The organism is Maccoyibacter intestinihominis (assembly GCF_040096355.1).
In the GTDB taxonomy this organism is placed as follows: domain Bacteria; phylum Bacillota; class Clostridia; order Lachnospirales; family Lachnospiraceae; genus Maccoyibacter; species Maccoyibacter intestinihominis.
This window is the reverse complement of the sequence record NZ_JBBMEX010000004.1, coordinates 1-115,343: the sequence shown is the minus strand read 5'-3', so window position 1 is coordinate 115,343 and position 115,343 is coordinate 1. Positions and strand designations below refer to the sequence as shown.

At 41.4% G+C, this 115,343-nt stretch carries 107 protein-coding genes, 1 pseudogene and 1 riboswitch (1 of these 109 running past the window's edge); of the genes and pseudogenes, 103 read left to right on the top strand and 5 right to left on the bottom strand.

The window, feature by feature from the left end; all coding sequences use genetic code 11:
• From WMO43_RS05320 to aroA, 60 genes are all read left to right on the top strand, one after another.
• On the top strand, window positions 1-535 hold the final stretch of the coding sequence (locus tag WMO43_RS05320; protein ID WP_353530418.1) for an amidohydrolase. 755 nt of this gene lie to the left of the window's left edge; 535 of the gene's 1,290 nt are visible here — the last part of the coding sequence; its start codon lies beyond the left edge, outside the window; its stop codon occupies window positions 533-535.
• Window positions 532-1,302 carry an MBL fold metallo-hydrolase gene (locus WMO43_RS05315; protein WP_434784168.1) on the top strand — a complete coding sequence of 257 codons (771 nt, stop codon included), beginning with the start codon at window positions 532-534 and terminating at the stop codon, window positions 1,300-1,302. The genes WMO43_RS05320 and WMO43_RS05315 overlap by 4 nt, the downstream gene beginning before the upstream one ends.
• Window positions 1,303-1,326: 24 nt before the next feature.
• Entirely contained in the window at window positions 1,327-1,845 is a 519-nt protein-coding gene (gene rnhA, locus WMO43_RS05310; RefSeq protein WP_353530414.1) for a ribonuclease HI, read from the top strand.
• A 56-nt stretch (window positions 1,846-1,901) separates the two neighbouring features.
• The gene (locus WMO43_RS05305) at window positions 1,902-2,036 is read left to right on the top strand and encodes a vanadium nitrogenase (RefSeq protein WP_353530413.1); all 135 of its coding nucleotides are present in this window, start codon (window positions 1,902-1,904) and stop codon (window positions 2,034-2,036) included.
• Between the two features lie 18 nt (window positions 2,037-2,054).
• Window positions 2,055-4,709 (top strand): alanine--tRNA ligase, encoded by a 2,655-nt coding sequence (gene alaS / locus WMO43_RS05300; protein WP_353530412.1) that lies wholly within the window; start codon window positions 2,055-2,057, stop codon window positions 4,707-4,709.
• Window positions 4,710-4,734: 25 nt separating this feature from the next.
• Window positions 4,735-6,036: a fibronectin type III domain-containing protein gene (locus WMO43_RS05295; protein WP_353530411.1), complete on the top strand. Its 1,302-nt coding sequence runs from the start codon at window positions 4,735-4,737 to the stop codon at window positions 6,034-6,036.
• A 117-nt stretch (window positions 6,037-6,153) separates the two neighbouring features.
• A complete protein-coding gene (locus WMO43_RS05290) occupies window positions 6,154-7,431 on the top strand; it encodes a fibronectin type III domain-containing protein (RefSeq protein WP_353530410.1) in 1,278 nt (425 codons plus the stop codon).
• 96 nt (window positions 7,432-7,527) lie between these two features.
• Entirely contained in the window at window positions 7,528-8,199 is a 672-nt protein-coding gene (locus WMO43_RS05285) for a fibronectin type III domain-containing protein (RefSeq protein ID WP_177963510.1), read from the top strand.
• Between the two features lie 129 nt (window positions 8,200-8,328).
• Window positions 8,329-8,505 (top strand): 30S ribosomal protein S21, encoded by a 177-nt coding sequence (gene rpsU, locus WMO43_RS05280; protein WP_004054229.1) that lies wholly within the window; start codon window positions 8,329-8,331, stop codon window positions 8,503-8,505.
• Window positions 8,506-8,587: 82 nt separating this feature from the next.
• Window positions 8,588-8,917, top strand: coding sequence for a hypothetical protein (locus tag WMO43_RS05275; protein WP_353530406.1), 330 nt, complete (start codon window positions 8,588-8,590; stop codon window positions 8,915-8,917).
• A 176-nt stretch (window positions 8,918-9,093) separates the two neighbouring features.
• On the top strand, window positions 9,094-10,035 hold the full coding sequence (spoIIIAA, locus tag WMO43_RS05270) for a stage III sporulation protein AA (RefSeq protein ID WP_177963508.1): 942 nt from the start codon (window positions 9,094-9,096) through the stop codon (window positions 10,033-10,035).
• Entirely contained in the window at window positions 10,029-10,547 is a 519-nt protein-coding gene (locus WMO43_RS05265) for a stage III sporulation protein AB (RefSeq protein WP_353530404.1), read from the top strand. The genes spoIIIAA and WMO43_RS05265 overlap by 7 nt, the downstream gene beginning before the upstream one ends.
• A gap of 10 nt (window positions 10,548-10,557) precedes the next feature.
• Complete coding sequence (gene spoIIIAC / locus WMO43_RS05260) at window positions 10,558-10,752, top strand: stage III sporulation protein AC (RefSeq protein ID WP_177963506.1); 195 nt, start codon at window positions 10,558-10,560, stop codon at window positions 10,750-10,752.
• An 8-nt stretch (window positions 10,753-10,760) separates the two neighbouring features.
• On the top strand, window positions 10,761-11,144 hold the full coding sequence (locus tag WMO43_RS05255; RefSeq protein WP_353530402.1) for a SpoIIIAC/SpoIIIAD family protein: 384 nt from the start codon (window positions 10,761-10,763) through the stop codon (window positions 11,142-11,144).
• Window positions 11,141-12,418: a stage III sporulation protein AE gene (locus WMO43_RS05250; RefSeq protein ID WP_353530401.1), complete on the top strand. Its 1,278-nt coding sequence runs from the start codon at window positions 11,141-11,143 to the stop codon at window positions 12,416-12,418. Before WMO43_RS05255 ends, WMO43_RS05250 begins: the two co-directional genes overlap by 4 nt.
• 10 nt (window positions 12,419-12,428) lie before the next feature.
• The gene (locus tag WMO43_RS05245) at window positions 12,429-12,746 is read left to right on the top strand and encodes a stage III sporulation protein AF (protein WP_177962024.1); all 318 of its coding nucleotides are present in this window, start codon (window positions 12,429-12,431) and stop codon (window positions 12,744-12,746) included.
• Complete coding sequence (locus WMO43_RS05240; protein WP_353530400.1) at window positions 12,688-13,113, top strand: SpoIIIAG-related protein; 426 nt, start codon at window positions 12,688-12,690, stop codon at window positions 13,111-13,113. The genes WMO43_RS05245 and WMO43_RS05240 overlap by 59 nt, the downstream gene beginning before the upstream one ends.
• A gap of 9 nt (window positions 13,114-13,122) precedes the next feature.
• Window positions 13,123-13,824, top strand: a complete 702-nt coding sequence (locus WMO43_RS05235) for a SpoIIIAH-like family protein (RefSeq protein WP_353530398.1) — start codon at window positions 13,123-13,125, stop codon at window positions 13,822-13,824.
• A gap of 82 nt (window positions 13,825-13,906) precedes the next feature.
• Window positions 13,907-15,064: a phosphopentomutase gene (locus WMO43_RS05230; protein WP_353530396.1), complete on the top strand. Its 1,158-nt coding sequence runs from the start codon at window positions 13,907-13,909 to the stop codon at window positions 15,062-15,064.
• A gap of 149 nt (window positions 15,065-15,213) precedes the next feature.
• Window positions 15,214-15,386, top strand: a riboswitch (cobalamin riboswitch).
• A gap of 230 nt (window positions 15,387-15,616) precedes the next feature.
• Window positions 15,617-16,828, top strand: a complete 1,212-nt coding sequence (locus WMO43_RS05225; protein WP_353530394.1) for a sirohydrochlorin cobaltochelatase — start codon at window positions 15,617-15,619, stop codon at window positions 16,826-16,828.
• Between the two features lie 12 nt (window positions 16,829-16,840).
• On the top strand, window positions 16,841-17,746 hold the full coding sequence (locus WMO43_RS05220) for an iron transporter (RefSeq protein ID WP_353530392.1): 906 nt from the start codon (window positions 16,841-16,843) through the stop codon (window positions 17,744-17,746).
• 12 nt (window positions 17,747-17,758) lie between these two features.
• Window positions 17,759-18,907 (top strand): ABC transporter substrate-binding protein, encoded by a 1,149-nt coding sequence (locus WMO43_RS05215; protein ID WP_353530391.1) that lies wholly within the window; start codon window positions 17,759-17,761, stop codon window positions 18,905-18,907.
• A 16-nt stretch (window positions 18,908-18,923) separates the two neighbouring features.
• A complete protein-coding gene (locus tag WMO43_RS05210; RefSeq protein WP_434784167.1) occupies window positions 18,924-19,943 on the top strand; it encodes a FecCD family ABC transporter permease in 1,020 nt (339 codons plus the stop codon).
• Window positions 19,940-21,046: an ABC transporter ATP-binding protein gene (locus WMO43_RS05205; RefSeq protein ID WP_353530388.1), complete on the top strand. Its 1,107-nt coding sequence runs from the start codon at window positions 19,940-19,942 to the stop codon at window positions 21,044-21,046. The genes WMO43_RS05210 and WMO43_RS05205 overlap by 4 nt, the downstream gene beginning before the upstream one ends.
• A gap of 19 nt (window positions 21,047-21,065) precedes the next feature.
• Window positions 21,066-22,592, top strand: a complete 1,527-nt coding sequence (locus WMO43_RS05200; protein WP_353530386.1) for a cobyric acid synthase — start codon at window positions 21,066-21,068, stop codon at window positions 22,590-22,592.
• Window positions 22,561-23,661 carry a nicotinate-nucleotide--dimethylbenzimidazole phosphoribosyltransferase gene (cobT, locus tag WMO43_RS05195; RefSeq protein WP_353530384.1) on the top strand — a complete coding sequence of 367 codons (1,101 nt, stop codon included), beginning with the start codon at window positions 22,561-22,563 and terminating at the stop codon, window positions 23,659-23,661. The genes WMO43_RS05200 and cobT overlap by 32 nt, the downstream gene beginning before the upstream one ends.
• Entirely contained in the window at window positions 23,658-24,206 is a 549-nt protein-coding gene (locus WMO43_RS05190; protein WP_353530382.1) for a bifunctional adenosylcobinamide kinase/adenosylcobinamide-phosphate guanylyltransferase, read from the top strand. The genes cobT and WMO43_RS05190 overlap by 4 nt, the downstream gene beginning before the upstream one ends.
• A gap of 1 nt (window position 24,207) precedes the next feature.
• Window positions 24,208-24,990: an adenosylcobinamide-GDP ribazoletransferase gene (locus tag WMO43_RS05185; protein ID WP_353530380.1), complete on the top strand. Its 783-nt coding sequence runs from the start codon at window positions 24,208-24,210 to the stop codon at window positions 24,988-24,990.
• Between the two features lie 73 nt (window positions 24,991-25,063).
• Window positions 25,064-25,468 carry a bifunctional adenosylcobinamide kinase/adenosylcobinamide-phosphate guanylyltransferase gene (locus tag WMO43_RS05180; RefSeq protein WP_353530378.1) on the top strand — a complete coding sequence of 135 codons (405 nt, stop codon included), beginning with the start codon at window positions 25,064-25,066 and terminating at the stop codon, window positions 25,466-25,468.
• Window positions 25,441-26,106 carry a histidine phosphatase family protein gene (locus WMO43_RS05175; protein ID WP_353530376.1) on the top strand — a complete coding sequence of 222 codons (666 nt, stop codon included), beginning with the start codon at window positions 25,441-25,443 and terminating at the stop codon, window positions 26,104-26,106. Before WMO43_RS05180 ends, WMO43_RS05175 begins: the two co-directional genes overlap by 28 nt.
• A complete protein-coding gene (cbiB, locus tag WMO43_RS05170) occupies window positions 26,093-27,082 on the top strand; it encodes an adenosylcobinamide-phosphate synthase CbiB (RefSeq protein ID WP_353530373.1) in 990 nt (329 codons plus the stop codon). Before WMO43_RS05175 ends, cbiB begins: the two co-directional genes overlap by 14 nt.
• Window positions 27,083-27,094: 12 nt before the next feature.
• On the top strand, window positions 27,095-28,126 hold the full coding sequence (locus WMO43_RS05165) for a pyridoxal phosphate-dependent aminotransferase (protein WP_353530372.1): 1,032 nt from the start codon (window positions 27,095-27,097) through the stop codon (window positions 28,124-28,126).
• Window positions 28,119-28,778 (top strand): precorrin-8X methylmutase, encoded by a 660-nt coding sequence (locus WMO43_RS05160; RefSeq protein WP_353530371.1) that lies wholly within the window; start codon window positions 28,119-28,121, stop codon window positions 28,776-28,778. The genes WMO43_RS05165 and WMO43_RS05160 overlap by 8 nt, the downstream gene beginning before the upstream one ends.
• Window positions 28,779-28,798: 20 nt before the next feature.
• A complete protein-coding gene (gene cbiD, locus WMO43_RS05155) occupies window positions 28,799-29,980 on the top strand; it encodes a cobalt-precorrin-5B (C(1))-methyltransferase CbiD (protein ID WP_353530369.1) in 1,182 nt (393 codons plus the stop codon).
• Complete coding sequence (gene cobM / locus WMO43_RS05150) at window positions 29,938-30,699, top strand: precorrin-4 C(11)-methyltransferase (RefSeq protein ID WP_353530366.1); 762 nt, start codon at window positions 29,938-29,940, stop codon at window positions 30,697-30,699. Before cbiD ends, cobM begins: the two co-directional genes overlap by 43 nt.
• 2 nt (window positions 30,700-30,701) lie before the next feature.
• Window positions 30,702-31,820, top strand: a complete 1,119-nt coding sequence (locus tag WMO43_RS05145) for a cobalt-precorrin 5A hydrolase (RefSeq protein ID WP_353530364.1) — start codon at window positions 30,702-30,704, stop codon at window positions 31,818-31,820.
• The gene (gene cobJ / locus WMO43_RS05140; RefSeq protein ID WP_177963862.1) at window positions 31,810-32,562 is read left to right on the top strand and encodes a precorrin-3B C(17)-methyltransferase; all 753 of its coding nucleotides are present in this window, start codon (window positions 31,810-31,812) and stop codon (window positions 32,560-32,562) included. The genes WMO43_RS05145 and cobJ overlap by 11 nt, the downstream gene beginning before the upstream one ends.
• Window positions 32,504-34,597: a precorrin-6A reductase gene (gene cobK / locus WMO43_RS05135; RefSeq protein WP_353530362.1), complete on the top strand. Its 2,094-nt coding sequence runs from the start codon at window positions 32,504-32,506 to the stop codon at window positions 34,595-34,597. Before cobJ ends, cobK begins: the two co-directional genes overlap by 59 nt.
• A gap of 17 nt (window positions 34,598-34,614) precedes the next feature.
• Window positions 34,615-36,021: a cobyrinic acid a,c-diamide synthase CobB gene (locus tag WMO43_RS05130; RefSeq protein ID WP_353530360.1), complete on the top strand. Its 1,407-nt coding sequence runs from the start codon at window positions 34,615-34,617 to the stop codon at window positions 36,019-36,021.
• A complete protein-coding gene (locus WMO43_RS05125; protein WP_177963865.1) occupies window positions 35,996-36,244 on the top strand; it encodes a cysteine-rich small domain-containing protein in 249 nt (82 codons plus the stop codon). Before WMO43_RS05130 ends, WMO43_RS05125 begins: the two co-directional genes overlap by 26 nt.
• 111 nt (window positions 36,245-36,355) lie before the next feature.
• A complete protein-coding gene (locus WMO43_RS05120) occupies window positions 36,356-36,502 on the top strand; it encodes a hypothetical protein (RefSeq protein WP_177963866.1) in 147 nt (48 codons plus the stop codon).
• Between the two features lie 45 nt (window positions 36,503-36,547).
• Window positions 36,548-37,678, top strand: a complete 1,131-nt coding sequence (locus tag WMO43_RS05115; RefSeq protein WP_353530358.1) for a DUF362 domain-containing protein — start codon at window positions 36,548-36,550, stop codon at window positions 37,676-37,678.
• A 506-nt stretch (window positions 37,679-38,184) separates the two neighbouring features.
• Entirely contained in the window at window positions 38,185-39,798 is a 1,614-nt protein-coding gene (locus WMO43_RS05110; protein ID WP_353530357.1) for an ABC transporter substrate-binding protein, read from the top strand.
• A 46-nt stretch (window positions 39,799-39,844) separates the two neighbouring features.
• Window positions 39,845-40,795, top strand: a complete 951-nt coding sequence (locus tag WMO43_RS05105) for an ABC transporter permease (protein ID WP_353530529.1) — start codon at window positions 39,845-39,847, stop codon at window positions 40,793-40,795.
• Entirely contained in the window at window positions 40,792-41,607 is an 816-nt protein-coding gene (locus WMO43_RS05100) for an ABC transporter permease (RefSeq protein ID WP_353530356.1), read from the top strand. Before WMO43_RS05105 ends, WMO43_RS05100 begins: the two co-directional genes overlap by 4 nt.
• 11 nt (window positions 41,608-41,618) lie before the next feature.
• The gene (locus WMO43_RS05095; protein ID WP_353530354.1) at window positions 41,619-42,572 is read left to right on the top strand and encodes an ABC transporter ATP-binding protein; all 954 of its coding nucleotides are present in this window, start codon (window positions 41,619-41,621) and stop codon (window positions 42,570-42,572) included.
• Between the two features lie 8 nt (window positions 42,573-42,580).
• Window positions 42,581-43,186, top strand: a complete 606-nt coding sequence (locus WMO43_RS05090) for an ABC transporter ATP-binding protein (protein ID WP_353530527.1) — start codon at window positions 42,581-42,583, stop codon at window positions 43,184-43,186.
• 126 nt (window positions 43,187-43,312) lie between these two features.
• Window positions 43,313-44,002 carry a LytR/AlgR family response regulator transcription factor gene (locus WMO43_RS05085; RefSeq protein WP_177963873.1) on the top strand — a complete coding sequence of 230 codons (690 nt, stop codon included), beginning with the start codon at window positions 43,313-43,315 and terminating at the stop codon, window positions 44,000-44,002.
• A 15-nt stretch (window positions 44,003-44,017) separates the two neighbouring features.
• On the top strand, window positions 44,018-44,671 hold the full coding sequence (locus WMO43_RS05080; protein ID WP_353530353.1) for a hypothetical protein: 654 nt from the start codon (window positions 44,018-44,020) through the stop codon (window positions 44,669-44,671).
• Window positions 44,672-45,236: 565 nt separating this feature from the next.
• Window positions 45,237-46,196, top strand: coding sequence for a polysaccharide deacetylase family protein (locus WMO43_RS05075; RefSeq protein ID WP_353530350.1), 960 nt, complete (start codon window positions 45,237-45,239; stop codon window positions 46,194-46,196).
• 22 nt (window positions 46,197-46,218) lie between these two features.
• Window positions 46,219-47,070, top strand: coding sequence for a polymer-forming cytoskeletal protein (locus WMO43_RS05070; protein ID WP_177963876.1), 852 nt, complete (start codon window positions 46,219-46,221; stop codon window positions 47,068-47,070).
• Between the two features lie 21 nt (window positions 47,071-47,091).
• Window positions 47,092-47,787 (top strand): UMP kinase, encoded by a 696-nt coding sequence (pyrH, locus tag WMO43_RS05065; protein ID WP_177963878.1) that lies wholly within the window; start codon window positions 47,092-47,094, stop codon window positions 47,785-47,787.
• Window positions 47,788-47,803: 16 nt separating this feature from the next.
• On the top strand, window positions 47,804-48,358 hold the full coding sequence (frr, locus tag WMO43_RS05060) for a ribosome recycling factor (RefSeq protein WP_177963879.1): 555 nt from the start codon (window positions 47,804-47,806) through the stop codon (window positions 48,356-48,358).
• Between the two features lie 117 nt (window positions 48,359-48,475).
• Window positions 48,476-49,186, top strand: a complete 711-nt coding sequence (gene uppS / locus WMO43_RS05055) for an undecaprenyl pyrophosphate synthase (protein WP_353530347.1) — start codon at window positions 48,476-48,478, stop codon at window positions 49,184-49,186.
• Entirely contained in the window at window positions 49,186-49,989 is an 804-nt protein-coding gene (locus WMO43_RS05050; RefSeq protein WP_177963881.1) for a phosphatidate cytidylyltransferase, read from the top strand. The genes uppS and WMO43_RS05050 overlap by 1 nt, the downstream gene beginning before the upstream one ends.
• 11 nt (window positions 49,990-50,000) lie before the next feature.
• Window positions 50,001-51,149, top strand: a complete 1,149-nt coding sequence (locus WMO43_RS05045) for a 1-deoxy-D-xylulose-5-phosphate reductoisomerase (protein ID WP_353530346.1) — start codon at window positions 50,001-50,003, stop codon at window positions 51,147-51,149.
• Window positions 51,146-52,177: an RIP metalloprotease RseP gene (gene rseP, locus WMO43_RS05040; protein WP_353530344.1), complete on the top strand. Its 1,032-nt coding sequence runs from the start codon at window positions 51,146-51,148 to the stop codon at window positions 52,175-52,177. Before WMO43_RS05045 ends, rseP begins: the two co-directional genes overlap by 4 nt.
• A gap of 10 nt (window positions 52,178-52,187) precedes the next feature.
• Window positions 52,188-53,234 (top strand): flavodoxin-dependent (E)-4-hydroxy-3-methylbut-2-enyl-diphosphate synthase, encoded by a 1,047-nt coding sequence (gene ispG, locus WMO43_RS05035; RefSeq protein WP_353530343.1) that lies wholly within the window; start codon window positions 52,188-52,190, stop codon window positions 53,232-53,234.
• Between the two features lies 1 nt (window position 53,235).
• Window positions 53,236-57,732, top strand: a complete 4,497-nt coding sequence (locus tag WMO43_RS05030; RefSeq protein WP_353530342.1) for a PolC-type DNA polymerase III — start codon at window positions 53,236-53,238, stop codon at window positions 57,730-57,732.
• Between the two features lie 32 nt (window positions 57,733-57,764).
• Complete coding sequence (gene aroA, locus WMO43_RS05025; RefSeq protein WP_353530341.1) at window positions 57,765-59,054, top strand: 3-phosphoshikimate 1-carboxyvinyltransferase; 1,290 nt, start codon at window positions 57,765-57,767, stop codon at window positions 59,052-59,054.
• A 9-nt stretch (window positions 59,055-59,063) separates the two neighbouring features.
• Here the strand turns inward: aroA and WMO43_RS05020 are convergent, their stop codons facing one another.
• A complete protein-coding gene (locus tag WMO43_RS05020) occupies window positions 59,064-60,077 on the bottom strand; it encodes a DUF5050 domain-containing protein (RefSeq protein WP_353530340.1) in 1,014 nt (337 codons plus the stop codon).
• A 136-nt stretch (window positions 60,078-60,213) separates the two neighbouring features.
• Here WMO43_RS05020 and pheA point away from each other — a divergent pair, with 136 nt between their 5' ends.
• The 5 genes from pheA to WMO43_RS04995 are packed head-to-tail and all read left to right on the top strand — an operon-like array spanning window position 60,214 to window position 67,204.
• On the top strand, window positions 60,214-61,344 hold the full coding sequence (gene pheA / locus WMO43_RS05015) for a prephenate dehydratase (RefSeq protein WP_177962725.1): 1,131 nt from the start codon (window positions 60,214-60,216) through the stop codon (window positions 61,342-61,344).
• Window positions 61,345-61,364: 20 nt separating this feature from the next.
• Window positions 61,365-62,666, top strand: a complete 1,302-nt coding sequence (locus tag WMO43_RS05010; protein WP_353530339.1) for an ATP-binding protein — start codon at window positions 61,365-61,367, stop codon at window positions 62,664-62,666.
• Window positions 62,667-62,685: 19 nt separating this feature from the next.
• Window positions 62,686-64,215, top strand: a complete 1,530-nt coding sequence (locus WMO43_RS05005) for a Ppx/GppA phosphatase family protein (RefSeq protein ID WP_353530337.1) — start codon at window positions 62,686-62,688, stop codon at window positions 64,213-64,215.
• A 10-nt stretch (window positions 64,216-64,225) separates the two neighbouring features.
• Window positions 64,226-66,370 (top strand): RNA degradosome polyphosphate kinase, encoded by a 2,145-nt coding sequence (locus WMO43_RS05000; RefSeq protein ID WP_353530336.1) that lies wholly within the window; start codon window positions 64,226-64,228, stop codon window positions 66,368-66,370.
• Window positions 66,371-66,382: 12 nt separating this feature from the next.
• Complete coding sequence (locus WMO43_RS04995) at window positions 66,383-67,204, top strand: Cof-type HAD-IIB family hydrolase (protein ID WP_353530335.1); 822 nt, start codon at window positions 66,383-66,385, stop codon at window positions 67,202-67,204.
• A gap of 34 nt (window positions 67,205-67,238) precedes the next feature.
• On the opposite strand, the gene WMO43_RS04990 is transcribed toward WMO43_RS04995, so the two are convergent.
• The gene (locus tag WMO43_RS04990; protein ID WP_353530334.1) at window positions 67,239-68,081 is read right to left on the bottom strand and encodes a PHP domain-containing protein; all 843 of its coding nucleotides are present in this window, start codon (window positions 68,079-68,081) and stop codon (window positions 67,239-67,241) included.
• 185 nt (window positions 68,082-68,266) lie between these two features.
• Here WMO43_RS04990 and WMO43_RS04985 point away from each other — a divergent pair, with 185 nt between their 5' ends.
• The 12 genes from WMO43_RS04985 (at window position 68,267) to WMO43_RS04930 (ending at window position 81,142) form a co-directional block, all read left to right on the top strand.
• Window positions 68,267-69,739, top strand: coding sequence for a methyl-accepting chemotaxis protein (locus tag WMO43_RS04985; RefSeq protein ID WP_353530333.1), 1,473 nt, complete (start codon window positions 68,267-68,269; stop codon window positions 69,737-69,739).
• 259 nt (window positions 69,740-69,998) lie between these two features.
• On the top strand, window positions 69,999-70,493 hold the full coding sequence (infC, locus tag WMO43_RS04980; protein WP_177962718.1) for a translation initiation factor IF-3: 495 nt from the start codon (window positions 69,999-70,001) through the stop codon (window positions 70,491-70,493).
• Window positions 70,494-70,514: 21 nt separating this feature from the next.
• Complete coding sequence (gene rpmI / locus WMO43_RS04975; protein WP_177962717.1) at window positions 70,515-70,712, top strand: 50S ribosomal protein L35; 198 nt, start codon at window positions 70,515-70,517, stop codon at window positions 70,710-70,712.
• Window positions 70,713-70,736: 24 nt separating this feature from the next.
• On the top strand, window positions 70,737-71,093 hold the full coding sequence (rplT, locus tag WMO43_RS04970; RefSeq protein WP_177962716.1) for a 50S ribosomal protein L20: 357 nt from the start codon (window positions 70,737-70,739) through the stop codon (window positions 71,091-71,093).
• Between the two features lie 61 nt (window positions 71,094-71,154).
• The gene (galE, locus tag WMO43_RS04965) at window positions 71,155-72,165 is read left to right on the top strand and encodes a UDP-glucose 4-epimerase GalE (protein WP_353530332.1); all 1,011 of its coding nucleotides are present in this window, start codon (window positions 71,155-71,157) and stop codon (window positions 72,163-72,165) included.
• Window positions 72,166-72,506: 341 nt separating this feature from the next.
• A complete protein-coding gene (locus WMO43_RS04960; protein WP_353530331.1) occupies window positions 72,507-72,725 on the top strand; it encodes a hypothetical protein in 219 nt (72 codons plus the stop codon).
• 17 nt (window positions 72,726-72,742) lie between these two features.
• On the top strand, window positions 72,743-73,135 hold the full coding sequence (locus WMO43_RS04955) for a YhgE/Pip domain-containing protein (RefSeq protein WP_353530329.1): 393 nt from the start codon (window positions 72,743-72,745) through the stop codon (window positions 73,133-73,135).
• 582 nt (window positions 73,136-73,717) lie between these two features.
• The gene (locus tag WMO43_RS04950; RefSeq protein WP_353530327.1) at window positions 73,718-75,841 is read left to right on the top strand and encodes a penicillin-binding transpeptidase domain-containing protein; all 2,124 of its coding nucleotides are present in this window, start codon (window positions 73,718-73,720) and stop codon (window positions 75,839-75,841) included.
• On the top strand, window positions 75,789-77,030 hold the full coding sequence (locus WMO43_RS04945) for a DUF6070 family protein (protein ID WP_353530325.1): 1,242 nt from the start codon (window positions 75,789-75,791) through the stop codon (window positions 77,028-77,030). Before WMO43_RS04950 ends, WMO43_RS04945 begins: the two co-directional genes overlap by 53 nt.
• Window positions 77,030-78,304, top strand: a complete 1,275-nt coding sequence (locus WMO43_RS04940) for a DUF6070 family protein (RefSeq protein WP_353530324.1) — start codon at window positions 77,030-77,032, stop codon at window positions 78,302-78,304. Before WMO43_RS04945 ends, WMO43_RS04940 begins: the two co-directional genes overlap by 1 nt.
• Before the next feature lie 4 nt (window positions 78,305-78,308).
• The gene (locus WMO43_RS04935) at window positions 78,309-79,574 is read left to right on the top strand and encodes a DUF6070 family protein (RefSeq protein WP_353530323.1); all 1,266 of its coding nucleotides are present in this window, start codon (window positions 78,309-78,311) and stop codon (window positions 79,572-79,574) included.
• A 56-nt stretch (window positions 79,575-79,630) separates the two neighbouring features.
• On the top strand, window positions 79,631-81,142 hold the full coding sequence (locus WMO43_RS04930; RefSeq protein WP_353530322.1) for a WD40/YVTN/BNR-like repeat-containing protein: 1,512 nt from the start codon (window positions 79,631-79,633) through the stop codon (window positions 81,140-81,142).
• Between the two features lie 43 nt (window positions 81,143-81,185).
• Here WMO43_RS04930 and WMO43_RS04925 read toward each other — a convergent pair whose 3' ends face one another.
• The 3 genes from WMO43_RS04925 to WMO43_RS04915 form a co-directional block, all read right to left on the bottom strand.
• The gene (locus WMO43_RS04925) at window positions 81,186-82,982 is read right to left on the bottom strand and encodes a BlaR1 family beta-lactam sensor/signal transducer (RefSeq protein ID WP_353530320.1); all 1,797 of its coding nucleotides are present in this window, start codon (window positions 82,980-82,982) and stop codon (window positions 81,186-81,188) included.
• Window position 82,983: 1 nt separating this feature from the next.
• A complete protein-coding gene (locus tag WMO43_RS04920; RefSeq protein ID WP_004059103.1) occupies window positions 82,984-83,370 on the bottom strand; it encodes a BlaI/MecI/CopY family transcriptional regulator in 387 nt (128 codons plus the stop codon).
• A gap of 191 nt (window positions 83,371-83,561) precedes the next feature.
• Window positions 83,562-83,909 (bottom strand): helix-turn-helix transcriptional regulator, encoded by a 348-nt coding sequence (locus tag WMO43_RS04915; RefSeq protein ID WP_353530318.1) that lies wholly within the window; start codon window positions 83,907-83,909, stop codon window positions 83,562-83,564.
• 57 nt (window positions 83,910-83,966) lie between these two features.
• Here WMO43_RS04915 and WMO43_RS04910 point away from each other — a divergent pair, with 57 nt between their 5' ends.
• The 26 genes and pseudogenes from WMO43_RS04910 to WMO43_RS04785 form a co-directional block, all read left to right on the top strand.
• Entirely contained in the window at window positions 83,967-85,013 is a 1,047-nt protein-coding gene (locus WMO43_RS04910; RefSeq protein ID WP_353530316.1) for a recombinase family protein, read from the top strand.
• 127 nt (window positions 85,014-85,140) lie between these two features.
• A complete protein-coding gene (locus WMO43_RS04905; RefSeq protein ID WP_353530315.1) occupies window positions 85,141-86,307 on the top strand; it encodes an SEC-C domain-containing protein in 1,167 nt (388 codons plus the stop codon).
• An 82-nt stretch (window positions 86,308-86,389) separates the two neighbouring features.
• Window positions 86,390-88,090 carry an NACHT domain-containing protein gene (locus WMO43_RS04900; protein WP_353530313.1) on the top strand — a complete coding sequence of 567 codons (1,701 nt, stop codon included), beginning with the start codon at window positions 86,390-86,392 and terminating at the stop codon, window positions 88,088-88,090.
• A complete protein-coding gene (locus tag WMO43_RS04895; protein ID WP_353530311.1) occupies window positions 88,087-89,475 on the top strand; it encodes a hypothetical protein in 1,389 nt (462 codons plus the stop codon). Before WMO43_RS04900 ends, WMO43_RS04895 begins: the two co-directional genes overlap by 4 nt.
• A 667-nt stretch (window positions 89,476-90,142) precedes the next feature.
• A pseudogene (locus WMO43_RS04890) lies at window positions 90,143-90,610 on the top strand (penicillin-binding transpeptidase domain-containing protein); the annotation flags it as partial.
• A 445-nt stretch (window positions 90,611-91,055) separates the two neighbouring features.
• Window positions 91,056-93,101 carry a hypothetical protein gene (locus tag WMO43_RS04885; protein WP_353530310.1) on the top strand — a complete coding sequence of 682 codons (2,046 nt, stop codon included), beginning with the start codon at window positions 91,056-91,058 and terminating at the stop codon, window positions 93,099-93,101.
• Window positions 93,102-93,241: 140 nt separating this feature from the next.
• Window positions 93,242-95,488 carry a protein kinase domain-containing protein gene (locus WMO43_RS04880; RefSeq protein WP_353530309.1) on the top strand — a complete coding sequence of 749 codons (2,247 nt, stop codon included), beginning with the start codon at window positions 93,242-93,244 and terminating at the stop codon, window positions 95,486-95,488.
• A gap of 300 nt (window positions 95,489-95,788) precedes the next feature.
• Window positions 95,789-96,418 carry a hypothetical protein gene (locus tag WMO43_RS04875; RefSeq protein ID WP_055238586.1) on the top strand — a complete coding sequence of 210 codons (630 nt, stop codon included), beginning with the start codon at window positions 95,789-95,791 and terminating at the stop codon, window positions 96,416-96,418.
• Window positions 96,419-96,575: 157 nt separating this feature from the next.
• Entirely contained in the window at window positions 96,576-96,833 is a 258-nt protein-coding gene (locus tag WMO43_RS04870; RefSeq protein WP_353530306.1) for a hypothetical protein, read from the top strand.
• Window positions 96,834-96,846: 13 nt separating this feature from the next.
• Window positions 96,847-97,836, top strand: a complete 990-nt coding sequence (locus WMO43_RS04865; protein ID WP_353530304.1) for a DUF6560 family protein — start codon at window positions 96,847-96,849, stop codon at window positions 97,834-97,836.
• 96 nt (window positions 97,837-97,932) lie between these two features.
• The gene (locus WMO43_RS04860; protein WP_353530303.1) at window positions 97,933-98,106 is read left to right on the top strand and encodes a hypothetical protein; all 174 of its coding nucleotides are present in this window, start codon (window positions 97,933-97,935) and stop codon (window positions 98,104-98,106) included.
• A 17-nt stretch (window positions 98,107-98,123) separates the two neighbouring features.
• Window positions 98,124-98,372: a hypothetical protein gene (locus WMO43_RS04855; protein WP_353530302.1), complete on the top strand. Its 249-nt coding sequence runs from the start codon at window positions 98,124-98,126 to the stop codon at window positions 98,370-98,372.
• Window positions 98,373-98,576: 204 nt separating this feature from the next.
• Window positions 98,577-99,116, top strand: coding sequence for a hypothetical protein (locus WMO43_RS04850; protein ID WP_353530300.1), 540 nt, complete (start codon window positions 98,577-98,579; stop codon window positions 99,114-99,116).
• Window positions 99,113-99,886, top strand: a complete 774-nt coding sequence (locus tag WMO43_RS04845) for a hypothetical protein (RefSeq protein WP_353530299.1) — start codon at window positions 99,113-99,115, stop codon at window positions 99,884-99,886. The genes WMO43_RS04850 and WMO43_RS04845 overlap by 4 nt, the downstream gene beginning before the upstream one ends.
• Window positions 99,879-100,604, top strand: coding sequence for a hypothetical protein (locus tag WMO43_RS04840; protein WP_353530297.1), 726 nt, complete (start codon window positions 99,879-99,881; stop codon window positions 100,602-100,604). The genes WMO43_RS04845 and WMO43_RS04840 overlap by 8 nt, the downstream gene beginning before the upstream one ends.
• Window positions 100,605-100,621: 17 nt before the next feature.
• Window positions 100,622-101,608 (top strand): DUF6560 family protein, encoded by a 987-nt coding sequence (locus WMO43_RS04835; protein WP_353530295.1) that lies wholly within the window; start codon window positions 100,622-100,624, stop codon window positions 101,606-101,608.
• A gap of 87 nt (window positions 101,609-101,695) precedes the next feature.
• Window positions 101,696-102,928, top strand: coding sequence for a [Fe-Fe] hydrogenase large subunit C-terminal domain-containing protein (locus tag WMO43_RS04830; protein WP_353530291.1), 1,233 nt, complete (start codon window positions 101,696-101,698; stop codon window positions 102,926-102,928).
• A 194-nt stretch (window positions 102,929-103,122) separates the two neighbouring features.
• Entirely contained in the window at window positions 103,123-103,290 is a 168-nt protein-coding gene (locus WMO43_RS04825; protein WP_353530290.1) for a hypothetical protein, read from the top strand.
• Between the two features lie 22 nt (window positions 103,291-103,312).
• On the top strand, window positions 103,313-104,428 hold the full coding sequence (locus WMO43_RS04820; protein WP_353530287.1) for an ATPase, T2SS/T4P/T4SS family: 1,116 nt from the start codon (window positions 103,313-103,315) through the stop codon (window positions 104,426-104,428).
• Window positions 104,406-105,821: a hypothetical protein gene (locus WMO43_RS04815; protein ID WP_353530285.1), complete on the top strand. Its 1,416-nt coding sequence runs from the start codon at window positions 104,406-104,408 to the stop codon at window positions 105,819-105,821. Before WMO43_RS04820 ends, WMO43_RS04815 begins: the two co-directional genes overlap by 23 nt.
• Window positions 105,822-105,847: 26 nt before the next feature.
• Window positions 105,848-106,177 (top strand): hypothetical protein, encoded by a 330-nt coding sequence (locus tag WMO43_RS04810; protein ID WP_177962829.1) that lies wholly within the window; start codon window positions 105,848-105,850, stop codon window positions 106,175-106,177.
• Window positions 106,178-106,299: 122 nt separating this feature from the next.
• Window positions 106,300-106,443, top strand: coding sequence for a hypothetical protein (locus tag WMO43_RS04805; RefSeq protein WP_353530284.1), 144 nt, complete (start codon window positions 106,300-106,302; stop codon window positions 106,441-106,443).
• 9 nt (window positions 106,444-106,452) lie between these two features.
• Window positions 106,453-107,016, top strand: coding sequence for a hypothetical protein (locus tag WMO43_RS04800; protein WP_353530282.1), 564 nt, complete (start codon window positions 106,453-106,455; stop codon window positions 107,014-107,016).
• A gap of 17 nt (window positions 107,017-107,033) precedes the next feature.
• On the top strand, window positions 107,034-107,417 hold the full coding sequence (locus tag WMO43_RS04795) for a hypothetical protein (RefSeq protein WP_353530281.1): 384 nt from the start codon (window positions 107,034-107,036) through the stop codon (window positions 107,415-107,417).
• Between the two features lie 19 nt (window positions 107,418-107,436).
• The gene (locus WMO43_RS04790) at window positions 107,437-112,569 is read left to right on the top strand and encodes an autotransporter outer membrane beta-barrel domain-containing protein (RefSeq protein WP_353530279.1); all 5,133 of its coding nucleotides are present in this window, start codon (window positions 107,437-107,439) and stop codon (window positions 112,567-112,569) included.
• 379 nt (window positions 112,570-112,948) lie between these two features.
• Window positions 112,949-115,343, top strand: a 2,395-nt coding sequence (locus tag WMO43_RS04785; RefSeq protein ID WP_353530277.1) for a leucine-rich repeat protein, incomplete at its 3' end; no start/stop codon positions are given.

Genomic DNA, 115,343 nt, shown 5'->3' with positions numbered 1-115,343 from the left:
TGACGATGAGGATATAGATATTTTTGCAAAACGGAACTTATCGGTTGTCACAAATCCGGCATCTAATCTGAAATTAGCAAGTGGGATCGCTCCTTTGAAAAAAATGCAGGAGGCAGGGATCAATCTGGCGATCGGCACGGACGGTCCGGCAAGTAACAACTGTTTGGATATGTTCCGGGAGATGTTTTTAGTAACCGGTCTTGCAAAGTTAAGAGAACACGATGCAGCAGTCATGGATGCAAACGATGTGCTGTACATGGCAACGACAGGTGGTGCAAAGGCAATGGGATTGTCAGACTGCGACTGTCTGGCAGTTGGGAAAAAAGCGGATCTGTTCTTAATGGACCTGATGCAGCCGAATATGCAGCCGGAGCATAATCTTACAAAAAATCTGGTTTACAGCGGCAGCAAGCAGAATGTAAAATTAACAATGGTCAATGGAAAGATCCTCTATGAGGATGGGCAGTTCTTTATCAGTGAAGAACCGCAGGAGATTTATAAAAAAGCAAATGAGATTGTGAGCAGAATGAAATGAGGATCATCTATATAATGCACAGTTGTTTTGCAGTGGAGATCGAGGATACCCTGCTGCTATTCGACTACTTTGATAAGTCAAGAACTCCGGAAGTGGACTTTCAAGGGGAGCTTCCTGATTTTTCTAACTATAAAAAACACTATATTTTTTCAAGCCACGGACATCGTGACCACTTCTGGTTAGAGTCTTTAAAATGGGGAATGGAATACCCGGACATGGTATTTTTCTTAGGAAACGATATGCGTTTTAACAGGAAATATTTAGAGCGTAACGGCGTTGACTTTTCCGTAAAAGAGCGGATGATTACTGCAAGACGGGGCGAAACCTATGATATGGGAGAGTTAAAGGTGCAGGCACTCGGTTCGAATGATGCAGGAGTCTCTTTTTTGGTACACTATGGTGGAAAGACGATCTTTCATGCAGGAGATCTAAACGACTGGAGCTGGTATGTCAGAAAGGGTGAGATGCACGATGAGGCATACCGCCGGAGAATGAGAGAAGAATTCCGAAAGGAGTTAGAACCGCTTTTAGGAGTCCATATGGATGCTGCATTTGTAGTGATGGATATGCGGCTAGAGGAGAGGTATAAGAATGGAATCGACTATTTTTTGCATACTATGGATGCAGATGCTGTATTCCCAATGCATTTGTGGGGAAGATACGATCTGATCCCGCAATATAAAAAGAAACTGATTTTGGCGGGAGAACCGGAACTGGCAAAAAAGGTTATGGATATCCGGGAGGAGAACCAGATATTTGAATTATAGATATTATTGATAAGGAGAACAAAAATGGAAGTCACAATGTATACAGACGGGGCAGCAAGAGGCAATCCCGACGGACCGGGAGGATATGGCGTGGTGCTGCACTATATAGATAAAAGCGGGACACTGCATAAAAAGGAATTGTCAGCAGGGTATAAAAAGACGACAAATAACCGCATGGAGCTCTTAGCGGTCATCCGAGGCTTAGAGGCATTGAACAGACCGTGTCAGGTTACGGTCTATTCGGATTCTAAATATGTAGTCGATGCCTTTAACCAGAACTGGATCGGTGGCTGGGTAAAACGCGGTTGGAAAAAGTCGGACAAGAAGCCTGTTAAGAACGTGGATATGTGGAAACGGCTGTTAGAAGTGATGCAGCCACACGAAGTTCGGTTTGTATGGGTAAAAGGGCATGACGGACATCCGCAGAACGAACGCTGTGACACGTTGGCAACCACGGCAGCCGATGGAAGCGGACTTTTAGATGACATGGAATTGGAAAGTGGAAAAAATGAGCAATTAGGTCTGGGTGACATCTTGAAATAAGATATTGCCTATGATATGATAAAACATAGTGTTTTATAGAAGATGGAGGAAATAATATGGCATTTTTAGCAAGTTTTCTGCAGTATTTTATTAAATTCGTTGTATTTGTAATTCTTGCAGTCGCCGGTGTGTTTGCCGGAAAAAAATGGAGAATGAGCAAGGATGCAAAATCAGAAGCAAACGAGAAATAGATTTTGGAGGAACAGATCGTGAAGAAGTATGGTGTAAATGAGCTCCGAAGAATGTATCTGGAGTTTTTTGAGAGTAAGGGACATTTAGTAATGAACAGCTTTTCGCTGGTTCCGCATAATGATAACAGTTTACTGTTGATCAATGCGGGAATGGCACCGTTAAAGCCTTATTTTACAGGACAGGAGATCCCACCGAGAAGAAGAGTGACAACCTGCCAGAAATGTGTCCGTACAGGAGATATTGAAAATGTTGGTAAGACAGCAAGACATCTGACCTTTTTTGAGATGCTTGGTAACTTTTCCTTTGGTGATTATTTCAAACATGAGGCAATCGCATGGAGCTGGGAATTTTTAACAGAAGTCATCGGTATGGAGCCGGAGAGACTCTATCCTTCTATTTATGGAGAAGATGATGAGGCATTCGACATCTGGACAAAAGAGATCGGTGTTCCGGCAGAGAAGATCACACGTTTTTACCGTGATGAAAACGGAGAATGTGACAACTTCTGGGAGCATGGTGCAGGTCCTTGCGGTCCGTGTTCTGAAATTTATTATGACCGTGGAGAAAAATACGGCTGTGGCAGTCCGGACTGTAAAGTGGGCTGTGAGTGCGACCGTTTTATGGAAGTATGGAATAACGTGTTTACCCAGTTCAACGGTGACGGACATGGCAACTATGAAGAACTTGAGAACAAGAACATTGATACCGGTATGGGATTAGAGCGTCTTGCAGTCGTAGTACAGGATGTGGATTCCGTATTTGATATTGATACGATGAAGGCAATCCGTGATAGAATTTGCGAGATTTCCCATAAGACCTATCAGACCGATGCTTTAGACGACGTATCGATCCGTCTGATCACCGATCATATCCGTTCTGCAACCTTTATGATCTCCGATGGAATTATGCCATCAAACGAAGGAAGAGGATATGTACTGCGCAGGATCATCCGCCGTGCAGCAAGACATGGCAGACTGCTGGGTATCGAAGGACAGTTCTTGGCAGAGCTGAGTAAGACCGTCATTGCAGAGAGTAAAGACGGATATCCGGAATTAGAGGAAAAGAAAGACTTTATCTTAAAGGTATTAAGTCAGGAAGAAGAAAAATTCAATAAGACGATCGATCAGGGACTTGGTATTTTAGAGGACATGCAAAAAGAAATGGAAGCAGCAGGTACGAAGGTGCTTTCCGGCGAGCATGCATTTAAATTATATGATACCTATGGATTCCCGATGGATCTGACACAGGAGATCTTAGAGGAAAAGGGCTTTACCATTGATGAAGAGGGATTCAAAAAATGCATGGAAAAGCAGAGAGAAAAAGCCCGCAGTTCCAGAAAAGAGACCACCTATATTGGAGTAGATGCAACTGTATATGATGAGATTGACACCTCCATTACCAGTGAGTTTGTCGGCTATGACAGATTAGTACATGAGTCAAAGATCACGGTTCTTACCACAGAAAGAGAGATCGTAGAAGCACTTTCCGATGGTGATATGGGAACTGTGATCGTAGAGCAGACGCCATTTTATGCAACTATGGGTGGACAGTGTGCAGACCACGGATTTATCACAACAAAGGATGGAAAATTCCAGGTAGAAGATGTAATCAAGCTGCGTGGCGGAAGGATCGGTCATGTCGGAAAGATGGTCAGCGGTATGTTAAAGACCGGTGATGTTGCAACATTAGAAGTTGAGGAGAAGAGACGCTCCCTGACAAGAAGAAACCACAGTGCGACCCATTTATTACAAAGAGCACTGCGTGAAGTCTTAGGTACCCATGTAGAACAGCATGGTTCCTATGTAGATGATAAGAGACTTCGTTTTGACTTCTCACATTTTGCAGCAATGACTCCGGAGGAAATCGCAAAGACAGAAGCTCTGGTAAATGAAAAAATTGCCGAGGCACTTCCTGTTGAAACGAAGATCATGTCCTTAGACGAGGCGAAAAAGACCGGTGCAATGGCACTCTTTGGAGAAAAATACGGTGAGAGTGTACGCGTAGTCAGCATGGGAGATTTTTCTACAGAGCTTTGTGCAGGAACACATGTCGACAATACAAGCAATATCAGTGCATTTAAGATTGTATCGGAATCCGGTGTCGCAGCCGGTGTACGCCGTATTGAAGCACTGACTTCCGAGGGAGTATTCCATTACTACGACACCTTAGAGGACACTTTAGAGCAGGCTTCTAAATTAGTAAAGACAAACCCACAGAGTCTGGTAGAAAAATTAGAGCACTTGATGGCAGAGATGAAAGCACTTCAGAGCGAGAATGAATCCTTAAAGAGCAAGGCAGCGAAAGAAGCACTTGGCGATGTGATGGATCAGGTAGAAGAAGTGAAGGGAACCAAGCTGTTAGCAGTCCGTGCAGACGGTGTGGATATGAACGGCTTAAGAGATCTAGGCGACCAGTTAAAGGAAAAGCTGGGTGAAGGTGTTATCGTATTAGCATCCGAATGTGACGGAAGAGTTAACCTTGTTGCCATGGCAACCGATGCAGCAATGAAGTCCGGTGCTCATGCAGGTAATCTGATCAAAGCCATTGCAAAAACCGTTGGCGGCGGTGGCGGCGGTCGTCCGAATATGGCACAGGCAGGCGGAAAAAATCCGGCCGGAATCGCAGATGCATTAGCACAGGCAAAGAGTGCATTAGAAGAGCAGTTAAAATAAAATGTCAAAAGTTTAGGGAGAAACTATGAAGAAAAGTTCAAAAAGTGTTTGGAGCAGATTTGTCATGACATTTGCAGCAGCATTTTTATTAATGCTTGTGACAACCGTTCCGGTAAAGGCAGACAGCAGTAATATGCCATTAGTAAAAGATATAAAACAGACAGATGCTTCCACTAACTCAGTAGGAATCATTTGGTCCTGCCCGGGAAGTGATATTCGTTTTAAAATCGAAACATCTGAGCAGCTGTCTACCGGATATACTGATTATAATAAGAGACCACAGTCTTCTGCATCTGTGACCTTGACTAAGTTGGGGGCAGGAAAGGTTTATTATGTTCGGATTACACCAATTAGATATACGATGGAAGGGATTGGTAAATATACAACAGTCACAGGAACCACATCCCGGCCATTGCGGGTTGTGACCGCACCGGATAGCACACCGGCAAGTCTGACACATGTAAAATCATCAACAGATACGATCAAGGTCAAATGGTCAGCAGTACCGGGAGCAGATGTGTATCAGGTTGTTTACAGCCAGTCCGGTACAGCCAATGAATTTACAAAAGAGACAACAGGAAACAGTGTTACTTTAAAGAAACTTTCCAAAGATGCGAGATATACGATCAAGGTGCGTGCCGGAAAGAAATATACGGATGGCACGGGAAGAGCATGGGGCAACTATCATACCAAATACGATGTTCCGGTAAAATCCACAAAAGTGGAAGGCATCAAAGTAAGCGGATATTATCAGAACCTGTCAAAGATCAGTATTACAAACAAAGCAAAAGCATGTGCGGATGGATACCAGTATCAGCTTTACACTGCATACAAAGGTCAGGATAAAGAGACAAAGGTTAAGAGTATTACCGTAAACCAGAACAATCCGGGTTCTTCGAATCAGGTGTCAGCAAGCATGAAGATATCTGCTTTGAAAAACCATAATTTTTACAAAGTAAGAGTGCGTGCTTATTCCTTAAACAGCAAGAATGAGAAGATTTATGGCGTATGGTCTTCCTGGAAATATGTAAGCCCACAGCCGGATGTTACAAAGAAACAGAAGGTTAAAAAGGGAATTAAGATCAAATGGGATAAGATCAATGGTGCAGACCGTTATGTAGTATATGTTTCTACAAAAAAGGATTCCGGTTATAAGAAGTTCCAGACAACCGGAAAGAACAGCACGACCATCACAAAGTATGGTAAAAACAAGCTGAAATCAGGAAAAACTTATTATTTCTATGTAGTGGCACAGAAGAAGGTAGACAATAAGTATCAGTCAGGTGCAGCAGGAAATGCCACAAAACGTTGGTCAATGACCTACTAAAAACAGAAAATATCAGAAAAACAGGAATAACGTGTAAAAGATAGCTTGTCTTTTACACGTTATTTTGTTAAAATAAAAAAGCATTAATTAAAACAAATAAAAACTAAGGAGGAGACTATGGGAAAGAGTTTCAAAAATGTGGGAAACAGATTGATCCTGACATTAGCAGCAGCCTTTGCATTAGTTCTGATCACTGCATTTCCAGTAAAAGCAGCAAGTAAACCATCACCTATTACAGGGTTAAAGCAGATTGAAGGTTCGTCTACATCTGTAAAGGTAAGCTGGTCCTGTTTAGGAGGCAGTGATACAAGATATAAGGTGGAGATTTCGGAACAGCCGTCTACAGGTTATATTGTGGTGGATAAAAATGAGTATTCATCACCAACATGGATAAGTAATCTGGAAGCAGGAAAGACATATTATGTGCGGATAACTCCATTTGTGGAAGATGATGATACATATGAGATCATATGGGGAGACACCTCTGCACCGGTTAAGGTGGTGACTGCACCTGATAAGGCACCGGCTACACTTACACATACAAAATCTACAACGAATTCCATTACTGTGAATTGGTCAGCTGTACCGGGAGCAGATATTTATCAGGTAGAGTATTATACAGACAGTTCAAAAGCAATGAAGTGTGTAACTACCGGGACGAGTATCTCACTGAAAAAACTTGCAAAAAATGAAGCATATACGGTTTACATTACCGGAGGAAGGAAATATGCCGATGGAACGACTGTTGCGTGGTCAGATAGTAGTATATCTAAATTGGGTATTCCTGTAAAACCTTCTAACGTGAGTGGTGTAGAGGTAAATTACTATTGGCAGAATTTATCGGAAATTTCTGTAAGAAATTCTACAATAGAGTGTGCAGACGGATATCAGTATCAGCTTTACACCGCATATAAGGATAAGGATTCTAAGATTAAAACGGTAACCACAAGTTCAACATATCCTCAGACTTATATCAAGACGTCTGCATTAAAGAAGCATAATTTCTATAAGGTCAGAGTTCGTGCATATGCTTTAAATAGTAAGAATGAGAAAATGTATGGCGGCTGGTCTTCCTGGAAATATGTAAGCCCACAGCCGGATGTTACAAAAGCAAAGAATAATAAGAGCAAAAAAGGAATTCAGATCAATTGGGATAAGATTAAAGGTGCAAACCGTTATGTAGTATATGTTTCTAATAAGAAGGATTCCGGGTATAAGAAATTCCAGACAACTACAAAGACTGGAACCGTCATCAAAAAATGCGGTAAAAGTAAGCTGAAATCAGGAAAAACTTATTATTTCTATATTGCACCACAAAAAAAGGTCGGCAATAAGTATGTTTCCGGGTTAGCAGGTAATGCAAATTATTGCTGGAAGCTCAAATACAAGAAATAAGAACGGTAGTAACGTGTAAAAGGCATTTGTCTTTTACACGTTATTTTACTGAAATTGGGAGAAAGAATAGGAAAAATTGATAAACAGGAGTCGGGTATGGAAGAATTATTAGAAAAAAAGGAAGAACCGGATAAGAAAAAAGACAGAGTGCTTGTTGTGATCATCATTGTTTTAGCAGCAGCATTGGCAGTTATAAAAATTGTGGAGTTTATAGCTGACGGAGAGTTTCAGCAGACAGATGCCACGAATGAGAATGTCATAATTCAGTGGAGAGGGAAAACGGTCGAAGAGCCTTATATCATTGAAGTGTCAAAAAATAAACAGGATGGATACCGGAAAGTTGGCCACATTTATGTGGACACAAGGAATCATAATATATGTAGTACCTATATACATGATTTGAAACCGGGAAGCAGTTATTATGTCAGAATATATTCCGTGGATTCCTCCGGAAAGAAAAAATATTCAGAACCGTTAGAAGTGGTCACAGAACCGGAAGGGAAAATAGAGAATCTGAAATATGAGTGGAAAAAATCCAATTCGGTAAAACTCAGTTGGGATAAAGTATCCGGAGCTAATGTCTATAAGGTGCGTTACTATAAAGATAACGATGAATATATCAAATATACCACAAAGAATAGTCTGACACTGAAAAATTTGAAGAAAGGTGAAGGGTATTCTACAAGGGTAGAGCCTATGAGACAGTCAGAGAGTGGTTTTCATGTTGAAAGTAATAATGCAGGCGAAGGCAAGATATATATTGAATAAAAATCCGAAAATAAAAACACCGTAAGTTATTGACTTACAGGGATTATCTGTTATAATAATTAATAGTGCAAATATTACCCAAACAGTTGGAGCACAATTTACAACTGGAGGGAGGTTAGGTGTGAGACTATGTCAAATGTAATCGTAAAAGAGAACGAGACTTTAGATTCCGCTTTACGTAGATTCAAGAGAAACTGTGCAAAAGCAGGTATCCAGCAGGAGATTCGTAAGAGAGAACATTACGAAAAACCAAGCGTAAGACGTAAAAAGAAATCAGAAGCTGCAAGAAAACGTAAATATAACTAAGACAGCGAAATGGAGAGACTATCGTAAGATGGTCTCTTTTTACGTTATAGGATCAGGGTGTCAAAAGGCGGTTTCAAGTTTTTTGATTGGCAAACTGCACAAAGCCGGGTCTATTTTGTTCCGTTGTACGAAAAAACAGAAAAATTCCAGACAAACAGATACAAAAGGAAGAGATTGTGCATCGGCAATGATCCCGTTGAATCTGAATAATGCCTCATATAAGAGTGGAACGAAGTTAACAAATGTTATGAACAATGCAATGCTTGACAAATATGATCCTGTAACAGGAGATTATAAGGGCAGTGTTGATCTTAAGAAATTAGGCAAATACAATTATTTTAAATTCGTGATCTATGATATTGATGCAAAAGGCGGATATGATACACCAGCTATCTATTATTTCAGATTGTAAGGATAAGAACAATAGAAGGAAATAAATATAAAAAATAAATATGTAAATATAAAAAAGACATGAATGTAGAGAGTACTGTCGTAGAGAAATCGTGGCAGTACTCTTTTTATGCATAAATCCAAAAGCCCCTCATATAAATGTTTTAAGGACAAACCAAAAGACAGGAGGGAGCATCTATGCAGGAAGAACTGCTTCATATCTTTCCGCTGCATCTGCGGGAAACACTGCAAAAAGTTACGATGAAAGAAAATACCTTAGAGGAAATCCGTATCAGGATCGGACAGCCTGTGATCTTTCATATGGAAAATGAAGAGTGGTATTTAAAAAAAGAAACAGGCAGATTAGAACGAAGCCAGGTAAATGCCTATTGTGCCACGAAAGAGGATATTAAAAGCATGGTAAAGTTCATCAGCAGTTATTCACTCTATGCCTATGAGGATGAGATGAAGAGGGGATTTATCACCATGCAGGGCGGACACCGCATCGGAGTGGCAGGACAAGTAGTGATGGACGGTGGTAAGGTGTTAAGCCTGTCGAATATTTATTTTTTGAATATCCGTGTGGCAAGAGAAAAACGTGGCTGTGCAAAAGACATCATCCCATATCTGATACATAGGAACAGTATTTATAATACCCTGTTCGTTTCGCCTCCCGGAATCGGTAAGACTACTTATTTAAGAGATGCTATCCGGATTCTGTCAAACGGTTCGGACAGGCTGCATGGAATGAAGATCAGTATCATAGATGAGCGCTCCGAAATTGCTGCCTGCCGTCAGGGAATTCCGCAAAACGATATCGGGATCCGAAGTGATGTCTTAGACGGCTGTTTAAAATCCTTTGGAATGCTGTTAATGCTGCGTTCGATGGCACCGCAGATCATTGCGGTAGACGAGATCGGAAGCAGGGAGGACTGTCGGGCAATGGAGCAGGCAATCTATTCGGGCAGCCGTATTATCGGGACCGTACATGCTTACGATATGAAAGAGCTTTCGAGAAAAAAATACCTGAAAGAAATGTTAGAACAGCAGATGTTTGGCAGGATCGTCCTCTTAGAAAAAGCAGAAAATGGCAGGAGAAGGTTCCATATCTATGATGAGAACTTAGAAAAAATATGTTAAAGATTTTAGGAAGTGTTTTGATCCTGACTGCTTCGGTGGGCGGATGTCTGACTTTTTTAGAAAGATTTCGGGAAGAGGAGCGGCAGCTTTTAGCAATGAAAGAAATGCTGATCATCTTTGAAAAGCAGTTAGAATATGTCAGGCTTCCGATCGCAGAGGCTGTCACAGACATGGCAAAGAAAGCAGGAGCACCCTTTGAAGCGCCATTGATGGAGTTTACGGAAAAAATCCTGTATCACCAGACAGAGGAAGTGGAGAGGCTTTGGAGAGAGTGTTTTGAGGCACACAGACGGTCATTTTTTTTAAATCGGGAGGAATTTGCAATCCTTTTAGATATGGGCAGACTGTTAGAGCCGGTGGACAGCAAAAGTCAGATCGCTTCTGTGGAAATGTACATCAACCGCGTGGAAGAGAAGATTCAAAAGATGTGGGAGGAACGGGAAAATAAGCAGAAGGTATATCAGAGTGTCTGTCTCTTTGGGGGACTGCTTCTGATTATCGTGTTACTGTAAAGGAGAACATATGAGTGTAAATCTGATTTTTAAAATTGCTGCAATCGGGATCATCGTGACTGTGTTAACGCAGATATTAAAGCACAGTGGCAGAGAGGAGCAGGCATTTTTGACAAGTCTTGCCGGACTGCTGCTGGTATTGTTCTGGATCGTACCATATATCTACGAATTGTTTTCAACGATGAAGGATTTGTTTGCATTATAGGGGGAAGTATGGATATTTTAAAAATTGCAATGATCGGCATGGCAGGTGTCTGTCTGGCAATCCCATTGAAATCATATAAGGCAGAGTATGGGATGCTCATCAGTCTTGGAACCTGCGTCTGCATTTTTATTTATCTGGTAACAAAGTTAGAAATTGTTGTGGAGTACATTGGCAGGATTGAAACGGTATTGAACTTGGATGGTGGTTATATCCGCCTGATGTTAAAAATGATGGGAATTACCTATGTGGCACAGTTTGCGGCAGAAATCTGTAAGGATGCGGGCTATGGTGCGGTCGGGAGCCAGATCGAGTTGTTTGGTAAGGTGTCCATTCTTTTTGTGAGTATGCCGGTATTGCTGGCATTGCTGCAGACGGTTGGGGATTTTTTATGAAAGACAGAGATGTATTAAAAAGCTGTTATTTTGAACATTGCATAGGAAAATTAAAGGTAAATTTATTTTTTGTAGGAATATTATTGATTTTGGGAATGTTACTGTTTCCGTTGCAGGTGCAGGCGGAGAAGAAGAAAGGGCCAGATACCGGTGTGGACAGGGAATTGGATACAGGTCTGGAGAAAGAAGCAGATTCTGATGTAGACTTTGACACAGAAAGAGACGAGATGCTGGGATATCTGACGAAAGAAAATCTTTTTGCAGATCTGGACGAATTTTCAGGGCAGGAAACGGGAATGAGTTTTTCAGAGCTGGTGAGGAGTATCTCAAAACAGGGAGCGTTGGAAAGCCTTGCAGGGATCGGAGGCTATATCAAAGAGGCACTGGTGGGAGAACTTGAGGAAAATAAGAAAAGCATGATGCAGATCGTGGTACTGGTATTGATCTTCAGTATTTTGCAGAACTTTTTAGGACTGGTTGAAAATTCCTATATTACGGAGCTTTGCTACGTTTTGACCTATCTGGTGCTGATGCTGTTTGTTTTAAAATCATTTTCCGTGACCTCCGAGATTGTCAGCCATCTGCTTCAAAATGTGACGGGCTTTATGAAAATGCTGCTGCCTTCTTATTTAGCGGTCATGGTCTTTGCCGGAAACGCGATGAGTGCCATGTCTTTTTATGAGCTGACTTTTTTTATCCTGTATGGGATCGAAGTGCTGATGATCTATGTACTGCTGCCACTGATCAATCTGTATGTTCTGTTTTATTTAACAAACTGCATGATGAAAGAAGAAGTATTTTCAAAAACGGCAGAGCTGGTGCGTGATATTTTCAGCTGGGGTGCCAAACTGGTGCTGACGATCGTGGTTGGTCTAAACGTTGTACAGGGAATGATCGCACCGGCGGTTGACTATGCGAGCAGAACAACCCTGACAAAGTCTTTGAGCCTGATCCCCGGGATTGGCGGTGCGGCAGCGGCAATCGGTGATATTTTCATCGGTTCCGGGATGGTCATTAAAAACAGTGTCGGAGTGGCTGCGATGTTTTTGCTGATATTTTTGTCATTGATCCCGTTTTGTAAGGTATTGATCATTACACTGCTTTATAAGTGTATGGCAGCATTTTTAGAACCGATTGCGGATAAGCGGATCGCGGGAGCAATGAGCGGTGCGGCACATGGAGGCGAGATGTTGATGCGTGTGATCACTACGACCGTATTTATGGTTTTTATTACCGTGGCGATGATGTGTGCAACGACATCTTTTGTGGTTTAGGAGGAATGAGATGAGTGCTGTTTTAGAGTGGCTGAAAACCTTTTTGATGTTGTATTTTTTCCTAACACTGATCCTCTATCTGGTGCCAAAGAAATCCTATCAGAAGTATCTGCAATTTGCAGTAAAAATGATACTTTTAGTGGTGGTGTTCCTGCCACTGTTAAACCGGGTCAGCAGCGGCGTGGATTTTTTTTCACTGGTAGAGGAATTTGAAACTTATAAAGCAGAGAGCGGTCTGACGGATATGGAAGGATTGGAGGGATTGCAGAATGGATATGTCGAAGAAAGGAGCGGATATTATCAGGAACATTATGGGGAATCGGAATAATCTTTTGATCCTCGCACTTTTGGGGGTTCTGGTACTTGTGCTTGCGATACCGACAGAAAAAAAGACAGAATCGAAAATGGATTTTAAGGCGAATGAAGATGCAGGTGGAGAACAGTTAGAGGAGCGGTTAGAACGCATTTTAAAGCATACGGAAGGGGTCGGAGAGGTCAGGGTGATGATCACGGAGGCAGAGGATACAAAAAGTTTTGCATCGGATAAAGAAAACGAAGGTACGGTGGAAGGGGTTGTGGTGGTAGCGCAGGGAGCAACAGACCCGGCGGTAAAGAAAAAAATACAGGACATCGTAATAGCATTATTTCCCATAGAGGCACATAAAATAGAAATAGTAAAAATGAAAGCGGATTAGGAGGTATCCATGAAAAAAATATTTAAGAAGAATCAGCTCATCATTACAGGATTAGCACTGATGATCGCGGCAGCCGGTTATCTCAGCTACAGCAACACAGGTTTAAAGAACGATACGAAGGAAACGGCAAGCAAAAAAGAGGTAAAAGAAGAATATGAGATTTCGGATGAAGACAGCAAGAGCGAGGAGATTTTTACGGACACAGAGGCATCAGAAGAGGTAGCAGATGCATCACAGGCGACATCAGAGACTTCTGCGGAAGGAATGAGTGAAGAGGAAGCAGAGTCGGCAAATCCGGGTGAAGCAGTCTTAACCAGTACCGGTGCAGAGAGCGTTAATTTTGCAGCAGAGGCGAAGCTGTCGAGAGAACAGGTGCGGTCTAAAAACAAAGAATCTTTATTAGAGATCATCAACAACAAAGAATTAGAAGAAGCAAGCAGACAGTCTGCCATTGAGCAGATGGTCAAAATGACCGACACCGCTGAAAAGGAAGAAGCGGCAGAGATGCTTTTAGAGGCAAAGGGATTCAGTAACGTTGTAGTCAGCATTACGGATGATTCCGCCGATGTCGTACTGGATATGGGAAAAGATGCAACCGATGCAAAACGGGCACAGGTGGAAGATATTGTTAAGAGAAAAACCGGTGTATCTGCACAGAATATTATTATCACTCCGGTAGATTCCTCTGCAAAGACACAGACAGAAAAGTAGACGGAAGATTTCTGATAATTTCTTGACCATATATGGAAAAGAACGTATAATTTTTACATAGAAAAATTCGGAGGAGGCACCAATGAAGCGGGTATTTTTAATCGTATTAGACAGTGTGGGCATGGGAGAAATGCCGGATGCAGCAGAATATGGAGATGCAGGAAGTAACACGATTCTTGCAGTTTCTAAGAGTCCGTATTTTTCCATGCCAAATATGAAAAAATTAGGATATTTTAACATTGACGGAATGGCAGTCAATGACAAAGAGGAGCATCCAACGGCAGCGTTTGCAAGAATGACGGAAAGCTCCAAAGGAAAAGACACAACCATCGGACACTGGGAGATTGCGGGAATTATTTCTAAAGCGCCACTTCCGACTTATCCGAACGGCTTTCCAAAAGAAATCCTAGAGGAATTCTCAAAACAGACCGGAAGGGGTGTGCTTTGTAACAAACCATATTCCGGTACGGAAGTGATCAAAGATTACGGAGATGAACATCGAAGAACCGGAGATCTGATCGTATATACTTCCGCAGATTCGGTTTTTCAGATCGCAGCCCATGAAGAGGTTGTTCCGGTAGAACAGCTCTATGAGTACTGCAAGATCGCAAGAAAGATACTGACAGGGGAACATGGTGTGGGTCGTGTGATCGCAAGACCGTTTATCGGGGAATCCGGCAATTACACAAGAACATCGAACCGACATGATTTTTCATTAGAACCGCCGGCAGTCACGATGTTGGATCAGATGAAAGAAGCAGGGTTAGACGTACTTGCCGTTGGAAAGATCAACGATATTTTTGCAGGAAAGGGTATTACGGAATTCGTACGGACTACCGGAAATGAAGATGGTATCAATAAGACATTGGAGTATATGGAAAGAGATTTTGAGGGTATCTGTTTTGTCAATTTAGTGGACTATGACATGCTCTACGGACACCGGAATGATGTGGACGGTTATGCAAAAGCACTGACTTACTTTGATGAACGTCTGCCGGAGATCTTAGAAAAAATGAGGGATGAGGATATCCTGATGATCACTGCAGATCACGGATGTGACCCTAGTACACCATCTACGGATCACTCTAGAGAGTATACGCCACTCATTCTGTATGGCCAGCCGGTCAAGGCGGGAACGAACTATGGCACACGGGATACATTTGCCGATATTGCGGCAACGATCTTAGACTATTTTTCCATTGTACCAAAATGTGCAGGAAAGAAGTTAGAAGAATCTTAGGCAGAATACGGCTGGAACCATTGCGGCAGCCGGTGAAGTATGTTACAATAAATGCGATTCGCCGGATGGCGGAATGTGCTGTGTGATACACAGGCACAAAGAAAAAACTGAATAAATAGCAGTCAGGTGTCGAAGCAGTCATTTTGTATTTCAGACAATACTTTTCATGGCTGGCTTCGGTGAAAAGGGAAACAGGTGCAAATCCTGTACGAACTCGTCACCGTAATTAGGGAGCAGAAGTCGAGATATCACTGGGAAACCGGGAAGATGACGGATGCAGAGATCTTTAAGCCGGGAGACCTGCCTGAGTGCTGTACAGAAACATTTGTTTCAAGCCACGAGTAACTGGTTGTACATATTGATGTATGAGAATTTCTGTTTTGGAATTTTGATGCGTTTCTTTTGCGTATAAACCCTTTACCTGTACAGGCAGAGGGTTTTTATTTTGATCTTAATTTTACAGGGGATGACTCTGTAATTTTATAAAAAAACGCTCCGCGAGGATGCAGCCGGTTGCTCTGAAAATTCTAACGAACACCCTAAGGAGGAAACATGAAGAGAAGAGTCGTAGCATTATTGATGGCAACTATGATGGGAGCATTCTGCATTACAGGATGCGGAAGCAGCAAAGAGGCAACAAGTGACAAAGCAGCCAAGACAGAAAAAGAAGCGGATACAGAATCCGATAAAGATGCGGACAAAAAAGCCGCAGATAAGGTTGCAGCACTGATCGATGCCATTTATGTACAGGAAAGAAACGATAAGACAGACGAGCAGTGTGCCGAAGCGAAGGAAGCATGGGATGCACTGACCGATGCCCAGAAAGAATTAGTAGAGGGTGAAAATGCTGATCCGGATTATTTTGGAAGAGATACCGGCGATGCATCTAAAGATGATGCCAGAAATAAGGATGATATTGGCGAAAATGAAATTTTAGCAGTAAGTTTTGGAACCTCCTTTAATGACAGCCGTGTTGCTGACATCAAAGGAATAGAGGATGCTCTGCAGGAAGCAAATCCGGACTGGTCCGTCAGAAGAGCATTTACCGCACAGATCATCATCAACCATGTACAGGCGCGTGACGGAGAAAAAATTGATAACGTAGATCAGGCATTAGAGCGTGCAGTAGACAACGGTGTAAAGAATCTGGTAGTACAGCCAACACACTTAATGCGTGGTGCAGAATATGATGAATTAGTGGAAGCGGTAGAGAACTATAAGGACAAGTTTGAAACCGTAAAAATTGCAGAACCGCTTCTTGGAGAAGTCGGAGCAGATGCAGACGCTGTAAACAGCGATAAGGAAGCCGTAGCGAAAGCATTAACAGCAGAAGCCGTAAAAGATGCCGGCTATGACAGCCTTGATGCAGCAAAAGAAGACGGAACAGCATTTGTATTTATGGGCCATGGTACTTCCCATACTGCAAAAGTATCTTACAGCCAGATGCAGACACAGATGAAAGACCTTGGCTATGACAATGTATTTATCGGAACCGTAGAGGGTGAGCCGGAAGAGACTTCCTGTGAATCTGTTATTGATGCAGTAGAAAAAGCAGGATATAAAAAAGTCGTTCTTCGTCCGTTAATGGTCGTAGCAGGAGATCATGCAAACAATGATATGGCAGGAGACGATGATGATTCCTGGTTAAGCATGTTCAAAGCGTCCGGAAAATTTGACAGTGTAGATACACAGATCACAGGACTTGGCGAGATCAAGGACATCCAGCAGATCTATGTAGATCATACTGCAGAGGCAATGAAATAGCAGGAGTATACGATGAAGAAAAAAAGTATTACAGTTGCGATATTGACCATCATGCTGGCAGCATCCACAATTCTTAGTGGATGCTCCGGCAATGGAACAGATACCCAGAAAAAAACAGAAACATCTGTGGAACAGACAGATCAGAAAGACACAGATCAAAAAGAGAAAGAAGAAAAAGAAGAGCAGAAAGAAGCGGAGCTTGCCGACGGTGTATACAAAGCGGACTTTGTTACGGACAATGGCATGTTTCAGGTCAATGAGGCATATGACGGAAAGGGAACTCTGACCGTAAAAGACGGCGAGATGACGATCCATGTCTCACTGCGCTCTAAAAAAATCGTAAATCTGTATGTAGGACTTGCGAAAAATGCAAAAAATGATAAGAAGAATCTGTTAGAGCCAACCACAGACACGGTAACTTACAGTGATGGTACAACGGAAGAAGTCTATGGATTTGATGTACCGGTAAAGGCATTAGATCAGGAATTTGACCTTGCACTGATCGGAACAAAGGGAAAATGGTATGATCATAAAGTTTATGTGACCAATCCGACACCGGTAGAAGAGGAAGGTCCAAAAACAGAGATCAGTGCACTTGAAGACGGCAATTATACCATGGAGATCACGTTTGAGGGCGGCAGTGGAAAAGCAACGATCCTTTCACCGGTCAAGATTAAGGCAGAAGGCGGAGCAGTTACTGCAACCGTACAGTGGGATAGTCAAAACTATGATTATATGATCGTAGACGGAACAAAGTATCTGCCAAGCAGTACCGAAGGAGGTTCTGTCTTTGAAATCCCTGTTTCGGCATTTGATGAGCCGGTAAGCGTTATCGGTGATACGGTAGCGATGAGCAAACCGCATGAGATCGAGTATACCCTGACATTCCGCTCGGATACGTTACAGTCCGTGGAATAAGAGGATGAGAATATGAAAGGAAGAAAAAAAGTAATTGCAATATGCTGTTTATTTTTAGCAGGACTGTTAGGGCTGTGCGGCTGTAGCAGTCCTTCTTCCGATTCTGCGAAAGACCGGATCAGTGACGAACTGGTATACGAAAGCAGCATGGAGTTAGAATATGCCAAACAGTTTTCCGTAGATTACTACAAAGACGGTTACCGGCTGCTTGCCACTTCCGATGGTACAAAGATCTTAGTCATACCGGAGGGAAAAGAGGCACCGAAAGATTTAGAAAAAGGTATCATTGTGATGCAGCAGCCGGTCCAAAATCTCTATTTAGTATCATCCTCTGTCATGGATATTTTTGACCACCTTGATGCGTTAGACAGCATCCGTTTTTCTTCGCAAAAAGAAGAGGACTGGTATATTGAGGGAGCAAAAAAAGCGATGGCAAGAGGGGATATTTCATATGCCGGAAAATACAGCAAACCGGATTATGAACAGATCGTATCACAAAAATGTACGCTTGCGATCGAGAATATGATGATCTCCCATACACCGGAGGTCAGAGAAATGTTAGAAGATTTTGGCATTCCGGTCATGATCGAATATTCAAGCTATGAAAAACATCCGTTAGGCAGAGTGGAATGGGTCAGATTTTTCGGGACATTGCTTGGAAAAGAAAAAGAGGCAGAAAAAATCTTTGAAAAACAAAAGAATATTTTAAAGAAAGTAACAGCCGATGAAAAAACGGATAAGACCGTAGCATTTTTCTATATCACTTCAAACGGATTAGTACAGGTGCGGCAGAGCTCGGATTATATTCCAAAGATGATCGAACTTGCAGGAGGAAAATATATCTTTGAAGATCTGGGCGATGAGGAAGTGGCACGTTCGACCGTGAATATGCAGATCGAAGATTTTTATCAGGGTGCGAAAGATGCAGATTATCTGATCTATAACAGCACCATAGACGGTGGAGTATCTTCCATCGAAGAATTGTTGGACAAATGTGAGGTTTTAAAGGATTTTAAGGCGGTAAAGAATGGAGATGTATGGTGTACCACCAATGATATGTATCAGCAGTCCATGTCGATGGGATATCTGATGCAGGACATCCATTCCATGCTTTTAGGAGAAAACGAACAGAAGATGAAATATCTTTTTCAGTTGAAATAGAAAATAGAGGAGTTATATGATGCAGCAGAGTAAAAAAGTCAGATATATCATAGTGCTTTTCCTGTTAGGGGTTAGTGTTGTGGCATTGGTGGGGTGGAATATCTGTGTTGGAACCGTCAGAATCCCGCTAGCAGATATTTTTGCATCCATCCGGGGAAAAAAAATTGAAAATTCCAGGATCCTTTGGGACATCCGAATGCCAAGAACTTTAGCTGCTATGATCTTAGGTGGTGCTTTGGCACTTGCAGGGTATCTGTTGCAGACTTTTTTTCACAATCCGATCGCAGGACCGTTTGTGTTAGGAATCTCTTCCGGTGCAAAAATGGTGGTGGCACTCGTCATGGTATTTCTGATGGGACAGGCAGTAAAGATCACTTCCTGGGCATTGATCGCAGCAGCATTTGTCGGGGCAATGATCTCTATGGGATTTGTGCTTTTAATGTCACGCAGAGTCCATAACATGTCTATGCTGGTGGTAAGCGGAGTGATGATCGGATATATCTGCTCTGCCATTACGGAACTGGTGGTAACCTTTGCAAGTGATGCAGAGATCGTCAATCTGCACAACTGGTCGAGGGGAAGTTTTTCGGGAATGACATGGGAAAATGTAGCGGTTATGACCGGTGTGGTGGCTGTGACTTTTTTTCTGGTGTTTTTGATGGCAAAACCATTGAGTGCCTATCAGTTAGGGGAAGTCTATGCAAGAAATTTAGGTGTGGATATCCGGCTGCTTCGCATAGCCATGGTTCTGTTATCGAGTATTCTATCCGCCTGTATCGTAGCTTTTGCAGGACCAATCTCCTTTGTCGGAATTGCAGCACCGCATTTAGTAAAGAGCCTTTTAGGTACGGCAAAACCAATCTGGATGATACCTGCCTGTTTTTTAGGGGGCAGTGTATTCTGTCTGTTTTGTGATCTGTTAGCAAGGACGATGTTTGCACCGACGGAACTGAGTATCAGTACCGTCACGGCAATCTTTGGTGCGCCGGTTGTACTGTGGATCATGGTAAGACGTAACAAGGAGAAGATGGCGTGAAAAAGTATTATTTTAAAGCAGAAAAACTGAGAGTCGGATATGGCAAACAGCCACTGATCGAAAATATAGAGATCTGTTTGGAAAAAGGAGAGATTCTGACACTGATAGGGCCAAACGGGGCAGGAAAATCGACCATCCTAAAGAGTATCACAAAACAGCTTGCATTATTGGGCGGTACGGTCTATTTAGGAGAGCAGGATATCGGGCAGATGTCCGGAAATGAACTGTCGCAGAATATGGCAGTCGTTTTAACCGAAAAATTGCGTACCGAGATGATGACCTGTGAGGAAGTGGTGGCGACCGGAAGATATCCCTATACCGGAAAGTTCGGGATTCTTTCTGATACAGACAGACAGGCAGTGGCAGAAGCTATGGAACCGGTTCATGTGACATCCTTAAAAAATAAAGATTTTTCAAAGATCAGCGACGGACAGAGGCAGAGGGTGATGCTTGCCCGTGCTATCTGCCAGGAGCCGGAGATCATTATCTTAGATGAACCAACTTCCTATTTAGATATTAAATATAAATTAGATTTTTTGTCTATCCTGCAGGAAATGCGAAAGAAAAAGGAACTCACAGTGGTGATGTCTTTGCATGAGTTAGAACTGGCGGCAAAAGTCTCAGATAAGATCCTCTGTGTCAATGGAAGCTGTGTGGAACGTTTTGGAACTCCACAGGAGATTTTTAAAGAGGGATATATCGAAAAATTATTTTCTATCGAAACAGGCAGCTTTGATGAGCGGAGCGAAAGTATGGAATTAGAATCGGTCAAAGGAAAACCTGAGGTGTTTGTGATCGCAGGCAACGGAAGTGGGCGGAATACTTATCGCAGACTGCAACGGGAAGGGATTCCTTTTGCAACAGGGATTTTATTTCAAAATGATCTGGATTATCCGGTCGCAAAGGCTTTAGCGGCAAAGGTGATCGGGACGGCAGCATTTGAACCGATTACAGAGGCGGCACTTACAGAGGCAAAACGATGTATCAATGCCTGTGAACGTGTGATCTGCTGTAGAGAACATTTCGGAACATTAGAGCGTGAGAATCAGGAATTATTCGATTATGCGAAAAGCTGTAAAAAGCAGATAGAAACAGGAAGATAGAGCAGAAAGGCAGAAAAAGATGGCAAAAGTAATCATGGTACAGGGAACGATGTCCAATGCGGGAAAGAGTCTGTTAGTAGCAGGCTTGTGCCGGATTTTTCAACAGGACGGTTACCGCGTAGCTCCTTTTAAATCCCAGAACATGGCACTCAATTCCTTTGTGACAAAAGAAGGGTTAGAGATGGGAAGGGCGCAGGTCATGCAGGCAGAGGCGGCAGGCATCTCTCCGATGGTCTGTATGAACCCGATCTTATTAAAACCCACCAACCATATCGGCTCACAGGTGATCGTAAACGGCGAAGTTTTAGGAAACATGAGTGCAAGAGATTATTTTGCATATAAACGGGAACTGATACCGGATATTAAAAGAGCATTTAATAAATTAGAATCCTTTGTGGATATCATTGTGATAGAAGGTGCAGGAAGTCCGGCGGAGATTAACTTAAAAGAGAATGATATTGTGAATATGGGACTGGCAGAAATGGTGGATGCTCCGGTACTGTTAGTTGGGGATATTGACAGAGGGGGTGTCTTTGCACAGCTGCTAGGGACATTGATGTTATTAACAGACGGCGAGCGGGAACGTGTGAAAGGACTGATCATCAACAAATTCCGCGGGGATGCATCGATCTTAGAACCCGGAATCCAAATGTTAGAGGAACGGGGCAATGTACCGGTGACAGGAGTGGTTCCTTATATGGAATTGTCATTAGAGGATGAGGACAGTCTGAGTGAACGCTTTTTAGAAAAAGAAGTGGGACTGATTGACATTGCGGTGATCCATTATCCGAGAATCTCTAATTTTACGGATTTTCATGTGTTTGAGCAGATACCGGGAGTGTCGGTGCGTTATGTCACTTCGGTCAGAGAATTGCAGCATCCGGATCTGATTTTTTTACCGGGAAGCAAAAATACAATGGGAGATTTAAAATGGATGCGGCAAAACGGTTTAGAGGCAGCAATCAAACAACGGTCAGAGGAAGTTCCGGTCTTTGGGATTTGTGGAGGTTATCAGATGTTAGGGTTTGAAATACGCGATCCTGCCGGAGTGGAAGAGGGAGGAAATATCCGCGGTATGGAGCTGCTGCCGGTTCTGACGGTACTCCAAAAAGAAAAGAAACACTGTCAGACAAAGGGAAACATCAATATGCTACCGGGAATCCTGTATCCGATCTCTGCATCTGCATTTGAAGGATATGAGATTCATATGGGAGAGACTACTTGGATAAAAGAGGGCAAAGAAAAAGAATTGGAATATGAGCCGGAACAGAAAAAATCAGGTCAGACAGCGTGTGAGGTAGTAGTTACCGGAAAGAATCCGAATGTCTATGGTTCCTATATCCACGGACTGTTTGATACCGGAAATATCGCAGATCAGATCGTGCAGGCATTAGCCGAGAAAAAAGGAGTTACCATCAAAGAGGGAATGTCAGAAGATTATCACGCCTTTAAAGAGCGGCAGTATGATCAGTTGGCAGATACCTTAAGGGAGTATCTGAATATGGAGGAAATCTATGGAATGCTTAGAGAAGCCCATCTGGAATAAGTACACAAAAGAAGAATTAGAGCAGATTTCCATCCCAAAACCGATGGAAGAGGTACGAAAGCAGGTACTTCATAATTGGGATGTGATCGCCAAACCGATAGACGGGCTTGGAAGTTTTGAGACGCTGACTGCTCAGATCGGAGCAATTACCGGAGAGGAAAAGATCGATATTTCTAAAAAAGCCGTGCTGATCCTGTGTGCAGACAATGGCATCGTAGAGGAAAACATCAGCCAGTCCGGGCAGGAGGTTACAGCGGCAGTTGCAAGATCCATAGCAGGCAGACATTCGAGCGTATGTCAAATGGCGGAAGTGGCAGGAGCCGATATCATACCGGTGGATATCGGTATACAGAACCGGGAGGAGATTCACGGTGTCTTAAATAAAAAAATCCGATGTGGCACAAGGAATTTTTTAAAAGAACCGGCAATGACGGAAGAGGAAACTGTTCGTGCCATGGCGGTTGGAATGGAATTGGTGCGTACCTTAAAAGAGGAAGGATACCGGATACTGGCAACCGGAGAGATGGGGATTGGCAATACAGCGACCAGCAGTGCTATGGCAGCGGCACTTTTAAAATGTGAAGTTCCGCTTGTCACAGGAAAAGGAGCAGGCCTCAGTGAAAAAGGACTGTTGCATAAGCAGGAAGTTATCGGACAGGCAATCCGGAAATATGACTTGTATGAAAAAGATGCATTTACCATTTTAGAGACGGTAGGTGGTCTGGATATTGCCGGACTTGTAGGTCTCTGCATTGGAGGAGCGATTTATCGGATACCGATTGTCTTAGACGGTGTCATCAGTCTGGTGGCAGCTTTGACGGCAGAAAAAATCGCACCGGGAACGAAAGAATATTTGCTGACGTCACATCAGGGCAAAGAACCGGCGGCTAAGTTTTTGTTAAAGGCATTAGAAAAAGAGGCAGTTTTGAATGCTCACATGGCATTGGGGGAGGGAACCGGAGCAGTAATGATGTTCCCGCTTTTAGATATGGCATTGCGTGTCTATCATGCAGAAACGACTTTTTTTGATATTCAGGTAGAACAGTATCAGAGGTTTGATAAGTTATGATGGTATTAATTATTGGAGGAAGCGGAAGCGGTAAGTCCGCCTATGCAGAGGAATATATTGGGAGAATTGCCGGTAAGGGCAATAAATATTATCTTGCAACGATGCAGGTTTTTGACAAGGAAGGAAAGAAAAAGGTCGCAAGGCATCAAAGACTTCGAAAAAATAAAGGCTTTTTGACGATCGAACAGCCCATAGAAATCGAAAAGACATTGCCAAAGATTAAGGCAGGGAGCAGTGTTTTATTAGAGTGTATCTCAAATCTGACTGCCAATGAGATGTTTTTGAGTGAAGATACTAAGAAACAAACAAGAAGTTATACGGAAGTTACGGATTCTGTGGTAGAAGGGATCCAGAGCCTGAAACAAAAGGCAGGACATCTGGTGATCGTAACCAATAATGTATTTGAAGACGGGATTGCTTATGAAGAGGGTACGATGGAATACCTTCGGGCGATCGGAAGCATTAATGAAAAGTTAGCGGACATGGCAGATGAAGTGATAGAAGTAGTCGTGGGAATCCCACTTGTGATAAAGGGAGGAAAGTAACATGCATATTTTAAAGTCAATCATCATCGCATTTTCGATGTATTCAAAAATTCCCATGCCACAGTTTGAGTGGAAGGAAGAAGATATGAAGCATGTACTCTGCTTTTTTCCATGGATTGGTATTGTGATAGGGCTCTGTCTCTATTTCTGGCGGCTGCTTTGCGACCGGTTCGGGATCAGAAATCTGTGTTATGTGTTTATCGGCACAGCAATCCCCCTGCTTTTGACTGGTGGATTCCATGTGGATGGTTTTATGGATACAATGGATGCATTTCATTCCTACCAACCGAAAGAGCGGAAATTAGAGATTTTAAAGGATTCCCATATCGGGGCATTTGCCGTGATCATGTTAGCGGTGTATGGATTGATCTATATGGGGGCATTTTCAGAGATTACGGATAAAAATATATTACAGGTTGTATGCGCAGGATTTGTACTGGCGAGGGTGTTAAGTGGGATTGGAGTCGTATCGTTCCCATCCGCGAAAAAAGAGGGAATGCTCTATCTGTTTCAGGACCACGCGGATGCGGTCATTGTAAAAGCAGCACTGTCTGTGCAGGGAGCCTTGTGCATCGGTTTTATGTTGTGGAGGTCACTTTTTGCAGGAAGTGTGGCGGTTATTACAGCTTTTGCAGTCTTTGGCTATTATAAATACCGTACTAAGAAGGAACTTGGGGGGATTACGGGAGATACCGCAGGATATTTCCTGTTGTTATGCGAAGGTGCTATTGTAGTGATGACAAACGTTGCGAATGTACTTCTTAAATCAGGAATTAATATTTAAAATCCGAAAGAGCATACTCAAATATCAGATAAAAACACAGAGAACATGATAACGAAATACGAGGGAATAGAAAGTGAAACTTATTATTGGTGGATATTCACAAGGAAAATTAAATTATACTTTGAGAAAAATTGGAGAGAAAGAATATCGAATTTGTGACGGAACATTATTAGATGATATAAAATCCGATACAGAAGAGGCAGATTCAACAAATACAATAGTCATCATAAATCATCTTCATACGTTCATCAAAACCTCAATGCAGCGGGGAGAGAACCCAAAAGAGAGCATCCTGGATTTTATCACAAAATATCCTGACTGTATTCTGATCAGTGATGAGATTGGAAATGGAATTGTTCCCATGGATGCATTCGAGAGAGAATATCGTGAGCAGACAGGCAGGATCTTAATAGAACTAGCAAAAGAAGCAGAAGAGGTGATACGCGTCATATGTGGGATTGGTCAAAAAATCAAATAGAAATTATATTTTTGCGTCATGGAATGACAATCGAAAATGAGCAGCACCGATATCTTGGGAACACAGATACATCTTTGAGCAGGAATGGGATCTGCAAGCTGCAGGCATTGCAGAAAAACGGAACTTATCCAAAGACGGATATTCTGTTTTGCAGTCCGATGAAGCGCTGCACCGAAACCGCAGAAATCCTCTATCCAAACCATACGCCAATATACATACCGGAGTGGAGAGAAATGGATTTTGGAGAATTTGAAGGAAAGAATTATATTGAATTGCAGAAAAATCCAAATTATCAGGCATGGATCGACAGCAATGGCACCCTGCCATTTCCGGGAGGAGAGAGCAGGGAGGCCTTTATAAAGCGCTGCGAGCAGGGATTTTACCGGATGTTAATCGGAATTAAAGGAAGGCTTCAGAAAATGGACGAAAAACAGCCGGCTTCAAAGATCACAGCAGGAGCGGTAGTGCATGGAGGAACCATTATGGCAATCCTGAGCAGTTTTTACGGAGGAGATTATTTTGATCATCAGGTAAAAAACGGAGACGGATACCGCTGCCTTTTAAGCGGAACCCGGAAACAGCCGAAATTGCAGGGGGTAGAAAACATCATGGGGGAATCAGAACGTGTTATACCATAGTATTGCATTCTTTTTGGGATTTTTGTTAGATCTGATCTTAGGTGACCCTTATTGGCTGCCGCATCCGATCCGTCTGATCGGAAATCTGATCGTAGTGTTGGAAAAGAGATTTTTATCAAAAGAAACAAAAGGCAAGGAGCATAAAGAGCAGGAGAAAAGCGAGCGAAGAAGAGGAACACTGCTGGTTTTTATCGTGTTGTCTGTGACCTTCGCAGTGACAGCATTTCTTGTTATTGGAGCTTATCTGCTGCATCCGTATCTTGGCGTAGCAGTAGAGACGATCATGACCTATCAGATCTTAGCGGTAAAATGCTTAAAGGTAGAGAGCATGAAGGTCTATCAAAGCCTGACAAAAGAAGGAATCGAAGAGGCAAGAAAAGCGGTAGCAATGATCGTTGGAAGAGACACGGCGGTTTTGGATGGAACCGGAGTGGCAAAGGCGGCGATAGAGACGGTGGCAGAGAACACCTCGGACGGTGTCATTGCACCTATGCTGTATACAGCGCTTGGCGGACCGGTTCTTGGATTTTTATATAAGGCAGTCAATACGATGGATTCCATGATCGGATATAAAAATGAAAAATATCTGAATTTTGGAAGGACAGCGGCAAAGTCAGATGATGTATGCAACTATCTTCCATCGAGGATCAGTGCCTATCTGATGATAGCAGCGGCATATCTTGGCGGCAGTGATTTTAGTGGAAAAGGAGCTTATCGGATCTATAAAAGAGACCGAAGAAACCATGCCAGTCCAAATTCTGCCCAGACAGAGTCGGTTTGTGCAGGAGCATTGGGGATACAGTTAGCAGGCGATGCCGTATATTTTGGAAAAGTGGTAAAAAAGCCACATATCGGGGATGATACCCGTCCGGTGGAATACGAAGACATCCGGCGGGCAAACCGTCTGATGTATTTAACGGCATGGCTTGGAGAAACAGGGTGTCTGTTTTTTATGGTACTTATTATATTACTTTAGGGAGGTGTAGAGGTGCAGACAATTCACGGCGGAGATATCTACAGAAACCGGATACAGATTGATTTTTCAGTGAATATCAATCCTTTGGGGATACCGGAGGAAGTAAAAGACGCATTACATCAGGCAGTGGATGTCTGTATGCAGTATCCGGATATGGAAGCAGAGCAGTTAAAAGAAGCATTAAGCAGGAAATTTTGCCTGCCAAAAACTTATTTTTTGCCGGGAAACGGAGCATCGGAACTTTTTTTAGGAATCCTGCATGCACTAAAGCCGAAAAAAGTCATTCTGCCTGTTCCTTCCTTTTACGGATATGCATATACGGCAAAAGCGGTAGGGAGTGAAGTGATCTGTGTTCCGCTAAAAAAAGAGGAGGATTTTTTACCGGGGGAAGAATTAGTATTGGCTTTACAGGAAGATGCAGAACTGCTTTTTTTGGCAAATCCGAACAACCCGACCGGAAAATTGATGAAACCGGCATATTTAGAGAATGTATTAGAAGTGTGCAAAGAGAAAAATATCTATGTGGTATTAGACGAATGTTTTATAGAGTTCTGTGAAAAAGAAAATTCCATAGTACAAAAACTCAGTACTTATCGGAATTTACTCATTGTACGGGCTTTTACAAAAATATATGCAATCCCGGGTGTGCGGCTTGGCTACCTGATGTGTAGTGATAAGGAGTTATTACAAAAGATCAGAGGTCAGCTCCCGGAATGGAATCTTTCGGTTTTTGCCGAGGCGGCGGGAATTGCCTGTTTACAGCAGCAGGAATATTTGAAAAAAACCGTAGAATATGTGGCAGCAGAAAGAAAATTCCTCACGGAGAAATTGCAAAATCTCGGATTACAGGTCATTTTAAGTGATGCGAACTTTATTTTATTCTACAGTGAAAAGCCACTTTACAAGAAATTACTGCAAAAAGGAATCCTGATCCGTGACTGCAAAAATTTTCAGGGGCTGTCAGAGGGATATTATCGTGTGGCAGTGAAAAGCCGGAGAGAGAACGAAATTTTAGAGAAAGCGATAGGTGAATGTATTGGATAGACAAAATAGTATCGAACATTTATTGCCAAATGAAATTGAAAAGAGAAGTTTTGAGATCATTTCAAAAGAATTAAAAGAGCGGGGCATCGAACTTCCAAAAGAAGAGGAAATGGTAACCAAGCGGGTGATCCATACCAGTGCAGATTTTGAGTATACAAAAACACTGGTATATTCAAAGCATGCCGTTCGGATCGCAAAAGATCTGATCTTAAATGGTGCAGATATTGTAACCGATACGAATATGGCACTTGCAGGGATCAATAAAAAGACCTTAGCAGGCTTTGGCGGAACCGTACATTGTTTTATGGCAGATGAGACCGTTGCAAGAATCGCAAAAGAGCGTGGGACGACCCGTGCCGCAGTCAGTATGGAAATGGCAACGAAATTAAAGAAACCTTTAATTTTTACAATTGGAAATGCGCCGACAGCTCTGATACAATTATATGAGATGTTAAAGGATCAGAGATTCCGGCCGGAATTTATCATTGGTGTTCCGGTGGGGTTCGTCAATGTAGAGGCTGCAAAGGAGCTGATCTTAGAAACAGAGGTACCTCATATTGTCAACCGTGGAAGAAAAGGCGGCAGTAACGTGGCAGCAGCCATATGTAATGCAATCCTCTATGAACTGAAAAAAGAGCAGAGTGGAGTCTGAGCAGACAGGAGCAGGAACGTATGCGATATGGATTTACAACAGGAAGCTGTGCGGCAGCAGCAGCGAAGGCGGCGGCATATATGCTTCTGTTAGGAAGAAAAAAAACAGAGATCACGATTGAGACACCAAAGGGAATTCCCTATACGGCACAGATTTTAGATATCAGACGAACGGAAGACGTCGTAAGCTGTGCCGTGCAAAAGGACGGGGGAGACGATCCGGATGTAACAACCGGAGCATGGATCTATGCAAAAGTGACTTATTGCGGAAATGACAGAAAAGATTTTCGTTCCCAAGCAGATTTTCAATCCCGAGAAAATCTTCAATCCCTAGAGGACTCACCCTATGTACAGATAGACGGAGGCATCGGAGTGGGCAGGGTCACAAAGCCGGGATTAGACCAGCCGGTAGGAAATGCAGCCATTAATCATGTGCCAAGAGAGATGATCACAAAGGAAGTCTTAGAGGTCTGCAGGCTAGTTGATTATAAAGGCGGACTGGCAGTAGAGATTTTTGTACCGGAGGGGGAGCAGCTTGCGGAGCAGACCTTCAACCCAAGACTTGGGATCAAAGGCGGGATTTCAATTCTTGGAAGCAGTGGGATCGTAGAGCCGATGAGCAGTCAGGCAATCTTAGATACGATCCGGGTAGAGCTAAGACAGAGAAGGGCAGAAGGGTATGCGTATGTGGCAGTTGCACCCGGCAATTACGGACTGGATTTTATGAAGCAGGCTTATGGCTATGATTTAGATAAAAGTATCAAGTGCAGTAACTTCATTGGCAATACGATTGATATGGCAGTGGAGGAAGGTTTTCAAAAACTGCTCTTAACCGGACATATCGGCAAGCTCATCAAAGTAGCAGGCGGCATTATGAATACACATTCCAAAGAGGGGGATTGCAGGATGGAGCTGATAACGGCATCTGCGATCCGACAGGGAATCAGTGCGCAAACAGCCTGCGAGATCTTAGCCTGTGTTACGACCGAAGAAGCAGTCCGTATTTTAGAAACAACCGGTAAAAGAAAAGTCGTTATGGAGGATGCGATGGAACATATCTGTTATTATCTGAATAAACGTGCAATGGGAAAAATGCAGATAGACTGCATCATGTATGCCAATGAGTTTGGCGAATTAGCAAAAAGTAAGGGGGCAGAGCAATGGTTTACTTTGTTGGCGCAGGAACAGGGGCAGCCGATTTAATCACCGTGCGGGGAATGCGGCTGTTAGAGCAGGCAGATGTCATCATCTATGCGGGGTCTTTAGTCAATCCGGAGTTGTTAGCATATGCAAAAAAAGAATGTGAAATCTTTAACAGCGCCACGATGACATTGTCCGAGGTGCTTGCCGTGATGCAGCAGTCACAGGAGGCAGAAAAAATGCTCGTACGTCTGCACACCGGAGACCCAAGCATTTATGGTGCGATCCGGGAACAGATGGATGAATTGGACAGGCTTGGTATACCATATGAAAGCTGTCCGGGTGTCAGTGCCTGCTTTGGAGCGGCAGCATCCTTAAATATAGAGTATACGCTGCCGGGGATTTCACAGTCTTTGATCATTACGCGGATGGAAGGCAAAACGAAGGTTCCAACGAAAGAGAGTATCGAAAGTTTTGCGGCGCATCAGGCATCCATGGCAATCTATTTAAGCACCGGCATGTTAGAGGAATTAAGCCAAAGATTGATCGCCGGAGGATATGAAAAACATACGCCGGCGGCACTGGTATATAAGGCAACATGGAAGGACGAAGAAGCGTATCTTTGTACGGTGGAGACACTGGCGGCTACAGCTAAGGAGCATGGCATCACAAAGACGGCATTGGTCTTAGTCGGGGATGTGCTGACGCATCAGCACTATCAAAAATCGCGGCTGTATGCACCGGATTTTTCAACGGAATTCAGGCAGGCAAAGGAAGAATAGATATGAAACTAAGTATCATCAGTTTTACAAACAATGGGTTAGAGCTGTCCAAGAGAGTGTCAGAGAGCCTGACGGAAAATACAGGCATCACAACGGCAGTTTATACAAAATGTTCCCTTGTAAAAACCCATGACACGAAGATAAAGGCAGTCCATGTCGAAAAGAGCATTGCTGACTGGACAAAAGAGCAGATGCAGGAAAAAAATGCCATACTTTTTATCGGAGCCTGTGGAATTGCAGTCAGAGCCATTGCCCCGAATCTTACCGACAAACTCCACGACAGTCCGGTACTTGTATTAGATGAACAGGGGCAGTATGTGATCCCGCTTTTGGCGGGGCATTATGGCGGTGCAAATGAACTCGCGGTGCAGATTGCAGAAAAGATCAACGCAATCCCGGTGATTACCACAGCAACCGATCTGCAAAACAAATTTGCCGTGGATCTGTTTGCAAAAAGGAACGGACTTCGCATCATAAATAAAGACGGAATTGCAAAGATATCGGCAAAAGTCTTAGCAGGAGAGAAAGTGACCCTGTGTGTAGAAGAGGGACATCTGAAAGAGGGAACGAAAATACCGGAGGAAATACATCTGATTTCCTACCCGTCAACGGCTGTGCTATCAGCAGATTCCGCACCACAAACCGTCGACATTGTGATTGCGGAAAATCCAAAACCGGAGCATCCGACAAACACAGACGCATTGCTCCGATTACAGCCCAAAGAGTATGTCGTCGGAATGGGATGTAAAAGGGGAATCAAGCCACAGAAGATAGAAGCACTGATTGACGAAACCCTAAAGACAGCAGGAATGAAAAAAGAGCAGATTTTTGCATTGGCTTCTATTGATAAAAAGCAGGACGAGCAGGGATTTTTAATCTGGAGCAGACAGCACAGAGTACCGTTTTTGACCTATACGGCAAAAGAACTGCAAAAAGTGCAGGGAAACTTTCATGCCTCTGCTTTTGTAGAGTCACAGGTTGGGGTGGACAATGTCTGTGAACGGGCGGCACTTTGTGCCTGCGAAGCAGGAGGAACACTGGTGTATGAAAAACATGCCAAAGACGGGATGACGATAGCCGTTGCAAAAAGGGAATGGAGAATTACATTTGATGAAGCATAACATCTATTTAGTCGGAATGGGGCCGGGAAAAGAAGAGATGATGACAGGGGAGGCACTAAAAGCATTAGAAGCGGCAGATGTCATTATCGGTTATACGGTCTATATCAAATTGTTAGGAGAGCGGTTTGCAGATAAGGAAATGCGGACAACTCCAATGAGACAGGAAGAAGAACGCTGCAAATTGTGCTTTGAAGAAGCAAAAAAAGGAAAACAGGTAGCAATGGTCTGCAGTGGTGATGCAGGGATTTACGGAATGGCATCGTTACTGTACGAAATGGGAAAAGAATATCCGGATACAGAGATTTTTGTCATACCGGGGATAACGGCGGCTTGCAGCGGGGCGGCAGTTTTAGGAGCACCGCTGAATCATGATTTTTGCGTGATCAGCCTGAGTGATCTCTTAACGCCGTGGGAAAAGATCGAAAAACGACTGCTGGCGGCAGCCGGGGGAGATTTTGCAATAGCAATCTATAATCCGTCGAGCCATAAGCGGAAAGATTATCTGAAAAAAGCCTGTGACATCCTGCTTCGTGTGATCGAAGAGGAACGGCCATGCGGATATGTGGAGAATATCGGCAGGGAAGGAACAAAGGCAGTGACCTGTACCTTACGGGAATTGAGAGATACACAGGTGAATATGTTTACCACCGTATTCATCGGTAATTCCGATACGGAACTGATACATGGAAAGCTGGTTACAAAGCGAGGTTATCACATTGAAAGAAACACGGATATCAAATGACATAATAATATTTGCAGGAACAACGGAGGGGAGAACCCTGTCTGAATATTTAGCGGCAGCAGGAATTGCACATACCATATGCGTAGCCACGGAATACGGAGAACTTGTATTAAAAGAGCATCCGTTAGTGACCGTTCATCGTGGCAGGATGGATGAAGAGGCAATGCGGGAATATTTAAAGCAAAAAGCATTTGCAGCAGTTGTAGATGCCACGCATCCCTATGCAACAGCCGTTACGGAAAATGTCCGGGCAGCAGTCAAAGACCTTACCATCCCATATCTGCGATTAAAAAGAGAGATTTTAGAGGAAGAAGAAACAGGTGTATGCTATTTTGAAAGCAATGAAGCATGTGCAAAAGCCTTAGAGCAGACAAAAGGAAATATTTTATTGACGACCGGAAGTAAAGAACTCAGCGTATATGCTTCATCTGAAAAGATCAAAAACAGACTTTATGTGCGTGTGCTGCCGGGGTTAGAGAGCCTGCATATCTGCATGGAGCAGGAGATTTCAGGAAAACAGATCATAGCATTGCAGGGGCCGTTTAGCGAAGAGATGAATACCGCCATCCTGCATCAATACCAAATACAGTGCATGGTGACAAAAAAGAGCGGCAGAGCCGGAGGATATGAAGAAAAAATAAAAGCGGCAAAAAAAGCAGGAATTCCGGTCTATGTCATCGGGCAGAAAAAAACAGAGACAGGAGATACCTTTACCGAAGTATGCAAAAAATTAGAAGTGATCTGCGGATGCAAGATCCTGCCTCAGCAGTCCAAAAACAGATTTGAGATCATCTTAGCAGGAGTCGGTATGGGAAGCAGGGAAAGCCTGACAAACGAAGTAGAGCAGGCAATCCGACAGGCAGATATTTTACTTGGGGCAAAACGGATGATCGCATCCTATCAGCCGAAATTAGAAAAAAAGCCTTATTATCGGACAGAGCAGATCATTCCGTATTTAGAAGAGATGCAAAAAGATGTAGAGGTTTCGGAAATCGTAACAGGACAGAAGGTGGTGGTACTGTTTTCCGGTGACAGCGGTTTTTACAGTGGAGCAGCTTCTATGTACCGTGCATTGCAGGAGGAAATATCTGCCGGACGTTTACAGGCATCGGTACGGATATTGTCCGGAATCTCTTCCGTAGCATATTTAGCCGCCTGCATCGGCGAAAGTTATCAGGACGCGGCTGTTTACAGTATGCATGGAAAAGAGTTGTTGAATTTAGCAGAGCGGATACGAAACAGCGAAAAGACCTTTTTATTAATGTCAGGCGTATCGGACGTACAAAGACTTGGAGAAATTTTAGATCGTGCAGGACTTGAATCATGCAGGATTTATGCAGGCTATCAGTTGTCCTATCCGGAGCAGGAGATTTTAGAACTGACACCAAAGGAGTGCCTTGCATTGCAAAAAGAGGGACTGTATACCTGTTTTATAAAAAATCCAAGTGCCGCAGGCAAAAGACTGACGCATGGCAGGGCAGACACCGAGTTTTTGCGCGACCGGGTACCGATGACAAAAGAAGAGGTGCGAGATGTCAGTATTTGTAAATTAAAACTGCATAAAGGAGCTGTATTTTATGACATTGGCAGTGGAACAGGCTCAATCGCAGTGGAGGCGGCAGGACTTTCTAACGATATCCGTGTTTTTGCCATAGAAAAAAAAGAAGAGGCAGCTGCCCTGATCGGGAAGAACAAAGAACACTTTGGCTTAGAAAACATAGAGATCATAAGAGCAGATGCACCGGACGGCTTAGAAACACTTCTAAAACCGACACATGCATTTATCGGTGGCAGCAGTAGAAGGATGAATGAAATCTTATCGGTGTTATATCAAAAGAATCCTAAGATGCGGATCGTGATCAATGCGATTAGTTTAGAGACGATCTGTGAGATCAAAGAGGTACTCTCCGATTATCCGATCGAAAACGAAGAGTTGATACAGCTACAGGTAAGCAGGGCAAGAGTGGCAGGTTCCTATCATCTGATGCAGGCAGAAAATCAGGTATGGATCTGTGCATTTGATTTTTGTGGATAAAAGGGAGGATATATGACATGAAATTAGACCGTGTGATGATCGCAGCACCCAAAAGCGGAAGCGGCAAGACAACGATTACCTGTGCGATATTACAGACCCTAAAAGATATGGGAAAACAAGTGGTCTCTTATAAGTGCGGTCCGGATTATATCGATCCGATGTTCCATCAAAGAGTCATAGGGATTCCATCAAAGAATTTAGATACTTTTTTTACCGGAGAGAATGATACCCGAAAACTTCTGTTAAAAAACAGAACAGGAGAGGAAATAGCGGTCATAGAAGGCGTGATGGGGCTGTATGACGGACTTGGTGGCGTGCGTGAGGAAGGCTCGTCCTATCATTTGGCAAAAGTGACTAAAACACCGATCATTTTAGTGGTAGATGCGAAAGGAATGGGGCGTTCCGTGATACCACTCATTGCAGGATTTTTAGCATACGATACGGAGCATCTGATCCGGGGCGTGATATTGAACCGGATGTCAAAGTCCTATTATGAGATCATAAAGCCGTTGATCGAAACGGAATTGCAGATCCGTGTTTTGGGATATTTGGCAGAGCGGCAGCAGTTGCAGATCCAGAGCAGACATTTAGGCTTACATCTTCCGGGAGAGATTAAAGAGATCCAAAGGCAGTTAGAAGTTGCGGCAGAGGAATTACAAAAGTCTGTTTCCATAGAAACAATCATACAAATTGCAGCAAGTGCGGAAACAATAGAAATAGAAAAAATAACAGAAACAACAGAGAAAATAACATCAACAGAACTAATTACAAAACCTCTCATCGCAGTTGCAAGAGATGAAGCCTTCTGTTTTTACTATGAAGACAATCTGTTATTACTGAAAGAATATGGGGCAGATATTGCCTATTTTTCTCCACTGCATGATAAAGAATTGCCAGAGGGCAGCAGTGGACTGCTTTTAGGAGGCGGTTATCCGGAACTGTATGCAAAAGAGTTAGAGGAAAATACAGCGATGCGAAAAGAAATCAAAGCAGCAGTGGAAAGCGGAATGCCTGTCGTGGCAGAGTGCGGCGGATTTCTCTATCTGCACACGGCGATCCGTGATAGAGACGGTCATCCATATCAGATGGCAGGGGTGCTCCCGGCAGCGTGTCAGGATACGAAAAAGCTGGTGCGTTTCGGGTATATTGAATTAGAAGAAAAAGAGAGCAATTTTTTAGAAGTGGGAACGAGGATCAAAGGACATGAGTTCCACTATTTTGACAGTGAGAAGAACGGAGAAGACTGCATAGCGATCAAGCCGGTCACAGGCAGAACCTATCCGTGTGTGATCGAAAAAGAAAATGTCTGGATGGGCTTTCCGCATCTCTACTATCCGTCAAACCCGTCCTTTGCAGATCATTTTGTGAAAAAAGCAGAGCAATACTTAGGAGGTAAGTATGGAGAATTCCTATCGTTTTTTTGAAAACAAAGAGTGTCAGTATTATCCGTGCCATAAAGGAATTGAGAACATGAACTGTCTGTTTTGTTACTGTCCGTTATACAGCAGGGAGCACTGCCCCGGAAAACCGGAGTTTTTAGAAAAGGACGGCAGGCGGATCAAGGTATGTACAAACTGCACATTTCCGCATCAGCCGCAGAACTATGACAAGGTGATACAGGTGTTGAAACAAACGTTTTTTTCTTGACGGTATTTTCAGATATTCATATAATAGAGTATGTACTGATCCTTTTAGCGGTTGTCTTTATGACCGTTGCCATTGTGTTACTTACATATCATGTAGTATTGCTCTACATCTATGCGATTGCGATTTCTCGAGCATGTGACCGCAGCATCGCAGGAAAATGCAGCCGGGATCAGAGAAATCGAAAAGATGGTACGCCAGATTGATGAACTGGCAAGAACCCTGCAGACAGGACTTGCATCCGAGGAAAAAAGTGAGTAAGATAAATAAAATATGATCAGAAAAGTTTTTGAAAGAGGCATGATGATGGAAAAATCAAAAGTATATTTTACAAATTTCAGAACACAGGCATTTGGAGACGGACTTCCGACAAAGTTAAAGAAGATGATCAAAAAAGCCGGTATCGGTGATATTGATATGGATGGCAAATTTGTTGCGATCAAGATGCATTTTGGCGAACTTGGAAATATCAGTTATCTTCGTCCGAACTATGCAAAAGCAGTTGCCGATGTGGTAAAAGAACTCGGTGGAAAACCGTTTTTGACCGATTGTAATACGATGTATCCGGGAAGCAGAAAGAATGCATTAGAGCATTTAGAGTGTGCATGGGAGAACGGATTTACACCATTGACTGTAGGCTGTCCGGTGATCATCGGTGACGGTTTAAAGGGAACCGATGACATAGAAGTGCCGGTCGAGGGCGGTGAATATGTAAAAGCCGCAAAAATCGGACGGGCAGTTATGGATGCAGATGTATTTATCAGCCTGACACACTTCAAAGGACATGAGATGACCGGATTTGGCGGAGCCATTAAAAATATCGGTATGGGATGCGGTTCCCGTGCAGGAAAAACAGAACAGCACAGATCCGGAACCCCACATATTACCGCTGAGGTCTGTCGTGGCTGCAAACGCTGTCAGCGTGAATGTGCCAACGGTGGACTGGTATTTGATGAAGCAGCAAAGAAAATGACGGTAGATACCGAACACTGTGTAGGATGTGGACGCTGTCTTGGAGCCTGCAACTTTGATGCGATCGCATTTAATAATGAAAATGCAAATGAAGTATTGAACTGTAAAATGGCAGAATATACCAAAGCCGTTGTAGATGGCCGTCCATCCTTCCATATTTCACTGATCGTAGATGTTTCACCAAACTGTGACTGTCATGGAGAGAACGATGCTCCGATCTTACCAAACATCGGAATGTTTGCATCCTTTGATCCACTGGCATTAGATCAGGCATGTGTAGATGCCTGTCTTGCAGCAACACCATTGCCAAACAGCCAGCTTGCAGAGAATATGAAAAAAGCAGACTTTGTGGATCATCATGATCATTTCCGCAATTCCACACCGGAATCCGAATGGAGAAGCTGTTTAGACCACGCAGAAAAGATCGGACTTGGCAGCCGCAGCTATGAACTGATCGAAGTATAGAAAAAGCATTTTGGGGACGTTCTTTTCAGAGCGTCCCTTTTTTACTCTATAGGAAACACAGCTCTCATACTTTAACGTAACATGATATTTTCTATAGAGATTAGGTTGTCAAAAAGAGCCTCACAACTTAGTGGCTGGCAATTGCACAAAACCGAGACTGCTTTTGTGACTTTGGGAGAAAATTAGTAAATCTTGGTCTGGCTGTTCATGTATAGTGTTTTGCTGCCATGGACGGCAGCAAAAGTCTTAACACCCCATGGACGGGGTGTTTAAGACGTACACGTCACTTCATCGTAGCCTGACTCAGGCAGACTTAGATTTTCTTATTTTCGTACAACGGAACAAAATAGACCCGGTTTTGTGCAAGTTGCCAATCAAAAAAACTTGAAACCGTCTTTTGCTCCCCCCTGATCTATAGAGAAAAAACATCCCCCCAGGGAGCTTGTGGGGGGATGTTTTAATGTGCTAAACTGTGTACAGTTTGAAAAAGGAAGGAAAGAGAAGATATGAAAAAAAGATGTATCGCAGTGCTTTTGGCACTTGCAATGACAGGGACATTATTTGGATGCGGAAGCAGCAACACCCAAAAGTCGGATACAACGAAAAAAACAGAAAGATCTGACAAAGAATCCGTAATCGTAACAATGCCGACAAGCTCGGAACCGGAAGCGGGATTTGATCCGGCATATGGCTGGGGAGCAGGAGAACATGTACATGAACCACTGATCCAGAGCACGTTGACAACGACAACAAAAGACTTAAAGATCGGAAAAGACCTTGCAACCGATTATTCGGTCAGTGAAGATGGTCTTGTCTGGACCGTGAAGATCCGTGAGGATGTGAAATTTACGGATGGAGAAAAACTTACAGCATCCGATGTTGCATTTACATATAACAACTGTGTAAAAAACAGTACCGTCAATGACTTTACGATGTTAAAAGAAGCGGTGGCAGTTGATGATACGACCGTGGAATTCCATATGAACAAGCCGTTTTCCATCTGGCCGTATACGATGGCGATCGTCGGGATCGTACCGGAGCATGCCTATGATGAGAATTACGGACAGCATCCGATCGGTTCGGGACGCTATATCCTGAAACAGTGGGATAAGGGTCAGCAGGTCATTTTTGAAGCAAATCCGGATTACTACGGAGAAAAGGCAAAGATCAAAAAAGTGACTGTATTATTTATGGATGAAGATGCGGCACTTGCAGCAGCAATGGCAGGAGAAGTAGATGTGGCACATACGGCAGCATCATTAGCAGACGAGAAGATCGACGGTTATGGTCTTTTGAGTGTGACAAGTGTCGACAACAGAGGAATCAATCTGCCAACTGTCAAAGCGAGTGAAAAAGATGGAAAAACGGTCGGCAATGATGTAACCAGTGATGTTGCGATCCGCCGGGCAATGAATATCGGAATTGATCGTGAAGAAATGATCAAAAACGTCTTAAACGGTCATGGAACAGCAGCTTACAGTGTTTGCGATAAAATGCCGTGGTATAACGAAGAATCGGAAGTAACATATGACCAAAAGAGTGCAAAGGCATTGTTAGAGGAAGCAGGATGGAAAGAGGGAAAAGACGGAATTCGTGAAAAAGACGGAGTCCGTGCAGAATTTACCGTAATGTTTAATCCGGATGATTCCGTACGTCAGGCATTGGCAGAGGATTTTGCGAACCAGTGCAAAGAACTTGGAATTGAAGTAAAGACAGAGGGTGCCGGATGGGATGTTGCCTACGATAAGGCATTATCACAGCCATTGGTATGGGGCTGGGGAGCACATACCCCGATGGAACTCTATAATATCTATCATACGGGAACAGATAGTGACAGTGCAGAATACTCTCCATATGCAAATGAAACCGTTGACCACTATATGGATGAGGCATTGCAGGCAGATACCTTAGAAGATTCCTATGACCTTTGGAAAAAAGCACAGTGGGATGGAACAACCGGAGTGACACAGGATGGAGATATTCCTTGGATCTGGTTTTGTAACGTAGACCATCTCTATTATGTCAGAGACGGTCTGAAAGTAGCAGAACAAAAGATACACCCACATGGACATGGCTGGTCGATCGTCAATAATGTAGACCAGTGGGAATGGAGCAAATAGATTGCGTACAGAGAATTTTTTGTGGATTGGAAAGAATTTTATAAGAATGATACTGCTCTTAGCAGCGGTCAGTGTGGTAACGTTTACCTTAGTCAGTATCTCACCGATCGACCCGTTACAGGCAAATGTCGGTCAGACGGCACTTGGCTCGATGAGTGAGGAACAGATTGAAAAACTGCAATCCTACTGGGGTGTGGACACCCCGCCGCTAGAACGGTATCTGAACTGGGCAAAAGATTTCGTAAGAGGCGATATGGGAGTTTCACTCCTGTATCGCCAGTCTGTGTCTGAAGTTATAAAAGTCAAGCTGGGGAACTCCTTACTGTTATTAGTGACAGCATGGCTGATCTCCGGACTGCTTGGATTTTTGCTTGGAATACTTGCAGGTGTATTCAGGGGAAGCTGGATCGACAAACTGATCAAGGGATATTCGTTGTTGATCGCAAGTACACCGGTGTTCTGGCTGGCGTTGCTCTTGCTGCTGGTCTTTTCCGTTTGGTTAAAAATATTTCCGATCGGACTGAGTGTTCCGATCGGTGTGGAAGCGGCAGGCGTTACCTGGCTGGATCGTCTGTATCATGCCGTACTGCCTGCGATCACACTCAGCATTACGGGTGTTGCAAATATTGCAATGCATACCAGAGAAAAAATGATCGATGTCATGGAGAGTGACTATATGCTGTTTGCAACAGCAAGAGGAGAGAGCAAAAAAACAATGGTGATCCGTCACGGACTCCGCAATATCGCACTCCCGGCGATGACACTGCAATTTGCCTCGATCAGTGAAATTATCGGGGGTTCGGTGTTAGTAGAACAGGTGTTTTCCTATCCGGGACTTGGACAGGCGGCAGTCGCAGCAGGAACCGGAAGTGACGTGCCACTGTTACTGGGCATTACCGTAGTAACGGCGGCAGTAGTATTTGCAGGGAATTTTCTTGCAAATGTACTCTACGGACTGATCGATCCGCGAATGCGAAAGAGAGGGCGAAAATTATGAACCAGAGAAAGAAAGCCCTGATCATCTTTGCGATCACCGTAGGATTTTTAACCTTTGTCACCGTGTTTGGAATAGTTGTTACGGACGGGGCAAGAGTGACGGATTTTTCGAAAAAAAATATGGCACCTTGTCTTTCTTATCTCTTTGGAACGGACTGGTTAGGAAGAGATATGCTGCTTCGAACGTTTGCCGGACTTTCTATGAGTATCCGCATCGGACTGTTAGCAGCCGGTTTTAGTGCGATCATCGCCTTTGTTCTTGGCGTGTCGGCGGCAGTATTTGGGGGAAAGGCAGATGCAGTGATCTCTTTTATGATCGATATGATCATGGGAATCCCGCATATTTTATTGTTGCTTTTAATTTCCTATGCCTTGGGAAAGGGAGTAAAAGGTGTCGTGGTCGGAGTGGCACTCAGCCATTGGCCATCTCTTGCAAGAGTTATCCGTGCGGAAGTGTTACAGTTAAAAAACAGCACCTATATACAGGTTGCGGAAAAATTAGGACACAGTAAGATCAAAACGGCATTAAAACATATGACACCGCATATCTTTCCACAGTTTTTAGTCGGACTGATCCTGATGTTTCCACATGCGATCTTACATGAAGCGGGAATTACTTTTTTGGGATTCGGACTTCCGGCAGAACAGCCGGCAATCGGGATCATCTTATCAGAAAGCATGAAATACCTGATCACGGGAAAATGGTGGTTAGCAGTATTTCCGGGTGCAATGCTGGTGTTTACCGTGATATTATTTGATGTGGCAGGAAGTATGCTGCGAAAGATGTTAGATCCTTCGAGTGCGCATGAATAGGAGGAAGCATTATGAGCTGTTTAGATAAATTTCATATTTTAGAGATCGAGAATCTTTCCGTGGTATTTCATCAGTATGCGAAAAGGACAAAAAAGCAGGAGCTTCCGGTTATTTCAAATCTCAATGTATCGGTGCATGAGGGAGAGATCGTTGCCGTGGTAGGATCAAGCGGCTCAGGAAAAAGTCTGTTAGCCCACGCTATCTTAGGATTGCTTCCATCAAATGCAGAAGTAAAAGGAAGATTTGATTTTTTAGAAGAACCTTTGACAGAAGAAAGAATGAAAGCGGTACGGGGAAATGAGATCGCCTTGGTGCCTCAAAGTGTCAATTACTTAGATCCGCTGATGAAGGTCGGAAAACAGGTGCGGGGAACGGAAAGATCAAAACATGCCTTAAAACGTCAAAGAGAACTTTTTTTATCTTATGGATTGCAGGAAGGGACCGAAGATCTGTATCCGTTTGAGTGCTCCGGCGGAATGAGCCGCAGGATTTTATTGTCTACGGCACTGATGGGAAATACCAGACTCTTAATTGCAGATGAACCGACACCGGGGATGGAACTGGCTATGGCAAAAAAAGCCATGGAGGATTTTCGGAAGTTTGCCGATGCAGGCAATGGGGTACTTCTGATCACACATGATATTGAACTGGCGTTAGAGGTTGCAGACCGGATCGCGATCTTTTATGCGGGAACAACGGTAGAGGAAGCCCTAGTCAGTGATTTTCAATCGGAAGAGCGGCTGCGTCATCCTTATACAAAGGCACTTTGGAGAGCAATGCCGGGCAACGGATTTCAGGTAATTCCAGGGAATCAGCCCTATGTAAAAGATCTGCCAAAGGGCTGTGTATTTGGACCGAGGTGTCCACAGTTTAGTAAAGAATGTGAAGGCGAGATACCGGAACGCGTGGTACGTTGTGGAACTGTCCGCTGCATTAAATGCAGTGAGGAAATTGTCAGAAAGTGAGCGGAAGAATGTTAGAAGTACAGGATATTACTTTTTCCTATCAAAAAAACGGGAATCAGATATTAGAACATGTAAATCTTTCGGTAGGACCGGAAGAACGCCTTGGGATTCTTGCACCGAGCGGCTATGGCAAGACCACACTGTTAAAGATCATCAGCGGTTATATCAGCCCGGATGCGGGCAGAATCCTTGTAGACGGAGAGCCGCTTCCACAGAAAGGTTACTGTCCGGTACAGATGATCTTTCAGCATCCGGAACAGGCAGTCAATCCACGACTTCGCATGCGAGAGGTGCTAAAAGAAGGAGATGGCATCTCAAAAGAGCTGATCGAAGGACTTGGGATCGAAGAAGACTGGAAAAACCGTTTTCCGCAGGAACTTTCCGGGGGAGAACTTCAGAGATTTTGTATTGCAAGAGCATTGGGGAAGGGAACAAAATATCTGCTCTGCGATGAGATCACAACAATGTTAGATTTTATTACGCAGGGACAGATCTGGAATTTTTTAATAGAGGAAACGAAAAGACGCGGGATCGGAATGGTGATCGTCAGCCACAGTCAGCCGCTTTTAGACCATGTCTGTACCAGACAGATCAGATTGAACGAGAATCCGTGACACAAAAAAGGGATTTCGTTACAAAAGAGAGAATTTTTCATAAGGATGACCGATATATAAATTGAGTATATACCGGACATCCTTTTTTGGTATTACTTAGGTTTGGACAAAAGGGGGATATGAACAATGCTGCGTATGGCAGTTTGTGATAAAGAAGAAGAGACCTGTTCTTTGATAAAGGCACTGGCAGAGGAAAGTATCGGCTGTAAGGTATGGACATTTCATTCCGATACGGAGTTGTTAGAGAGTAAAGAGAAATATGACATTCTCTTATTAGATATCGGAAATGGAGAGCCGACCGGGATTGAAACCGCAAGAAAAATCCGCCGGTGTTATGACCCGATCCTGATCTTCATCGCAGAGGGCAAAAAACATGTATTAGATGTATTTGATGTAGAGGCATTTCACTATCTGCTAAAGCCCATTGATGAGGAAAAGTTAAAAGAGGTCTTAAAAAGAGCGGAAAACCACTGCAAACTTCAAAAGGAAAAGGAACCGTTAATTATCCGTGTAAACGGAGAAAACTGTTATGTTCCCAAAGAAGAGATCCTGTATGCAGAAAATTATGCCAGAAAAGTGATCCTTCATTTAGGGGAAAGACAGATTGCCTATTATGCAAAAATGGGGGAACTAGAGGAACAGTTAGGAGAAAGTTTTTTTCGGGTACACAGAGGATACCTTGTGAACTTAAGGGCAGTCCGAAGTTATCATACGGCGGGAGTGGTTTTAAAGAATGGCGAAGAGATATTGATGGCGAAGAGTAAGTTTCAAAAGTTTGAAGAAGTGTACATGGATTTTTTGAGAAATTCAGATTAGAGGGAGGGAAAACAAATGAATATCCAAAACAGAATGGACAGCTCTTTAATGATGGACAGAGCGGTGCGAAAAGAGAGACAGAAGCTGCGTTCCCATACGAAATCCTACCGGGTATCCGGCCAGGGTGCGGATAACAGTAAATTATATGATAAATTAATTTCTAAGAATCAGGACGCAGATAAGACGGGAACAGATATGTTAGTCAAAAGGAGCAGATATTATTCAATCAGCGAGATTTCCAAAGAAGTGTCTAAAAAAGCAGAAGAGCTTTTAAAAGAAAAAGATATAGATAAATCCGACGAACAGACACAAAAGGAGTGGGAAGAAGATGTGACATCCTTTCTGGCATTGCACAATACTTTATTAAACAGTCTGAAACGTATCGATACAGATGTGATGACTAAGTATGCAAAAGAACTGCAGAGCAATGCAAAGGAATACGAAAAAGCACTCGAAGAAATGGGAATTGTCATAGATGATTCCGGAGCATTTAGTATATCGAAAGAAGGACTGGTACAGTCTGACAACGAAAAGTGGCAGGAATTTGTCAAAAAGACACAGGCATTGTCAAAAGAGACGCAGACAAGTGCGAAGAGCAGTCTGGATTCCATTACCACAAACCGGATCTTACATGGGATCAGTTATAATAAATATGGAAAGGAAAGCTAAAGCCAATAAGATTAGGGTGGCAAAAGGCGGTTTCAAGTTTTTTGATTGGCAACTTGCACAAAGCCAAGTCTGTTTTGTTCCGTTGTACGAAAATAAGAAAATCTAAGTCTGCCTGAGTCAGGTTGTGATGGATGACGTGTACGTCTTAAACGCCCCGTCCATGGGGCATTAAGACTTTTGCTGCCGTCCATGGCAGCAAAACACTATACAGGAACAGGCAGACTAAGATTTACTAATTTTCTCCCAAAGTCACAAAAGCAGTTCCGGTTTTGTGCAAGTTGCCAGCCATTAAGTTGCGAGCCACCTTTTGACACCCTGATCATAAGTAATAATCGAATAGAAAAAGACAAAGAGCCCTGACAGGAATCCGCGCGCGTGATACGATATCACATAGATACTGTCGGGGCTTTTTGACAAAATCAAAGAAATAATACAAAAAGTCTGAAAATTAGAAAAACAATAGCTTAAAATCATTCAGATTAATTTGAATTTTTGCATTTCTTTTCATTTAAAATGTGTTACAATAGATAAGAGTTTTTAACTCTTAAAAGGAGATAAGTGTGACATGTCGGATAAACCAGAGAACGGATTGAAGCAGGAGTTAGACCGCAGAAAGCGGATCAACCGGATCAAATCCATCATTGTATCCTTTGTGGGAATCTGGATGCTGGCATCTGTCATTTTGTGTGCAACACTTTTTGTAAAAGTTATTCACTTAGAGAATAATCTGAACAAGGTACTGCAGAACATGCCGCAGGTAGAACAGGTGGAGAATGAAGAGACGAAGAATTCTCCGGATGCGGATACCGGAAAGAATGTGGAATACGGGAAGCAGGATCAGACCGGACAGGATGATGCAAACAAGAAGAAGGCAGACGATGGCGAAAAGTTAAAAGTATATCTTACTTTTGATGACGGACCAAGCACGAATACACAACAGATTCTGGATATATTAAAACAATATAATGTAAAAGCGACATTCTTTGTCATTGGAAAGACAGATGACCTTTCGAAAGAAATGTATAAGAAGATCGTAGAGGAAGGGCATACCCTTGGGATGCATTCCTATTCTCATAAATATTCGGTAATATATGACTCCATGTCAGCATTTGAACAGGATTTTAATCAGATTCATGACTATCTGAAAGAAGTTACCGGAGTGGATTGCAAATATTATCGTTTTCCGGGAGGAAGCAGTAATCAGGTCAGCAACAGTGATATGCGGGAATTTATCCGATATCTGAATGACCGGGGGATTACATACTATGATTGGAATGTCTCAAGCGGAGATGCGACATCACAGGCATATACAGCGGATGAGCTGATACAGAATGTGATGGGAGATGTTACAAAATATAAGACATCGGTAGTGTTGATGCATGATTCTGCCGTGAAACCCGCTACCGTAGAAGCATTACCGGCACTGATCGAGCAGCTTCAGGGGATTGGAGCAGAGATTTTACCAATAGATGAAAATACAGCAACTGTACATCATGTCAACATTGATGGGGAACAGGGACAATAAGAAAAAAAGATGGAGGGACAACATGGGCTTTTTTAAAGATTTTAAAGAAGATGCATCTCAGGCAATGAAAGAATTAATGCCACAGGATGATGAAGTACTGGACGAAGAAGGAACAGATGAAGATGATCTGGTTGTAAATACGTTAGAAGATGAGTTAGACGTAGAGTCTGAACTTTCTAAGCTGAACGGATTGTTAGAATCTGTAGCCAAAGAAGAGACACCGGTCAAAGAGCCGGCACCTGAAACAACACAGGAAAAGACAACAAAAGCAGTGACAAATAAGGAGGAACCATTCATGAGCATGGAGAAAGAAACATCAGTAAATCCGATCAATCTGGGAGGAAAAGCAGAGTCTGTGATGCCGACAATGACACAGATGCATACACAGCAGGAAGCACCAATGAGAAAACCGGAGCCGGTCGTAACTGATGAAGTGACATTAATTACTGAAGGAAGCAGTCTGACAGGTAATCTTTCTTCTAATGGTTCTATTGATATGAGAGGAACTGTGATCGGAGATGTTCAGTGTAACGGAAAGTTAACCGTAACCGGAAATATCCGTGGTAACACAACCTCAGCAGAGTTCTTTGCAGATAATGCAAAATTAGAGGGAGAAGTAACAACAACAGGAACCGTAAAAATCGGACTTGGTTCCGTAGTAGTTGGTAATATCACTGCAACCTCAGCAGTGATCGCAGGTGCGATCAAAGGCGACATTGATGTACAGGGACCGGTTGTGGTAGATACCTCAGCAGTTGTAATGGGAAATATCAAATCACGTTCCGTACAGATTAACAACGGTGCAGTGATTGAAGGATTCTGCTCACAGTGTTATGCAGATGTGGATGTAGAAAGCCTTTTTGTGGAAGAATAATAGAGAAATAAGGAGACAACCATGAAAAGAGTATTATTAAAGCTTAGCGGAGAAGCTCTTGCAGGAGAAAAACATACCGGTTTTGATGAGGCAACTGTTGTCAAAGTGGCAAAACAGGTAAAACAGTTAGCAGATGATGGCGTGGAAGTTGGTGTTGTTATTGGCGGCGGTAATTTCTGGCGTGGAAGAACAAGCGAGAATATTGACCGTACCAAGGCGGATCAGATCGGAATGTTAGCAACCGTGATGAACTGTATCTATGTTTCGGAGATTTTCCGTTCCGAAGGAATGAAGACACAGGTACTGACACCATTTGAATGTGGCTCTTTCACAAAGTTATTTTCTAAGGATCGTGCAAACAAATACTTTGAGCATGGAATGGTTGTATTTTTTGCAGGCGGTATCGGACATCCGTATTTTTCAACGGATACTACGACCGTATTGCGTGCAGTAGAGATTGAAGCAGACGTTATCCTGTTAGCAAAAGCAATTGACGGAGTATATGACAGTGATCCGAAGGTAAATCCGAATGCAGTACGCTACGATGAGGTTTCCATTCAGGAAGTCATCGACAAGCAGCTTGCAGTTGTGGATCTGACTGCTTCTATCATGTGCATGGAAAATCATATGCCGATGTATGTGTTTGGGTTGAATGAAGAGAACAGTATCGTAAAAGCGATCAGCGGTAAATTCAACGGAACCGTAGTAACGGTATAAAACAGGAGGAAACAACATGGATGAGAGATTAACCCCATTTGAGGATAAAATGAAAAAATCCTATCATAATCTGATAGAGGAACTTGGAACAGTTCGTGCAGGACGTGCGAACCCACATGTGTTAGATAAGATCAAGGTAGACTACTATGGTACACCAACTTCTTTACAGCAGGTGGCAAACGTCAGCGTACCGGAACCGAGAATGATACAGATTCAGCCTTGGGAGGCTTCTTTGGTAAAAGAGATTGAAAAAGCGATCAATATGTCCGATTTAGGAATCAACCCGACCAATGATGGAAAAGTGATCCGTTTAGTATTCCCGGAACTTACAGAGGAACGCAGAAAAGAGCTTGCAAAGGATGTAAAGAAAAAAGGTGAGGCTGCTAAGGTAGCGATCCGTAACATTCGCCGTGATGCAAATGATTCCTTTAAGAAATTAGGAAAATCATCAGAAGTGTCTGAGGATGAAGTAAAAGACTTAGAGACACAGGCACAGAAAATGACTGACAAATTTATAGCAGATATAGATAAAGCCATTGAAGAAAAATCCAAAGAGATTCTTACCGTATAGAAATTTTTGGAACACATGGGGACACAGCGGTATCGCCGTGTTCCCCTTTTTCTTTCATAGAGATTTTTGGAACTTCCATGGGAAGTTCATAGAAAGTAAGACGTAGGAGGAAGGACGATGAGGATTCCGCAGCATGTAGCCATTATATTAGATGGCAACGGAAGATGGGCAAAGAGTAAAGGAATGCCGCGCAATTACGGGCATACCATGGGAGCGAAGAATGTAGAGGTTATTTGTGAGGATGCCTATCATATGGGAATTCAGTATCTGACGCTGTATGCGTTTTCTACAGAGAACTGGAACCGTCCGGATACAGAGGTAGAAGCACTGATGAAGCTTCTTGCGACCTATTTAAAGAACTGTATCAAAAGAGCAGATAAGAATAATATGAGAATCCGTGTGATCGGGGATATCAGCAGACTGGATGCAAAGTTCCGGAACACGATCCGGGAATTAGAAGAAGCAACCAAAAAGAACACAGGACTGAATCTGCAGATTGCCCTGAATTATGGCAGTCGTGACGAGATGATCCGTGCGATAAAAAAAATGGTAAAAGACCATGATGCCGGTAAATTAGCGACAGAGGACATCACTGAAGAATGTTTTTCTTCCTATCTGGATACGAAAGAGATTCCGGACCCGGATCTGCTGATCCGTACCAGTGGCGAGCAGCGTCTGTCGAATTATCTGCTTTGGCAGCTTGCATACAGTGAATTTTATTTTACACCGGTTCCGTGGCCGGATTTTTCAAAAGCGGAATTAGAAAAAGCCGTAGAAGCGTATAATCAGAGAGACAGACGGTATGGCGGCGTAAAGGAGGAGGCATAATGTTTAAGACGAGACTGATCAGTGGAATCGTACTGGTTGCACTGGCATTATTACTGATCATTACAGGCGGAAACGTTCTATTGGGAGCACTGTGCGTAATTTCCCTGATCGGAATGTTTGAATTATACCGCATTTTTAAAATAGAAAAAGAACCGGCAGGAGTAGCAGGATATATAGCGGCCATCGTATATTATCTGAACCTGTTATTTGGTTTTATACCGGATATGATGATGTTCGTACTCAGTGTACTTGTGGTATTGATGTTTATTTATGTATTTTCCTATCCAAAATATAAGACGGAGCAGATGTTAGCGGCATTTTTTGCGGTATTCTATGTGGCAGTGATGCTGTCCTTTGTATACCGGACGAGAATGCTTCCAATGGGAACTTACACGGTATGGCTGATCTTCTTATGCTCCTGGGGCTGTGACACCTGTGCTTATTGTGTCGGAGTCTTAATTGGAAAACATAAGATGGCACCAAAACTGAGTCCGAAAAAATCCATTGAAGGAGCAGTCGGAGGCGTTGTCGGAGCAGCCCTTTTAGCCATTATCTATGGATTTGTATTCAAGGATGCCATGGGATGCACCACACAGACCATCTGGTTTATGGCAGGGATCTGCGCAGTGGGAGCACTGATCTCTATGGTGGGAGATCTGACAGCATCAGCGATTAAGAGAAATTATGAGATTAAAGACTATGGAAAACTGATCCCGGGACATGGCGGGATCTTAGACCGTTTTGACAGTGTGATATTTACTGCACCGATCATATTCTATCTGGCATTGTATTTCATAAAATAGTAGAGGTTACCATGAAAAAAATAGCGATTTTAGGTTCCACAGGTTCAATTGGAACCCAGACACTTGAGATTGTAAGAGAACAAAAGGATATCTGTGTAAGAGCACTTGCCGCAGGAAATAATATTGATCTTTTAGAGCAGCAGATCCGTGAATTTCATCCGGTCTTAGCATCGGTACAGTCGGAGGAAAAAGCAGCGGATTTACGGCAGAGACTGCGTGATATGGACATTAAGATCGTTTCCGGCATGGACGGACTGATCGAAGTTGCAACAGAGCCGCAGGCAGAGATTTTAGTGACTGCAGTGGTTGGAATGTTAGGACTTCGTCCAACCGTGGAAGCCATCAAGGCAAAGAAGACGATCGCACTTGCAAATAAAGAGACACTGGTAACGGCGGGACATCTGATCATGCCGTTAGCAAAAGAGTGTGGGGTGCCGATCCTTCCGGTGGACAGTGAACACAGTGCTATTTTCCAGTCCTTAAATGGAGAGAGACAGAACCGGATCGCAAAGATTTTACTGACCGCTTCGGGCGGCCCTTTCCGTGGGAAAAAACGTGCAGAGCTTGCGCATGTTACCTTAGAGGATGCCTTAAAACATCCGAATTGGAGCATGGGAAGAAAGATTACCGTAGATTCTGCAACCCTTGTAAACAAAGGCTTAGAGGTAATGGAAGCAAAGTGGCTCTTTGATGTGAAATTAGAGCAGATTCAGGTAGTCGTGCATCCGCAGAGCGTCATCCATTCGATGGTGGAATACGAGGATGGGGCAGTCATCGCACAGCTTGGTACGCCGGATATGCGTCTGCCGATCCAGTATGCACTTTATTATCCGAACCGAAGAAGTTTAAGCGGAAAGCGTTTGAATTTTTACGAATTGGGAAGTCTGACCTTTGAAGAACCGGATATGGAGACATTTCAGGGGTTGTCCCTGGCTATGAAAGCCATGAAGGCAGGCGGCAATATGCCAACGGTATTTAATGCGGCGAATGAACGTGCAGTTGCAATGTTTTTAGAGAAAAAAATCGGATTTTGGAATATTCCCGAAATCATTGAAGCATCTATGGAACACGTTGATTTTAGGGAAAATCCAAGTTTGGAAAAAATACTGAGTACAGAACAGGAAGTATATGAGTATATAGAGAGCAGGTGGAAACCTTGAAAATCATTTTTGCAATATTAATTTTCAGTATCATAATTCTGTTTCATGAGCTGGGACATTTTCTGTTCGCAAAGCGGGCAGGGATCCGTGTCAATGAGTTTTGTATCGGTTTAGGTCCTACGCTGGTTGGATTTACAAAAGGTGAAACCAAGTATTCCATCAAATTGCTGCCTTTTGGCGGTGCCTGCATGATGGAAGGTGAGGACGGAGACAGTAAGGCGGAGGATTCTTTTCAGAGTAAATCGGTTGGGGCAAGAATTTCCGTAGTAGCCGCAGGACCGGTCTTTAATTTCATTATGGCATTTGTCTGCGCTCTGATCTTAGTGGCATGTACCGGATATGACAGACCGGTGATCAGCGGTGTTATGGACGGATATCCTGCACAGGAAGCAGGGATGAAAGAGGGAGATGTGATCAAAAAGCTGAATTCAAAGAAGATACATCTTTACCGGGAAGTCAGCATTTATACCTTTTTCCACGGAGATCAGTCCATTGATGTGGTATATGAGCGTGACGGAAAGACACATGAGACAACGATCACACCGCGCTACGACAAAGAAAATGATCGTTATCTCTTCGGATTCTATGGAAGCGGCGAACGGACAAAAGGCGGTCTGGTCAAGACCCTGCAATACGGTGTATACGAAGTGAAATACTGGATCGCAAGTACCTTAGAAAGCCTTAAAATGCTTGTAACAGGACAGGTGGGGATCAATGAGATGTCGGGACCTGTCGGCATTGTCAAGGGTGTGAGTGATACCTATGAAGCAGGAGCGGCAGTCGGCTGGTTCTCCGTTTTTGTCGGAATGCTCAACTGGACGATCTTATTATCTGCGAACTTAGGTGTAATGAATCTTCTTCCACTTCCGGCATTAGACGGTGGAAGACTGGTATTTTTAATTATAGAAGCAATTCGTGGAAAAGGGGTTGACCCTGAGAAAGAGGGGATGGTCCATTTTATCGGGATATGCCTTTTAATGGCATTGATGGTAGTCATTATGTTTAATGATATACGAAAGCTCTTCTAGGAGGAATGGTATGGATACAAGAGAAGTACGGATCGGAAACCGTGTGATCGGTGGTGGGAATCCGGTTTTGATACAGTCGATGACAAATACAAAGACGGAGGATGTTCAGGCAACCGTGGCACAGATCAAACGTCTGACTGCGGCAGGCTGTGAGATCATCCGGTGTGCAGTGCCTACGATGGAGGCGGCAAAGGCGTTAGGAGAGATCAAGCGTCAGATTGAGATCCCACTGGTGGCCGATATCCATTTTGACTATAAACTGGCAATTGCAGCAATGGAAAACGGTGCGGATAAGATCCGTATCAATCCGGGCAATATCGGTTCAAAAGAGCGGATTCGTGCGGTAGTAGATGTGGCAAAAGAGAGAAATATTCCAATCCGGGTGGGTGTCAACAGCGGTTCTTTAGAAAAAGAACTGGTGGCAAAATATCATGGTGTAACAGCCGAAGGATTAGTGGAGAGTGCGTTAGATAAGGTACATCTCATAGAAGAAAACGGCTATGATAATCTGGTGATCTCTATTAAATCATCCGATGTCATGATGTGTGTACATGCGCATGAGCTGATCGCAAAAAAGACAGATTATCCGCTTCATGTCGGTATCACAGAGGCAGGAACGATCACAAGCGGCAACATCAAGTCTGCGATCGGTCTTGGACTGATCTTAAATCAGGGCATTGGTGATACGATCCGCGTATCCTTAACGGGAGATCCGTTAGAAGAGATCAAGTCTGCAAAGCTGATCCTGCGTACTCTCGGTTTACGGAAAGGCGGCATTGAGGTAGTATCCTGTCCGACCTGCGGCAGAACACAGATCGATCTGATCGCTCTTGCAAACCGTGTGGAAGATATGGTTGCTGATATTCCGTTAGATATCAAGGTTGCAGTCATGGGCTGTGTGGTAAACGGACCGGGGGAAGCAAGAGAGGCAGACATCGGGATTGCAGGAGGAATCGGGGAAGGATTGCTGATCAAACATGGCGAGATCGTACAGAAACTTCCGGAAGAGGAACTCTTAGATGCATTGAGAAACGAACTGTTGAATTGGAGTGAGTAAGATGGCAAATGCCTTTTTAGAGGTCTTTCCTACATTACAACTAAATCACGAAATGAAGGGTCTTTTGTCAGAAGCCACGGTAACAAAAGTGGCTTCTAACCGTAACCGGGATTTTATCCGTGTCTATTTTGACAATACAAGGCTGATCCCGAAAAGAGATATCTGGCGGTTAGAAGAGGATATGAGACAGCAGCTTTTTCCAAATCAGAAGATGCAGATCAAGCTGATGGAACATTACCGCCTTTCCGGCCAGTATACGGCAAAGACACTTTTAGATACCTATAAAGAGAGCATGTTGTGTGAGATCAAAGAATACAGCCTGCTCCTTTATAATATTTTTAGAAAAGCCGAGATCCGCTTTGAAGAAGATATGCAGATGACGTTGATCTTAGAAGATACGTTAATCGCAAGGGAAAGTCAGGACGAGCTGATAGAAGTCTTAGATAAGATCATAAGAGAACGCTGTGGCATCCAGACGAAGTTCGACATTCAGTTCGTGGAGAAAAAAGAGAGCCATTATAAAAAAGATACCGACCATCAGATCGATTTAGAAGTCGAGAGTATCGTAAGGCGTACGGCGGCAGCAAAATCGGAGCATGAGCAGGAACACGCTGAGGACGAAATGCTCGGAGCAGTCGCAAAAGAAAACGAGGCAGATACTTCAAAGGCTCAGAGTCCGAAAGAGCAGAGTGCAAAAGTAGCCAAGACAAAGTCCGCTGCAGATGCGGGAAGCCGGCAGAACGGTAAGAAGGGTGGAGTTAAGAAGCGCGAGTACGGTCTGAAGCGTTCCGACAACCCGGATGTATTCTACGGACGTGATTTCGACGAAGAAGCAGTGACGATCGATACAATACAGGGAGAAGTCGGAGAGGTCGTTATTCGCGGACAGATCATCGATACCGATATGCGGGAACTTCGGAATGGAGAAAAAACGATCGTCAAGATCGTCATTACAGACTTTACGGATACGATCGCAGCTAAGATTTTTGTAAAAAATGAGCAGCGGGATGAATTGATGGAGCATCTGAAAAAAGGTAACTTCATCAAGATCAAAGGTGTTACAACGATGGACAAGTTTGACCATGAGATCGGGCTGTCCTTCTTAGCCGGTATGAAGAAAATCCCTGATTTTACCACGCCAAGATTAGATAACAGCATGGAAAAGAGAGTCGAGCTGCATTGCCATACCAAAATGAGCGATATGGACGGTGTTTCTGATGTAAAAGACATCATAAAAAGGGCAAAATCATGGGGTCATAAAGCAATCGCAATTACTGACCACGGTGCAGTGCAGGCATTTACGGATGCGTATCATTCCGTCAGTCCTGAGGATGATTTTAAGGTCATATATGGAGTAGAGGCATATTTAGTTGACGATTTAAAAGAAATCATTACAAATTCTAAGAACCAGAGTCTGGATGATTCCTATGTGGTATTTGACTTAGAGACCACAGGATTTAGTCCAAACACTTGTAAGATCATAGAGATCGGAGCCGTGAAGGTGGAAAATGGAACGATCACGGAGCGTTTTTCGGAATTTGTCAATCCACAGGTACCGATTCCGTTTAAGATCGAGGAACTGACCGGAATCCGTGACGATATGGTCATGGGGGCGGAAACCATTGAAGAGATTCTGCCGCGTTTTATGGAATTTTGTGAAGGTTGTGTCATGATTGCACACAATGCAGAATTTGATATGAGCTTTATCCGCAAAAATTGTATGGATTTAGATATCCCATGCAATCATACGGTTGGCGATACGGTGGCAATGGCAAGAATCTTACTGCCGACCTTACATCGTTTTAAATTAGATACCGTCGCAAAAGCACTGAAGATTTCATTAGAAAACCATCATCGTGCGGTAGATGATGCAGAATGTACGGCACACATTTTTGTAAAGTTCATTGAAATGTTAAAAGAGCGCCATATCGAGACGCTGAATGATCTGAACAGTCTTGGGGCAACGTCGGTCGATACGGTGAAAAAGCTGCCGACTCATCATGCGATTATCTTAGCACAGAATGAAGTCGGAAGAATCAATCTCTATCGTCTCGTTTCCGAATCGCATCTGACGTATTATGCGAAAAGACCAAGGATTCCAAAGAGTCTTTACCTAAAATATAAAGAGGGACTCTGTATTGGTTCTGCCTGTGAAGCAGGAGAACTGTATCAGGCAATTTTAAACGGAAGACCGCAGGAGGAGATTGCAAGACTGGTCAATTTCTATGATTATCTGGAAATCCAGCCGCTTGGCAACAATATGTTCATGTTAGAGAGTGACAAAGCTCCGGTGGAGACCATAGAGGAACTTCAGGAGATCAACCGTAAAATCTGCCGGTTAGGAGAGGAGTTCCACAAACCGGTGGTCGCAACCTGCGATGTCCACTTTTTAGACCCGCAGGATGAGGTTTATCGGAGGATCATCATGGCAGGCAAAGGCTTTAAGGACTCAGACAATCAGGCACCGTTGTATCTGCGTACTACCGAAGAAATGTTAGCAGAATTTGAGTATCTTGGCAGTGAAAAAGCCAGAGAGGTAGTCATTACAAATCCAAATAAGATTGCGGCGATGTGTGAACGCATTGAGCCGGTGCGTCCTGATAAATGTCCGCCGGTGATCGAGAATTCAGACCAGATGCTGCGTGATATCTGTTATAACAAGGCACATGAGATGTACGGGGAAGAATTGCCGCCGATCGTACAGGAACGTTTAGAAAGAGAATTAAATTCCATTATATCAAACGGCTATGCCGTAATGTATATCATTGCACAGAAGCTGGTGTGGAAATCAAATGAAGACGGCTATCTGGTAGGTTCCCGTGGTTCCGTAGGTTCTTCATTTGCGGCAACCATGTCGGGTATTACCGAGGTCAATCCGTTAAGACCACATTATTATTGTAAAAAATGCCACTACAGTGATTTTGATTCAAAAGAGGTATTAGCCTATGCAGGACGTTCCGGTTGTGATATGCCGGATAAGAACTGTCCGGTCTGCGGCGAGCCGCTGACGAAAGACGGCTTTGATATCCCATTTGAAACCTTCTTGGGATTTAAGGGAAATAAAGAGCCGGATATCGATCTGAACTTTTCCGGTGACTATCAGGGAAAGGCACATCGCTATACAGAGGTTATTTTCGGTGAGGGGCAGACCTTCCGTGCCGGAACGATCGGAACCTTAGCAGATAAGACCGCGTTTGGTTATGCAAAGAATTATTATGAAGAGCGTGGAATTGCAAAGAGAAACTGTGAAATCGACCGGATCGTACAGGGCTGTGTCGGGATCCGCAGGACAACCGGACAGCATCCGGGTGGAATCATCGTACTTCCGGTAGGAGAAGAAATCTATTCCTTCACACCGGTACAGCATCCGGCGAACGATATGGAAACAGATATCATTACGACACACTTTGATTACCACTCGATCGATCACAACTTATTAAAATTAGATATACTCGGACACGATGATCCGACCATGATTCGTATGTTAGAGGATTTAACCGGAATTGATGCACAACAGATCCCTCTTGACGAACCAACGGTCATGTCCCTGTTTTTAAATACCAGTGCATTAGGAGTAGAGCCGGAAGATTTAGGCGGATGTCCGTTAGGTTCACTTGGAATTCCGGAGTTTGGAACCGATTTTGTTATCCAGATGTTAATTGATACAAAACCGCAGAGTTTTTCCGATCTGATCCGTATTTCGGGTCTGTCCCATGGTACGGACGTGTGGTTAGGAAATGCACAGACCCTGATCGAAGAGGGAAAAGCAACGATCTCCACGGCAATCTGCACGCGTGATGATATTATGATCTACCTGATCGGTATGGGCTTAGAGAGTGAGCTTTCCTTTACGATCATGGAGTCTGTCCGAAAAGGAAAAGGCTTAAAGGATGAGTGGATCGAGGAAATGAAGGCACATGATGTGCCGGACTGGTATATCTGGTCCTGTCAGAAGATCAAATACATGTTCCCGAAAGCCCATGCGGCGGCATATGTTATGATGGCATGGAGAATTGCTTATTGTAAAGTATATTATCCGCTTGCCTACTATGCAGCATTTTTCAGTATCCGTGCTACGGCATTCAACTACGAGCTGATGTGCCAGGGAAAAGAAAAACTGAATTATTTTATCAAGGATTACGAAAAGCGAAAAGATACCCTGACAAAAAAGGAGCAGGATACGGTAAAGGATATGCGTATTGTACAGGAGATGTATGCCAGAGGTTTTACTTTCTTACCGTTAGATGTTTATACCGCAAAGGCAAGGTATTTCCAGATCATAGATGGAAAGCTGATGCCGGCACTCAATACCATCGAAGGATTGGGTGATAAGGCGGCAGAAGCCATCGAAGATGCTGCAAAACAGGGAGCATTCCTGTCAAAAGATGATTTCAGACAGAGAACAAAGGTATCTAAGACCGTCATCGATCTGATGAGTGATCTCGGACTCTTAGAAGGACTTCCGGAGACGAACCAGTTATCCTTATTCGATTTTTAAATCAAGATTAAATGAAAATGCGAGGTTGCTTTATGGATACATATAAAGTAAAAAAATTAAATCATCCTATAAATTTAGAAATTGCAGTACCGGGTTCTAAAAGTATTACCAATCGTGCGCTTTTTTTAGCAGCTCTTGGAACCGGAGAGGTGCATTTAAAGGGAGTCCTTTTTTCGGAGGATTCGAGATGTTTTTTAAGCAGCTTAGAATCTCTTGGTTTTTCAGTAGAGATCCGGGAAGAAGAAAAAGAGGTTATCGTAGGCGGCTGTGGAGGCGTGATCCCAAAGAAAGAAGCAGAAATCCATGTGGGAAGTGCCGGAACGGCAGCTCGTTTTCTAACGGCGATGCTGGCACTTTCCGAAGGAGTCTATACCATACAGGCATCGGAGCAGATGAAGCGCAGGCCTATGCGTCCGCTCTTTGAGGCATTAGAGCAGTTAGGGGCAGAATTTACCTATTTAGAAAAAAAAGGATTTCTTCCGGTGCGTGTGCGTGGAAAACGCGGCGGTTTTAAGGAAGCATCGTTAGATATCAGCCGCAGTACCCAGTTTTTAAGTGCATTGCTGATGATGGCACCTGTTTTAGGCGAGGATTTTACAATCCACATTATGAGTGAGAAAAAAGACGGTTCTTATATCAGGATCACAAAAAAGATGATGGAGCAGTTCGGTGTGGAATGTACCTTTGATGGAGATTCTTACCATATAAAAAAGGGACAGAACTATCAAAGAGAAATCTATGAGATTGAGCCGGATGTCTCTGCAGCATGTTATTTTTATGCGATGGCGGCATTGACCGGAGGCAGGACGGTAGTAAAGAATGTCCATAAGGATTCGATGCAGGGAGATCTGCGATTTTTAGAAGTGTTAGAAAAATTAGGCTGTCATGTCACAGATACCGAAGCGGGAATTGAAGTGACAGGAACGAATGACGGACATTATCCGGGAATTACCGTAGATATGAATGATTTTTCAGACCAGACGATGACGCTTGCAGCATTAGCTCCATTTGCGGATTCGCCAACGACCATCCGAAATATCGGACATATCCGTTTACAGGAATCGGACCGGTTATCTGCGATTGCCAAAGAATTAACAAAAATGGGGATTCAGGTAGAAGAAGGGGAAGATTTCTTGGTGATTTATCCGGGTAAGCCACAACCATCACTGGTCAGTACCTATGAGGACCACCGGATGGCAATGGCATTTTCTCTGATCGGTTTAAGAAGCGAAGGAATTGTCATAGACAATCCGCTATGCTGTAAAAAGACATTTGAAGATTATTTTATCCTGTTAGATCGAATCATAAAGGATCACCGTTAAGGCTTACCATTAGTCTTTCACACTGGCATGGAAGGTGTTGAGATTAGCTGCACCGGTTGTCGGCGTATAGAAAATGGTATCATTTTCATTCAGTCTGCGGAAATAGACATAGCGTGAAGTAATATTGATATCCGTATAAATACCCTCAGAAATCACTTCAGAATTTGAACCGTCTGTCTGCATACGGCAAAGGGCAGGATTCTGATTTCTGCAATAGTAGATCGTACTGCCATAGACATTGAAACAGTCCACACGCTCATTTGTTAAGACGGTTTTCTCTTTGGTGTTCAGATTTACTTTTGTTAAGCAGTAATTGTTCGAACAATCCATATAGTAAGCCGTATCACCATCGACGATCGGCATCCAGCAGTCTCCGTCAAAAATCTGGTTAGAACTTTTGGTTTCCGCATTCATGGAGTAGATGTGACGGTCGTTTTCTAATCCGTTGTAATATAAATAGTTGCCATTGGCAGAGCAGGTATAATAAGGCTGATCCTTAACCTGTTCTTTTTCTTTTCCATCAATTTTTACACGGTACATGGTAGTCGCAGTGTCCTTGTCATAGTGCAGATAGTACATATAATTGCCCAAAAGGGAGGCGTACATGGAAGGCTCCGGGTCTAAGATCACACGTCCTTTTCCGTTTTTGCGGTTGATACGGCAAAGGCTGTTATTATTCCAGCGTAAAAAGGAAAAATCACTGTTTTCTGCCTTATTGTTTCTGGCATAGTAAATGTAGTGCTCATCTGCATTGATAAAAGTTGCGGTATCGTTGCTTAATTTTTTGACATCATCTCCATTCAAAGACATGGAGTAAAGGCGGTAATTGTCATCGGGATTTGCAAAATAGACGGTACCGTCATACTCGCAGAACATGCCGCCGTTATAAAGGTTTCCGGCAGTGTTTCCATTGACATAGGTGTCATTAAAACGGGTTTTTGTATGGAAAAAATGTATGAGCCAGATGGCAATGATAAGCAGTACGGCTGCAATCGGAAGAATCCATTTCATCTTTTTACTCATGGTATGTATACTCCTTCTAAAATATATTTAAAATTCATGTAAAAATTATAGTTCATACGATGCTTTTTCGCAAGGAAATCTTGATATCAAAAGCGGGATAGGGTATGATAGAAAAAAATATGACAGGGTGGAAAAAATGAAAGATTTACTGGAAATACGAGAGGAAATAGACCGCATTGACGGTCAGATGATCGAACTCTATGAAAAGCGCATGGAGTGTACCGCACAGGTGGCGGAATATAAGATTTCGACCGGAAAGAAGATTTTTGATAAAGAGCGGGAGCAGGCAAAATTAGAAAAAGCAGAGAGCCTTGCATCGAATACATTTAATAAACGAAGCGTCAGGGAATTGTTTGAACATATCATGTCGATGAGCCGGAAACGTCAATATCAGATTTTAACCGAACAGGGATTGACAAAAAAGCCGGATTTTATCTGTGAGGACAAGCTGGATTTTACCAAGGCAAGAGTGGTTTTTCAGGGTGTGGAAGGAGCGTACAGCGAAGCAGCCATGAAAGAATTCTTTGGCAGTGACACAGACAGTTTTCATGTGGAAACGTGGCGGGATGCGATGGAAGCTATTAAAAACGGAGAAGCGGATTATGCGGTACTTCCGATCGAGAATTCCTCAGCGGGAAGTGTTCGTGAGAACTACGATCTGTTAGTCGAATATGACCACTGCATTGTCGGTGAGCAGATCATAAAAATCGAACATGTGCTGTTAGGACTGCCGGAGGCAGAACTTTCAGATATCGATCAGGTCTATTCCCATCCACAGGCGTTGATGCAGTGCAGTAAGATATTAGAAGAACACCGTGACTGGGAAAAGATCAGCTTAAAGAATACAGCTGTTTCTGCAAAAAAAGTCAAAGAGGATGGAAAGAAGAATCAGGCGGCAATTGCAAGCAAACTGACTGCCGAATTATATGGGCTTAAGATATTAAAAGAAAATCTTTCGAATAATGCAGATAATTATACAAGATTTATCATCGTAACAGGCAAGCATGTCTTTGAAAAAGATGCGAAGAAGGTCAGCATCTGCTTTGAGATCCCGCATCAGAGCGGTTCTCTTTATCAGATGATCTCACATTTTATCTTTAATGGGATCAATATGACAAAGATTGAATCGAGACCGATTCAGGGAAAGAACTGGGAATACCGGTTTTTTATAGATATCGAAGGAAATCTGAATGACGGAGCAGTACAGAATGCATTAAACGGTTTGTCAGAAGAGACAAGCAAGTTAAAAATACTGGGTAATTATTAAGTGAGAAGAGGCGTAATGAAATGAAAAGTGCAGGCGAATTGATATTATACAAAGATTTTAGCGGAACAGATGAAGAAATTTTTTATCCGATGGCATCGATCATTGAGCGGAGCAGACGTGGTGGAATGGATGCAAAAGAGGAACGGCAGAAGTTCTATGAGTGTTTTCATCAGTTGATGGAGGTATCTGCCAGCCACGGTTTTCAGGGGAATCTGTGGCACAATTATCTTACATATCTGTTAATCAGTAATGAAAACGCATACAGCAGAGCCTGTGAGATACGCGGAAATATTGAAGGCAGCATCAATGAGATTGCCCTGCATGATTTTGAGGTTTTCCGTTATTTCTTTGAGTTTGATTTAGAGGACTTAGGGCGCAAACTCGGAGTAGACTGCATTCCGGTACTTTTGCACTATGAGCGATTTGAGGGAAATGGCAAGGTATTTAACAGCAGAATCCGTGACCGTATCTGTGAGCTGAGCGTGAAATTAGAGCAGACACAGAGTGTATCGGAATTTAAGGACTGTGTGACAGAGTTTTACCGGGATTTTGGAGTGGGAAAACTCGGACTGCACAAAGCATTTCGTGTCGAGCATCATGAAAACGGTGCAGAAATCGTACCAATTACCAATATTGCCCATGTTCATTTAGATGATCTTGTCGGTTACGAGCTTGCAAAGAAAAAGCTCGTAGAGAATACAGAGGCTTTTGTAGAGGGCAGGGCGGCAAATAACTGTCTTTTATTCGGAGATGCAGGTACCGGAAAGAGTTCCAGCATTAAGGCGATCATCAATCAGTATTATGATAAAGGTCTTCGTATGATCGAAATTTATAAGCACCAGTTCGGAGACTTACAGAGTGTGATTGCGCAGATCAAAAATCGTAATTACAAATTTATTATCTATATGGATGATCTGTCTTTTGAAGAATTTGAGATTGAATATAAGTATTTAAAGGCAGTCATTGAAGGCGGCTTAGAGAAAAAACCACAGAATGTTTTGATCTATGCAACTTCAAACCGCAGACATCTGATCCGCGAGAATTTCAGCGACAAAGAAGAAGTCAGAGAAGATATGCATACTTCCGATACGGTACAGGAAAAACTTTCCTTAGTATACCGTTTTGGCGTATCGATCTATTTTGGCGCACCAAACAAAAAAGAATTTCAGGAGATTGTGAAAGTTCTAGCAGAGAAGCATGGAATCAGCATGCCGCAGGAGGAACTCCTTTTAGAAGCCAATAAGTGGGAGTTAAGCAACGGCGGGCTGTCAGGAAGGACTGCCCAGCAGTTCATTGACCATCTGCTTGGAACGATGAAATAGTACCTGAGAGGAGAAATACATGAGGATTACAACATTTGCAGCAATCTATGTCGGTTCTTATGAGGTCAGCTTAAAGATCACGGAAATCTCAGCAAAACGCAAGATAAGAGAGATTGATCTGATCAGAAGCAGGATCGGGATCGGCAGAAATATTTATAAACATAAAAAGGTGGAAACAGAAGTGATGGAAGAACTCTGTGAGATTCTTTCAGAATATGAGGAGATTATGAAATCTTACCGGGTAGATGCTTATCGTGCCTATGCAGGAGCTTTTTTAAAGGATGCAGGAAACGTACTTTTTGTCTTAGAGCAGATTCGCATCCGGACAGGACTCAGCTTACAGATTTTAAGCAACTCTGAGCGGAGGTTTATCGGATATCAGTCAGTTGCGGCCAGAGAAGAATTTGATGCTATGACAAAAGAGGGAGCGGCAGTTGTCGATGTCGGCGGCGAGAGCATCCAGATCACACTCTTTTCCGAGGGCGGTGTGGTAACGACGCAGCATCTTGTTCTTGGAACCATGCGTTTGCAGGAACAGCTTGCAGGGATCGGAAATACGGTTGCCCGTTTTGAAAAGCAGATGGAGGAGCTGATCAACAAAGAGATTGAAGTATTTAAGGCGATGTATCTGAAAAAAAGAGAACTGCGTTATCTGATCTTTTTAGGTGATTACAGCTTAGAACTGATGGAGAGTATTCAGGGAAACGGTAAGATTAAGACGGCGAAGACAGAAGTGTTTGCAGAGCATTTAAAGGAGCTGGGCAGACAGAATCCGGAGGACGTGGCGGAGCAGTTAAAGCTATCTACGGTTGACCCGCTGTTAGTGCCGTCCATTGTCATGTACCGCTGCATTGCACAGGAGCTTGGAACCGGCGAAGTCTGGGTTCCGGGAAATAATATCAGTGATGGTATTGCATATCAGTATGCAAGTGAGAATAAATTATTAAAATCCGTACATGATTTTGATAACGACGTATTAAGTGCGGCGACCAACCTGTCGAAACGTTACCACAGCTATTCGCCGCATATTGATGCACTGACAAAAATGTCAACCATGATTTTTCATGCAATTCAGAAAGTACATGGTATGGGAAGCAGAGAACTATTGCTGCTTCAGGTCGCAGCCATCCTGCATGATTGTGGAAAATTTGTCAGTCTTGCCAACGGACCGGACTGTGCCTATGACATCATCATGGCATCAGAGATCATCGGACTGTCCCATTTAGAACGTGAGATCGTGGCAAGTACCGTGCGCTACAACACCAGACCGTTAGACCCCTATGAACGGGTAGCCGATAAAATGGATGTACAAAGCTATATGACAGCAGCGAAGTTAGCTGCCATCCTTCGGGTGTCTAATGCATTAGACCGCAGCCATAAACAGAAATTCAGTACGATCAAAGTCGTATTAAAAAATAAAGAACTTCTCATCACGGTAGAAACAAAAGATGACATTATTTTAGAAAAAGGACTGTTGGCAAATAAATCAGACAGCTTTGAAGCAATCTTTGGGATCAAACCGGTTCTTCGGGAAAAGAGAAAGTTATAAGGAGGAAACAATGGAAGAAAAAAATGTTTTTTTAAGCCCGGAATATTATGAAAACAGGGAATTAAGCTGGCTCAAATTCAACGGCAGAGTCTTAAATGAAGCACGGGATAAATCCATTCCTCTTTTAGAGCGTTTAAAATTTGTCAGTATCACATCCTCAAATCTCGATGAATTTTTCATGGTAAGAGTCGCGTCCTTAAGAGATATGGTGCATGCGGATTACAAAAAAACAGATATTGCGGGAATGACGGCAACAGAGCAGTTAGAAAAGATCAATGTGGCAACCAGAGAACTGGTGGAGCTGCAGTATTCCACCTATAACCGCTCCTTAGTGCCACAGTTAGAGGCGAAGGGCATCCGCATCATCGATGCTTTTGAAGAACTGACCGCAGAGCAGCAGGAATTTGTGGATAAATATTTTGAGGAAACGGTTTATCCGGTGCTTACGCCGATGGCGGTGGATGCTTCCCGTCCGTTTCCGCTGATCCGTAATAAGACCTTGAACATTGCCGCATTTTTATTAAAAAAAGGTGAGAAAAAGAAAGAAGAAAACTATGAATTTGCTACGGTACAGGTGCCGGGAGTACTACCGCGTATCATACCGATCCCGGATGGAGAGAATCACAGTTTTATCCTGTTAGAGCAGATCATTGAAAAAAATATGGAACGGCTTTTCTTAAATTACGATGTAATTTGTGCTTATCCATACCGTATCATGAGAAATGCAGACCTTACCATTGATGAGGACGAAGCAGAGGATTTATTACAGGAAATCCAAAAGCAGTTGAAAAAACGTCAGTGGGGCGAGATCATCCGATTAGAGGTCGAGGATAAGATCGACAAAAAACTGCTTCATTTTTTAAAGGAAGAGTTACAGATTCCAAAGGACGATATCTATAAAATTAACGGACCTCTGGACCTGACATTTTTAATGAAAGTCTATGGTATGGAAGGCTGTGATGATCTGCGTTATGCACCGTACAAACCGCAGAAGGTGCCAAAAATCCCGGCAGGCTGCGACATCTTTGAGGCGATCCGAAAAGAAGATATTCTGTTACATCATCCATACCAGACCTTTGATCCGGTCGTGGATTTTATCCGTCAGGCGGCAGTGGACCCGGATGTACTTGCCATCAAACAGACCCTGTACCGTGTCAGCGGTAATTCGCCGATCATTGCATCTTTGGCATTGGCAGCAGAGAATGGAAAACAGGTATCTGTTTTAGTAGAGTTAAAAGCACGTTTTGATGAAGAGAACAACATTGTCTGGGCGAAAAAATTAGAAAAAGCCGGATGCCATGTCATCTATGGTTTAGTCGGCTTAAAAACTCACAGCAAGATTGCACTGGTGGTAAGAAAAGAAGAAGACGGAATCCGCAGATATGTTCATTTAGGAACCGGAAACTACAATGATTCCACGGCAAAGCTCTATACAGACTGCGGAATGTTTACCTGCTCCGAAGCCATTGGCGAGGATGCTACGGCAGTCTTTAACATGTTGTCAGGTTATTCCGAGCCGTCTACATGGAATAAACTGGTTATTGCACCAATCTGGCTCCGCAAAAAGTTCTTAAGCCTGATCCAGCGTGAGACAAGGAATGCAAGGGCTGGAAGGGAAGCAAGGATCGTAGCAAAAATGAATTCTCTTTGTGATCAGGGAATCATTGTGGCACTTTATGAAGCATCGGCAGTAGGGGTCAAGATCGATTTAGTAGTCCGCGGTATCTGTTGTCTGAAAACGGGAATTCCGGGGATCAGCGAGAATATCCATGTGCGTTCCATTGTCGGAAACTTCTTAGAGCACAGCAGGATCTTCTATTTTTATAATGACGGATTTGAAGATGTCTACATGGGAAGTGCAGACTGGATGCCAAGAAACTTAGATCGCCGTGTAGAAATCCTGTTTCCGGTAGAGGATGAACAGTTGAAAAAACAGGTGATGCACATCTTAGAAGTAGAGCTTGCAGATAACGTCAAAGCCCATATTCTGAATGCCGACGGTCAGTATGTGAAAGTCGATAAACGTGGAAAAGTGTTAGTCAATTCACAGGAGCAGTTCTGTGAGGAAGCAAAAAACAGCTTCGTGGAAGAAAAAGAAGAACACAGAGAACGTGTCTTTATTCCGGCGGAACAGGCAGAGGATGACAGACAGTAGGAGGAACAGGGAATGGAAACAAAGATTTTATTTGCAGACATTGACGGGACACTGCTCAATGACCAAAAGGAGATTCCAAAAGAAAATATGACCGCGATCCAAAAAGCGTTAGATCTTGGCCACTATGTAGTTGTGGCAACCGGCAGACCGTTAGACAGTGCAAAAGCAGTGGCAAAGGATTTAGGACTGATGATGCAGGGATGTTATCTGATTGCCTACAATGGAGCGATTGTCTATGATTGTGGGAATGAAAAGGTCTTAAAAAAAGAATCCCTTCCTCTTTCCTATGTCAAAGAACTGTTTGAACGTGCAAAAAAAGCAGGGCTTTACATCCAGACTTACAAAGGAAATCAGATCATTACAACGCAGGATTCCCCGGAGTTAGAAGCATACCGCAATCATACAAAGCTTTCTTATCAGGTGGTAGAGGATGTATTTGAAGTGTTAGATGAAGAACCGCAAAAGGCAATGCTGATCCATTTGACCGACAAGTCGAAGTTAGAACAGTTCCAGAGGGATAATATGGAGTGGCAGAAAGGAAAATGCATCAGTCTTTTTTCCATGGATACCTATTTAGAATACTGCCCACCGGGAGCAACAAAAGCAGCCGGTGTGGATTTCATATGTGAATACTTAGATGTTCCGCTCAAAAACACCGTCGCAGCCGGTGATGAAAGGAACGATATCCCGATGCTGCAGGAGGCACACATCGGAGTTGCAATGAAAAATGCAAAAGAGGAAGTGAAAGCGTGTGCAGACTATGTGACGCAACGCACGAATAATGAGGCTGGAATCGCAGAAGTAATTGAAAAATTCTTACTATCCGAATCATAACAGATCACGGATAGTAAGAATATCAGATGTCACCTCAAAGCACCCCGGCGGCTTTTTTGATCGGAATGAGAATCTCATCCGGGATCAAAAGGCCGCCTTTTCCTGTGCCTAAATGCAGGTAGGGTTTATTTGCTCCGTGATAATCAGAACCACCGCTGATCAATAGATCATATTCTTTGGCAATCTGACAAAAATTCCGTTCGTCTCCGGGAGAGTTCGCAGAATAGATCGCTTCAATGCCGGTTAAGCCATGTTCCTTAAGTTCTAAGATAAAAGCTTTTAAATGGTCAAAATTCATATGACAGAGTACCGGATGTGCAAAAAATGCAACGCCGCCGGCAAGCCGGATCAACCGGATCGCCTCAAACGGATCAATTTTTTCGCGTGGCACATAGCAGCGGCATCCGTCTCCGAGATACTTCGCAAACACGGTTTCACGGTCTTTGACCATTCCGTGTTCCACCAGATATTTAGCAAAATGAGCACGGGTAATGACGCTTTCGGGATTTTCACGATATAAATCTTTCATCGTGATCGCAAAACCTTCTTTTTGCAAAAGGACCGTCATTTTTTCGTTACGAAGGTCACGGCTGTTGACAAAAGTATGCAGATGCTTTAAAAAATCAGGATTGTTTTCATCAATATAATATCCTAAAATATGCACTTCTTTTCCTTCGTAGTCGGTAGACAGCTCAATCCCCGGGATCAGTTCAATGCCGGCTTCTTTTGCAGCCGGGCGGGCATACTTCAAACCGCCGATGGTATCATGGTCAGTCAGGGCAAAGGCATGAAGCCCCACCTGCTTTGCAAGTGTGACAAGTTCGCACGGTGTGTCCGTGCCATCGGATTCTGTAGAATGTACATGTAGATCGATCATGGAAAAACCTCTTTTCTGGATAGATATTTTCTTCATTTTCTCAAACAATTTCCATTGGGTCAAGTAGAAAGATAAGTGTCTAAACCACCTTGCGAAAAGAGTATCCATATAGTACAATAAAGTTAATATTAACGATAGACTCCAAAGAGAAACATACGGAAAAAACCGTTGAGTGAGGTAGTATTATGGAAGAAAAAGTAATTACAGATGTAGAGCGAAATAACCGGACAGCAATGATAGCATATATCATTGATACGGTGGTAATGTTGACGTTTTGTGTTTTACAGGCAGCGACCGGATTGCAGACATGGCTGTATGTGCTTGGACTGTCCATATTAGGTCTGGTTCCGGCGGGACTGGAACTGGTGTACTGGAAAAAAGACCATAACACACCTATGATCAAGCATTTTGTTGCCATCGGTTTTGCGATTTTTTATAGTGTTGCATTGTTTACGGCAAAAAATAATCTGGTATTTGCATTTGTAATACCTATGATCCTGATCGTCTCCGTATATAATGATGTGCGGTATTCCATTATGATCAATACAGGAACCGTAATTGAAAGCCTGCTAGTGGGAATTATCGGAGCAAAGACCGGAAGATTCGGTTATGCCGGCAGTGATTCTGCGATTATCCAGGTCGTGATCATGATCTTAGTGGGAATCTATTCGATTATGGCAGCAAGAACTGCACAGAGCAATGCAGAGCACAAGGTAGGACGGATCAAAAAAGTGCAAAGCCAGACGGAGGCAGTTTTAAAGAATATGGAGGAACTCTCTGAGACCTTAAAGACAGGAATTGAGGCAACTTACATAGATTTAGAAAAATTAGAGCGTGCATCCGGTGTTACCAAAGAAGCAATGCAGGGCGTTTCCGTGGGAGCAAACGACACAGCATTAGCCGTACAGGATCAGCTTTTACAGACAGAAGAGATCCAAAAGAAAGTAGATGTTGTCAATGATGCGAACGAGCAGATCGTAGACAGTATGCAGCAGACTTTGTCCGTTTTAAAAGACGGAAATCAAGACATGGAGGTACTGGTACAAAAAGTAGAAGTATCAGTAAAAAATGGTGCAGATGTTGCGGAAAAACTCCAGACACTGGATAAATACATGGAGCAGATGAATACGATCGTCGAACTGATCAAAAGCATTGCTTCCCAGACAAGCCTGCTTGCACTGAATGCAAGTATTGAGGCGGCAAGAGCCGGGGAGGCAGGAAAAGGATTTGCGGTAGTGGCAACGGAGATTTCCGGCATGGCATCCCAGACCAATGAAGCAACGGTACATATTACGGAGCTGATCGAAAACGTATCGACTGCCATTACGGAAGTGGTAGAGGTTATTTACCAGATGATCTCCGGTATCAATGAGGAAAAACAGTCCGCAGAGAATACCGCGGGAAGTTTTCAGTCCATCCAGCATAATACCCTTGCAATACAAAGCCAGGTGGAAAATCTGACACACAGTGTAGAGGAGTTAAAAGAGGCAAACCGTGTGATCATGGAGTCCATTCAGACCATTTCCGCCGTTTCAGAGGAAGTGTCTGCCCATGCAGGTGAGACCATGAATGCCGAAGAGGAAAATACAGATACCCTGAAAAAAATCGAAGAGAGAATGAAAGAGTTAGTCAAGACCGTCAGTGAGAAAAATTCTTAGACTGGAGTCTTGTAAAGGAACAGACATAAAAATGTTTCACAAAACAATTGACATCACAGAAGGTCTGTGATATAGTAATGAAGTTGTTAGAAAACAAAGTAGAGTATCCACTCTCACCTTAGCGCAAATGAGCGACTAAGCGTTCATATTTCAGATGACAATGTTTATTTGAGTAATGATTGTGGATAGTCTGCCTATCCACTTTTTTTTCGAGCAAAATCAAATAATAATTTGGAGGTATAAGACCATTAGCGAGTTAATGATCAATGAACAAATCAAAGATAAGGAAGTACGTCTGATTGGTCCGGACGGCGAACAGCTTGGCATCGTGTCATCCAGAGAAGCTTTGAAACGTGCCGAAGAGGCAGAGTTGGATTTGGTGAAGATTGCACCGAAGGCAAAACCACCGGTTTGTAAAATTATTGACTACGGAAAATACAGATACGAACTGGCGAGAAAAGAAAAAGAAGCAAAGAAAAAGCAGAAAACCGTTGAGGTCAAAGAGATTCGTCTGTCTCCAAATATTGAAGCAAACGATTTGAACACGAAAATGAATTCTGCGCGCAAGTTTCTTGCAAAAGGCAATAAAGTAAAGGTTACCCTGCGTTTCAGGGGAAGAGAAATGGCGCATATGAATAGCAGCAAGCACATCTTAGATGACATCGCAAAAGAGTTAGAAGAGGTGGCAGTAGTGGAAAAAGCACCAAAGGTAGAGGGCAGAAGCGTTTCTATGGTGTTGGCAGAGAAAAAATAATACAACTAGGAGGAATATATCATGCCAAAAATGAAGACAAACAGAGCAGCAGCAAAACGTTTTAAAAAGACAGGAAGCGGAAACTTAAAGAGAAATAAAGCATACAGAAGACATATCTTAACCAAGAAGTCTGCAAAGACCAAGAGAAATCTGAGAAAGCAGCCGTTAGTAGATTCTACAAACGTTAAGAATATGAAGAAGATTTTACCATATTTATAAGAATCAGATTAGGAGGAAAAGATCATGGCAAGAGTTAAAGGCGGAATGAACGCAAAGAAAAAACATAATAGAACATTAAAATTAGCAAAAGGATACAGAGGAGCCCGTTCCAAACAGTATCGTGTTGCAAAACAGTCTGTAATGAGAGCATTAACAAGTTCTTATGCAGGTAGAAAAGAGAGAAAACGTCAGTTCAGACAGTTATGGATCGCACGTATCAATGCAGCAGCTCGTATGAACGGAATCTCTTACAGCCAGTTCATGCACGGTTTAAAATTAGCAGGTGTTGAGATGAACCGTAAGATGTTAGCAGAGATGGCAGTCAATGATGCAGAAGGATTTGCAACATTAGCAGAATTAGCAAAAAGTAAAGTAGCTTAATGAAATTTAGGACAACTTCATGTGAAATACAGAAGTTGTCCTTTTTTAAGGAGGAAACGGTATGAGTATTTTAGTGACCGGAGGTGCCGGATTTATCGGAAGCCACACCTGTGTAGAACTTTTAGAAAACGGATATGATGTAGTTGTCGTTGACAACCTGAGCAACTCCTGTGAGAAGTCTTTAGAGCGTGTCAAAGAGATTACCGGAAAAGAGGTTACTTTTTATAAAGGTGACATTTTAGACAGAGATTTTTTAGAGAGCGTTTTTGAAAAAGAGAATATTGCCTCCTGTATTCATTTTGCAGGTTTAAAAGCAGTTGGTGAGTCGGTAGAAAAACCGTGGGAATATTATCACAACAATCTGACCGGAACCCTGATTTTAGTGGATGTATTGAAAAAATATGATGCGAAGAATCTGATTTTTTCATCGTCAGCAACCGTTTATGGAGACCCGGCACAGATTCCGATCACCGAGGAATGTCCGAAGGGTCAGTGTACCAATCCGTATGGCTGGACAAAATCCATGTTAGAGCAGGTTCTGACGGACATTCAAAAGGCAGATCCGGATTGGAATATTGTACTGCTTCGCTACTTTAATCCGATTGGCGCACATGAGAGCGGTTTAATCGGAGAAAATCCAAATGGGATTCCAAACAACCTGATGCCTTATATTACACAGGTTGCAGTAGGAAAATTGAAATCCCTTGGTGTATTTGGCAATGACTATGATACGCCGGATGGAACCGGAGTGCGTGATTTTATCCATGTTATGGATTTAGCAAAAGGTCATGTAAAAGCCTTGAAAAAGTTAGAGGATCATTCAGGACTCAGCATTTACAATTTGGGAACCGGAGTGGGATACAGTGTCTTAGATGTGGTAAAGAATTTTGAAAAAGCAACCGGAATTCAGATTCCATATGAGATCAAGCCTCGCCGTGCCGGAGATATTGCAACCTGCTATTCGGATGCATCCAAAGCAAAAAGAGAGCTTGGCTGGGAAGCAGAATACGGAATTTTAGAAATGTGCCGTGACTCCTGGAACTGGCAGAAAAAGAATCCAAACGGCTATTAGATCGAAAATTGTCGAAATTCATCAAAATGTCTGTTTTGTCGAAAACAGGCATTTTTTTGTTGAAATTTTTATGAAAAATCATAAAATAGTAAATATATGGGGTATGAGAAATTGTAGGGCATTCTAAGAGTTAGTATACAATACAATTCAAATTTCAATTAAGTCTAATTTTTATTAAACAGAATCCCAAGCAAAAAAATAAATACCACGTTGTCATATAAGCGAAACTGACTTTGTGGAAGCGAAAGGTGGTGAAAGAGTTTTGAAAATAATTAAAGGAGGAGGTCATCACGGCAAAGAAAAAATCAAAGAGACTGTTATTTGAAATCCTTGCAGGAGTTATGTGTCTTACTGTTGGTATGATTGGAGGACCGTATGTCAAAGGAATGGTCGGTAAGGTAAAGGAAACGCCTGTTCGCTCAGTGACTTTCCATGCTAATCTGGAAAGGATTGCTGTCATTAATCTGGATACCGGCGTCGAAAAGAAGGGAGAGCAGATTTACTATGCTGCAAAACTGATTGAATACCCGGATGAAAGCTATCAGACTACAAGTTTATAGAAGAAGCAAAAGACGGAATGAAAAAAGATTTGTATGGAGCATATATTATCATACCTTCTACATTTTCAACAGCCGTTGACAGTATTAATGGGACACCTCAAAAAGCGGTATTTGAATATCAGATCAACCCACATTTAGAGGGACAGGACAGAGATAATATGATCTATGAACTTACCGCCTTTCAGGACAGTATCCGAAATAATGTATCATATGTATTTTTAGATGCAATTTTGAAGGAAGTACATAATGTACAGGATGGTTCAATGACAATACTTGCAAATGACGACTCGGAAAGAGAAAATCTGTCAGGTGTTTCGGCAGAAGAATTGATACAGACAGTAGAGTTTACAGAGTTAAAAGAGAACAATGAGGTCATTAGCTACAAATATACTTTTGGATGCTACAAATAATCTTATAAAGCAGATAGTATTCGAGAAAAAGCAGTATAGCCATAAGATGCTGGGATTAGCGTGCTTGGATGCCGTAGAGAATCAATTGGTATCAATTCTCTGGAACCATAAATATTGAAACCGTTTGTCTGCTTTCAAAGAAACCTTGATTTTCTGCGGTTTATGGGATATTAAGAAAGAAAAATGGATGTGTGTTTTCCGGTCTTTTGAATGAAACATTTGAATATCGAAACAGTGGGGTGTTTTGAGACTCTGCTGAATAATAGGCTTTTGCTAAAAGGTATCACTTTTGCGAAAATGTATGATACCTTCCGACAGAAGCCTTTTTATATAAAGATAACTTGACTTCTAAATCTTACTGATGTAATATTTACACGAGTGCAGCAGGAGTTCGAACGATATTTTTTTGTTGTGAAATCTTACACATGTAATAAAAAGGGAGAAGGAATGTATAGTATGATATATTCATCAAAGAGAAATTTTTTTACTCAAAAATCTTACGAATGTAATATTTTTGAGATATAGTGTGCATTGAAAATAGAATATGACCATATCAGCAAAGCAAAATGAATGGAGGTCAATATGAAGAAAGGAAAAAGCAGAAACAAGCGAAAGAAAACAAGAAGCAGGCTCCTATGGATTGTGATTGCTGTTATAGCAATAGCTGCGGTAATTTCTGCAGTATGCGTGGCAGGAATGTTGGCAACAAAGGAAAATGCCTGGAGGACACCGGAAGAACTTCTGGTGGAGTATATGGATCATATTCCAAAACAGGAGTATGAAGAAATGTATGCGATGCTACATATTGAGGCATCGGGAAATGTCAGTCAGGAGGATTTTGTAACTCGAAATTCAGCTATTTATGAAGGTATAGAAGTCCAGAATATGGCTGTCCAGATTATTGCATATGACGAGGAGCAAATGACGGTAACATACCAGGCTTCTTTCGATACAGTTGCAGGAACTATCAGCTTAGAGAATGAAGCACTTTTTCTAAAGGGCGAAGATGGATACAAGTTGGTTTGGGATGATTCACTGATCTTTCCAAATTTAGCTTCTACTGATAAGGTGAGAGTTTCTACTACACAGGCAAACAGGGGAGAAATTCTGGATAGGAATGGACGAGTGCTTGCTGGAAAAGGAACTGCATCTTCGGTTGGAATCGTTCCGGGAAAATTGGAGAACAGGGAGGAAGCAATCGCTAAGATTGCAGAATTACTGGAAACCACGCCGGAAGTGATAGAGAAGAAATTGTCAGCACAGTGGGTAAAAGATGATTCTTTTGTTCCTATAAAAACGATTCCGAGAGTGGAAGAAATTGAGTTAATGTCTTTCAGTCCAGATGAAGAAGTCCTAAAGGAGAATGAAAGGCATGAAAAGTTGCTGGAGATTCCCGGAGTGATGATATCTGATGTTGAAGTGCGTGAATACCCATTAGGGGAAGCAGCTGCACATTTGGTCGGATATGTTCAAAGTGTTACTGCGGAAGATTTAGAGGAACATGCAGGAGAAGGCTATACAGCCAATAGTGTAATCGGCAGAAGTGGAATGGAGGGATTGTTCGAAAGTGAACTCAAAGGCCAGAACGGTTGCAGGATTTATATTGTAAACTCGGAAGGCAAAGAGAAGGAGGAACTTGCTTGCATCCTGGTACAGCATGGACAGGACATCCAGCTTACGATAGATACTGATTTACAGGTTTCCTTGTATGAGCAGTTTAAGGAAGATAAAAGCTGCTCGGTAGCCATGAATCCTTATACTGGAGAGGTATTGGCTTTGGTCAGCACACCAGCCTATGACAATAACGATTTTATTATGGAATTATCGAGTGAGCAGTGGACTGCACTTAACGAGGATGAGAATAAGCCAATGTATAATCGCTTCCGGCAAGTATGGTGTCCGGGGTCTACATTTAAGCCAATTACCGCTGCGGTCGGCTTGGAATCAGGAGCAATCGATCCAATGGAAGATTACGGGAACGTAGGCTTAAGCTGGCAAAAGGATGCATCGTGGGGGTCCTATTATGTAACAACACTCCATGCATATGAACCAGTCATTTTAGAGAATGCCCTGATATATTCCGACAATATTTATTTCGCAAAGGCAGCATTAAAGATTGGATCAGAAGAGATGGAGAGTTCTTTGACTGGACTTGGTTTTAATGAGGAATTGCCATTTGAGATTAAGATGGCAGAGTCGCAGTATTCTAATTCAGAGGGAATTGAAACAGAAATACAGTTAGCTGATAGCGGTTACGGTCAAGGGCAGGTTTTAGTGAATCCGTTACATATGGCTTGTATCTATTCTGCTTTCTGTAACGAGGGAAATGTCATAAAGCCTTATTTGGTATATCAGAATGAAGCAACAGCTGAGTATTGGATTCCGGGTGCCTTTTCTAATGAGACAGCAAGCCGTGTATTGGAAGGAACAAAGAAGGTTGTGAATGATTCTAATGGAACTGGATATGCAGCCCATCGGGATGACATTCTTTTAGCAGGAAAAACAGGTACGGCAGAAATCAAGGCATCGAAGGAGGATACTTCGGGTACGGAATTAGGATGGTTTGCAATTTTTACAGCAGAAGATACGGTAGAACGTCCTATATTGATTATCAGCATGGTAGAAGATGTGAAAGGAAGAGGAGGAAGCGGATATGTTGTTAAGAAAGACAACCGGGTTCTGGAAGAGTGGTTTGGCAGCAATTAGTTTCGTACTGATGCTTAGTGTTTCGGGGTGCAGCGATGCACCCCCGGAAGAAGATACAGTTTCGGAAACAGTAATTGATATTCAGGCTATTCAAGAAGAATCAGAGGAGAATGCAGATGAAATTATAAGTGTCTGCATTAATCTTTATGAGAAAGCAGAAGAAGAAAATAAATTAGCGGATTTGGAAACAATCCGTAGTATTGTAAATCGTCTTGGAGAAAATGGATATCCGGCTGTTGACAGCAGAAATCAAGTTAACATGACTGAGGCAGAGCAGGTACTGGAATTTTGCGAAAAGGTGGATGCACAGGAAGAAGCAGAAATAACGATTCTTGAAGTCAGTTATTTGGGCGGATTTGTAAAATACGATTTGCACACAAAAGATGGAAATGTAGATGTGGTCAGAAGCTATTACAAGTATGAAAACGGAAATATGAAAAGAGAGGTAACAGGAAACTATCAGGCGGAGTATTGGAATTATACAGAAGAAGGTTACCTGATGTTTTCCGGTGTCTGGTTTTCAGAAGAATTATATGTTCTTACATTGAGTGGGGCAGAGGAACATACCGCATTACGAGTACTGCCATTGGATGAAACATATCGGGAGTTGAGTCGGAAATATCTCCGACCAATCGGCTTTGAACAAAATAATATGTTCATTGTAGATTGGAGCGAGGAAGATTTCGGGGATTTGAATTTTTATGATATGTATGACATTCTCTATCCAAAAGTGAATGGTCAATATGTTCCCTATGTTGCTGATGACAACTTATCAGTCAGTGCAGTTTATCAGATTCCAAAAGAGGAATTTGAAAGTGTTATTATGAAATATTTCAACATTGATAGTGAAATGCTACAATCAAAAACCATCTATGATTCAGAGGATTCAACTTATGAATATAAGCCGAGAGGCTTTGAAGAAGTAGAGTACCCCGAATATCCATATTCAGAGGTAGTAGGTTTTACAGAAAACAATGATGGGACAATTACACTTATAGCCAATGTAGTATTCCCTTATGCGGGTGATTCCAAGGTATATGCTCACGAGGTTGTGGTCCGTCCGTTAGAGGATGGAGAGGTACAATATGTATCTAACCGAATTATACCATCTGAAGACAACTGCAGAGAAACTTGGCATACGCCACGGTTGACGTTAGAAGAATGGGAAGAATTGTACGGAGGCGAATAATGGAAGATATGAAATGGCTGTTGAAGAGATGTGGCTTTCCGATTTTGATATTGCTGACTGTGGTAATAGCAGGAATGATCTGTTGGGGACTGCTGCATACGGAAGAAAAGAAAGTGGCAGAGGAAGTATGGGAGCCTCTGGTGGAAATCGAGGACAGTGAAACGGTAACGGAGGAAGAAAACGATACGGAAACTTCCATAGATTCAGCATATTGGTTTATTCCGCAAGCCAGTGATTGTCTTATCTTGGAAGAGGAGAAGGAGCAGCTGCAGAGTACGGTTTTGTCAGCAGCAGAATCGGTCAGAGAAATCTATAAGGATATTGTAATTGCAGATGCACCAAGCTACTCTTCCGGTATTAATGAATTTACCCACGAGCAGAGGAAAGCCGTGGTGGAACAATTGGGCAGAAGTGGTTTGGTAAGTGTTGAAGAAGATACTGCCATGCAAAACCATGAAGTAATCGAAACATTTTATGCAGATTACTTGGATGGACGGGACTCGATGGTTACGGTATTTGAAGTATATAGAGATGGACTGATTGGAGCAGTTACCTTCATTTATCGGAAAGGTGAGCTGCAGACCTATTACATAGGAATTCGGTGGAAGGAAGGCGGTATACCAGAGATACAGGGAACTTCGGTAAGTAATGTGGCTGAGATTAAACTGACCGAAAAAGGATATTTTATCTACGCATATGAATATGTGATTGCACATGCAAGTTTGAGACAGTATTGGAGAATAGAAGCGCTTCCGGAAGACTGTCGGGAATTGACGGAGAAATACATATCAGGACTAAGCTATGTGAATTACAATGTGCTTGTCACAAATTGGGACAGCAGCAATGTAGAGGACATTCTGATGCCTTGTATGTATGAAGATATTTATCGGATTTCTACGGGCGAAAATCTGAAAACTGAAGATTGGAAGATTCCGGCAGAGGAATATGAAAGGATAATGACTACTTATTTTCCGGTATCGGTAGAACAGTTGAAAGAGCATTGCGGGTATGCTGAGGGCAGCAACAGCTATGAATATGAGATGATTTATGCCAGCCCATACCCACCTTTTGGAGAGGTGGTTGACTATACAAAAAATGCGGATGGAACGATTACACTTATCGTAGATGGAGTATGGCCGGATTATAATTCTGATCTCGCTTTTCGGAATACGGTTGTGGTTCTGCCATTTGAAGACGGAACTTTCAGATACCTTTCCAATTCTATAGAACAAATTGAGTTGGAACTGCCACCGATAGCAAGAAAGAAAGGATGATATTATGGCATTAAAGAAAAAAAGCATTCTGCTGATTATGGCATTTCTGATTGGATGCGACCTGTGTGCCTGTGGAAAAGAAGATAGCGTTGTGGGTGAATCTCTTGTGGAAGATACGGAAGAAGTATCTTCCACGGAGGAAACAAAAAGTGCCGAGGAAGAGGCTGCAGAACAATGGGAAAAGGGCTACGACCTTCCAGTAGATGAACAGGAAAGGGAAGAAGCTGAGACTGACTGTAAAAAGCTGATGGAACATTATCTTGATATTTATGAAACTGCAGATAAAGGGATAGCATCCAATGTTGTTTTGGATGATCAAACGGTTCTTGAAATGCAGAAGAAGGTAAAGGACGCAGGATATCCAATTGCTACGATGGTAACGTATTCTAACATGGGGAATTATGAAAGTGTCGATAGTTTTCTTAAAGAATGTATGGAAGGGCAAAGCGGTTCTGTAGTAATTTATGAAATCCACAACGATGGTGGACTGGGCAGAATGAAATTCATTTTTGATGGAACGGATATGTATGTTGTAAGTACAAGAGGAATCTGGAATGCTGACAACGAGCCGGGAATTTCGTACATTTCATATACGAGACTCAAGGAATGGAAATACACGGAAAAAGGATGGTTCTGCTATGAGTTGTGTGTGCCGGAGCCACCGGAAGTCAGTGAAATTGTGGATGGAAGCTGCCTGATTAGAATAAAACCTATGACAGAGGAACAGCGTGAAATGTCTGAACGTTGTGTTCGAGGTCTTGGATATCAGGGAAATAACCTTTTGTGTTCAAACTGGAATATAGAAAATCTGAATGAGTTGGATTATAACGGGATGTTTGAATATCTGTATGGAATGAAATATGGAGAAAAATTTAATTCCGAAGATTATCCAAATGGTATCCCAAAAGAAGAATTCGAAAGTCTGATTATGGAATATCTTCCGATAACAGCAGAGCAGATACGGGATTACGCAGTATTTGATGAGGAAAACCAGACCTATTATTGGGTGCGACTTGGATGCTTTAATTATGCGCCTACCTTCTTTGGGACATCTCTGCCGGAGGTTGTCGACATCAAAGAAAATCAAGATGGAACAGTCACATTAACAGTTGAGGCGGTTTGTGACATGGTCATTTGCGATGATGCAGTCATAACCCATGAACTTACGGTAAGGTTTGCAGAGGATGGCAGTTTTCAGTATTTGGGGAATGAAATCCTAAATGACGGAATTATGCATATACCAGATTACCAATACCGTATTAAAGAATGATTTGATAATACTGGTGTTTTATGGTATTTTTACAGATATGAAGAAAGGAGACTTACATGAAATATATTTATAAAATCACGGGAAAAGTAAGTTTAATACTATATATATTTATGTTGTATCAATTCTGGCATCTATGTCAATATGGTGGCTTGAGAAGGCATATACCGATGTTGGCGTTAGGTATAATAGGATTGGTTGGCACAGTGGTTCTCTGGCTGATTTCGAAAAGGCATAATCAAGAAGTTAATTCAGGAGATAATGGAAATAAGAAACTTTTCTATACGGAAATGATACTCCTTATAGCAGCAACTTTATTCTTTGTTGGACGTATCGTTTATTCTGCAGTTCCGTATCACGGGGCACTGTCTTGGAAACTTGATGAGTGGATGCGTAAAAAAGAAGTAGAACTGGAGCATAATAATCTTTTTGAGGATGGTGTAGAAGGGATTCTGATGGATTTGGATGAAGCATTGCAACTGCCGGAAGAACTCTATATTGCAAATAAATATCAGGTGTCATTTGATGAAAACGGAACGATTCAAAGGATTTATGCATTCATATATGGAAAAAATGAGGCTGGAGAGAAAAAAACGTATCTTATTGATTATGACGCAGACAGCAGTAATGATATGACTGTTTGGATAGATGGTAATGTGAATGGAGAATATAGTGACGATATGCGTTTGTCTCCAATGATTGAAATTTTGAACAATTCAGACTGGACGAGTCAGGTAGAGGTGTGGGCTGAAACATTTGAAGAGCAGCAGATTTATGAAATACTCTATATGGGGCGAAGATCTTTTAGTTCAGAGGAAGGCTTACAATATATTTCGGGAGATGCAGATGGTGATGGAACTGAAACAGGAACCGGCAATTTTACTCAGCTTAGAAGCGGTGGAGAAATCGTTGGGTTTGAGGTATCTTTGCATATTCCTGATTTAAATAGTGTCACACCTGTTCGATATATTATGGAGCCTGAGTACGTCAGTCAACAAGAATTGAAGCAGGAGAATACGATGCAGCAGGTGGAGGATGCTAAAGATACAGAAAGTTGGACTGTGGATCAAAGTGATGGAACTATGTATTTCTTTTTAGATGAAAATAATGGATGGCGTTTGGTGATAACGGATGCAGCTGCCGGAAGCAGATTTTATGTAATGGAAAAGACAATGGATGGTGGTTCTACTTGGGAATGCATAAATGATGATCCGTTCAGTGGACAATTGGGAGTTGCAGAAGGTTTAATATTTTATGATGAGAACTTTGGGGTTGCAGGAATTACAGGCGCATCCCAGTCCTATTCCCGCTTATATGTCACTCGCGATGGCGGAAGGACCTTTGAAGAAATGAAACTTCCAATGGATCTTGTTTCAGAATTACCACAAATCGCTATCGATTGCGGATTTACGGTGGAGGATTTTGATTACCTGAATATGCCTGAAAAAGAGGACGACACATTGACGATAACGGTTACCACAGATGCAGCGGAGAAAGATGGGATTGTATTTCAGTCAACTGATTATGGAGCGACATGGGAATACAAAGGGCTTGTTCAGATAGCGAATTAAGAAAAATCGGGTAAAAGTCAGAGATTGACCTTTACCCGATTCTTTATTTCCAGATATTCATGTCGGACAAGATAGACATGGTTATTTCAGTTGCGTTGCCTCCGGTAGCATCGCTGTCTGCACCAATGTTGGTAGCGAAAAAGTATGTATTATCTACAGTTTCGATATAGCCGATAAACCATCCGTTCACATCTTGGCCATCCACACGTCCGGTTCCGGTCTTTCCGTAGAATGTTCCGGCATCGGAAGAGGAAAGGCAGATGGCATCTTTTACTGCATTGATATTTTCAGGGGAGAAGCCAAGGCTGTTATTCTGCAGCCTGGTTAGAAGTTCGACCTGCTCTATTGGGGAAATCTTCAAGGAAGATTCCATCCAATAAGTGGAGAAATCACCACTTATATTTTCGTTTCCATACCCAATTTCCTCAATATAGTTGGAAATTTTAGCGGCTCCAAGCTGTTCGTCCACAGATTCAAAATACCAATTCACGGAGGAATTCATTGCAGACTGTAAAGTCTGATCCGCATTCCATGCTTCAAATGGATAGGTTTCGCCATTCCATGCAATGAACGAATTTTCTGGTGTAATGATCTCTTCTTCCAATCCGAACAGGGCATCATATATCTTGTAGGTGGAGTTTGGAGCAACTCGTAAGGTGGCATGCTCCATGTCGTGTATGCTCCATGCATCATTTTCTAAATCGTATAAAACAAAGCTGCCTTCGTATTCTCCGAAGTATGTGGAGAGGTCTACATAGGAAATATTCTCAGAAGAAGTTTTCCATTGATAATGGCTGACCTCTGCTGCGTATGTAGATAAAATCGGAGCGAGACCAAGAAGCAGGACAGCGGTCAGCATGAAAGCAGTCATGCCCTTTAGTCTTTTCATAAATGTTGGCTTTTCATAAGAGGCAATATTAATAATTCTCCGTTTCATCTGCTCCATGTTTCCACCAAGGCCGGCGGCAAACGGAAAAGGAGTAAGTGAAACCTTCTCTGCAAAGTTAATCAGTGTATTGCCATAATCTTCGTAAGCATCCTCTTCAAGCATTTTCAAAACGGAAGTGTCACAGGCAACCTCTCTGTCATTACGCATTTCTTTCAGTGCGTACCAGACAAGAGGATTGAACCAATATACTACCCCAGCAAGATTCATCAGATAACTGGCAACAGCATCTTTGTGCTTATAGTGCTGCAGTTCGTGCAACAGCATATATCGCATATCGGATTCGTTGTAATCAGAGATCAGATGAATCGGCAGATAAATACATGGTTTCAAAAGTCCCACAATAATCGGGGATTTCAAAAATGCAGTACTGTAAACAGGGATATTTCTGTGAATTCCCATTTCCTCCAAACATCGATGATATAGTCTGCGTACTTCCGGGTTCTGAAGGGGAAGTCCAGATTTCTCCAAATTGCGTAGGCGGAGTGAGGATTTGATTACTAATATGATCATTGCAAAAATGCCTATAATCCATATCCCCAATAATATGTATCCGGCAATGGATGGTGTTTCGCTATTTACAGAAAGTGCGAAATCATTCATCCAGTCTGTATTTCCGACCGGATGAATTCCCACAGCTTCTCCCATAGCGGTTGCAGTGCCGGAAGCAGGGGAGCTTCTTAAGCTACCAAGCCACGAGAAGATTTGTGGAAATCCGATGAGACGGAACGGTATAAAGGGAACTGCCAGCAACCCAAGGAGCAGGAACCACAGATTATACTGCATCCGGCTGGACAGGTTGTTTTTGAATATCCGCTTGGCTATCAAAAGAATTCCGATGATACCGCTGATAAATACATTGCATATTAAAAAGCGTATCATAAAATTAGCCACGTTAATTTCCTCCTTTTTTTGACCTCTTGGAAAGAAGGGAACGTAGGGTGTCTATTTCTGTTTCAGACAGTCTGTCATTTTCTATATAGGCAGACAGCATGGCAGTGATATCCCCGTCATAGTATCGTTCCAGAAAAGAGTTGCTTTCCTGGCCGATGTATTCGCTTTCTTTCACGACTGGGGTATAAACAAACACTCGGCTCTGTTTTTCATAAGTCAGAACGCCTTTTGTTACGAGACGTTTGATTAAAGTCTGTATCGTCTTAGGACTCCAGCTTGTGGTCTGTAATAATTTATCTGTTATTTCATTGGTACTGATCGGCGCATGTTTCCATACGATTTTCATAACTTCAAATTCAGCTTCAGAAATCTGTGGTAAATCGCTCATTTCAAATTCCTCCTTAAATCTTACGACTGTAATAAATATATTATAGACGTTATTTATGTGGTTGTCAATTTCAGAAAAAACATATTGACTTGAAATCTTACTTGTGTAATAATTGAAATATTACAAGAGTAAGATTTGGAGATGGCAACAAAAAGAAAAGAACCAGAATCACAACGGATTAGCTGGTTCCTTTACTCGTTTGAATTACTTCTTTTATGTATGAGTGCTAAGAGGTATTCAATTGCTGGAAGAATCTCGGCTGCCTCTTGCTCATCACATTCCTGTAGCATCAATAACAGTTTTTGTTTTTTCACCCCATCCGTAGCAGTGTTAGGGTGGAAAATACGGTCTGCAGGAATGTGTAAATAAGCGATGATCTGGCACAATACTTCGAACTTGGGATTACCACGGTCGTTTTCAATATTTAGTATTGTACGCTCATCACAACCTATTTGTTCAGCTAATGCTGCTTGAGATAGATGGGCTTCTTCTCTGGCAGCCCGGACTACCTTCGCAAGATTTTTTACATAGTCATGCATTACAATTCACCTCAGTGCTAGTTTACACTACAGGGTAAATATTATGAATTGAAAGATTTGGGGATAGGGATTATTTTTGAAAAGGAAAATATCAATACCCTCGATGCAAAGGGCGAAGTGTTGCTGACAATTCTTTCCTCACTGGCACAGGACGAGAGCCGATCCATTTCAGAGAACTGCACATGGGGAATCCGCAGAAGGTTTGAGACAGGAAAACACAAAATGAGTACAAAGCGTTTTCTTGGCTACGATACGGATGAAACGGGGAAGCTGGTAATCAACAGGACACAGGAGCCGATTGTAATTCGGTTGTATCAGGAATTCCTGGACGGAAAAACAACCGATTACATCAAGAGGATTTTTGAACGGGAAGGTGTGAAAAACTGGGATGGCGGTACGAAGTGGCAGTCCACAACCTTAATGAGTATGTTGGAAAATGAAAAATACAAGGGTGATGCCTTGTTGCAGAAAAGTTATACGGTGGATTTCCTCACCAAGAAACGTACACAGAACAAAGGGGAAATCCAGATGTTTTATGTGGAGGATGACCATGATGCCATCATTTCAAAGCGGATATGGGAATGTGTACAGCTTGAAATAAAACGCAGGAAAAAGTATCTGGAGGAGCATGGGACAAACTCCTATTCCCACCGGTCGGAAAGCAATCCATTTGCATCCAAGATAATTTGCGGAGACTGTAATAAGGTGTTTGCACGGAAAGGCTGGCGGAGCAGCACGGGCGTTGACCGTAAGGTATGGCAATGCAGTGAACGCTACAAGGTCAAAGGAGTCATGGGATGCGCCAACCGCCACGTAGAGGAAAAAACGCTGATAAAGGCATATCTGATGGCTTGGAATGTGTTGGTGGAAAACCGAGAGGATTTCATGGAGCAGTGGACAGAACAGCTGCAGAGCGAGAACCTATTAGAAGGTTATCGAGCAGAGAAGTTCATAGAATACACCGATGGGGCAGAACCTTTGACGGAGATGGATACGGACTTCATGCTGAAAACGCTGGACCACATCAAGGTTTTTGAGGATGGAACATTGTTGGTGGTCTTCCTGGACGGAACGGAGATTGAATGTAAAAATGAAGAGGAGTAAGAGAAGATGCCGATTGGGAGTTGCGATTCCTGATCGGCTTTTTTTCTTGCTCTTTTTCGGATAGTAAAATGTAGGTGGATGTGGTAAAATATTAGTGCATATTTTAAATGCAAAAGAGGTGAAACAAATGAACCCGTTAGCTTATTTTAGAATATTTAACAATGAAGATTGCCCTTGTGGAAGTGGAAAGAAGTTTAAGGAATGTTGCAAAGGAAAACCCGATCATGAACCTGTGCAGAGTAAAAAGCCTCCAGAAGTACAAATAATGGAGCAGATGAGAAAGTCTATGGTTAAATGCTGTATGCATCCTGACCAAAGCAATTGTAATGGTAAGATTAAAAATGCTCATGCACTGCAAAATAATAAAATCATATCATTACTTGCAGGGACTGAACGCCATGTGTACACTATGGATAAAAAACGGCAACCACTCATTATACCTATTGAGGGCGAAGAACCAGAAGTGATGGTGGAGTTCTCCAGGGTTAGTGCGAACGATGCTACAACAGAAACTTGTTTTTGCGATAGACATGACAATATCGCCTTTGCTGTTATTGAAAAAGGAGCGCCAGATTTTGATGTAAATAGTGAACCAATGAAATTTGTTTATGCATATAAAGCTTTTATTTTTGAATATTATAAGCAGGAAGTTTCACATAAAATTTTTCAGCAATGTTTTAAGAAAAGACCACCTGTTTTTCAACTACCTCAGATGGTTGGCTTATATAGAGTGTCGCAATTACGCTTGAAAGAGTTTAAACCTGTAAAGAGACATTTCGATTCAGAGATAATGGCTGGTACATACAATGGAATAGAAACATGTGTAATTACTATCCCGGAAAGAATTAATTTTGCAAATTATACATTTATAGCACCGGATTATGATTTGAATGGAAAAAGGATAAAGCATACTATAAAAGGTGTCATGCACCGGATTGCAATAACTGCTTTTCCTGAGGATACAAAGTCATACATACTTTTGAGTTGTTTATCTAGTGAGAAGCATATTTACGCTAAGTTTTTTGAACAGATAAATAATGCATCTTTAGAGAAAGTTAAATTTTATTTTTCAATGATATTACCTTTATATTCTGAAAATATGGTATTAAGTCCGGTTCTTTGGAATAAGTGGGATGACGAAATAAAAATGGCGTTTACTTTCTACGCAAATCTAAATGGAAAAATATTCAAAAGGTACAGTATTGCAATAGGAATGGGATTGAGAAACGCAGCAAATAGTAAAGTTCCATTTGATTACAGTAAAAGAGGAAAAATAGATTTGTTTATGAAATAAAAGATTTTATTATTAAGAAACTTTGATAGCATGGATTATACATAAAAATACTTGCAGAAAATAATAGTTGGAAAGGAAAAACATGGATAGAAATACAATTGGAAATGAAATCGAGGCTGAAATAAATGCAAGCTATAGATATAAAAATTTGAGAGAACTTATAGATATACTGCTTTCAGTAATTATTCTGAAAACAGGAAAAAAGGAATTGGTAGGTATTGAAGAAAGACTGTATGTTTCCTTAGGTAAAATTTTTGATGGGGAGACTACTATAAATGACATAAAACTGTGTTTGTCTAATGTCATCAAGATAGAACCTCTTTTGAAAAAAATGATTTTACTTATTGATGAAGATGAATATGATAAGATAGTACAAGAGAATTTGGGTTTAGCACATGTAATTACTCAATTAGGTCTTAATCCAGATAACAAGAAATTGGATCGAAAGCCGGAGGACTATTTGGGCGATGGTAATTATATGGAACATATAGCAAGATCCTATGCATTAAGAAATAGTGAGTCGCACACATATGTAGGTTGGACACGAAGAGAAATATATACCAATTTGGATAGTGTGCTGATAACTTGTTTAAGAGCAGTAGAAATAAATAAAAAGGCATTGCTCAGTAATCTGAAAAAGAAGAGTATTAATAATGAATTGAATATTGAAAATTACTTAAATGAGATTACACAGCAATTAAAAAAAAGAATGTCTAGATTTATTCATATAAGGGGAGAAGAGAATTTTTCTGTATTGGGTAGCTATGTCATCGAATATCAGGATGATACATCTGATTCTAGGAGAAGAAAAGGCACTGTTGAATATTTAAGAGATAATAGTATACCAGAACGAAGGATGATGATATGGGGCGAAGCTGGTATGGGGAAGACTACAACATTAGAATATTTAACATATATGGATGCAAAAAAAAGATTGAAAGATTCAAACTATAATATTCCTGTATTAGTTTTATTGGGAGTTATGACAAAAGCCACGTATACTATAAAACAGTATATATGTGACAAACTTGATATTGGGGTAGATATATGTGAATCTCTTTTAGAAGAAGGAAAAATCAATCTATTTTTGGATGGTTTAAATGAAATACCAGCTGATGCAGGCGGCAATTTAAAAACTTTAAGAATGCGCGAAATAAAGCAATTACTTAGAGATTATCCCAAAACATTTATTATAATTACTAATCGTCCACAAGATACTAGGGATTTTAATAATGTGCCAATTTTTAATTTGATAAAATTATCTAAAGAAGAAATGAGAGATTTTATTAAAAAAAATGTAGATGAAGAAGACGTGAAAGAACTTTTGTTTACCTCAATTAATGGAAATGAGAGATTTGTGCAAATAATAAATACGCCATTAATCTTATCGAGATTAATAGAGATTGTGCGATATAAGAAGGAAATTCCACATAGTGAAGGTGAAATTATCGCTGAATTTTTAAATTGCTTATTGGTAAGAGAAAAAGAAGAAAAACAGGATGCACGATTGGATATAAAGCGAATAATATACCTTTTGAGAATGATTGCATTTGAGAGCCTCGAAAAGAAAGAAGCAAATTCAGGAATGACAGAGTCAGAGGTATTGAAGTATTGTTCTAAAAGTATGGATACATATAGGTTTCAGTATGATGCATTATATGCATTAGATATAGTTTTGCAATTAGGTATATTAGAAAAAAGAGAAGATTTATATGTATTTTCGCATCAGGCATACCAGGATTACTATTATGCTATGGAAGAATTGGCGGTGATACAGTCTTGAAAATAAGAAAAAATCAAATTAGAGATAAGTGTCAATCAGATAAGTATTATGCTTCAATAAAATATATGGCACACAGTTTACGTGGTAAAGATAGAGAAAATTTTATTATTACAGTTTGTGACCTTAATATTTATTTGGGGTGTATATGTGCTTTGACATGTGAAAAAAATGCAACGGTTGAGGAATATATCTGGAAAACTTTAAATAATTATTTTCAGCCAAGAAAAATAAAATTTTATGATAAATCTAGTGGGATATGGAAAGAAAATATAAAAAAACTGAATAGTAAAGATATTACATATTACCTTCTTGCCTGCAATGTGATGGGTAATATGAAAGCAATAAAATGGTATATTTACAATCATGAAGTTGATAAAGCTATTATAATTCAGTTAGCAAAAAATATGAATGAAGAGCAACTGGTAGATTTAATATATACACTTTATAGATCTTCTCAAAATTGGGATAAAATAAGAGGCATTGGTTCTACTAAAAGTTTGTTTTTGTATAAAAATGATTCGAGAATAAAAAAGATTCTTAGTGGGTTATGGTATAAGGATAGAGATGCATTTATACAATTAGCATACGATACAGGTTGGTTGGGAGATTTGGGGAAAAAGGCTCGCAAAGGAAACCGTATTTTTATCGAGTGTTTGGTTGGGGCAAATAAATTGCTGTTAACTATTGAGTTAATAGAAGAAGTCTTATGTGATTTGGAAAGTGATGAGAGTTCATATGATACTTTATTAAAATTAGTTTTAAAGGAAAAAGGTGAGAGAAAACAATTTGCATATATATTGTATATTCAAAAAATAAATAATGGATATATAATGAAGGCTAAAGATTATGTGATTTTGAAAGGTTTAGGAAAGCCATCGCAAAAAATAGTCAATTATTTTATACCTTTTTTCTTAGATTTAGTAAATGGAGATTTTAGAACTAATATCAATCTTTTTGAATTAGGAGATGCATTATCAAATGTTATTGTAAAACCAAATAAGATAACACCCAAAGTTGGATATGCACGTAATAAAAATTTGAATCTAGCATTAAAGACTACTAAAAATATAGATTTGAAAAAAGTGCTATTCTTTTACTTTAATACTACAATGTCCGTCAAAGCAAGTTTGGATGAGTTGTTTAGACTTTTGAATATGTATCATGATGTTCAACCAGGTGAGTTAATTCGAAAACTACAATCATTTCCAATATGGGTAAAGGCAACTGGAATAGAACAAGGTAAAAGTAATAATATAACTACGGAGAACTATCTTAAAATCGAGCCACAAATTGAAGTCGGAAATGTTATTTTAATGTCAATTGTTGACTATGATTATGTTTTAAAAGAATTTGTTGCCAAGCCATATACCGGCTCTATTTTTTAGGAATTAAGATAGTCACAGGAAAGACAGAGGTATGGAAGAAATAGTAGTTATATGTATAAATAGGGGCGATTACTATGATACGTTTATCTCTTTGTCACTTTGTTGAAAAAATATACTAGAATGTGGGGTAAACGCTATCCCCCCTAAGTGGGGTATGAATCTTTTCGCAAAAGGTGACAGTTTCGCTATTTAGTATAAGAAGAAACTTTCACCGCATGTGGAGACAGTCTGCCTTCTGTCGAGAAAAGCCCAATAAATCAAAGGATTTCGCCATTTTGGGAATAAAATAGATGTGTGTTTCTGTTTCCATAGAGTGATGATATAACTGGAGTTTTACCCCAGGGGATAGGCTTTTGGGAATAAGAAATACACATTTTGGTGAAAGGATACTTTTTCGCAAAAGTAAATTTGTGATATGGGGGATAAAATTGTCACCCCACTTTGAACACCTATTGCATACTTTCGCTATGCAGTATAAAATCAAAGTTCAGGGGAATATTGAAACCGTTTGTCTGCTTTCAAAGAAACCTTGATTTTCTGCGGTTTGTAGGATATTAAGGGGAGAAAATGAATGTGTGTTTTCAGGTCTTTTGAATGAAACATTTGAATATTAAAACAGTGGGGTGTTTTGAGACTCTGCTGAATAATAGGCTTTTGCTAAAAGGTATCCAATAGTGTAATCGGCAGAAGTGGAATGGAGGGATTCTTCGAGAGTGAACTGAAAGGCCAGAACGGTTGCAGGATTTACATTGTAAACTCGGAAGGCAAAGAGAAGGAGGAACTGGCTTGTATCTTGGTACAGCATGGGCAGCATGTTCAGCTTACGATAGATGCCGATTTGCAGATTTCCTTGTACGAACAGTTTAAGGAAGATAAAAGCTGCTCGGTGGCCATGAATCCTTATACCGGAGAGGTATTGGCTTTGGTCAGCACACCGGCCTATGACAATAACGATTTTATTATGGGATTGTCCAGTGAACAGTGGACTGCGCTTAACGAGGATGAGAATAAGCTAATGTATAATCGGTTCCGGCAAGTGTGGTGTCCGGGGTCTACATTCAAGCCAATTACCGCTGCGGTCGGCTTGGAATCAGGAACAATCGATCCAATGGAAGATTACAAGGTCAAAGGAGTCATGGGATGTGCCAACCGCCACGTGGAGGAAGAAACGCTGATAAAGGCATATCTGATGGCTTGGAATGCGTTAGTGGAGAATCGAGAGGATTTCATGGAGCAGTGGACGGAACAGCTGCAGAGCGAAAACCTCTTGGAAGGTTATCGGGCAGAGAAGTTCATAGAATATACCGATGGGGCAGAGCCTTTGACGGAGATGGACACGGACTTCATGCTGAAAACGTTGGACCACATCAAGGTCTTTGAGGATGGAACATTGTTGGTAGTGTTCCTGGATGGAACGGAGATTGAATGTAAAAATGAAGAGGAGTAAGAAAAGATGCCGATTGGGAGTTGCAATTCCTGATCGGCTTTTTATCGGCTTTTTTTCTTGCTCTTTCATCTAGTAAAGTGCAGGGATTTGTGGTAATATTATATAAAATACGCTTTATGAAGGAGGTCAGATTTTGAATAATTTTAGGTTTAACTTAAAAGGTCAATTAAATGAAGTGAAGTTGCCTGAATATAAGGCTTTATGGCCTCTTTTTGAAACCATTGTAAACTCTATTCAATCGATTGAAGAGTCAACAAATTCTCAAAATGGCCAGATAACAATTTTAGCTAATCGCTTAGAAGATAGGCAAGTGAATATGGATGGAAATGAAGAGTTAAATCCATTTTATGAATTTCAGGTAATCGATAACGGAGAAGGCTTTAATTCTATTAATTATAACTCGTTTTTGGAGGCGTATTCCAATTTGAAAGTTTCAAAGGGGTGTAAGGGAATAGGTCGCTTTTTATGGCTGAAAGCATTTACTAAGGTTAATATTGAAAGCGTATATTGTGAAAAAAATAGATGGCTAAAAAGAAGATTTGAATTTTCAGCAGATAATGGGATTGAGCCGGAAAAAAATATAGAGGATAGTAGTATCTCGGAATATAAGACTGTTGTTACGCTTTCTAATTTCATATTGAAATATAGGAAAAAGGCACCATTGTCGTTGGAGGCTTTAGCAAAAAAAGTTATAGAGCATTGTTTGCCATACTTTTTGGGGGATAATTGTCCACATATTGTATTGAGGGATAATTTGGGAGAGACTTATGATTTGAACAAATACTTTGACAGTACAATAAAGGATTCGTTACACAGAGATGAATTTGAAAAAGACGGGAATAAATTTTCGTTGTATCATATCAGAATGGCAGAAGGTGCTGTGAAGCACGAATTACATTTTTGTGCCAGTAAACGAGAGGTTAAATCCTATGACTTAAGTCAATATATTACCGATTTGCAAAAAAGAATTGTAACGGATGAGGGGGAAGCGTTTTATTACTTAGGATATCTGACTGGAGAATATTTGGATAGAAACGTAAACCTTAACAGAACGGCTTTTGATTTTGAAGAAGAGGATACACTTTTTGCGAGTGTATCAGAAAGAGAACTCATTGAAATTGCAAAAGAGTATATTTTGGCTTATTTAATTGATGATTTAAAAAAGATAAAGGATGCAAAAAGAGACTTTATTGATTCATACGTTCAGAAAGAAAAGCCTCAATATCGTTATTTATTAAATAGAAAACCAGAATTGTATGATCAGATTCCTGCTAATTTAAGTAAAGAAAAATTGGAATTAGAATTACATTCTGCCACACAAAAATGGGAGACTGAAATTCATTCTCAAGGCAGAGAGATAGAAAAGAAGGTAAAAGACAGTAAATTTGACAGAGAAAACTTTAGTAAAATATTCAATGAATATTGCAGTTCAATTACTGAAATTAGTAAATCAAGTTTGTCAGAATATGTTATTAGACGAAAAGCAATATTGGATTTATTAGAAAAGGCAATAGAAATTCAAGAGGATAACCGGTATTGCTCAGAAGAAACTTTGCATTCTATTATTTGCCCAATGCGGTATACGTCTGATGAAATTGAGTTTGAGGAGATGAATCTCTGGATTATAGATGATAGGTTAGCATATCATACCTTTTTGGCATCTGATAAGTTGATGAAGTCATTACCAGTATTAGATACGTCGGTCGAAAAGCGTATGGACATTGCTGTTTTTGATCAAGCATTTTCATTTTCTGATAATCAGGATTTTTTTAATTCAATATCTATTGTTGAATTTAAAAAGCCGAATAGAAATGATTTAAAAGATGATGATAAAAATCCGATTAATCAAGTGCTTGGATATGTTAAAAACATAAAAGAGGGAAAAGCAAAACGTCCAAATGGCAGACCATTTGTAAATGTAAGTAATACAGCTTTTTATTGTTATGTGATTGCTGACTTGACAGATTCCATGAGAGAGGATGCAGTAAATGCTGGTCTTATATTGACTCCGGATGGAGATGGTTATTTTGGATATAATCAGACAAGAGGTGCTTATATTGAAGTAATATCTTATGATAAATTAGTAAGAGATGCTAAACAGAGGAATCAAATTCTTTTTGACAAATTGTTTAATCCGAAAGTAAATGAGGTTTTAAATTCCAAGTTGTTAAACGAATAGGGTTAATGTATAGTCATGGTGCCAATTAGACATTTCTAATTGGCACTACCCATTTAAAAGAAAAAGAACATTTAGAAGGCGGAAGAATTGAAGGTGAAAATATCAAAGCAAAGTTGCAGACAGGAGAGTTTGGTTTAGATATGGCAGAGTATATGGGCGAATATAAAATAATAAGAAGGATGGATGGTGGTGGAAATGCCAACGTTTTTGTTGCGGAGAATGCAAGAGGTGAAGAGGTCGCGATCAAAATTCTTCGAGAAGAAAGTGGTAACGGAAAAAAGGCGGTAAAAAGGAATAGAAAAAAGAGAATACGTTTTAAGATTGAGACGGAGATGGTAGTTGGGATTCAAGATGAAATTAAAGGGGTTATTCCTATTTTTTCTTACGGATTACCTGATGAAAAAACAAAAAAATATTGGTACGCAATGCCAATTGCTATACCCCTTGAAGATAAATTGAAGGAAGTGAAAAGTCTTGAAGATAAAGTGAATTGTGTTTTGGAACTGGCAAGAACTTTGGAAGCGTTACATAAAAAAGATATTGTTCATCGAGATATAAAACCGAAAAATATATACTTTTACAATGGTAAGTATTGTCTTGGAGATTTTGGCTTAGTTGACTATCCTGAAAAGAGAGATTTGACGTCGCTTCAAGAAGCAGTTGGTCCAAAGGCTACAATGGCTCCTGAAATGAGATATAATGCAAAAAATGCTGATGGTAAAAAGGCAGATGTGTATTCTCTTGCAAAAACATTATGGATTGTATTGACTGGAGTAGATCATGGATTTGAAGGTAGATATGAAGAAGATGATGCGATAATTGGACTGCGTAATGACAAGAGGTATAAAAAGGAACATTTAGTGGAATTGGAAGAACTATTAAAGCAGGCAACAGAGTACGATCCGTCATTGAGACCTAGTATGGAAACTTTTGTGACAACACTTGAAAAATGGTTAGAGGTAGTAAGCAATTTTCAAAAGAGCAATTATAGTGAGTGGAAATATTTACAGAATAGGCTGTTTCCTAAAACAGTACCATTACATGCTGAGTGGAGAGATATAGATTCTATTATAAAAATTTTAAATGATATAGGAAGTATGCCTGGACTAAATCATATGTTTTTGCCAACTGGAGGGGGACAGGATGTAGAATCGGCAAAATACGCAAACGAAGAAGGATGTATCTGTTTGGTAGCTGGAGGTTGTAACTACATATTTAAACCGTATAGGTTGGAATTAGAAAATTACGGGAAAAGAGATTATAGATGGGGTTATTTTAGATTACAATTAGAACCAATAGAACCTATTTCTAATGCGATATATGAGGATTGTCGTGAGTCATTGATAGAAGATTTTCCGGGACATTATATAGAGAGCAATCTGGCAAGTTATGGAAGATATGATGATGGAACAGAGTTTCCTAAAGGACACAGACAAGTCGACAGATTTTTGAATGGCTCGTTTGTTATCTTTTCAAAACAATCTGTATATAATCACATCTCTGGAACTTATGATGCAAGGCATAATAAAATGAGCAGTATGGAATTTCGACATTATATTGGAACTATGAGACAATCATATTATATGATGAAAGATTTTACTAAATTTTCAAGCATTTACCAGAAGAATCCATTTAGTATTAAAGAAGAAAAAGAGGATGTAGAAATCCATAGGAGAATAGAAGAAAGTTGTAAGTTTGACAAATTTATCGAAGAAAATTGGAATAAATGGTGCTTAAAAGATATTTGTGATGAAAATAATAATAAAAATGATGGTAAGTTGGAATTTGCTATTATGTTTCATATAAATGGTGGAACTTTTGGTGCAAGAAAATATGTGGCGGAGACAGGATATATTTGTGAAGAAGATGTTATACCATATCCGGTAAGCAAGGATGGGAAATATTTATTTACAGATTTTAACGGAGCAGTTAAGGCTATTGTTGAAATGAAAGATTATATAAAAAAAATATGCAGTGAATCAGGGATAGTATGGCAGGAAATGGGTATTTATTTTACAATAAAACTGTTTCGGATAAAATCTCCATCACATATATTTACTGAAGAAGAAATTAAAGAAGTATTAAGAGCAGGAAATGACTTTAGGAATAACCGATTGGTTATTGATGAAGAAGGATATGCCCAGTTAATAGATAGTGATTTACATTATGAATGTTATCGATATCCAGTGTCTCAAGAGAGTTATGATGCTCGAAATAATTATGTTGGACAATACGCGAATTTGGATGATGTAGGTGAAATCTATCTGGCTATGCTTGATGGTTGGTTACATCACTTGCGTACAGGGCAAAGGTATGACGTTGATTATTATGATCAATGTGAAGATGCGGAAAAGATGTTAGCAGAAATAAAGCAATACTATCAATAGTGCGTGGGGTAAAATTTATCCCCCTAGGTGGAGTATGAACCTTTTCGCAAAAGGCAACAGTTTCGCTATTTAGTATAAGAAGTAACTTTCACTGCATGTTGAAACAGTGGCTCTGCTGACGAGAAAAGCCCCGTAAATCAAAGGTTTCCGCCGATTTGGGGCAAAAATGGATGTGTGTTTCAGTTTCCGCAGAATGGGTATGAGGGAATTGATTTACCCCAGGGATAAGATTTTCGGAATTATCAGTATACATTTTGGCAAAAGGAATACTTTTTCGCAAAAGAGAAGGAAGATGACGATATGAGAAGAAGAAAAGAAGAGTATAAGCAAAATAATTTCAATGGAAATGTGAATTTTACAGGAAAAACTCAAATTGCAGCAGGAGATATTATCAATAATATCTCGGAAGAGAAGCAAAAGACGGCAAATTATGATCCAGAACCAAAATGGCGTAGTCCATTTACTTTAGCTGTTTTAACATGGATTAGCACTATTATTGCAATTGTAGGAATATTTCCGTTTGCCAAAATAGTAAAAAGTATAGTTTGCTTTTTTAGAGGGATGAATGGAAATACAATAAGTTTAGATATGCAGAAATATTCTATTATTTTTATAATATTTGTATTTTTATTTTTAATCTTTTTTACACTTAGAAGAATTGCTAAAAAGCAAACGAGACATCCTTTGTTTTTCAATTTTGCAATTAGTGGTTATGGGAATAGATTGACCATAGAGAAAATACATATTGAAGGATGCCCTCAATGTGGGGGCAAAATGAAATATTATAATAAACCAGTGGAATGGAGAGAAATTCTTCGTAGTGATGGAAGCACGAAACGTGAAGTGACAAAAAGAATACCTGTGTTAGAATGTAAGCGAAATGCAGAACATTGGTATGCAGTTGATCCTGCCGAGGACAGGGTAAAGTAGTAACATTAAAAGGAATTTTCAAATGGTTAAGGTATTTACCCCACCCTTAAGTTAATAGTGTCACTTTCGCTATGCAGTATAAAATCAAAGTTCAGGGGAATGTGGAGAGGATAAGATTTATAAAGAAGTTCGAAAGAATGCGAAAGATAAAGCTGATTTGGCAGAATCAACTTTAAAGAAGGTAAAAAAGGAGACAAAAGATGTAATGGGAAAACAATTTAAGAAACTACAGAAAAAGATATATAAAGCAGATGAAGAACTATTTTGGGACAGTATTTTGGACTTTTTTAAAAAAGAGAATCTATATGTTGCAGAAAATACAATTTTATGGAAGAGAGCAAAAAAATCAACCATAAAACAACTTAGAAAGTCTGTTAGAGAGGATATTATAATGAATGGAGGATGTCCTACATAGGAAAAACAAACATATGAATACATTTTTTAGGCAAAAGCTAACAAATAAAACGATTGATTTGTTAGAAAAAGTAGAAGATAGAAAAACAAGGGAAGAAGAGGAAGATTGTTTAATTTTAGAGTCACCGACTATTTTGGCTATAATAAGTCTGCCTGCGTTAATTATACTAGGAATTATAGTTCCGATCATTGCCATCCGAGAGGGGGACTATATATGGGGAATAATAGGTATGATCATATTTGGTGGAATGTGCAGTTGGCTGACAGGATATTCCTTATTTTGGAAAGTTGTGATAGATCATGAAAAGGTCGAATATCATAGTTTATTTTTTGGAATAGGGAGAAACTATCCGCTAAAGGATATCACAAGGGTATGTTATAATGAAATTGAAGAAATAGAGGTATATAAGGGAAAACGTAGGGTTTTTAAGGTATCTAGTGGTACTTATGGAATGGATGAATTGGTAGAGTGGTTTAGAGAGGAAGGGGTTTTAGTAGAGGATAATACTCCTAGAGAAGAATGTTATAAAATAATGTGGCATACAGAAGAGGCATGGATTGTTATAATTGTAGTAAATGTAATGGGAGTAACTCCGGGGATAGGGTTTATCTTATATTGTATGTACAAAAATATTTCTTTACAAACTACAGGCGAAATACTGGAGACCATTGTATACTCTATACTAGTAATAGATGCTTTGATATTAGAGTGGTTATTGACTATCCGTGAAAAAGTTTTTTATCTAAAATATCAGGATGGAAAATATAGTTATCATCAGTTGTTTCATAAAGAAAAAACATTTGAATTAGATGAAAGAATTACTTATAAAGCAAGGGAAGATGGAATTGTTATATATCAAGATAATAAACGATTATTTTTAACTTCTCATGGTTATACAAATGCAGAGTTCTTTGGCAGAACTTTATTAGAAAAAAATATCAAATGTATCAAGGGAGAGCAGTATATGGAAAAATATAGGGATAAGGGTCAGGAAGAGATATGAAAAAACTTTTAAATGTAATAAAGAAAATAATATGTGTGTTTGGTGGGATTATTTTGATCCTGGTTATACAGATAAGTATTTGTATTTGGAGACATCATGGAAGAGGAATTGAAAAAAGGAGAAAGTGCAGAGGCACTGACCGTAGAAGGACAGAAACCGGACGCGGTGATTCCCTATGAAGAGAACGGAAAGAAGTGGTATTTTTGGTATTTTACAGATCTGCAGAGTGATAAAGAAGGAAATGAGTTAGAGTATACGTTAAAGCAGTAGAAAAACGGGAGAAGCATATGAATACATTTTTTAGGCAAAAGCTAACAAATAAAACGATTGACCTGTTAGAAAAAGTAGAAGATAAAAAAGCAAGGGAAGAAGAGGAGGAAGATTGCCTGGTAGTTGATGCTCCTACAGTATATGCAATCATAGGCTTACCAACCTTGATCATCTTAGGAATTATACTTCCAATCCTTGCTATACGGGAGGGGGAGTATTTATGGGGCATAATAGGTATAATCATGTTTGGTGGAATGGGAGGTTAGTTAAGCGGATTTGCTTTATTTTAGAAAGTTATAATAAATCATGAAAAGGTAGAATTCCATAGTTCTATTTTTGGAATAGGAAGAAGTTATCCGCTAAAAGATATCACGAAGGTATGTTATGACGAAGTTAAATCCTTAAAAGTTTATAAGGGAAATCATAGGGTGTTTAGAGTGTATAGTGGTACATATGGAAGTGATGACTTGGTGGAATGGTTTGCAGAGGAAGGAATTGTGGTAGAGGATCATACTCCAAAAGAGGAATGTTATAAAGTAATGCCACATCCGGTACATACATGGGAATTAATGGGATTAAATATATTCATAGTAATTCCTGGCAATATATGCGTGTTGTATCTTATGTATAGAGACTTCCATCTTGAAAGTGTAAAGGATATAGTGGTAACAGTTGGAATTATCGTTTGCATGATAGGATTTAGCATAGCAATTTTCATTGGATGCTGTTATGAGGCATTTTACTATTTGAAATATCAGAATGAAGAGTATAGCTATTATCTACCGTTTCATAAAGAAAAAAAGTTTGAGTTAGATGAAAAAATCACATATAAAGCAGATGAAAATGTGATTACGGTATATCGCAATAGGAAGAAATTGTTTGAAGTGTACCATGCTTCTGAAAATATTGAATTTTTTGGAAGTACTTTGTTGGAAAAAGATATTCAATGTATTCAGGGTGAAAAGTATATGGAGAAATATCGAAAGAAAGATGTAGAGGAAGAGATATGAAAAAACTTTTAAATGTAATAAAGAAAATAATATGTGTGTTTGGTGGGATTATTTTGATCCTGGTTATACAGGCAAGTATTTCATCCATTTTACGTCTGATTAATCCAACAGAAGAAGATCCAGAAGAAAAGAAAGAATTGGAAGTAGAGGCTGTATATACGGGAGGGGGGACATTTAGTCTAAATACAGAAGAAGAACGGCTGAAGGGAAAAAAATTTTATCCAACCATACAGGAAGCCGTTGCGGGTTCTGCGATAGGGAATGAGCAAGGAGAGGAGTATCAAAAAGGTATAGATCATGTCATTGCAACTTTTGAAAATAGTAATTATGTAATTATGCTATGTCAGTCATGCAAAGGAAATAGTGAGGTTTGTAGGGCGTGGGTCAAATTAAAAAAAGAGAAAATAGATGGTAAAGACCGATATGCCTTTCTGGAAACACATCCGGTTACGATGTTTAGAAAGAACCGGTCCACAAAGTATAGTGAGTATGATATGGTAGGTTATGATTTATGGACCGGGGATTATTATATGCAGGATCTTAGTGCCTATTCCAAAGAAAAAAGGTTCGCAAGCGGTGATGTGATGAAATATGGTTTAAGAGGGGATGAGAGCATAAATAAGCTGAGTGTGGAAGGGCAGAAACCGGATGGAATCGTAGAATATAAAAATTTCGGTGAGGTCTGGTATTTTTGGTATTATACAGATTTAAAAAGCAAGAAAAAAGGTACTGAATTGAACTATACATTAGGGGGAAAAGACAATGAATAAGAGTAAGGGAAAAAAGGCAGGAAAAATATGTGAAAATATCTTATTCGTGATTGGAATTTTAGGGATAGTCATTTTATATTGGTATGACAGGTCCATCACTTTAGACCCCAACATAAAAGAATCTTATACCGGTGAATACCCTCGTTATGTTAGTGAGGTTAACGAAGATGATATACCCGATGAAGAGTATTATCCAACCATGGAAGAAGCCCTACAAAAGGCAGATGTCTATTATGATGAGTATGAACCGTATCAGAAAAATATAGATCATCTTTTAGTTGATATGGAGAATGATCAGTACAGATTCATCTATTATCAATCTATTCAAAAGAAAAAAAGTGTGAATACATTTGCAACTTTTAAGATACGGGAAGTTGACGGCAAAAAACAGTATGCTTTTTTACGTTCTTATGTAAGGGACTCTGAAAAATTTTATAAAGGAATAGGAGATGCTGATAAGAATACAAAGGCACAGTTAGCAAGAAGTGACTATATGCAGCACTATGGAATTGACAAAAATGCAAGATTTGTATTTGGGGACATCATGGAAGAGGAATTGAAAAAAGGAGAAAGTGCAGAGGCACTGACCGTAGAAGGACAGAAACCGGACGCGGTGATTCCCTATGAAGAGAACGGAAAGAAATGGTATTTTTGGTATTTTACAGATCTGCAGAGTGATAAAGAGGGAAATAAATTAGAGTATACGTTAAAGCAGTAGCAAAACGGGAGAAATATATGAAGAAAAAATTTTGGAGAAAAGTTAGAGATAAAATAGAGGATTTTTTGGATGTGATAGATGATAAGAGTCCGGCAACCGTTGAAGATGAAGATCGTCTGGTAGCATCCGCACCTACTTTTTTAGCATTCATTGGTGCACCTATATTTCTTTTGGGGATCGTGTTTCTCACGAAGTGTATTCCGAAAAGGGAGTATTATGTGGCAGGCGTAGTTACTATTTTTATGATAATACCGGGATTTTTGTTAACAGGATATGCCTTATTTTGGAGAGTGATAGTGGATCATGAGAAAGTCAGATACCATAGTCTGTTTTTTGGTATAGGAAGAAGTTATCCGTTAAAAGCAATCACAAGGGTATGCCGCGATGAGGTGTACTGTTTAAACATCTATAAGGGAAAGCGTAAAGTTATTACGGTTGATGACGAAATAGAAGGAATTCCGTATCTGATGAAGTGGTTTGCGAATGAAGGTATTTTAGTAGAAGATTTAAAACCGGGACCGGAGTATTATAAAGTAATGGAGTATCCGATCCATAATTGGCTGATGAGTGCATTTGAAGCATTTCTGGCACTTCCCCTTTTGGGATTATGGATATATCTTTTATATAAAGATGGAGAGATACAAGGGGGAATGGAGATATTAGGAGTGATATTAGCTACAATATTATTAGTAGGAATAAATATCATAATGATCCTGGGAATTATATATAACAAAGTGTTTTATTTAAAATATCAAAATGGTATCTACCGTTATAAAAAATTATTTCATGAAGAAGAAATATTAAAATTAGATAAAACACTCAGCTATAAAGTGGATTGGGATGAGGGAAATATCATTCTATATCGCGACCGGAAGAGACTTTTTACGCTTCATAAAGGAATGGCAAATGTCCGGCAATTTGTAGTAGACACATTATTAGAGTCGGATATTCCATGCATTGAAGGTGAGAAATATTTAGAAACATTCTGGAGAAAAAAACTATGAAAAAATAAATAAGAGATACAGCAGCTATAATTTTCCAAAAAACAGCACATACTCATACCAAACAATAGTTTAGTGAGGGTATGTGCCATGAAAACATTTCAGGAATTATATCAGGATATTTTAGAGCAGGAGATAGGCAAGGGAAGAAAAATAACAGGTGACTACAATCCTGTGCATATGGATTGTCTGTTGCATCCGGAACAGTATGCGCCGGTGATTGCGGCAGAAAGCTGTGTGTCCTGCGAGGATGAGCGGGCATGCATGAATAGCTGCGTTTTTGATGCGATTGAGGGGAAAAACGGTGAGATTCATATTAACGCAGAAAAATGCACCGGTTGTGGAGAATGTATAGATGTTTGCAAATTAGAGCGTATTACAGCGAATAAAGATGTACTTCCGGTCATACAGGCGGTCAGAAGCGGGAAAAAAGATGTCTATGTGCTGATTGCACCGGCATTTACGGGACAGTTTGGCGAAAAAGCAACACCGGGGCGGCTGCGGACAGCTTTTAAAGCTATTGGATTTAAAGGAATGGTAGAGGTTGCCGTTTTTGCAGATATTTTAACATTAAAAGAGGCACTGGAATTTGAACACCATGTACAAAAGAAAGAGGATTTCCAACTGACAAGCTGCTGTTGTCCCGTGTGGATTACCATGATCAGAAAAATTTATTCAGAACTGGTGCCACATGTGCCGGGAGCAGTATCGCCCATGATTGCAGCCGGAAGAGTAGTCAAAGAATTGTATCCGGATGCAATGACCGTATTTGTAGGACCTTGTATGGCAAAGAAAAAAGAAGCCAGAGAAGAGGATATTGCAGATGCGGTGGATTATGTGCTGACCTTTCAGGAGGTACAGGATATTTTTGATGCAGCGGGAATTCAACCGGAGCTTTTAAGTGAAGATGAAAAAGAGCATTCTTCCAGGGCAGGGCGGATTTATGCAAGAACAGGCGGTGTTTCAGAAGCAGTGAAAAAGACCGTGGAGCAGATAGACCCTGATAAAAAAATCCCGGTAATTCCGGAACAGGCAGATGGTGTTCCGGCATGTAAAAAACTGATAGAACGGATACAAAAAGGCGAGACAGAAGCTAACTTTTTTGAGGGAATGGCATGCAACGGTGGATGTGTCGGTGGACCAAAAATCATCATCAAAAAAGAAGAAGGAAAAGAGCGGGTAGATGCCTACGGAGACGAAGCACAATATAGGACACCATTGGAAAATCCTTTTGTGTTAGAATTGTTAGAACGGCTCGGTTATGATTCCGTAGAAAATTTTTTAGAAAACAGCAAAATTTTAACCAGAGATTTTGGAGAGTAACAGCTCTCCATTTTTTTTAAACTATTTTTTCGTCATTTTTCACATTGACAGATGCAGGTCTGTATTTTATAATCAAAAACACTCAAGGGAGATTTCTACTCCTTTGGATTTTATCCCAATCAAAATTTTCTTATCAAAATCAAATTAGAATCAAATTATTCCAACAGATCAAAAAAATCAGGGAGGCATAATGTATGAGAACATTAATTGAAGAACACGGTGGCGCGATTGCAACAGCAGCAATTGTAATCATTATTATTGCAGCGATTGTAGCATTAGGACAGACCGGACATTTGCAGACCGTATTTACCGCATTGATTGATACATTTACACAGAAAGCACAGGAGGCAGCAAATTTTTAGAGAAAATTCATAGGAGAATCGTATGAGAGAACAGTTATCGCTGTCAGATATCCAGTATGGTCCGTTTCTGCCCTTTTTGCGGAAAAAGGATGTTACGGATATTGATTATAATGGCAGAGAATTGTGGATCAGGGATATCCACAACATCAGGCACAAAGTAACGGATGAAAAGATCAGACAGCGCTTAAATGAAGAATTTATTCAGTCTTTTGCCACGAATGTTGCAAATTTAGTCGGCAAAAATTTAACACCGACAGATAATGTCATAGAGGCAGAGACAGAAGAACTGCGGATCACTGTGATACATGAATCTGTTGCATCGACCGGCACCTGTATCTGTATCAGAAAAACACCTCCGGTACAGAGAATTACACCGAAAAAAGCGTTAGAAGAACATTATTGTGAAGAAAAAGTATTGCATTTATTGGCAAATTGCGTCAAAGCAAAGTTAAATATGGTCTTTTGTGGAGAACCGGGAGTCGGGAAAACGGAATGTGCCAAATTTTTGACGGCATTTATTCCACCGGAGCAGAAAGTGATCACCGTAGAGGACACCAAAGAGGTACATTATCGGGAGATCAATCCGGAAAAGGACTGTGTAGAGCTTAAAGTGAATGAGTATTTTTCTTATAATGACGCAATGACAGAGGTGCTTCGCATGACACCGAACCGTGTCATGTTATCAGAAGCACGTTCCACGGAAGTAAAGCAGTTAGTAGAGTGCTGGACTACCGGAATTACGGGATTTACGACACTTCATACGGATGATGTGAGGAAGATCCCGGATCGTATTTTAAATATGATGCCAAGCCGTCAGGATGCAGAGAGATTAGAAAATGATGTCTATGTCGGAATGGATGTCGGTGTCCTGTTAGAGACAAGGAGTTCCGGGGAGGAGGGAAAACAGGAACGTTATATCAGCCAGATTGGATTTTTTTCCAGAGAAGATGGAAAAAATCGATGTGTCCTAGCGGTGCAGGGAGGCCAGCTCATAGAGCAGCAGGAGTTGAAATTTTTACCGGAGGACATAAAGAGAAAAATGGATAAAGCAGGGATTACAGATGTATTTTACTGTGAACAGCTGCAAAAAATGTTAGAAGAAGAGGGAATGGTGTATGAAAAAAATGTGGACGCTTAAAAATGCCGCAGTCGCCGTTTTAGGAGCATTATTTCTTGGGGGAATCTGTAAACTTGGAATTTTTTTCAGTGTGATGCTGGGAATCAGTCTTTTTCTTTTGCTTCCCGGAATCATGTCGGGATTGCAAAAAGAGAGAGAATCGTCGGAACGTTTTCTAGAGGTTTGTATTTATTTAGAGCAGATGGAGGGAGCGTATCGAAAAAACCGAAGAATCTACCAGTCTCTATTAGAAACTGAAATGCTTTTTAGGGATGGAAAAATGAAAGAAGTGTTACAGAAGGCAGTGAGGGAGTATGAAAAGGAAGATGCGGGGGCGGATGTATCGAAAAAAGCACTTTCTATCATAGAAGAAGCCTATGGATGTGAACAGATGGAATTAATGCATGATTTCTTTTTAAGAAATGAAGCACGGGGCGGAAATCCTGAAAAAGCCATCGGCATTTTAGACAAGAGGAGAAATGCATGGATTGAAGCTACGGAAAAATGTATGAGTGAGAAGAAAAATATGCTGATCTCTGTGATCCTGTCTACCGTGATCCTTTTCATTGTTTCGGAAGCGCTGATGTTTTTCCTGCCCAATGAGATGAATGTTATGACAAAGATGCCGGAAAGATTTGCAGTCGTGATAGAGATCAGCTGTTTATTATGTCTGATACGCCGTGCGATCAAAAAAAATGCAGCAGACTGGTTAGAAAAAAATAGTGAAAGACCGGAAAAGGACATCAAAAGGGAATATCTTTTTATTGAAAATTATGATGCAAAACGAGTATTATTCTCCAGTATCAAGTGGGCATGCCTGCCGGCAGGTCTGATGCTTCTAAGTTATCTTTTGAGCAAATCTTTTTTGAGTTTTGCCATAGGATTTCCAATTACAATTCTGATGTTGAATCAACATAAATTAGACTATGCACTTAAGAAAAAAAGAATCAAAAAAGAGATTGAGCGGGATTATCCGAAGTGGTTGTTAGGCGTTATCCTGTTTATGGAAACGGAAAGTGTACAGGGAGCAGTCTTTAAATCGAAGGATACCGCACCGAATATTTTAAAATATCCGTTAGAAAAAATGTGGGAAACATTGCAGAAATTTCCTACAAAACCGGATGCGTATTTTCAGTTCTTAGAAGATTATGATGTGCCACGAGTACATGAAAGCATGAAACTGCTCTATGCAATATCAACCGGAAAAGGCGGAAATACAAAAGAACAGATGCTTCAGATCGTAGAAAAGAACAATACCATGACGATGCAAAGTGAACGGATGAAAAATGATAACAAAGTTGCAGGAATGATGGGATATCTGTTTTATCCGGTTCTTCCGGTCGGAGTAAAAATGATGGCGGATATGTTCCTTATGATGCTTACATTGTATCAGAACATGGGACAGGTATTATGATTTTTATGCAGTAAAAGGAGGAACTAATGGATACTGTGATCAAAGGTTTTTTAGGAGTATTTATTTTTGCAATGATCGTCTATTTATCAGCAGGATTGATCTCGGCAGAGATGGATACTCATGCAGCAAGGAGTTATATGGATAGTGCAAAAAAGGAAATTGCAGAGTCTAATATGTCCCCAACCGTGATCACTGCCGTACAGGAACAGGCAGCAAGAAATGGATATCAGATGCAGATCACAACATATGGAGATGTTTTAGAGACAGATGGCGTAGAACTTAAGATGACCTATCATTATAAAATTCCAATTTTAGGAGTGGATCAGACACACATGGAAAGGGGATATGTAAATTAATGGAAAATTTAATTAAACAAAATGGCGAGACACTGGTGTATATAGCATTGTTTCTGCCGGTCATAGGTGGACTGGCAGAGGTATTAAAGGTGCTCAGTAGTTTATAACAAGGGGGATGTAACATGAAAGAATTTATGAACCAGCATGGTGAAACAGTTCTTGCAGGAACTGCAGCAGCATTGGTGATCAGCAGTTTTGCAGGAATGGCATTTGGAGGAGGATTTTCGCGTATAGCACATATTTTTTCTTCCTGGCTTTATGGGTAAGGAGGCAGTATGAAAAAAATAATACAGCTGATCGGTGGAATTTTCGTTGCCGCAATCTTAGTGATTGCGGTAACTGTTATTTATCAAAATCAAATTATCCCAAGACTAAAAACGGATGCTTTTAAAAATACAGAAAAGGAAACGGATTTTAGGGATGAAAGAGCTTTTTATGAAGCAGTATCGTATCATCCGGTATTTGAATATACAGGAGGAACAGCACAAAAAACAGTAATAGCATATGACGAAAATAATCAGGCAACAGCAGCTTCCGTAGAATATTCCGTATTAAAAGATATCTGTGTTACAGATAAAAAAGATGACTATGAAAAAACACTTGCCGAAGCCGTGGAGGAAAACCGGATCCGTAACATTGAGGTTACGGTAAGCACACCGGACAAAGAAGAGACATCCGATGCTTCCTATGCTAAAGAAAACCAGACCCTTACCTTTACAAAAAGCGGTATCTATTTAGTAAAGGTAACAGGAAAAGATGCATATAACAACCGGGCAGAAACCGAGTTTTTAGTTCCGGTGGAAACACAGTGGAAATCAGAAAATAACGATAACTGGTAAAAAGGAGGGAAAGATCCATGAAAAATATCGTGATCGGCGTGGCATCTGCCATCGTACTGGTGCTACTGTTGTTCTGCATTTACACGTTGCAGGGGGAAGCGACCAGAAAAACGGAATCCTCCGATTCCATTACACAGGCAATGGAGAATGCGGCAGCAAAGATGACAGAGGATGAGGAAGTGTATACCGGCAATGAAGAGTTCCGGACAGCCTTTGTGCAGAACCTGATGCTCCAGTTAGACTCTGCTTCTGATGTCAAAGTAAAGATCTTAATGTCAGATTACCAAAAAGGACTGATACAGGCAGAGGTCACACAGCATTATAAAACTCCCCGTGGAGATGAAAAGGATGTTACGCAGACCAGGACCATTCTGGTAGAGAAGAACAAAAAAAACCCATAGGGAAAGGAGAGAGGAATCCATGAAACGAAAAGCGGTTGTAAGATTATTAGCCGGAACCTTATGTACTGCCACCATGGCAGGAAGCATCCTGCCGGATACGGCGGTGGCATATGCAAAGGAAAATCCGGTGGGGACAGTGGAAACAGCCACACAGGAAGAAACATCGGATACAGATAAAAAACCGGAAGCAGAAACACCGGAAAATACGGCAGATCCCGTAGACGGCAAGCAGAAAGAAGAAGATCCGACTGCCATAAATATGGAAGCAAAGGAAGAGGAAGCGTCAAAAAATAAAAAGGAAGATGGAAAAACAGGACAGACAGATTCCGGGGAGCAGGAAAAACAGCCGGTACAGGAATCCGGCGGTGCGGCAAATGATTTTAAAGTGGAGAAAAAGACAAAAAAGAGATCCGAAAACAGCACCGACAAGAAAAAAACGGAAAAGGGAAATGATTCACGAACAGAGCAGAACGAAGTAAAACCTCCAGTGGAGGAAGTCTTTGATGAAGGATACGCTGCTTCCTGCAAGACCTATAATGACATTTTAACAAACCTTTCCTTTGCAGAGGACAGTACCGTGCAGGATACGGCAAAATTCTTTGTGGATGAATGCAAGGAAGATCTCAAAAAGTTAGCAGATCCGAAAAGAAATTTAAGTGCCTTTTTAGACGGCAGCTATGAGGCTGCCATCAGAGCGGAAGAAGGAGAAGACGGATCACAGGATACCGAAAATGTAAGACCGACCGAACTGGTCACACAGTATGAAGAGAGCAAGCCGCAACTGGATGAGGTCATTGCCTGCTTAAATACCTTTGTGACAACCGATCATGAAACGCCGGAAGAAAAGGAAGCGGCATTACAGGCAGCATATGAAACACTGGATGCCTACTTAAACGCATCCAATGCCTGCCGTCCGCAGGTGTCATTGGAAACGCAGGAAAACGTATCCGTGCCGCTGGCAGCAGAAAAGACCGTCACAGAGAACGGAGTGCGGGCATTTGGCTGGAAGTATGATAAGTCTTATACAAGGATCAGTACCAATGATGTGGCGACCATTCAGGCATATGCAAAAAAAGGAGGAAAATACCTTATCAAGCTCCAACCAAAAGCAGATGGAGGAAAAAATCTTTATTGCGGACAGCGGATCGACGTATCCAATCATACAGAACTTGTTATCGTAAGTGAAAGTACAAACATTTCTCTTTGCGTTAAAAGCACCATGAGTAAAGACCCGAATACCTATTCCGATATGTTCCGTGTGGAAAAGGGTTCCTCCCTGACACTGGGGGATAATGAGAAAAACGGAAAACACGGTGTCATTTTGGATGGAAGAGGCACAGCACACATGGGGAGACTGGTCTGTGTGGAAGTCGGCGGCAGCTTAAACATCTATCCGGGAACGGAGATCAAAAACAACAACAGCATGGACGGACGCGGAAGCGGAATCATTAATAAAGGAACCATGATGATGTATGGCGGTACGATCAGCGGCAATAAATTTGCCACAACGGAAAAGAATTTTCAGGAAGTCAACCTCAAAGACGATGATGATAAGACCTACTGCCATGGAGGAGGACTCAGAAACGATGGAAACTGTACCATCAAGGATGGTACGATCAGCGGCAATACGGCAGCTACCGGAGGCGGTATCTATACCACGGGACCGGATTATGAGTCCGATCAGAAGGAAGCCGTCCTTAAGATCACAAAATGCAAAATAGAAAACAACAAAGCACTTGGTACGGACCGTGGAACCGGAGGCGGTATCGTGGTCGGTTCCTATATGGGATCTTACTACGACAAGACCTTAAAAAAGAACGTACCATATGTAAAAAACGGTGGAACGCTGATCATTGACGGAGGCGGTAATAATGAAGTCCATATCAGCGGCAATACGGCAGGAAACAGAAACTTCGGAGTTGCCGGAGGCATTATGAACAACGGATATGCAGAAATCAAAAACTGCATCATCGAAGATAATCAGGCATACAGCAAAGGAGCGGTCAAAAACGGTTCTTATGATGCGACAAAACCGGATATCCGCTATGGTGGACAGTCACGCCATGAAGGAACCATGGTCATGGAGAAGGTCAGCATCAAAAACAACGTGGCAAGGGAAAAAGGGGAAGATGGAACTCCAAGCAGCTCGGCAGTTGGAAACCATGGGAACATGACCATCAAAAACAGCAACATCCATGACAATACCTCAAAAGGACTCGCCAACTGCGGCACCGAAACAGGTCAGCCTGTCACACTGACCGTACAGGATACGGAGATCTATAGAAATAAGTCAGACGGCATCCATGCCTACGGTGAAAAGTCCGGTGCCGTGATAGACGGATGTAACGTACACGATAACTCCGGTCATGGCATCCGCAACAGCAGGACACTGACCTTTTCGGGAGGTACGACGAAAAGTGAGCAGAACGGAACGGCAAATAAATTTTATTACGGGTTAAAAAATAATGCAGGCGGTGATATCAAGATCCGGACCGGCTTAAACATCACAAAGAGTGCATCGAACGGTATCAGCAATGCAGGAAGCGTAACCCTTGCAGCAGGAAATACCCTGACCGTAAAAGAGAACAGGATCGGTATCAGCAACACCGGAACCTTTAAGGCAGACGGAACACTGGATGTAGAAAAAAATACCGGAACAGCCGTAAAGAACAGTGAGAACGGAACGTTTGACCTCAACAGCAATTCCACCATCGTAAACACCATGGCAGACGGAACCGCCATCATCAATGAAGAAAGCGGCGTCTTTACGGTAAAGAGCGGAACACAGCCGACCATCAGCGGGAAAGGCAAAGGAATCAGCAACAGTGCTACCTTCCACTATAACGGAAACGGAACCGTAACGGGAGATACGGATAACGGCATTTATAACAGCAGTACCGGTGTGTTAAACGTAACAGGCGGTGTGGATGTTACCGGTATGCAGAAACCGGGCATCAGCAATGCGGGAACTGCCACCATCTCTGGAATGGCAAGAGTACGGAGTGCCAGCAAAACGGCACTCTCCAACGGTAAGACCGGAACCTGCACCATCAGCGGTCAGGCTACGTTCCAGTATCTAGGTGGAGCAATCGGAACAGTCAACAATAAATCCATCTATAACGAAGGTCGCCTGATCAATACCTCGGCTGCAACCTATCTGTCCTCAAACAATAATTCCGTCTTACAGAACGGAACGTTTGAGATATCCTCGGATGCAAGCCATTCCAAGAACCTGTGCATCTACCTCTATGAGCAGAAATTTGTTACCGTTACCGGGACGCTCAACAGCGTCAACTACTTACAGCCAAAGAACCGGAAAGCAGGAAGAAAAGTGGCACAGGCATCCTATGCAGGAGCAGATGGCAGTACGATCCTAAATAAGCTGGCATTAACGGATGACAGCAAGTTCTGCTTAAGGAGCGGAAAGACACTGAACCTACAGAAAGCCAATGCCGCATTAAAGGGAAGTGGGATCAATGCATCGGACCTGATGGCAAAGGATGTCATCTTAAGTGAAGCCGTACAGGTTACATACAAAAGCGGATTAAATGCAGACATCGCATGTACCATGCCAAAAACACAGGATACCTACTGGTATGAGGATGTAAAGGTAAAGGCATCCGTAAATGTAAACGGAAAAGAGAGCATGAAGCCGTACATTCAGGATAAGGCACAGAGAAACATCTATCAGTTCCTCGGATGGTATGATAAGGACGGTGTGCAGCGTTATGATCCGGTGACGGATCAGTGGTATGACCCGGAAACCAGGAAATGGTCCAAAGAGTATACCTACAGCGGTGCCAAGGATCTTGTCCTGACGGCAAGATGGGAAAAATCCTACAACATCGCCTACCATGGAAACGGTCAGACCGTGGGGGATGACTACACACAGGAAAAGGATAAGAGCCTGATCATCTCCGATACGGAAATGTATAAGTTTGACGGAAAGTTCTACAAGGGACTGGTCGGGGAAGATACGTTCCAGAGGACGGAAACATACAAAAAAGATGAAAACGGAAACCTTCTGGATAAAAACAACAAAACCGTAACCGATGAAAGACGTGCGGCAAAACTGACGAGCTTAAACCCGGACACCGGAAAGGAAGAACCGTGTGAGGAGCAGTACAGTGTGAAGGAATGGGGAACATCGAAAGATGTGCTGAGTGAAGATAATGGAGAACGAACTTTTGAACTAGGTAAAGAACGAATCACAGGAGAAGTATATGATATTGCATTGCAGTCTACCAATGACAAAGGCGAAAACCTCTGCATTACCTATGATGCACCGGATGACATGGTGAAAAAGGGAAGGGAAGAAAAGCCGGCAGATAAGCTGAGCCTTGGCGTAAAGAAACAGGATGCTGCCGTTTATGGTGCTTCACAGGGGAAAATGACCAGCGGTACATGGCTGAACATATATGCCGTATGGGACAAGTTCCCACAGCTGGATGCCTACAACCGTTACTTCACGTTAAAACAGGCAGAAAACGGAGAGATCACAACGGAAGCCCTGCTTACCACCCTGCGTTTTAAGGACGAGGAAGATACAGACGGCAGGTACCTGTATTCTAAGGATTACGAGTACAACAAAAAGGAAAACTGTCTGATCATCAAAGGAAAAGACGGTGCCACCTTAAAGCTCCGTGCGGAAACAGACATGGAAAGCCTTAAGGAAACCGGAAAGAGCACCATCCGCTACACCTTAACGGATTCCGCAGGAAACATCACGACCAAGGAGGTAGAGTGCTGGATCGTGGATACTTCGGACATCCAAAAAGAGTATGACACCTATGTACGTTTCATCAGTCCGAAATACTACAAAAAGAACGGTGCATATGTTTCTAAGGAGAACGGAGGACTGGAGGAAAACTCCATCTGGAAAACGGACCCGGAGTATGCCGCATTGTTAGACAAAGCCATGAGCAATGAAAAACGCGGCATACAGAAAAAGAGTGTCCGTGTATTCGGTGTGAAGTTTGAAGCAGATGATCCGGGAAGCGGAACATGGGATCATGTGGAAGAAACATGGGAGTTCACACATGAACAGGTAAGATCCGTGGATGACTTTGTGGATGAGCATGGTTACATGAACTATAAGGAAAAGGACGGATTAAAGAAATTCCGTGAGCAATATAAAGACTGTATCAAGTAGTACAGAAAATGCCGGGTGCTGCGTATGCGGCATCCGACATTCCGATAGAGCCGCCTCATCATGGGGCGGTTTTATTATTATGATCGTTTATTTTTCTGTTATTCTTTGGCTATCTTTTATCTATCCCGTTTCTATCCTCATGCTATCCGAAAACTATAATTTCCTTTACATGCCACAATCCCGCAGAAATCAAGGGTTTTGTGGATTTTGGTTGACACAATCATTATGCTATTTTACAATTATAAAATATGTATAAAATAGCTATAATATAACTATTTTATATTGAAAAAAAGTATAAATAATGGTAAAATATATTTAGTAATAAAGGAAATACAAAAACTACATTTTTAAAATACATATTCTGTGGAGGATTTCAATTATGAAAAAAAGAGTTTTAGCATTGATCTTAGCATCGGTGATCACCTTGACAAATGGTAACATCGCATTTGCAGCGGAAGCAGACAATGAAAATACAACAGATACAATGGTTATGGAAGAAGCTGTAGGAGAAAGCACACAGCCGAAACCGGAAGAAGATTTAGAATCTGAAGAACCGGAAGAGGTTGCGGAAGATGATCCGGCAGAAAATGAAGAGGAAACTGCTACAAATACTGTTACAACAGATAAAACAGACAAGAGAGAAGAGAACATTGATAATACCACATCAGAAAACATCACCGTGGAAACACTGGAAGATGTACCAGAACAGGGAGTAGCAACCAGTGGGAATTACGGTGCTAACATGGGTAATAACATCACATGGAACTTTGACGAAAGCACAGGTACTTTGACATTATCCGGAAATGGAGAAATGTATGATCTGCCGGATGGAGAAAAAGCACCATGGAGAAAAGATTTTAGACAGCAGGTACAGCACATTATCATTAAAGATGGAATTACAAGTATCGGAACAAAGGCGTTTTATGCACTTGATAAAGTTGTAGACATTCGTATTCCGAACAGCGTGAAGATAATCAAGAAAGGTGCTTTACAGAAATGCGAAAGTATCAAAGAACTTCATTTACCAAATGGTTTAGTAGGCATCGGAGAGGATGCGTTTGCTTTTATGAATGAATGTACGGGATTCAAGATTGATAACTCTGAAGAAGCTTCTTTCCATACTATCAATGGTGTGTTGTTTTTCGGAACAACCTTGCTCTATTATCCACAGAATAAAGCAGGGAACTCTTACAGTATTCCATATGGAACACAGATTGTAAAAAGCTGGTCGTTTACAAATCCTAAATATTTAACAACCGTATACATTCCAGAAACGGTAGTTAAAACTGGTGGTGATTCTTTTGCAAATCAGAAGCATAAAATGACAAATCCGATGACTTTTTGGGTTTCCACAAAAGGAAATTGTACAATGAATAAGGGTACATTTAGCAGCCTGCCATCTGGTTCAAAAGTAAAAGTAAAAACCACTGAATTAATGGATAAGTTAAAAAATTCCACATTAGAGGATGATGCAACTACAGTAGAACTCTATCAGCAGAACAATAACTATGACAATTACAATGCCATGAAACATGGATATGCTGATAAATCAAAACAGATTACATCCGGTACGATCCACCTTTTCGGAGTACATCAGGATGCAGCTACCGACTGCGTAACATGGAAAAGCAGTGATCCATCTGTTGCAGCCATTGTTGTACCAGAGGCTTATTTGGGAGATGATATAAAAGACCATATCCGTTATAATGAAGCGGAAACATCTTGCTCCGGTGGCTATGTCAAAGGCGGCACCAAACCGGGAACAGCCACCATTACCGTTACAAGGGAAGATAAAAAAGAACTTTTTTCCTTTACGGTTAAGAACGTGGTCCCGACTACAAGCACGGAGATTTATCATCAGGCAGACGGAAAACAGCAGGTATTAGGAAACAGCCTGTGCATCCATACAGGAAAAAGTGATACGGTCAGCTTACAGACCGTACCGGAATTAACCACGGCATTAGCAGGAACGGTTACATGGACTTCTTCAGACGATTCCAAAGTCGTTGTGGAACCCAGTGGGGCATATAATGAAAAAGCAACCCTCTCCCGGAAAGCAGCCGGTGATGTTACCGTAACGGCAGCCATGAAAGATGAGAATGGTAAAGAAATCAAAAAAACGTTTCAGGTTATCGGAGATAAGAGTACCGAAGACTGGTACGTCCTTGTAAATGATGGTGACCGGGTATGGGTGACAGATTCCACACCGGTAAAACCTATCGTGGTAGTGAGAGACAGTAAGGGTACGGTATTCAAAGAGGGAACTGATTACACCGTACAGTATCAGGATAATTATCTCCCGGATGGAAAGGCAGCACAGGGTGTATATGTATATGTTACACCGATTGGTTCGTATGTCGGCAATCCGGTTTTAACAGGACTGCTCAGCCTCTGCCGTGGCGAACAGACGGACGATACGGATAATCCTAAAAATCCGGACACTAATCAGAAAAAAGACGATAATCAGAATACCTCTGATTCAAAAAAACCACAGAACTCTTCCACTACGAATAATCTGAAAAAGCAGAAGATTACCAAAGTATCTTCCGCTTATAAGAAATCAGTCGGACAGAGTTTTACCTTAAAACCAAAAGCCAAGGGCAAGATCACCTATAAGACCGGTAACAAGAAAGTTGCAACGGTCAACAGCAAAGGAAAAGTAACCGTAAAGGGAACCGGAAAGGCAACCATCACGGTAACGGCAAAGGCAACATCCACCTACAGCAAGAGCGTGAAAAAGATCACGGTCTACGGTGTACCGAAAAAACCGGAAA

What these genes read in the sequence shown, in the direction of transcription:
- WMO43_RS05225 (WP_353530394.1), top strand. Translation starts at nt 15,617, where the DNA reads ATGAAGAGAAGAGTCGTAGCATTATTGATGGCAACTATGATGGGAGCA.
- WMO43_RS04935 (WP_353530323.1), top strand. Translation starts at nt 78,309, where the DNA reads ATGGCATTAAAGAAAAAAAGCATTCTGCTGATTATGGCATTTCTGATT.
- WMO43_RS04945 (WP_353530325.1), top strand. Translation starts at nt 75,789, where the DNA reads ATGTTGTTAAGAAAGACAACCGGGTTCTGGAAGAGTGGTTTGGCAGCA.
- WMO43_RS04825 (WP_353530290.1), top strand. Translation starts at nt 103,123, where the DNA reads ATGAGAACATTAATTGAAGAACACGGTGGCGCGATTGCAACAGCAGCA.
- WMO43_RS04790 (WP_353530279.1), top strand. Translation starts at nt 107,437, where the DNA reads ATGAAACGAAAAGCGGTTGTAAGATTATTAGCCGGAACCTTATGTACT.
- WMO43_RS04930 (WP_353530322.1), top strand. Translation starts at nt 79,631, where the DNA reads ATGAAATATATTTATAAAATCACGGGAAAAGTAAGTTTAATACTATAT.
- WMO43_RS04940 (WP_353530324.1), top strand. Translation starts at nt 77,030, where the DNA reads ATGGAAGATATGAAATGGCTGTTGAAGAGATGTGGCTTTCCGATTTTG.
- aroA (WP_353530341.1), top strand. Translation starts at nt 57,765, where the DNA reads ATGGATACATATAAAGTAAAAAAATTAAATCATCCTATAAATTTAGAA.
- spoIIIAC (WP_177963506.1), top strand. Translation starts at nt 10,558, where the DNA reads ATGAGTGTAAATCTGATTTTTAAAATTGCTGCAATCGGGATCATCGTG.
- WMO43_RS05200 (WP_353530386.1), top strand. Translation starts at nt 21,066, where the DNA reads ATGGCAAAAGTAATCATGGTACAGGGAACGATGTCCAATGCGGGAAAG.
- WMO43_RS04985 (WP_353530333.1), top strand. Translation starts at nt 68,267, where the DNA reads ATGGAAGAAAAAGTAATTACAGATGTAGAGCGAAATAACCGGACAGCA.
- WMO43_RS05290 (WP_353530410.1), top strand. Translation starts at nt 6,154, where the DNA reads ATGGGAAAGAGTTTCAAAAATGTGGGAAACAGATTGATCCTGACATTA.
- WMO43_RS05125 (WP_177963865.1), top strand. Translation starts at nt 35,996, where the DNA reads ATGGAGAATTCCTATCGTTTTTTTGAAAACAAAGAGTGTCAGTATTAT.
- WMO43_RS04950 (WP_353530327.1), top strand. Translation starts at nt 73,718, where the DNA reads ATGAAGAAAGGAAAAAGCAGAAACAAGCGAAAGAAAACAAGAAGCAGG.
- galE (WP_353530332.1), top strand. Translation starts at nt 71,155, where the DNA reads ATGAGTATTTTAGTGACCGGAGGTGCCGGATTTATCGGAAGCCACACC.
- WMO43_RS05210 (WP_434784167.1), top strand. Translation starts at nt 18,924, where the DNA reads ATGATGCAGCAGAGTAAAAAAGTCAGATATATCATAGTGCTTTTCCTG.
- rplT (WP_177962716.1), top strand. Translation starts at nt 70,737, where the DNA reads ATGGCAAGAGTTAAAGGCGGAATGAACGCAAAGAAAAAACATAATAGA.
- WMO43_RS04820 (WP_353530287.1), top strand. Translation starts at nt 103,313, where the DNA reads ATGAGAGAACAGTTATCGCTGTCAGATATCCAGTATGGTCCGTTTCTG.
- WMO43_RS05255 (WP_353530402.1), top strand. Translation starts at nt 10,761, where the DNA reads ATGGATATTTTAAAAATTGCAATGATCGGCATGGCAGGTGTCTGTCTG.
- WMO43_RS05070 (WP_177963876.1), top strand. Translation starts at nt 46,219, where the DNA reads ATGGGCTTTTTTAAAGATTTTAAAGAAGATGCATCTCAGGCAATGAAA.
- infC (WP_177962718.1), top strand. Translation starts at nt 69,999, where the DNA reads ATGATCAATGAACAAATCAAAGATAAGGAAGTACGTCTGATTGGTCCG.
- pheA (WP_177962725.1), top strand. Translation starts at nt 60,214, where the DNA reads ATGAAAGATTTACTGGAAATACGAGAGGAAATAGACCGCATTGACGGT.
- WMO43_RS05000 (WP_353530336.1), top strand. Translation starts at nt 64,226, where the DNA reads ATGGAAGAAAAAAATGTTTTTTTAAGCCCGGAATATTATGAAAACAGG.
- WMO43_RS05105 (WP_353530529.1), top strand. Translation starts at nt 39,845, where the DNA reads ATGATACTGCTCTTAGCAGCGGTCAGTGTGGTAACGTTTACCTTAGTC.
- WMO43_RS04845 (WP_353530299.1), top strand. Translation starts at nt 99,113, where the DNA reads ATGAAAAAACTTTTAAATGTAATAAAGAAAATAATATGTGTGTTTGGT.
- WMO43_RS04835 (WP_353530295.1), top strand. Translation starts at nt 100,622, where the DNA reads ATGAAGAAAAAATTTTGGAGAAAAGTTAGAGATAAAATAGAGGATTTT.
- WMO43_RS04915 (WP_353530318.1), bottom strand. Translation starts at nt 83,909, where the DNA reads ATGCATGACTATGTAAAAAATCTTGCGAAGGTAGTCCGGGCTGCCAGA.
- spoIIIAA (WP_177963508.1), top strand. Translation starts at nt 9,094, where the DNA reads ATGCAGGAAGAACTGCTTCATATCTTTCCGCTGCATCTGCGGGAAACA.
- WMO43_RS05085 (WP_177963873.1), top strand. Translation starts at nt 43,313, where the DNA reads ATGCTGCGTATGGCAGTTTGTGATAAAGAAGAAGAGACCTGTTCTTTG.
- WMO43_RS05095 (WP_353530354.1), top strand. Translation starts at nt 41,619, where the DNA reads ATGAGCTGTTTAGATAAATTTCATATTTTAGAGATCGAGAATCTTTCC.
- WMO43_RS04920 (WP_004059103.1), bottom strand. Translation starts at nt 83,370, where the DNA reads ATGAGCGATTTACCACAGATTTCTGAAGCTGAATTTGAAGTTATGAAA.
- WMO43_RS05130 (WP_353530360.1), top strand. Translation starts at nt 34,615, where the DNA reads ATGAAATTAGACCGTGTGATGATCGCAGCACCCAAAAGCGGAAGCGGC.
- WMO43_RS04800 (WP_353530282.1), top strand. Translation starts at nt 106,453, where the DNA reads ATGAAAAAAATAATACAGCTGATCGGTGGAATTTTCGTTGCCGCAATC.
- WMO43_RS05120 (WP_177963866.1), top strand. Translation starts at nt 36,356, where the DNA reads ATGCGATTGCGATTTCTCGAGCATGTGACCGCAGCATCGCAGGAAAAT.
- WMO43_RS05220 (WP_353530392.1), top strand. Translation starts at nt 16,841, where the DNA reads ATGAAGAAAAAAAGTATTACAGTTGCGATATTGACCATCATGCTGGCA.
- WMO43_RS04960 (WP_353530331.1), top strand. Translation starts at nt 72,507, where the DNA reads ATGTGTCTTACTGTTGGTATGATTGGAGGACCGTATGTCAAAGGAATG.
- rpmI (WP_177962717.1), top strand. Translation starts at nt 70,515, where the DNA reads ATGCCAAAAATGAAGACAAACAGAGCAGCAGCAAAACGTTTTAAAAAG.
- WMO43_RS05045 (WP_353530346.1), top strand. Translation starts at nt 50,001, where the DNA reads ATGAAAAAAATAGCGATTTTAGGTTCCACAGGTTCAATTGGAACCCAG.
- rnhA (WP_353530414.1), top strand. Translation starts at nt 1,327, where the DNA reads ATGGAAGTCACAATGTATACAGACGGGGCAGCAAGAGGCAATCCCGAC.
- WMO43_RS04995 (WP_353530335.1), top strand. Translation starts at nt 66,383, where the DNA reads ATGGAAACAAAGATTTTATTTGCAGACATTGACGGGACACTGCTCAAT.
- WMO43_RS04810 (WP_177962829.1), top strand. Translation starts at nt 105,848, where the DNA reads ATGGATACTGTGATCAAAGGTTTTTTAGGAGTATTTATTTTTGCAATG.
- WMO43_RS05050 (WP_177963881.1), top strand. Translation starts at nt 49,186, where the DNA reads ATGTTTAAGACGAGACTGATCAGTGGAATCGTACTGGTTGCACTGGCA.
- WMO43_RS04795 (WP_353530281.1), top strand. Translation starts at nt 107,034, where the DNA reads ATGAAAAATATCGTGATCGGCGTGGCATCTGCCATCGTACTGGTGCTA.
- cobJ (WP_177963862.1), top strand. Translation starts at nt 31,810, where the DNA reads ATGAAGCATAACATCTATTTAGTCGGAATGGGGCCGGGAAAAGAAGAG.
- frr (WP_177963879.1), top strand. Translation starts at nt 47,804, where the DNA reads ATGGATGAGAGATTAACCCCATTTGAGGATAAAATGAAAAAATCCTAT.
- WMO43_RS05075 (WP_353530350.1), top strand. Translation starts at nt 45,237, where the DNA reads ATGTCGGATAAACCAGAGAACGGATTGAAGCAGGAGTTAGACCGCAGA.
- WMO43_RS05090 (WP_353530527.1), top strand. Translation starts at nt 42,581, where the DNA reads ATGTTAGAAGTACAGGATATTACTTTTTCCTATCAAAAAAACGGGAAT.
- WMO43_RS05005 (WP_353530337.1), top strand. Translation starts at nt 62,686, where the DNA reads ATGAGGATTACAACATTTGCAGCAATCTATGTCGGTTCTTATGAGGTC.
- WMO43_RS05175 (WP_353530376.1), top strand. Translation starts at nt 25,441, where the DNA reads ATGTGGGATTGGTCAAAAAATCAAATAGAAATTATATTTTTGCGTCAT.
- WMO43_RS04900 (WP_353530313.1), top strand. Translation starts at nt 86,390, where the DNA reads ATGGATAGAAATACAATTGGAAATGAAATCGAGGCTGAAATAAATGCA.
- WMO43_RS05265 (WP_353530404.1), top strand. Translation starts at nt 10,029, where the DNA reads ATGTTAAAGATTTTAGGAAGTGTTTTGATCCTGACTGCTTCGGTGGGC.
- WMO43_RS04955 (WP_353530329.1), top strand. Translation starts at nt 72,743, where the DNA reads ATGAAAAAAGATTTGTATGGAGCATATATTATCATACCTTCTACATTT.
- WMO43_RS05285 (WP_177963510.1), top strand. Translation starts at nt 7,528, where the DNA reads ATGGAAGAATTATTAGAAAAAAAGGAAGAACCGGATAAGAAAAAAGAC.
- WMO43_RS04840 (WP_353530297.1), top strand. Translation starts at nt 99,879, where the DNA reads ATGAATAAGAGTAAGGGAAAAAAGGCAGGAAAAATATGTGAAAATATC.
- WMO43_RS05190 (WP_353530382.1), top strand. Translation starts at nt 23,658, where the DNA reads ATGATGGTATTAATTATTGGAGGAAGCGGAAGCGGTAAGTCCGCCTAT.
- WMO43_RS04805 (WP_353530284.1), top strand. Translation starts at nt 106,300, where the DNA reads ATGAAAGAATTTATGAACCAGCATGGTGAAACAGTTCTTGCAGGAACT.
- WMO43_RS05010 (WP_353530339.1), top strand. Translation starts at nt 61,365, where the DNA reads ATGAAAAGTGCAGGCGAATTGATATTATACAAAGATTTTAGCGGAACA.
- WMO43_RS05315 (WP_434784168.1), top strand. Translation starts at nt 532, where the DNA reads ATGAGGATCATCTATATAATGCACAGTTGTTTTGCAGTGGAGATCGAG.
- cobT (WP_353530384.1), top strand. Translation starts at nt 22,561, where the DNA reads ATGGAATGCTTAGAGAAGCCCATCTGGAATAAGTACACAAAAGAAGAA.
- WMO43_RS05305 (WP_353530413.1), top strand. Translation starts at nt 1,902, where the DNA reads ATGGCATTTTTAGCAAGTTTTCTGCAGTATTTTATTAAATTCGTTGTA.
- WMO43_RS05215 (WP_353530391.1), top strand. Translation starts at nt 17,759, where the DNA reads ATGAAAGGAAGAAAAAAAGTAATTGCAATATGCTGTTTATTTTTAGCA.
- cobM (WP_353530366.1), top strand. Translation starts at nt 29,938, where the DNA reads ATGGTTTACTTTGTTGGCGCAGGAACAGGGGCAGCCGATTTAATCACC.
- WMO43_RS05245 (WP_177962024.1), top strand. Translation starts at nt 12,429, where the DNA reads ATGAGTGCTGTTTTAGAGTGGCTGAAAACCTTTTTGATGTTGTATTTT.
- WMO43_RS05250 (WP_353530401.1), top strand. Translation starts at nt 11,141, where the DNA reads ATGAAAGACAGAGATGTATTAAAAAGCTGTTATTTTGAACATTGCATA.
- cbiD (WP_353530369.1), top strand. Translation starts at nt 28,799, where the DNA reads ATGCGATATGGATTTACAACAGGAAGCTGTGCGGCAGCAGCAGCGAAG.
- WMO43_RS05020 (WP_353530340.1), bottom strand. Translation starts at nt 60,077, where the DNA reads ATGAGTAAAAAGATGAAATGGATTCTTCCGATTGCAGCCGTACTGCTT.
- WMO43_RS05100 (WP_353530356.1), top strand. Translation starts at nt 40,792, where the DNA reads ATGAACCAGAGAAAGAAAGCCCTGATCATCTTTGCGATCACCGTAGGA.
- ispG (WP_353530343.1), top strand. Translation starts at nt 52,188, where the DNA reads ATGGATACAAGAGAAGTACGGATCGGAAACCGTGTGATCGGTGGTGGG.
- WMO43_RS05145 (WP_353530364.1), top strand. Translation starts at nt 30,702, where the DNA reads ATGAAACTAAGTATCATCAGTTTTACAAACAATGGGTTAGAGCTGTCC.
- WMO43_RS04880 (WP_353530309.1), top strand. Translation starts at nt 93,242, where the DNA reads ATGGCAGAGTATATGGGCGAATATAAAATAATAAGAAGGATGGATGGT.
- WMO43_RS05230 (WP_353530396.1), top strand. Translation starts at nt 13,907, where the DNA reads ATGAAGCGGGTATTTTTAATCGTATTAGACAGTGTGGGCATGGGAGAA.
- WMO43_RS04905 (WP_353530315.1), top strand. Translation starts at nt 85,141, where the DNA reads ATGAACCCGTTAGCTTATTTTAGAATATTTAACAATGAAGATTGCCCT.
- WMO43_RS04865 (WP_353530304.1), top strand. Translation starts at nt 96,847, where the DNA reads ATGAATACATTTTTTAGGCAAAAGCTAACAAATAAAACGATTGATTTG.
- WMO43_RS05295 (WP_353530411.1), top strand. Translation starts at nt 4,735, where the DNA reads ATGAAGAAAAGTTCAAAAAGTGTTTGGAGCAGATTTGTCATGACATTT.
- WMO43_RS05080 (WP_353530353.1), top strand. Translation starts at nt 44,018, where the DNA reads ATGAATATCCAAAACAGAATGGACAGCTCTTTAATGATGGACAGAGCG.
- WMO43_RS05115 (WP_353530358.1), top strand. Translation starts at nt 36,548, where the DNA reads ATGGAAAAATCAAAAGTATATTTTACAAATTTCAGAACACAGGCATTT.
- WMO43_RS05235 (WP_353530398.1), top strand. Translation starts at nt 13,123, where the DNA reads ATGAAAAAAATATTTAAGAAGAATCAGCTCATCATTACAGGATTAGCA.
- WMO43_RS05240 (WP_353530400.1), top strand. Translation starts at nt 12,688, where the DNA reads ATGGATATGTCGAAGAAAGGAGCGGATATTATCAGGAACATTATGGGG.
- WMO43_RS04815 (WP_353530285.1), top strand. Translation starts at nt 104,406, where the DNA reads ATGAAAAAAATGTGGACGCTTAAAAATGCCGCAGTCGCCGTTTTAGGA.
- uppS (WP_353530347.1), top strand. Translation starts at nt 48,476, where the DNA reads ATGAGGATTCCGCAGCATGTAGCCATTATATTAGATGGCAACGGAAGA.
- WMO43_RS04860 (WP_353530303.1), top strand. Translation starts at nt 97,933, where the DNA reads ATGGAAGAGGAATTGAAAAAAGGAGAAAGTGCAGAGGCACTGACCGTA.
- WMO43_RS04830 (WP_353530291.1), top strand. Translation starts at nt 101,696, where the DNA reads ATGAAAACATTTCAGGAATTATATCAGGATATTTTAGAGCAGGAGATA.
- WMO43_RS05110 (WP_353530357.1), top strand. Translation starts at nt 38,185, where the DNA reads ATGAAAAAAAGATGTATCGCAGTGCTTTTGGCACTTGCAATGACAGGG.
- WMO43_RS04855 (WP_353530302.1), top strand. Translation starts at nt 98,124, where the DNA reads ATGAATACATTTTTTAGGCAAAAGCTAACAAATAAAACGATTGACCTG.
- pyrH (WP_177963878.1), top strand. Translation starts at nt 47,092, where the DNA reads ATGAAAAGAGTATTATTAAAGCTTAGCGGAGAAGCTCTTGCAGGAGAA.
- WMO43_RS04990 (WP_353530334.1), bottom strand. Translation starts at nt 68,081, where the DNA reads ATGATCGATCTACATGTACATTCTACAGAATCCGATGGCACGGACACA.
- WMO43_RS05030 (WP_353530342.1), top strand. Translation starts at nt 53,236, where the DNA reads ATGGCAAATGCCTTTTTAGAGGTCTTTCCTACATTACAACTAAATCAC.
- WMO43_RS05185 (WP_353530380.1), top strand. Translation starts at nt 24,208, where the DNA reads ATGCATATTTTAAAGTCAATCATCATCGCATTTTCGATGTATTCAAAA.
- cobK (WP_353530362.1), top strand. Translation starts at nt 32,504, where the DNA reads ATGGAAAGCTGGTTACAAAGCGAGGTTATCACATTGAAAGAAACACGG.
- rpsU (WP_004054229.1), top strand. Translation starts at nt 8,329, where the DNA reads ATGTCAAATGTAATCGTAAAAGAGAACGAGACTTTAGATTCCGCTTTA.
- WMO43_RS04875 (WP_055238586.1), top strand. Translation starts at nt 95,789, where the DNA reads ATGAGAAGAAGAAAAGAAGAGTATAAGCAAAATAATTTCAATGGAAAT.